Genomic DNA, 115343 nt, shown 5'->3' on the forward strand with positions numbered 1-115343 from the left:
ACGCCAACGTGGTCTGGGGAAGTTGACCCCGGTCGAGTACGAGACGATCATCAACCCACAGGTCGCACTCGCGGCCTAAACGAACGAGTCAACTCAACCTGCAGCAGTCCCTCACGTTGGCCGTGCCGGGTATGGGCTCCAGCACCGACAAGATGTCCGGCTGGGCTGATGCCTCGCAGAACATCTACAACGAGCAGGCAAACGTCCAAGGGGACAAGAACCGGGCGGTGGTCGCTTGGATGGGCCACAAGGCGCCTCCGGTACCGGCTCTCTCCGAGCCGGACCTCGGTGTGCTCCACTCCGACTACGCGAAGGCGGGCGCCGAGCACCTCGCGGATGCTCTCCGCGGGCTGGACGCAGTCCGCGTTGGGGACCGCGTCACCACGAACGTCGTCGCACACTCGTACGGGACGACGACTGCGTCCATCGCCCTGACCGAAGCGGGCGTCCACGTCGACACCTTCACCACGCTCGCATCCGCGGGTATCCCGGACGACATCTCGTCGGCGTCGGCCATCCATGCGGTACATGTGTACTCGGGGCAAGTTCGTGACGTCACGCCCTACGTCGAGCGTGACCAGGGCGACCAATGGGCACACATCGGCCGGGATCACAGCGAGGACCACCACCAGGACCCGACCGATCCGGCGTTCGGTGCGACGACCTTCGGCGCAGACGGCTCAGGTGTGCTGAAAGGAGTCACGGACCACGGCGTCGAGACGAAGACGCGATCGGGCTACCTGGATCGCGGTACTGAGTCGTTGCTCAACGTTGCCTACGCCACCACGGGGCAGGCCGACAGGATGACCGCGGCGCGCCCAGCAGAGCCGACGTGGTTCGATGAGCAGTACGCCCACCGGCAGCCCACTCTGTGACACGCGCAGACGAGGAAACGATGATCCCCAAGACCCTCGCCGTGAGCGCGGTCCTCGCAGCCACGGCGCTCCTTTTGACGAGTTGTGGAGGAACACCGGTGCAACCGAACGAGACGGGCGCGACCTCGGTCACGCCCGATGAGGCGAAGCAGTCCGTCACCACTTTCGTCGACCGCTCGACGACGGCGCTCGGCGGGGACTGGACGCCCCGGGGAGGTCCGGGGCTCAGCCCGTGCACGACGGGCGACGGCGACGGCGGCGTCTCGTGGGTCGTCATCGTCGATCGTCAGGCCGGGGACGACCCGCACGCTGACGTCGACGCTGTCGAACAGCTGTGGACGCAGCGGGGTGTGACCACTGAGCGGTACCAGAGCGGCGGTGCGGATCCGATCGTCGGGATCCGTGGCGCCGGCGGTCCGACGACTTCCGTCGACTTCTACGCCGACCCGCGTGGGTACGCGTTGACGGCGGAGTCCGAGTGCGCCGAGGGTGACTACGCCGACATGGTCCGTCGTCAAGGTGACGCGAACGCGGGGTGACGCAACCGCGGGACGGCGACGTCCGCACGGTTGTCCACCGGGCACTGAGCGGCAACGTCCGTGCTCTCCGTACATGCCTCATTGAACATTGAGCCGGAACTTAAGGTTGAGCCACTCCAGGGCTTCCCGCGAGAGCGCGTCCTCGAATCGCTCGAAGGATACGTGCCTGCGCCGCTGACTGCAGAGCAGGTGGTTCAGGGTGCAGAGCAAGCGTGGGGCCTAGCTGCCACAACTACCGTTGTCGGGATGCGCATTGGCGACTACGACCTTGCTCGGGCGCAGATCAATGCCGCTGCTGATCGTGTACCCGTGCCCGGTCAACTTAGCTGGCCATTTCCGACCGGGACTATACGACAGGCGCTCAGCGGGGAGTCGGGAAGGCTGCACAACTTGCGGCGCTCATCTCCATCGTCGTCACAGTCGGGCTCTTCGGGTACACGCAAGTGACGACAATCCGCGTCGGCCGGTCGCAAGCGCGGGAGGCGGCCGTGCTCGAAGTACTCGACGCACTCGACCGAATCACAAGGCGACGCATTTGGCCGACTGTGGCGAGGCTCTGGCACAAGCCAGAGTTGGACTACGCGCTCCTTGTCCCGCGACTCCTCGTTGGACTGCCCAAACGCGACAGGGCGATCGCGACGTGGCTCGCCACCCAGGTGAACCTGATGAACGCCGCGTCCACACAGACCCAGGTGTTCAAGGTCGCCCTCGAGGCGAGCAGCCGCATAGCGAACTGGCACATCGGCGAAGTGCCAACGTCGTGGTTTGAAAGCGCGGTCCGCGCGCACTCACCGCGCAAGCCACGCGGGAATCTCAGAGTGCTCATGACCAGCATCGCGGCCGCAGCCGGGCTGATAGCGACTGGCCTGACTGCCAGCGCGGTCGCGGGAGTCGGCGCCGGTCTGGCGCAGCTCCGCGTTCGAAAGGCGGCCGACAACGGCTGACGTCGCGGTGCCGTGGAACAGAATCCCAAAACCCGTGGAACGCCCGTCAGCACTGGGATCCGCGATCCGCGCCACCACTGGCATCCGCGAATAAGCCGAACACCTCGCGATCGGTCTTCACCTGATGGCGTTTGCCGAGCGACTCGATCACTCCGCCGAGGAGCGCGGCCGAGCGCTCATCTCATGGGCGTGCGCGTCTGCCTCGGTCTGGTAGATCTCGCCCCATGCGATGCTCGCGGGCATGGCATCGACACGCAGATCCACGTCAGGCAGACAGATCTGCACGAAGTGCGGGAAGGCGGGGAACGTCCAGAGGTCTTCGTCCTCGAACCGGCTCCAGAGCAACAACTCCCCGATGCCGAGCGGGTGGCCGAGTTCCTGTCCGTTCACCGGCGGATCGCAGCTGACCATCAGCGCATGGTGACCGTTCGGGAGCTCGATCGGTCGTTCCACCTCGCACCGGAAGACAGACGAGAACCACTTGCTGTCCATGGACGAGAGAAAGAAGACGTCGTGCATGTCAGGCCTCTCGATCGACGCCGTCGACGTCTCCGCCGGTCCGACACGGGGTCGGTATGTGCGGGCGCTCGATCATGGACTGCACCGTCCCGTCCGCCTCGGTTGCGTAGAGCTCGCCCCACGCAATGCTGGCCGGCATGCTCGTGGGCGGGACGACAACGTCAGGGAGGCAGATCTGCACGAACTGCGGGAAGGTCGGGAAGGTCCACAAGTCGTCGCCCTCGAAACGGCTCCAGAGGAGGAGCCGAGTGATCCCCTGGGGATGGCCGAGGTCCTGTCCGAGCGCTGGCGGGTCACAACCGACGATGAGAGCGTGGTGTCCGTTGGGGAGTTCGACTCTCGACTCCAGCTCGCACCGGAACACGGAACCGAATCGGTCGTCTTCCATCGACGAAAGGTAGTAGGTCGGTTTCACTTCAGAACTCCGGGTTGACTCCACTGACGGCGGCATCGGGGTCGAGCAGAGTGCCCTCGATGAGGAAGCGACCCGAATTCGTGCTGTACCCGGATTCGGCGAGGCCGGATGGGAGGCCGGCGACGTCACGGTGGTCGGACACCGATCCTGGGTGCGTCGGCGACCAGGAAGCACCGATCCACGTTGCGTTCCCACCGTACAGACGGTAGATCTCCTGGCCGCCGAACGGGAAGGGGATCTCGTCACCGAGCTTCGCTGCCGACCGCTCTGAACCCATCGCTGACCGCGACCTGTCCCCAGTCGACCCCACCCGTCGTGGCCTTCTGCGCGTCGACGTGCACCGCAGTGTCGACGCCGTCGCGAGAGATCCGCTCGGTGGTCCTCCCCGGGGCGATGCGGCTTCCCGCAATCCCGTGGTGCGGTTTTCCCCCCTTGTGAGGGATCCGAACCCGCGAGTACGTTCAGCGAAACGATCCGCTCGGAGTCGAGCGGGACTCGTGGATCTTCCCTCTTGCTCCGCCGCGTTGCCTCACCCCGTCTGCCGGTGTGCCCGACGGCTCCGCCATCGCACGCCTTCCGCGCCTCCTGTGCCGCCCTGCACCGGACGCTGCGCCGTGTTGCCCTCCGCGGCCGCCCGTACCCGTACCCGAACCCGCACGAAGGACCCGAACCTCATGCAACCGCTCGTCCTCCTCGCGTCGCAGACATCGACCCAGGTCGTGCTCGACAACGTCGCCGCCTTCGGGCACGAAGCCCTCAAGTACTTCCCGATCGGCATCGCCGGGATCATCGTGTGGGCACTCTGGGTGTACCGCGTGGTCTTGTCCGCCCGCGCGAAGCCGATCGTCAACGGGTTCCGCACGTCGACCTCGGTCGTCGTCCCCTCCTTCCACGAGGACCCTGACATCCTGCTCCGTTGCCTGGAGACCTGGCGCGAGCAGCACCCGGACGAGATCATCATCGTGCTCGACGTCGCGGACACCGACGCGTACCGGCGCATCGTCGCCGTCGGCGACCCGACCGTCAAGCCGGTCCTGTTCCACCACGTCGGCAAGCGCAGCGCTCTCGGTGAGGGGATCCGGCGGGCGAAGTACGACGTGCTCGTGCTCGTGGACTCCGACACCTCGTGGGAGCCGGGGTTGCTCGAGGCCGTGCAGATGCCGTTCGTCGACGAGCGCGTGGGCGGCGTCGGTACGCAGCAGAACGTGTACCAGCGGAACTCGAGCATCTGGCGGATCATCGCGGACTGGCTCGTCAACCTGCGCTACTACAACTACGTCCCGGCCATGGGTGCGGCCGGAGCCGTCCCGATCCTGTCCGGTCGGACCGCCGCGTACCGTCGGTCGGCCGTGATGCCGGTGCTCGACAACCTGGAGAACGAGTTCTTCCTCGGTCGGCGCTGCATCGCCGGTGACGACGGCCGGCTGACGTGGTTGGTGATCGCGTCCGGGTTCCGGACCGTGCACCAGTCGACCGCGAAGGCACTGTCGATGTTCCCGGCCAGCGGCAAGGCGTTCTTCAAGCAGCGCATCCGCTGGAGCCGGAACTCGTACCGGACCTACCTCACCGCCATCGCGAAGGGTTGGGTCTGGCGCGTGCCGTTCGTGACGAAGATCACCGTGCTGCAGATCATCCTGACGCCCGTCACGATGGGCATCACGATGTGGTACCTGCTCTTCAGTCGGCTCGAGTTGAGCACGCTCGGGGTCCTGTTCACGATCGGCTGGTTGCTCTTCGGCCGCGCCGTCCGCGGCGCCTCGAACCTCAAGCGTCACCCGCTCGACTTCCTGGTGCTCCCGATGCTCGCCCTCGTGGTGATCGCTGTCGCCCTCCCGATCAAGGTGTACGCGTTCGTGACGATGAACAAGCAGGGCTGGCTCACCCGGCACGCCGACCAGATCGGCGGCGACGGCCAGCAGGCCCGGACCCTGCAGCCCGAGCCCGTCACCGAGACGCGCCGCTCGGCCCCCGGGGTGGTCGTCCAGCCCGGCGCGGTCGCGGCCTCCGCTTCCGCTGGCGACCAGGTGGTGGCCGCATGAGCGCCGTGCGCACCTCGGTCCTGCGTGGCGCGACGGCACTGGCGATCGGCGCGGGCCTCGTCCTCGCCGGTCTGGCGGCAGCGCCCACCGCTGCTGCCGCTGCGACCCCGACCGGCAGCACGACGGTGTCGGCAGGCCGGCCGTACGCGGGTGACCCGGACAAGGAGGCGCGACTCGTCGCCGCCGAGAACGACCGGATCTACAACGTGCGGGCCCTGGCGTCCGCCGCGCGCTGGAGCGGGCTGGCAGTGTCCCAGCCGTACCGGCTCGCCACCGGGTCGTCGTACACCCTCGTGCTCGTGGCGCGCGGCGCCGCGTACACGATCGACGACCTCACCGAGCTCGCCCCGTCGACGTTCGTGAAGCAGCCGGACGGCTCGTGGCTCCTCAGCGAGAACATCGTCGTCGAGAACGGCGCCACCCTCCGACTGGCGAGTCCGGACGGGCTGCGCGTCCACCTGGAGAGCAACCACGAGGGCTTCGTGTCGATCGTGACGCAGGCCGGCGGACTCCAGGTCATCGGGTCCGCGAAGGCACCGGTCGCGATCGACGCCTGGGACCCGCAGGCCGGCGCCGTCGACGAGCAGACCTCCGACGGACGGGCCTACGTCCGGGTGCAGGGCGGCACCGCGACGCTGCAGCACGCCTCGTTCTCGCACCTCGGCTTCTGGAGCGGCACGACGGGCGGCGTCTCACTCACGGGCACCGACCTGACCACCCTCGACCGGGCCTCCGGCGACCAGGAGGGCAAGACGAAGCGGACCACGAAGGACGTCTTCGGCAACGCCATCCTGCCGACCGGCGCGCTCCCCAGCACCGGGGAGGGGTCGGCGAACGCGGGCGCCTACAGTTACGTCTCGGCCCTCGTGCAGCACGTCACGTTCGACGGCAACGCCTTCGGGCTCTTCCTGACGAGCGCCGACGGCGTGACGATGTCGGACGCCACCGTCAAGCGCTCCCTCATCGACGGGCTGGTGCTGCACCGGTACGTGACGAATTCGACGTTCACGTCCGTCCGGGCGACCGGCAACGCCATGGACGGCGTCAAGATGACGCGGGCGTCCACGGGGATCGTGTTCAGCCAGGTCCGGGCGACGGACAACGGGCGGAACGGGATCACGCTGAACGGCAGCGGCCTGGCGGCCGGTCCGAACGCCGCCGGCATGCCGACCACCACCTACGGCAACAACGCCCTCACCGACAGCACGAGTTCCGACAACGGTCGCTACGGAGTCGAGGTGATCGGGGGGAAGAACGTTCGGGTCAGCGGGTCGACCGCGGCCGGCAACGAGATGGGGATCGTCGTGCGGCACGACGCCGACGACGTGGTCATCCGCAACAACGTCGTGAAGGACTCGGCGCAGAACGGCATCGCCGTGCTGGACGGACCGACCGCGACCGAGGTCTCGGAGAACTCGGTGAACGGTGCTGAGATCGGCGTGTACCTCCGCGAGAGCACCGCGTCGTCGGTGACGGACAACACCATCAGCGCGGCGCGGGTGCACGGCGTCACCACGGTCGGGCCGTCCGCCGGCACCGCGATCGAGGACAACGCGGTGCGTGGATCGGGCCCGAGCGCCATCGACCTGGCCCGATCCGACGGCGCAGCACAGGAGGGCAACACGACCGTGCAGTGGCACTCGACGAAGCCACTGCTCGTGACGCTGCGAGCGGTCTTCCAGCCCCTGACCGTGCTCTGGCTCGTGCTGCTCACGGTGGTGCTGGTCGCTGCGGTCGGTGGTGTCCGTCGCCGCCGCCGCGCCGAGCAGGGCGAGCACCCCTACGCCAAGCTCGCACCGCTCTCGAGCTTCACCCGTGGTGCGATCGACCCGGCGACGCTCGGCCTGCCGCCGGCACCCGCACTGCAGGGCTCCCACGCTGCCGACACCGGCGCGTCCTCGTCACGGACGGTGAGCTGACCGATGGCGACACCTCTGCAAGGACTCCGCTCCCACCTGGTGGTCGGTGCTGCCGGTGTGGTGCTCGGCGCGGTCGTGGTCGGTGGGGTCTGGGTCGCGACGAGCACGCCCGGCGAACCCCGCGCGGCGGCGTCCGCCCCGTCGTCCGACAGCGACCGGACGCCGCCGCCGGACCGGACCGGACCGAGGACTCCGCCCCCGGCGCCGACAGCGGTCCCGACAACGGCACCGACGACGGCACCGACGACGGCCCCGACCTCGGCACCGGACGCACGCCGCGCGGCCGTCTCGTGCACCGCCGACGCGACCACGACGGTCTCGACGGCCGGGGAGCTCACGTCGGCACTCGCGAAGGCGGCGCCGGGGCAGGTCATCGCCATGGCGCCTGGCACCTACACGGGCACCTTCACCGGTTCCACCGCGGGTACGTCCGCGCAGCCGATCACCCTCTGTGGGTCGGCCGACGCCGTGCTGGACGGCGGGACCACCGACAAGGGCTACGTCCTGCACCTCGACGGGGCGTCGCACTGGCGGCTCGCCGGGTTCACCGTCCGCAACGGGCAGAAGGGCGTCATGTTCGACGGCGTCCAGCACTCCAGCGTCGAGGGGATCACCGTCACCGAGATCGGTGACGAGGGCATCCACCTGCGCGCCGGCAGCAGTGACAACACCGTGAGCGGGAACGCCGTCACGAAGACCGGGCTCCGCAAGCCCCAGTTCGGGGAGGGGATCTACGTCGGGTCCTCGAAGAGCAACTGGTGCCGGGTCTCGGACTGCCAGGAGGACCGGAGCGACCGCAACGTCGTGACTGGGAACACGATCTCCGACACGGCGGCCGAGAACGTCGACATCAAGGAGGGGACGACGGGCGGGACACTGTCCGACAACTCCTTCGACGGCACCGGCATGCAGGGCGAGAACCACGCCGACTCGTGGGTCGACGTCAAGGGGAACGGCTGGACCGTCTCGGGCAACCGCGGCGTCGACTCACCGCTCGACGGGTTCCAGACGCATGAGCTGCTCTCGGGCTGGGGGACCGACAACACCTTCATCGACAACACCGTCGACCTCGGCAACCCCGAGGGCGTGGCGTTCGCCTTCCGGCCCGTCGAGGGCAACACGGTGTCCTGCGACAACACCGTCGTCGGGACGAACGAGCTGAGCACCACGAGCTGCACGGGCTGACCGCGCCGCGACCCGCACCCCGCCCTCCGAGCTCCACGACCGCACCGCGCCCGTCGCGCGGCACCACCCGTGCGCTCAGGACGTCCCGTCACCGGGACGTCCGCCCCTCCCCGTCACACCATGTCCCCGCTACCCGAAAGCGAGCGTGCACCATGTCCGCATCCGTCACCCCGATCTCGACCCGGGACCTCCCGCCCGTCGCCGAACAGCCCCGCCTGACCGTGATCGGCACCGGCTACCTCGGCGCCACCCACGCCGTCTCGATGGCCGTCCTCGGCTACGAGGTCCTCGGCGTCGACGTCGACCCGTCGAAGGTCGAGGCCCTCGTCGCCGGCCGTGTCCCGTTCCACGAGCCCGGCCTGCCGGAGAAGCTGGCCGAGGCGCTGGCATCCGGACGGCTCCGGTTCTCGTCGTCGATGCAGGAGGCCGCCGAGTTCGGCGACGTGCACTTCGTCTGCGTCGGCACCCCGCAGCAGCGCGGGTCGAACGCCGCCGACCTCACCTTCGTGGACGGCGCGTTCCGTGAGCTGGCCAGCCACATCACCCGCCGCGCACTCGTCGTCGGGAAGTCGACGGTGCCGGTGGGCACCGCCGCCCGCATCGCCGAGCTCGTCCGTGAGGTCGCCCCGGCCGGTGCCGATGTGGAAGTGGCCTGGAACCCCGAGTTCCTGCGCGAGGGCTACGCCGTCCAGGACACGCTCCACCCCGACCGCCTGGTGTTCGGCGTGGAGTCGGCGTGGGCCGAGGCGCAGCTGCGCGCGGCCTTCCGGCCGGTCCTCGACGAGGGCACACCCCTCGTCGTCGCGGACCTGCCGACCTCGGAGCTCGTCAAGGTCGCCGCCAACTCGTTCCTCGCCACGAAGATCTCCTTCATCAACGCGATGGCGGAGATCTGCGAGGCGACCGGCGCCGACGTCAGCCTGCTCGCGAGCGCCCTGTCGCACGACACGCGCATCGGCGGGCGGTTCCTCAAGCCGGGCCTCGGCTTCGGTGGCGGGTGCCTGCCGAAGGACATCCGGGCCTTCTCGGCTCGCGCCGACGAGCTCGGCGTCGGCCAGGCCGTGCGCTTCCTCGACGAGGTCGACGCGATCAACCTCCGTCGACGGCAGCGCACCGTGGACCTGATCGCCGAGATGGCCGACGGGGAGCTGGCCGGCAAGAAGGTCGCCGCGCTCGGTGCCGCGTTCAAGCCGAACTCCGACGACATCCGCGACGCCCCGGCCCTCGACGTCGCCCGCATGCTCCGCGAGGCCGGCGCCATCGTCACGGTCTACGACCCGGAGGCCATGGCGAACGCCGCGCGCGTCCGTCCCGAACTCCGGTACGCACCGTCCATGACCGCGGCGGTCATCGACGCCGACGTCGTGGTGCTGCTCACGGAGTGGCAGCAGTTCCGGGACGTCGACCCGGAGGACCTCGGCGCCCTCGTGCACACCCGGCGGATCGTCGACGGCCGGCACGCGCTCGACGCGGACCGGTACCGCGCGGCGGGCTGGGAGTACCGGGCCCTGGGCCGGCCGGTCGCGTCGCGCACGGTCGAGATCGCGGTCGACGAGCAGGACCGGCTCCAGCGCTCCGCGTGACCCTCGCGCTCCCCGGTCGCGCCGAGCGGACCGGGGAGCGGGAGGACTCCCGGTCCGCGCACGTCTGAGCACGCAGCGGCACGGGCCGTGTTGCCCTGTGTGACGCCGTGTCGGGAATACCGAACGCCACTCTGCGATTCTCGTCCCCGATGAGCATCACCGACCCCGACACGACGCACGACGCCCCCGCCTCCTGGGACGCCTGGCGCGCAGCCCGCCGCGAGCGGGTCACCGGCGCGCAGGGCGACCTGGCGCTGATCCGCACCGAGTGGCTCCCGATCGGCCAGGAGCCCGACCTCGACGCGGCGCTCGCCGACCAGCCGGAGACGGTCACCGCGACCCGTGTGCGTCGGATCGACCTGGACACCGGTGCGCCGCAGCACGGCCACCGCCTGTGGGACGCGGACTCCCCGGCGATCCGCTCGTACGTCGACACCCCGGTGTTCCCGTACGACCCGTCGTGGCGGATCACCGCGCACTTCACGCCTGCCGAGCCCGGCCGGACGATCCCGTACGAGCACCTCCGCGACGCCGCCGGTGCCACCCGCGACCTCGTCGTCCCCGGGGACATCACGGCGACGATCGGTGACCGCGAGTACACCCTCAGCGCCTTCGACGACGACGGCACCCTGCTGCTGGTGTTCGGCGACCCGACGAACCGCAGCACCGACGAGTCCGAGCGGACCTACGGCACAGGCCGCTTCCTGTTCGTCGAGCGCCCGGACGGGTCGTCGACGGGCGAGGAGTCGGACGTCGTCCTCGACTTCAACCAGGCGTTCGTGCCGCCGTGCGGGTTCAGCGACCAGTACAACTGCCCGCTCCCGCCGTTCCAGAACCGCCTGCACGTGCCCGTCCACGCCGGCGAGCGGTACGTCGCGCACCGCGACTGACGCGCCACGCGACCGCCGGCCGCACGCGCGGACCCGGTGCCACGCGGTCACCCGGCCGCACAGCCAGACCCTGCAAGCCCCCCACCTCCACCCCGAGTACCAGGAGCCCCGTGAAGACCCGTATCGTCGCGCTCGCCGCGTCCGGCATCGCCCTCAGCCTCGCCCTCGCCGGCTGCTCGTCCTCCGGCGGCGGATCGTCGTCCGGGGCGGACGCCACCGTGGCGATCGGTTCGCTGTACGAGCCGACCAACCTGTCGAACGTCGACGGCGGCGGCCAGGGCGTCAACGAGGCGTTCCAGGACAACGTCTACGAGGGGCTGTTCCGCCTCGGTGACGACGGCGAGGTGACGCCGCTGCTGGCGGAGTCGTACGACACGTCGTCCGACGGGCTCACCTACACGTTCACGCTCCGGAAGGGCGTCGAGTTCCACAGCGGGGCGAAGCTCACCAGCGCCGACGTGAAGAGCTCCATCGAGCGCGTCACCGCGGAGGACTCGCAGTCCTCCCGCAAGTCGAGCCTGGCCGTCGTGGAGTCGATCGAGACCCCCGACGACGAGACCGTCGTGGTGCACCTGTCCGAGCGGTCGATCTCGTTCGTCTACAACCTGTCGTACGTCTGGATCGTCCCCGCCGACGAGAAGGACCTCAAGACCGAGGAGGACGGCACCGGCCCGTACACCCTCGGCGCGTTCAAGCGCGGCTCCTCGCTCACCCTCGAGCCCTTCGACGGCTACTGGGGCGAGAAGCCCGCGAACGGCGGGGTCGAGTTCGACTACTTCACCAGCGCCTCGACGCTGTCGAACGCGCTCGCGAGCGGCCAGGTCGACGTCGTCACGAGCATCCAGTCGCCCGACGCCCTGTCCCGGTTCACCGCGGACAAGTCGAAGTACACGGTCAGCGAGGGCGACTCCACGACCAAGGAACTCCTGGCGTTCAATGACGCGGAGGGCCCCTTCACCGACGTGAAGCTCCGCCAGGCGATCTCGGCCGCGATCGACCGGAAGGCCCTACTGAAGGCGATCTGGGGCGACTACGGCACCGTGAACGGCTCGATGGTCCCGCCGACCGACCCCTGGTACGAGGACCTGACGAGCGTCAACGCGTACGACCCGGCGAAGGCGAAGCGACTCCTTGCCGAGTCCGGCCACGCCGACGGGTTCTCCTTCACGCTCGACACCCCGTCGTACGACCCGCACCCGGCTGTCGCGCAGTACCTGCAGAGCGCGCTGAAGAAGGTCGGCGTGACCGTCGACATCAACACGATCAGCGCCGACGAGTGGTACACGAAGGTGTACCAGCAGCACGACTTCGAGGCGACGCTGCAGGAGCACGTCAACGACCGCGACGTCGTCTTCTACGGCAACCCGGACTTCTACTTCGGGTACGACAATGCGCAGGTCCAGAAGGACATCACGGACGCCGAGCAGGCCACGTCCGAGGACCAGCAGACCGACCTGCTGAAGCAGGCGAACGAGCAGATCGTGCAGGACGCTGCGAGTGCATGGTTGTACCTGTACCCGCAGATCGTCGTGTCGGACAAGGACGTCACGGGATACTGGAAGAACGGGCTGAACTCGCAGTTCCCCGTCTCCGACATCACCGTCTCCTAGCACCCGACCGGACAGGATCCGCACTCCCGTATGACCGCGTACGTCCTCCGTCGCCTCGGCATCCTCGTGCTCTCGCTCGCGGCCGCCCTGGTGGTGGTGTTCGCGCTCCTGCGGATCCTGCCCGGCGACCCGGCCAACGCGCTCCTCGCCGCGAACGCGACGCCGGACCAGATCGCGGCCGCCCGGCGGGAGGTCGGCTCCGACCTCCCGCTGGCGCAGCAGTTCGTGCAGTGGATCGGTCAGATGCTGCACTTCGACCTCGGCACGTCCTTCACGAGCGGACTGCCGGTGCTGCCCGACCTCGCGCAGCGTCTGGTCGTCACCGTGCCGCTCACCCTCATCGCGTTCGGCATCGCCGTCGTCGTGGCCTGCGTCGTCGGCTTCGTGGCAGCGGCCCGCGCCGACCGCTGGTACGGCGTGCTGCTGTCCGGCGTCACGCAGCTCGGCATCGCGGTCCCGGTGTTCTGGATCGGCATCCTGCTCGTGCAGGTGGTGTCGCTGCAGTGGGGTCTGCTGCCGTCGAGCGGCTTCCCCCGCGACGACTGGACGTACCCGGGCGACGCGCTCGAGTCGCTCGCCCTGCCGATCATCACCGTGGCGGTCGTGATGACGGCGTCGATCGCACGGTACGTCCGGAGCGCGGTCCTCGACGTCCTCGGCGCCGACCACATCCGCACGGCCAGGGCGCTCGGTGCGTCCACCGCGTCCGCGTTCCTCCGGCACGGCGTCCGGTCGGCCGTCGTCCCGGTGATCGCGGTGCTCGGCATCGAACTCGCGTCGACGTTCCTCGGCGCGGTCGTCGTCGAGAGCGTCTTCGCCCTGCCCGGCCTGGGCAGCATGCTCATCACCGGCATCGAGCAGCACGACTACCCGAGCATCCAGGGCGTCCTGCTCGTCTCCACCGTCGCGGTGCTCGTCATCGGCTTCGTCGCCGACGTCGTGCAGCGCATCGTCGACCCGCGCCTGCGCACGAGCGTCTCGGGGAACCGATGAGCGCCCGCCGGTCGGTGTCCCTGACCACGGGCATCGTGCTCGTCGGTGTGGTCGTCGTCGCCGCGGTCGTCTCGCTCGTCTGGCTGCCGTACTCGCTCTACGACACCTCGGGCGGCCGGCTCACCCCGCCGGGTGCCGCGCACTGGCTCGGCACCGACACGCTCGGCCGCGACCTCGCCACGCAGCTGCTCATCGGCGCCCGCATCGCGCTCGCGACCGGCCTCGGCGCCGTCCTGGTCGGTGGCGTCCTCGGCACGGTGATCGGCTTGGCGGCGGCGTTCGCCCGACCGTGGCTCGACGACACGCTGTCCGCCGTGCTCGACATCGTCATCGCGTTCCCGACGCTGCTCGTCGCGATGCTCCTCGTCGCCGCCCGCGGTGCGTCGCTCGGCACGGCGATCGTCGCGATCGGACTCGTCATGGCCGCGGTCGTCGCCCGGCTCGTCCGGATCCTGGCCCGGCGGGTGCTCCGCCAGGACTACGTCACGGCGGCGCGGACCTCCGGGACGGCCTGGCCGCGGATCATCACCCAGCACGTGCTCCCGAACATCTGGCCGACCCTGGCGGTGAACCTCGCGCTGCAGTTCGGCCTCGCCGTCCTCGCCGAGGCGAGCCTGTCGTACCTGGGGCTCGGTGCTCCGCCGCCGAACGCGTCCTGGGGGCGGATGCTCCAGGACGCCCAGCAGACCGCGTTCGAGGCGCCCGCCGGTGTCCTCGCGCCGGGCCTCGCGCTCGTCGTGCTGGTCATCGGCGCGAACCTGCTGGCGGACGGGCTCCGCGACGTCGCGGACCCGACCCGCCGTGGACGGCGAGCGGCGCGCGGTGCCGCCCCGGGCCTCCCGGCCGGTGCACCGGTCGCCGGTGACGGCGTCGGCACCGCGATCGGCCCGGACGCGTCCGCCACCGACGAGCCGGACGGGAGGCCCGCATGACGTCCGCCATCGAGGTCACCGACCTCCGCATCACCTCCGCCGACGGCACCCCGCTCGTCGACGGTGTCTCGTTCTCCGTCGACGTCGGTGACCGCCTCGGCATCGTCGGCGAGTCCGGCAGTGGCAAGTCGCTCACCGCGCTCGCGGTCATGGGGCTGCTGCCGACGGGGCTGACCGCCAGCGGCTCGGTCCGGGTCGGTGGCGTCGAGGTGCTCGGTGCGCGCGAGCGGAGCCTGCGTGAGGTCCGTGGCGCAGTCGTCGCTCCCGTCTTCCAGGAGCCGATGACCGCGCTCGACCCCCTCATGCGTGCCGGCGACCAGATCGCCGAGCCGCTGCGGCGGCACCGTGGACTCCGTGGGGAGGCCCTTCGTGCCGCGGTGCGCGAGGCGATCGCCGACGGCGCCCTCGCCGACCCGGACCGCGTCGCCGGGTCGTTCCCGTGGGAGCTGTCCGGCGGGCAGCGGCAGCGTGTCGCGATCGCGATGGCGCTCGCGTGCCGGCCACGCGTCCTCATCGCGGACGAGCCGACCACGGCGCTCGACGTCACGGTGCAGGCGCAGGTGCTCGACCTCCTCGACCGGGCCGTGACCGAGCGGGGGATGGGCCTGCTGTTCATCAGCCACGACCTGCCCGTGGTCGCTCGGACGGTGGACCACGTGCTCGTGCTCGAACACGGTCGTGCCGTCGAGCAGGGACCCGTCCGCGACGTCATCGCCGCGCCGACCCACCCGTACACGCAGCGGCTCGTCGGCAGCGCCCGGGCACTGCAGGACGCCCTCGACGCCGGCCGACGCGGAGGTGCGCGATGACCGCCATGCTCGAGCTGTCGGACGTCACGTTCCGGTACCCCGGCCGTGGTGCCCGCCGCACCGGCGGCACCGGCCGTAGCGGCGGCGCGGGGCTGGCGCTCGACGGTGTCTCCTTCGCCGTGCAGCCGGGTCAGCACCTCGGCATCGTGGGGGAGTCCGGCGCGGGCAAGACCACCGTGCTCCGGATGCTCCTCGGGCTCGCGGCGCCGGACAGCGGCACGGTGTCGTTCGACGGAGCGCCCCTCGACCTCGGCGACCGTGCCGCGCTCCGCCGGTTCCGGACCGCCGTGCAGCCCGTGTTCCAGGATCCGTACTCGTCCCTCGACCCCCGACAGCGCGTCGACCGCATCGTGGGGGAGCCGCTGCGCTCCCTCCAGGTGGCGTCGGGGTCGGAGGCGTCCGACCGGGTCGCCGCCGCGTTGCAGGACGTCGGGCTCGGTGCCGATGCCGGTCGGCGGTACCCGCACGAGTTCTCGGGCGGACAGCGGCAGCGCATCGCCATCGCCCGCGCGGTCGTGTCCGGCCCACGGGTGCTGGTGGCCGACGAACCGGTGAGCGCACTCGACCTGACGACCCGGGTCACCGTCCTCGAGTTGTTCGAGCGGCTCGCCGAGGAGCACGGGATGACGATCGTGCTCGTGTCGCACGACCTCGCGGTGGTCGCCCGACTCTGCACGGCGACCGTGGTCCTCCGCGGAGGTCGGGTCGAGGAGCAGGGCGACACCGGTGCGGTCCTGGCGTCGCCGCGGTCGGACTACACCCGGGCGCTGCTCGACGCGGTGCCGCGGCTGCCGCGCTGAGGCGGTGTGCCCGGGCGTCCATGAGCACCGCCGACGTGTAGGGCGGCGATCGAACGACCTCGCTGCTCCACGCTGCTGACGGAGGGCGGGTGCGGCGCGCGGTCTGGGCGACGACCCGATCGGACATCGCGGTGTGCTGCGGCGGTTGCTGTGAGGCTCTCCGCCTAGCCGGTGGTCGGCTTGCTGAACAGGTTGACGACGTTGCCGTCGGGATCACGGACCAGTGCGGAGCGGTTGCCCCAGGGCATCGTGGTCGGTTCGAGGATGACGTCCTCGCTCTCGGGCTTGAGCTTGGCGAAGTCGCCGTCGACGTCAGCGACTTCGAACTCGATGAACACGGATCGGTTCGTGGCAGGGGTGAGAGCGCCGCCGAGCATCGCGACGGTCGCGGTGCTGGCGATCGCGAGGTTCGCGCCGGGGCCGCTGAACTGCGCGAAGACCGGAGCGGGGCGCTCGGCCTGCCGGCCGGTGACCTGCTCGTAGAACGCGATGAGACCTTCGAGGTCGTCGGTGACGATGCGGATGGATGCGAACGACATGGGGCTCCTTCAGTGGCGCTGATGAGGTGGAAGCACCAGCGTCGCTGGTCGTCGCGACACCGTCCTGTCGGTGTTTCGTGGAAGACGTCGGATGGCGATCAGTCGTCGACGACGGACCTGAGTCGTCCGTACTGGATCGCGAGGTCCTCGGCGCGGAGTGTGCGCATCGGAGGCCGTTCATCGGTGACCCTGACCGAGAGCATCCGATCTCCGCGGAACGCCCGCACACCCTGTCGGAGCCGGCACCAGGCGACCAGGTACCACTGCCCTCCCTTCTCGATCGACCCCAACGGCTCGACGTCCCGACAGGACTCCGCACCGCCGGCGTCCTGGTAGCGCAGCTGCACGACACGGTCCGCTCGCAGGGCCTCTGCGAACTCGACCGGCGCGGCCGTGTCCTCTTCACGCTCCAGGAAGTGCACCCGGGATGCGAAGGCCCTGGCACGTGTCGCGTCCCGGTCCGGCATGACCGCGAGCATCTTCCGGGCGGCAGTCCGAGCAGACTGCCGGAAGGGGCTGTGGCGGAGCGAGCCGAGCCCGATCAGCACCGCAAGGGCCTCATCCAGCGTGAACCCCGCCGGGCCGAGCGTCGCTGACGCGTCGATGACGTACCCACCCGTTCGGCCGGGCTCCGCCCAGATCGGCAGACCCGACTGCTGCAACGCGGCGAGATCGCGCTCGATGGTCCGCACCGACACCTCGAAGCGTTCTGCGAGACGACGCGCGCTTCGCGGACGCGGCGACACAGCTCGCAGTTCCTCCACGAGACCGTAGAGACGATCGGTCCGGTTCACCGACCCATCATCCGACACGACGCCTCCCCGGCGCCGGAAGCCACTCCACCTGCTTCCACCGCGTCCGGTCCATGCGTGCTCCGACGCGTGCCCGCGTCGCCGCGCTCAGCGCACCCGCACCGTCACGGTCTCGATGCCCGCGTTGCCGTGCCCGTCCATCGCGTACACCGCGAGCTTCCAGTTGCCGGCCGTCGACGGCGCGGTGATGCGCAGCGTCCCGTCACCCGCCGACGTCACCGGTGTCGGCCGGAGCGCCCCGTCGCCGTTGATCCAGCGGCTCGTCACCGACACCCGGTAGGCCACGGCGTCGCCGTCCGGGTCCACTGCCGGGGCCGTCACGGTCACCGTCGACCCGGGTGCGACACCCGTCGAGGGCGATGCGGCGATCCGCTGGATGACGGGCGGTCGGTTGCCGGTCACGGGTCCGCCGTACGCCTGTTGCACCGCGTAGTACGACAGGCGCTTGAGACCACCGGTGCGGAGGTTCAGCCACACGCCCTGCTCGTCGTCCTCGACGCCGTAGTGGAACATCGTCGCACCGAGGGCCACCCCGGGAGCGGCGGTGACGGCCTTCCACGCGTCGGTGTACGAGCGCGCGGCGGCGGTGTCGCTCGGCTGCTGCGGGACACCGTTCGCGTCTGCGGGGACCTCCCACGACCCGGCCGGTCCGGTCTCGGTGACCAGGTACGGCTTCGTGTAGCCGCCGTCCCGCCACTTCTGCTGTACCCAGCCGATGCCGCCGTAGGTGTTCACCGCGTAGAGGTCGAGGCTCGGCGTGTACTGCCGGTAGTAGTCCCAGGCCTCGGTCGTGGCGTCGGTCGACGTCACCGGGTGCGCGGGGTCCGCGGCGTGGATCGCCTTCGTGACCTGTTCCACGTACTTCGCGTAGGCGACGCGCTGCGCCTCGCCCTGGCCGAGCATGACCTCGTTGCCGACGTCCCACATGAGGAGCCCGCCGTGGTCGCGGTAGCTCGTGACGGTCTTCGTGATGCTCGCGAGCGTGTTCGACTTGTACGCGGAGTCGTTCACGTAGTCGGCGCCCTGGTCCAGCCAGAGTCCGGCGACGACCCGGATGCCGCGGGCCTTCGCGGCGTCGAACAGCTGCCCCGAGGACGCGTCGGTTCCCCACGTCCGGATCGTGTTCACGCCCATGCCGGCGATGTCTGCCATGTACCACGAGGCCTCGGCGTTCGGGGGCCCGTAGGTCACGCCCTTGACGAGCCACGGCTTGCCGTCGACGGTCAGCTGCCACGCACCCTGCGTACCGGTGACCCGGACACCGGTGGCCGGCGGCGGTGTCGGGGCGGCGGGAGCAACGGGGGCACCCGGCGTCCCGGTGACCTGGAACTCCCAGAGCGAGTACCCGTGCTGGGTCCCGCGCTTGATGCCGAGCATGCGCACGTACCGCCCCGTCGCCGACACGTTCGTCCGGACGACGCCGCCCTTGCCGGCCGTCACGTTCGACACCGTCCCCCAGGTCTTGCCGTCCCGCGACACCTGCAGTCGGTAGGCCTTGGCGTACGCGACCTCCCACCGCAGGGTGATGGTCGAGATCTTCGCCGTGCTGCCCAGGTCGACGCGCAACCACTGCGAGTCCGTGCGGGCGCTTGCCCAGCGGGTGGCGGTGTTCCCGTCGACCGCCTTCGCAGGCGTGCGCGCGGTCGAGTCGCTGGACGATGCGGTGGCGGGCCGACCCGACGACAGCACCGTCGGGGCGGCGCTGGCCGACGGGGACCGGAGCGCCACGAGGAGCGCGGCGAGCAGGACGACGGCGACGACCGCCGCAGCAAGCCGGACGGTCGTGGTGGCGGTGCTGATGGCGCGCATCGGGATCCTCCGGTCGTGTGCCGGCAACGCTACGGAGCGACGGCACCGCGGGTCAACGGCGTGGTGCCGCCCCAGTCCGAGGGACCTCGCGCCAGCGGCGCGCGTCGCTCTCGGGACGGACGCGCGCCGCTCCGGGTCGTCAGACCGTGATCGTCTCCCCGTCGGCCAGCGTGACGAGCTCGACCCCGGTGAGCTGCCCGGCGAACTGCGCGAACGACCCCTTGCCGACCTCGCTGAGCATGAGGTCGTGGATCTGCACGGCACGGGAGGGTTGGACCGCACGGACGAAGTCGACGAGTTCGCCGAGTTTCACCCACGGACCCGACGTCGGGACGAGCAGCGTCTCGACGGGGACCCCGGGGGCCGCGTACGAGTCGCCAGGGTGGAAGAGCTGGCCGTCGACCAGGTACCCGAGGTTGTCCGTACGCGGGAGGTCCGCGTGGATGACCGCGTGGGAACCGCCGGACACCGTGACGTCGAAGCCGGCCGGCCGGATGGTGTCACCGGCAGCGACGGCGGTGACGCGTCCGTCGTGCTCGCCGAGCGCGGCGACGACGCTCGCGGGCGCCCAGACCCGGAGCCCCGGCTGCGCGTCGAGGGCCGCGGTGAGCGCGTCCACATCGAGGTGGTCGGGGTGGTCGTGGGTGACGAGCACGGCGTCGGTGCCGGCGACGAGGTCGGCCGAGTTCGGCGTGTAGGCACCCGGGTCGATGACGAGGGTGCGATCACCGTCACGGAGGGCAACGGTGGCGTGGGTGTGCTTGGTGAGTTCCATGACCGGAACTGTACAGGGAACCTGTACACTTTTGTCCATGGCCCTCCGCCCCTTCACCCTCGACGACGCCAACGCGCTGCGGCGCGCGATCTGCGACAGCACCCGCGCGGTCCGCCGGTCGGAGACCGAGCCCGAGGGCCAGGTCGAGGTGCTCGGCTTCCTGGTGCGGGACGGTGCGCAGAGCATCGCCGGCCTCGCACGCCTCCGGCGTGTACGACACCAGACGATGCGTGTGACGGTCGCCGACCTCGAAGCCCAGGGGCTCGTCGAGCGGACCCCGGACCCTGCCGACGCCCGCGGCGTGCTCATCTCGCTGACGGACGCCGGTCGGGTGACCATCGAGGAACTGCGGACGCGCCGATCGGAGCGCGTCCTCGCGGCGGCCGAGCGGGTGCTCACGCCCGAGGAGCGGGCGGTCCTCGCGGACGCGGCCGACGTCATCGTCAAGCTGACCGCAGCGCTCGAGACGGACGGCAGCTGACCGCTCCGGCGGGTCGAGCCCGGACGGGAGGCGCGGAGTCGCCCGCCCCGCGCCTCCCGTCCGGAGGACATCGGGTCGTCCGGCGTCCGCACCGCTCGGACCCCGCGTCCGCGCCGTGCTCGGTGCCGTGTAGCGTTGCGCGTGTACGGACCATCCCGATGCGTGCGTTCCCGACGAGACCGTTGCCCTGCCTCCGGTTGCGGGTGCTCCGCCTCCCGGTGGAGTCCACCCGCCCACACCCCGCCGGCCTCCGCCGAGCGCGCATCGAACTGGTCAGAACCGGTTCCCCATGAAGTACGTCGTCTACGGACTGACCTCCGTCCTCACCAGCACGACAGCGGCGACCGCGGTCATGCACTACGCCGTGGCGCTCGGCCGGACCGGCGGCAGCGACCTGGTCGCCGTCCCCGCGGTCGACATCGCCGGGGTCCCGATCACCGTCGAGATCGTGCTCGGTCCGGGCATCGGCGTGCTGGCCGAGCCCGCAGCCGACGACCTGCTCGAGCCCGAGCACCGCGAGTTCGTGGCCGACCTCACCGAGCGGACGAGGACCGCCCTCGACCGACGGGCCGAGCGCGCCTGACGCACGTCGGCGTTCGACCGACGCGGCGCCCGACCGGCGCTGAGGCGGGTGTGGGGCGCGTCCTCGACTGCGACTGCGACTGCGACTGCGACTGCGCCGGCGGCCGCCGTCACCCGGGCACGACCACCAGGGTCCCGCGTCCGAACGGCAGCAGACCCGCCCGGTACTCGAGCACGGCACCGGCACCGGCACCGGCACCGGCACCGGCACCGGCAGCCGCCGCCTCGACCCGCACCGACGCCGCGCCGAACCGCCAGCCCCGGTTGATGCCGTAGACGCCGAACTCCACGGCGCGCCCGTCCGGCAGGGCCCACGTCCCGGTGCCCCACTGCGCCGGGTTCCCCACGCCATCCACGGTGACCGTCGGCCGCGCACCCCACGCGAACCAGGGCTTCCGGAGCCGCAGCTCGACCCGGCGTCTGGTGGTGCCCGAGGGCAGCGGAGCCGGGTTCACCACCCGAGGGTCCCGGGTTCGCCCTTGAACGGCCCGACGACGTCGGCCGTGATCCAGCCTCCGTAGAAGTCGCCCGCCTGCGCCCGCACGGTCTCGCCGGCGACCTCGCACGAGTCCATCCGTGACGGGTACACCGCCACGTGGTCGTGCAGCTCGCCGTACCCTGCCCACGGCGTCCGGTAGGTCCAAGCACCGCGCGGCACGACCTCGTCCCCGCCGTGCACGTCGAAGTACGAGGCGCTGCCCTTGAACTCGCACATGCTCGACCCCGTTGTCGGGACGAGGGCGTCGGGCGCGAAGTCGGCGATCGGCAGGTAGTAGACGGGCGGGTGGCTGGTCTCGAGGACGCGGACGGCTCCGGTGGTGTCGGCGATGACCCGTCCGCCCAGGCGCACGACGACCCGAGCACCGGTCCGCTCGACCCGCGGTGGTCGTGGGTAGTCCCAGACGGATTCCTGGCCGGGGCCGGGCTGCACGGGGGAGGGGTGGCCGGGGCTGCGTCGCGTCATGATCCTGTTCTACCCGCCGGCCCGCACGGACTGGAGGCTCGTCACCAGCTGGCAGCGAGCCTCCGGTCCGGTCCGCGGTACCGATCGCGACCGGACCCTGGCGACGGGAGCGGGGCGGGGCTACGCTCGCGATCACCACCTCCTCAACGACGAGAGGCTGTCCCGTGCGCCGAACCATCGCGATCACCCTCGCGGCCGTGAGCATCGTCGGGGCGCAGGCCCTGGCCGGGCCCGCGACCGCCGCACCCTCCGCCGCTCCCGCACCACCCGCCGCTGCGGCGGCCGGTGCCGCGCCGACGATCACCGCGCGCGGTCACGCGCCGACGGCGACGCACCGGAACCCGATGGCGCTGCGCCTCCCGGACGGTGAGACGGCCGCGAGCTGCGCCGACCCGACCGCCCTCCACGGCGCCGGACGCGACCGGAACTGGTACCTGTACTGCACGACCGACGCGCTGACGGAGACGGAGCAGAAGCCCGACGGTGCGCTCGTGCAGCACAGCGTCCCGACCTACCGGTCGACCGACCTGACGAACTGGACGTACGTCGGGGACGCCTTCGACACCAAGCCCGCGTGGGTCGGTGCGGCGAACGGCATCTGGGCCCCGGACGTCGTGTACCGCGCCGGAGCGCACGGGAGGCCGGGCACCTGGTTCCTCTACTACACGGCGTCGGACACCCCCTCGGCGACCGGCCCGACCGGCGGCGGATCGGCGATCGGCGTCGCGACGAGCAGCAGCCCGACCGGTCCCTGGACGGACTCCGGCGGCCCGGTCGTGGCACCGCAGACGGCGCCGAACGGCGACGGCTTCCGCTGGTCGTTCGACCCCGAGGTCATCACCGACTCCGGCCGCACCTACCTGTACTTCGGCAGCTACTTCGGCGGGGTGCACGTGCGGCAGCTCACGGCCGACGGCCTGCGCTCACGGCCGGAGACCGAGCGTCAGATCGCGATCGACAACCGCTACGAGGGGTCGTACCTCATGCGGCACGGTGGCTGGTGGTACTACATGGGCTCGGCGACGAACTGCTGCAACGGCTCGCTGACCGGGTACGGCGTCTTCGTCGCCCGCTCGAAGAGCCCGCTCGGACCGTTCCGGGACCGTGACGGGGTGGCGATCACCGACACCCGGGTGGGTGGCTCGCCCCTCCTCGCGCAGAACGGCAACCGCTGGGTGGGCACCGGTCACAACACCGTCGTCACCGACTTCGCCGGCCAGGACTGGATGATCTACCACGCCGTCGACCGGACCGACCCGTACTACGCCGGGCAGACCGGGTACACGAAGCGCCCGGCCCTCATCGACCCGATCGACTGGGTCGGTGGGTGGCCGGTGGTCCGCGGGGGAGCTGGCCCCTCGGACTCGGTCGAGCCGGCTCCGGCGGCACAGCCCGGGCAGCGGTCGGCGTACCGGCCGCGGCTCGCCCCGGTCGACGCCCCGGCGCGGCCGATCCGGTCGCTGTCCACCGAGTTCGACGGCGGGGCCCTCCCGCCGACGCTCACGTGGACCCGGCAGCCCGACCCCGCCACGTACGGGGTCTCCGGCGGCGCGTTCCGGTGGCGGACCCAGGCCGCCGACCTGCACCCGCCGCAGACCCCGCTCGCCTCGGTGCTGACCGAGCCGGCGCCGACGGGGGACTACGTGGTGGAGACCCGGGTGCGGATGGACACTCCGTCGACCGGTGACACCTTCAACTACCGGCAGGGCGGGCTCGTCGTGTACGGCGACGACGGGAACTACGTCCGACTGGTGTCGAACTCGATCTTCAACACCCGGCAGACCGAGTTCGGCAAGCAGGTCAGCGGGCAGCCGGAGGGGGCGCCGAGCTACGGCAACATGGTCGTCGGTCCGGTCGGGGACGCCACCACGCTCCGCATCGTGCACCGGGTCGTCGACGGGGAACACCGCTACACGGCGTACACGAGCGTCGACGGTCGGCGCTTCGTGCGCGGCGGGACGTGGACGGCGGACCTCGGGTCGACCCCGCGGATCGGGCTCATCTCGCTCGGCGGTGCCGGGTCGACGAGCACCTTCGAGCACCTTCGGGTGAGCACGGTGCGATCGGCGCGGTAGTGCGCACGGGGCGGGCCCGGCGCGTGGAGCGCCGGGCCCGCTGCCACGTCAGCTGCGGAGGGTCGCGCGCGGGTACTCGCCGAACTCGTCCCGGTAGGCCGCGGAGAACCGGCCGAGGTGCGCGAATCCCCACCGGCGGGCGACGGCCTGGACCGAGGTCGTCGTGGGGTCCGCCTGCAGCAGGTCACGGCGCACGTGCTCGAGCCGGGTCCGGAGCAGGTACGTCATCGGTGTCTGGTCGAGGTGGCGCTGGAACGCCTCCTGCGTGGCCCGGACGCTGAGGCCCGCGGCTCCGGCGATGTCCGAGACGCTCATCGGTTCGGCGACGTGCTCGTGGACGTACTCGACGGCGGCGCGGAGGCGGGCGCGTCGGGGCAGGAGCACGGCGGGCGGCAGGGCCGTGACGGTCGGCGGGTACATCCGGAGGAACGCTGCGGCGGTGCCGCGGGTCAGGGTGTGCCAGAGGAGGGTGTCGACGCCGCCCGTGCGGAGTTCGCGGGAGAGCAGCGCCAGGCCGTTCCGCCACTGGGTCACGGCGGCCGGGTCGAGTTCCCGGAGGTGGTCGAGGCCGAGGTCCCGGACGTCGCCGGTGTGGAACTGCTCGTCGGCGACCTCATGCACGAGTCGGCGGGACAGGTGCACCAGCCGCTGGTCGTGGTCCTGGTACTCGAACAGGAAGTCGCGGCCGGTCGGGAGGAGCATCGGTACGTCGATCTGCAGCGGGACGCGGTCCTGCACGACGTCCGGGACCCCGTGGCCGCTCGTGATCCACTGCACGATGTAGTCCTCGGAACGGGGGACGACCCCGCGGATGAACCCACCGATCTGCGACCGGCGGAGCGTGACGTCACGGTCGCCGACGGCGCTGTACCGGTACGCGAAGGGGTGGTCGGTGGCTCGCGCCGTCCACTCCCGGCCGTCGTAGAGCCGACCGATGTCCGCCACCGCCGCGTCCGTCGACGTCCCCGAGGCCTCGATGCGGACCGCCCGGACCGATGACCGAGGGCGCGAGCCGGGTGCCCGCCTGGTGTCGACGTCGAGCGTGCTGGTCATGACGGACTCCCTGCTGTCCTGGTAGCGGTGCCCTGACCGGTCTCGCAGACGAGCGGACGACGGGGCGCGTTGCCTGGAACTGTACGCATCTGTCCGGCAGACGATCAGGGGTTGACCGCAGCAGTCTCGGGTGGTATACCTGCCACGCGAGCGCTGGCTCCACGTTGGTGGACGGGAGGCTCCACGCACGTCGCGTCGAGGCCTCCCGTCCGTCCGCAGGCCGGCTCGGCTCAGGCGGCCACGGCCCTTCCGGCGCTGCGGTCGGCAGCCGCGTCTCCGCGCAGCATGCGTTCCGCGGTCCGGAGGGACAGCGCCATGATCGTCAGGGCCGGGTTGGCGATGACCGCACTCGGGAACACCGAGTTGTCCGCGATCCAGAGGTTCGGGACGTCCCACGAGCGACCGGCGGCGTCGACCACCGAGCTGTCGCCGTGCGTGCCCATGCGAGCCGTGCCGATGGTGTGCGCGGTCCGCTCCAGCACCCGGACGTCCTGACCGCCCGCTGCCTCGACGATCGCGGTCATGGAGCGGACCGCATGCCGACGGATGGCCTCCTCGTTGGCGCCGGGCGTGAAGGTGACGGTCGCCTTGCGGACCCCGTGCTCGTCGACCTCGTCCCCGAGCACGAGCCGGTTGTCCTCGTACGGCAGGCACTCGGCGTTGATGCCGACACCGGCCATGTACGGGTAGTCGCGCATCGCCGCGACCAGGGCAGCACCACGGAGCCCGCCGCCCCGCACCAGGGACGTGGCGAAGGTGAGCGGCTGCACGCCGAGGCTCTGGATGAGGTACCCGCCGGCGAAGTCCGCGTCGGTGGGCCGGACGAAGTCCTCGCTGATGATCGAGGACGGGTACCCGCGGTAGGACCGCATCGACTCGTCGAACCGCGCCCAGACCTGGGTCGCACCGTGCGCGGTGAAGTTCCGCCCGACCTGCCCACTGCTGTTCGCGATCCCGGTGTGCAGCAGCAGACGCGGCGTCTCGACCCCGCCGGCGGCGAGGACGAGTGCTCGGGTGCGCTGGCGGTGGTCACGGCCGTCCTGACGGTAGACGACCGCCCCGACCTCGCCGCGGGCGTCGAGCTCGATGCCGTGCACGAAGGACTCCGGGCGGATCTCGGCGCCGAACGCCACGGCGGCGGGCAGGTACGTGGTGTCCATCGACACCTTCGCCCCGTTCCGGCAGCCCTGGTGGCACGAGCCGCACGAGACGCAGGCGTGCCGGAGCCCGTGGTGCTCCTGGTGGCGGTCCTCGGTGGTCAGGGCGACGGGCGCGTCCGTCGCGGTGATCCCGGCCGCCGTTGCACCGCGCACCATCATGTCGGACGAGGCGTTCCGACCGGGCGGACGCATCGAGTACCGCCGGGCGGGGTCCCACGGGTAGTGTTCCGGGCCTGCGACACCCACGTCGTGCTCGACCTGCTCGATGGAGCGGACGAGTTCGGCGTGGTCGACCGGCCAGTCGTAACCGTACCCGGACTCCGTCGCCAGGCGCAGGTCGTCGGCGCTCGGGCGGGGCGTGAAGGCACCCCAGTGCAGTGTGGACCCACCGACTCCGGTACCGCTGTTGTTCGGACCGAACGCGGTCGGAGTGCCGCCGCCGCTGATCCGCTCCTCCATCCAGTTGATGTCGGCCGGAGCCACGACCTCGTCGGGCAGGTGGTCGCCCGGCTCGGTGTTGCGACCGGCTTCGAGCGCGACGACCCGGAGGCCGGCGCGCGCGAGGGTCGCGAGGAGGGGCGCTCCACCCGCTCCGGTCCCGACGACGACCACGTCGACGGTCTCGTCCTCGCCGTACCGACGCTGGTGGTCGAGCCTCATCGTGTCACTCCGTCCGGTTCCCATGCTTCGCGCTGCCCGGCTCCGAGCAGCTGGAAGCCCTGCTTGCGCACCCCGTCCCCGCCGTTGGCGAAGCCGTCGTAGTCGATCCCGGCCATCGTCGCCGGGTGTGCGAGCCACTGTCGGACGAGGTCGACGCCGGCGTCCTCCGACCACGCGCGGAGCTGCCCGACGTCGAGGGTTCCGGCGGCGGGCGTGTACCCACCGGCGTCGATCGCGTCGAGCACGTCGGCGAGGTGCTCGTCGGAGACGGCCGCTTCCGGTGCGAGGGTGTCGAGGGCAGCCCGGTAGGCGTCCTGGTCGGCCGGCAGCCCGTCCCGGCGCCAGCCGTCACCATCTCCCGCGGCGAGCTGCGCGTCGACGCGGAGTGCCAGGTCGATCCCCCGGTCACCGTGCTGCGGCACGACCACACGGGCGACGGCGCGGAGGACGTCGAGCTGCGCCGGGGTGAGGGCACGCGGTGACGCTGCCGGGTCGTCGGGCAGAGCGCGCGCTGCGAGGACCCCGCGGGCCCTCGCGCTCACCCGCGGCGAGGCGATCACCCGGGCGGACGCGGTCGGGACGACGGGCCCGTGGTCGACGCGACGCTCCCAGAACGAACGGATCCGGTCGGCGACGGCGTCGGGCTGTTCCCACGGCAGGAGGTGGGCGGCACCGGGGACGACGTCGAACTCGCCCTGCGGCCAGTGCGGCAGGGTCAGGCGGCGCTGGGCGTCGGGTCCGAGGTCGCCGTCCTCGGCGCCGGCGAGCACGAGTGCGGGCACCGGGTTCGGCTCGGCGGTGTCGGACCAGTCCTCCCGGCTGCCGCGGAGGAGCCATGCAGTCCACGCGGCCGGATCGGCACGCTGCACGTCGTGCACGGCCGTGGCGTACGGCTCGGGCGGCAACTGGTCGGCCGTGTTCGCGTCGACGAACTCGGCGGCCTCGTCGGGCCCGATCTCGTGGTCCGCCGTCCAGGCGAGCATCCGCGCCCGACGGGCCTCCTCCATCGGTTCGGGGGAGAGTGGGGAGGCGGCGAGGAGCACGACCGCCCGCAGGCCGAACAGCCCGTTCGCGCCGCTCATGGTGCGGTCGGCGACCACCGCGGCGACCTTGCCGCCCATCGAGTGGCCGACGAGGGCGCACTCCGTCGCGCCGCTCGTCCCGATCGCCCGCTCGACGAGCTCGGCCATCTCCTCGACGGTCGTGCCGGTCACCGCCGAGCTCGTCCCGAAGCCCGGCAGGTCGATGCCGACCAGGTCGAGGGTGCCGCCGAGGCGCGCGCGCAGTGCCACGAACTCCTCGGAGCTGGACCCGAGGGCGTGGAGGCAGAACGCGGTCGCCGTCATGCGTCGTTCCTACCTCCGGGATCGCCCCGGTCCACAGCACGGTGTACCCCGTCACCGGAGGCACGCGCGCGGCACCCTCGAAGCCGAGGCGGGCGGTCTGAGTCGGGAATCCACGGGCCTCCCGGTCATCGTCACGACGCGATCGCAGCGGCCCGACGTGGCGTCCCGCGGATGGGGGACCCGATTTCATCCGCATAACGCACCATCAGGTGTGTAGTCTGCCTAACTACTGATCCAGGAGCATGCTGGAGCGGTACACGCAGCAACCCGGAAGGAGCCGTCAGATGCACACGAAGCCCGCGACGCAGTCGTTCGTGGACGGGGACACCCCCACCGAAGCGATCGACATGAGCGCACTCTTCGCCGAACAGGCCCGCGAGAGCCTGGTCGACTCCATCTGATCGGACCGTCCGGTCCGGGAGGCCGGTACCGGTCTCCCCGTCGCCTCACGAGGTGACACCCCTGCACCACAACGGCACTCCGTGCCCGTCTCGAAAGGCACTCTCATGAGCTTCCTCGGCTTCATCCTCCTCGGCCTCATCGCCGGCGCCATCGCCAAGCTGATCCTCCCCGGTCGCCAGGGTGGCGGCTGGATCGCCACGCTCGTCCTCGGTGTCATCGGCGCCCTCATCGGCGGTTGGCTCGGCGGGCTGATCTTCAACGTGGGCTACGACGGCTTCTTCAGCATCCAGTCGTGGATCATCGCGATCGTCGGCGCCATCATCGTCCTGCTCATCTGGGGCGCGATCACCGGTCGCCGCGGCGCCCGCGCCTGACCGACCCCGCGGCGCACGCCGCCGAGACGACGAGCCCCGCACCGTCAGGTGCGGGGCTCGTCTGCGTCCGGGGCGGACCCGCTCCGGTGATGCTGCCCGCCCGGCTGCGACTGTCGGTGGTGCGCGTCAGGCTGACGGTGCATGGACTCCGTCGAACAACCCCTCGTGCACGTCGACCACCGCGGCTTCGCCATCGATGAAGCGGTCGCGTTCTACGAAGGCGTCTACTCGAGCCACGACATCCACATCGGCGAGCCCGCGGCCGAGGGGTTCTCCTGGCGCTACCGAGCGGTCGGCGACGACGACGTCACCGTCGGCACGTCGTCGGTGGCAGCGCGCCGCTGGGGCACGATCGAACCCGGCGACGACTACGTGCTCGCCTGGGCGTCGGCACCCGGGATCCGGCTCGACACCGGGTCGGCGGACCCGATCGAGATGCAGCCCGGCGTACCCGTGATGTACCCGGCGGGGCGCGCGTTCGCGTTCGACGCCGCTCCGACCGCCCAGCACGTCATCCGCTTCGACCGGTCCTTCCTCGAGTCCGTCGCCGCCGCGCGGGAGGGCGACCTTCCGGCACCGCTGCGCTTCGCGCGCGACCCGGACCCTGACGCCCTGCACCGTCTGCGCACGGTGATCGCGGGAGCAGCGGCAGCGCTGCTCGACCCGCGCACCGACCGTGACCGCCGGACCACACTGAACACGACCGTCGCCGAGGCCGTCGTCGACACCTTCCGAGCTGCTCCCGTCGCGCCGTCCGGACTCCTGAGCGACGGTCCGGCGACGATGCGGATCGCCCAGGAGTGGATGGTCGCGAACGCTCGGCGACCGATCACGATCACCGACGTCAGCGAGGCCGCCGGGGTCGCCGTGCGGTCCCTGCAGGCGTCGTTCCGTCGGCACACCGGTGCGTCGCCGATGCACTTCCTCCGGCAGGTGCGGTTGCACCGGGTCCGGGCCGAACTCACCGCGGCCGACCCCGACGTCACGACGGTCGCACAGGTCGCCCTCGGGTGGGGCGTCGGGCACCTCGGGCGGTTCTCGGGGACCTACGCGGCGACCTTCGGTGAGCCGCCGTCGGTGACGCTGCGCCGTCGCCGGACCGTCTGACCCGCCCTCCTCACGAGCAGTCAGGGTGCTGCCGATGCGCGCAGCGGACACGGTGTCCCGTCGACGTACTCCCGCGAGTCCACCTACGCCGTCTTCTTCGCGGGCGTCTGACCCGACGTTGCGCACCCGGACCGCGTGCGGCGGCCCCGTTGCCAGGCGCACCGCCGCCGGGCCGCGTGCGTAGGCTGGACGGCATGTCCGACTTCACCGCAGACCAGGCCGCCGTCGTCCGTGTCGAACGCGCAGAGGAGGGCCGCTGGGACCTCACGATCGTGAGTGACAGCGGTGTCGCCATGGGCCACGGGATCCACCTCTTCGACCGTTCCCAGGACGACGGGGTCGACGAACTCGCCGCCGCCGCGGAGTTCGTCCGCGGCTACGGCTTCCGGTTCGAGGGGGACGCCGTGCAGCAGGACGGCCCGGACGCGTTCTGGGCACCGCTCATCCGCAGCTGACCGCTCCCGACCGTCCCTGAGCGGATGACGGTCGGCCGCCGGGTGGACCCCGGATGCGATGATGGCCGGGTGCCACCGATCGACGACGACAACGGGTTCCGCAAACAGCGGTTCACGGACGTCGGCGGATCGGACTACACGGCGATCTTCCGGTCGGAGTACCCCGGACAGGGACTCACGGACGCCACCTCGACGGTCACCGACACCTTCGCGACCGAGGGCACCCGCTTCGAGTACTTCCTCATCGGCGACGCCGACCTGACCCTGCGGACGATGAACGCGCACGGCGGTCGTCGTGGCGGGGTGATCGGGCCGCGGGACGACCACGTGCTGTTCTGGCTCCAGCAAGGCCGCCTCGAGATGCACTTCGCGGACCGGTCCCGGGTGGTCGAGCCGGGGAGCCCCTACATCGCGTCGGCGTCCGAGGCGTACCGCTTCGCGTCCGAGGACACCGTCTACAACGGCGTGCACATCTCCGACGCGTTCCTCCGGAAGACCGCGGCCGAGCTCGGGTACCGGATGCCGGACGGGCCGGTGCTGTTCGACCAGCAGGACGAGCGGGTCGCCCGCCACGGACCGCTGCGTCGCCTGCTGGGCGAGGTCAGCCCGACGCTCATGGACGACCGGGTACGTGGGCCGATGCGGACGGCGCTGAACCGTCGGCTCGCGACCGTCGTCCTCGACACCTTCCCGCTCCGCGACCGGGGCGACGACGTCCCGACCGCGAGTCGTCTCCGTGACGCCATCGCGTTCGTCGAGGAGCACGCGCGTGACCGGCCCTCGGTCCCGGCCATCGCGGCGGCGGCGGGGCTGAGCGAGCGCGGCCTGCAGGAGGTCTTCGCCCGGACGCTCGGGGTCACTCCGAACGGGTTCCTCCGCGACCAGCGGCTCGACGAGGTGCGCCGGGAGCTCCTCCGGGGAGCGTCCCCGAACAGCGTGCTCGAGGTCGCGCGGAAGTGGCGCTTCACGAACCCGAGCCGGTTCGCGGTCGCCTACCGCGCCCGTCACGGCGAGGACCCGTCGGCGACGCTCCGGGCGTCGACGTCGCAACGGTCCGACGGTCGCTCGTCGTGGCGGATCCGGCGCCCGGTGGAGTACATCGAGGCGCACCTGGACGGGCCGTGCTCGGTGGCGGACATCGCCGCGGCGGCCGGCCTCCGGCCGCGCCGCCTGCAGCAGCTCTTCAAGGAGGAGCGGGGCACGACACCGACAGCCTTCCTCCGCGAGCTCCGAGCGCTCCGGCGCGCTGGCGGGGACTGGCCGGACCGGCGGTCCTGAGACCCGTCCCGGTCCCTGGAGCGTCACCGGCGCCGGACGGGAGGCCCGGGTCGGGGCCGTCCCGGGCCTCCCGTCCGGCTACTCGGGCTGCTGCTGCTGCTGCTGCTGCGGCGCGGCCGTGGCGAGCGCGACCATCTCGCCGACGAGGGCGCGGAGGCGGGCGGCGAGGTCGGCCTGGGACTGCACACTGAAACGGTGCGCGGCCTCGGACAGCGCGGACATGACGAGGGCGACGGCGGTGCGGGCGGTGTCCTCGTCGGTCCGGGTGGTGACGACCGCGATGAGGGCCTGACGGGACTCGGCCATCCACCGCATCACCATCGACGTCATCTCGGGGCGCCGGACGAGGAGTTCCTTGGCGCGGGCGCGGTCCGCCGAGAGCGGGACGGTGTCGGCGACCAGCTCGCAGACGTCGTCGATGAGCCGACCGTCAGCCGTCGCGAAGCGCTCACGGACGGCGTCGGGGACCTCGACGGTGTCGAGCCCGATGGCCGCGTGGGCCTTCGACGAGAAGTAGTTGAAGAACGTCCTGGGGGAGACGTCGGCGTCCGCGCAGATCTGCTCGACCGTGACGCCGTCGAGACCCTGCTCGGTGATCCGGGTGAGTGCGGCGTCGTGGATCGCCTGACGGGTCTGCTGCTTCTTGCGTTCCCGGAGCGTGCAGGGTCCGGTGCTGCCGGGGCGGACGCTGCCGGACCGTGTGGTGTCGGACGATCCGCCGGTGTCGGCGTGCTGTGCGGGTGTTGCCGTGGTGGGCACGGTGCGACCTCCGTTGGGGGGAGACGACGGCGGGCCGTCCGCTCGTGGTCGAGCGGACGGCCCGGATGGTCACCGACGCTGGGTCGGCGTGGAACCGGTCATCGGACCGGTGAAGGACCCGGCCTCGGCAGCGGCCAGACCGGCTTCGGACTCGAGCTGCGCCTGCGCGGACAGGTCCGCCTGCTCCTGCAGGGCCGAGCGCTGACGCAGCGGCGGCACCTTGAAGAACCAGGTGAGCACGAACGCGAGCAGGATCACGCCGAGTCCGACCCAGTAGATCGTCACGGACGAGGCGTTGAAGCCGGCCATGAACGGGCGGGTCAGACGGGCGTCGGCACCGGTCAGGAACGAGGTGTCGTTCGTGGCCGAGGCGCTCGAGTCGTCGTTCGCGCCCTCGTCGATCTGCTCGACCAGGTCCGGGACGACCTGGTGGACCCAGTAGGTGCGCTGTCCGGCGTCCGTCCAGTCGACCGCGAGCCGTCCGTCGACGACGCTGGCGTGCGCCTGGTCGGCGGCCGTTGCGAGGGCGGTGGCCTCGGCCTGCGGGGTGGCGTCGGCGACCTGCTGGGCGATCACGGTCTCGGCGGCTGCCGCCGGGATCGTGCCGGCGGCGACCTGCGCTTGGACGGCGGCGGTGACCTGCTGGGTGACGGCCTGGTCGGCGGCCTGCTTCGCGGCGGTGGTGCCGCGGGCGAGCCCGGAGTCGATGCTGTCCTGGATCGGGTCGACGATCGGGTTCCAGATCTGGTCCATGACGCCCTGGTTCGCCTTCGCGCTGGCGACGGTCGGGTTGAGCGCCGCGTCGAGTGCATCGGTCAGGTCGGCCTTGTCCGCGGTGGCGTGCACGATGTTGGCGGGCATCACCGAGAACAGGATCGACAGCAGCACCGCGGTGCCGAGCGTGCCACCGATCTGGCGGAAGAAGGTCGCAGAGCTGGTCGCGACGCCCATGTCCCGGGCCTCGACCGAGCCCTGCGACGCGAGGGTCAGGGACTGCATGACGGAGCCGAGCCCGAGCCCGATGAGGAACATGCCGATCATGAGGAACCAGAGCGGCTTGTCGATCGTCATGAACGTCAGCACGACGTAGCCGGCCGAGACGAGCGCGGTGCCGATGACGGGGAACACCCGGTAGCGACCGACCCGCGCGACGATCTGGCCCGACACGATCGAGGCGATCATGAGGCCACCGACGAGGGGCAACGTGGCGAAGCCGGACTCGGTCGGGCTGAGGCCGACGACGATCTGCAGGTACAGCGGGATGGTCAGCATGGCACCGAACATCGCGAAGCCGACGAGGAACCCGATGACGGTCGCCATCGAGAACGTGCCCGAGCGGAAGAGCTTCAGCGGGATGATCGCCGCATCGCCCATCTTCGACTCGATGAGCAGGAGCGCGACGAGGCCGACGGCGCCGATGACGTAGCACGCGACGGCGGCCGCGGAGCCCCAGCCCCACGTGCGGCCCTGTTCGGCGACGAGGAGCAGCGGGACGAGGGTGACGATGACCGAGGTCGCGCCCCACCAGTCGACGACCGGCTTGTCCTTGGTGTCGTGCACCTTCGGCAGGTGCAGGAAGACGATCACCATGACGAGCGCGGCGACGCCGATCGGCACGTTGATGAGGAGCACCCAGCGCCAGCCGGTGATGAAGAGGATCTCGGACGCGCCGGCGAGCAGCCCGCCGATGAGCGGACCGATGACCGAGGAGATGCCGAAGACGGCGAGGAAGTACCCCTGGTACTTGGCGCGTTCACGCGGGGCGAGGATGTCGCCCATGATCGCCAGCGGCAGGGACATGAGCGCTCCGGCACCGATGCCCTGCACGGCGCGGAAGGCCGCGAGCATGAGCATCGAGGTGGACATCGACGACAGCACGGCACCGACGATGAACACCACGATGCCGAAGATGTAGAGCGGACGGCGCCCGAAGATGTCGGAGAGCTTGCCGTAGATCGGCGTCGCGATCGTCGAGGTGATGAGGTACGCCGTGGTGACCCAGGCCTGCTGGTCGAGCCCGTGCAGGTCGTCACCGATGGTGCGGATCGCCGTGCCGAAGACGGTCTGTCCGAGCGAGGACAGGAACATGCCCGCCATCAGGCCGTAGATGACGAGCAGGATCTGACGGTGGGTCATCAGGGGTTGCTGACCGGGTGCACCGGGCGTGGCGGCGCTCCGGCCCGGCACCGGCGTCGGTGCGGTGACTGTTGACAATGCGGGTCCTTCTGGTTCGACGTGCCGGACGGCGAGTGCGTCGTCGGGCGGAGGCGAGGCGGGTGCGGGGGCCACGGGAAGGGCCGCTGCGCAACCTGAAACCTTGCAGGCTCCGCAACTTTACATCCGTTGCGTTCTGGAAGCAACCATCTCCGCGCACCGTACGATGACGGCGTGTCCCAGGACGATCGCCCCGAGGCCGAACGACTGCTCCGCCGCCAGCTCGACCGGCTGTGGGTGCGGCAGACCCTCCGCACCGTGCTCATCGAGCAGTCCGGCGGGCTCGACCCCACCGCGCGGGTGATCCTGCGCGCCGTCGAGCGGCTCGGTGCGGCGCGGTCGACCGTCGTCGCGGAGCGCACCGGCCTGTCCCGCCCCGTCGTCAGCCGTCGGGTGGCCGGGCTCGTCGAGGCGGGCTACATCCGGACGACGCCGGACCCCGCCGATGGTCGCGCGGCCCTCCTCGCCCTCGCTCCGGCCGGCCGGGCGCTGCTCGACGAGCTCGATGCACAGGGGGACGCGGTGTTCGACGACGTCACGAGCGTGTTCGACGGCGACGAACTGCGCGACCTGGCGCGACTGCTGGCCCGCTTCAACGACCGGGCGGCCGAGGTGCTCGGGGCGGGAGACGAGGCTGCCGGGGCCGCGCAGGGGCAGTGAGCGGTCGGTGGCTCCGGCTGCTCAGCCCAGCTCGGCCAGCACCCCGTCGACGACCTCCTCCGGCCCGCCCTCGCCGTGCCGGGCCCACCACGTGAGCGCCGCGTCGGCCGCCGCCGCGAACACCGCGCACCGCACCTGGACGCCGAGGTCGTCCTCCGGCACGCCGTCACGGGCGGCGACGAAGGCGACGAGGGTGTGCTCGAGTTCGGTGACGAAGAAGGCCCCCTCCTGTCGCAGGCTCGGGTTCGCCCCGATCACCCGGAGCCGCCGTCGCGTCACCTCGAGGGCGTCGGTGGGGAACGTCGCGGCGACCCGGTAGGCCGCGCGGAGTGCCGTGGCAGCGGGCTCGTCGGTGGGGCGGTCGGTCAGGGCGTCCTCGAACCGTTCGCGGAACTCGTCGAGTCCGCCCCACACCAGGGCGCCCTTCGTCGGGAACAGCCGGAAGAGCGACCGTCGGCTGACTCCGGCCTCGGCCGCCACGTCGTCCATGGAAACGCTGTCGTACCCGCGCTCGTCGAACAGCCGGAGGGCCACGAGGGACACCGCGTCGGGGTCGATCGTCCGCGGTCGGCCGGTCGGTCGATCGTTCATGGCACCCTTTCGGCACTCAGTGCTACAACTGTGGTGCGCAGTCAGCGCGACTCAGCGAGGAGAGACCCATGACCGACACCACCGCCGGACGCTTCGCCGGCTCCACCATCATCGTCACCGGAGCGGGCTCTGGCATCGGGCGCGCCACGGCGACCCGGATCGCGCGGGAGGGCGGCCGCGTCATCGCCACGGACGTCGTCGCCGAGCGCCTCGACGACCTGCGAACCGAGCTCGACGGTCTCGACGTCGAGACCGTCGTCGGCTACGTCGCCGCGAGCGAGACCATCGACGCGCTCCTGGCCGCCGCGGGCGACCGCGTCGACGGGATCGCCAACGTCGCCGGGATCATGGACGCGTTCCTGCCGCCGGACGAGGTCGACGACGCCACCTGGGAGCGCGTGTTCAGCGTCAACGTCACCGGCCCGATGCGTCTCACCCGCGCCGTCCTGCCGCTCATGATCGCCGCCGGCAAGGGCTCGGTCGTCAACGTCGCCTCGGAGGCGGCGCTCAAGGCCTCCGCCGCGGGTGCCGCCTACACGTCCTCGAAGCACGCGATCGCCGGCTACACCAAGAGCGTCGCCTTCTTCCACGGTCCGCAGGGCATCCGCGCGAACGCGGTGGCACCCGGCGCCGTCGCCACGAACATCGAGGCCCCGATGCGGAGCGAGTACGCCGCTCGCCGGGTCGGCCCGATCATGCAGACCACGATCCCGCCGGTCGCCCAGCCGGAGCAGCTCGCGGCCGCCATCACCTGGCTGCTCAGCGACGACTCCGCGAACGTCAACGGAGCGGTCCTGCCGAGCGACGGCGGCTGGTCGGTCGTCTGAGTCGGCCCCGGGGCGCACGGGAGGTCCGTCGGCGACCCCGCCACGGGCCTCCCGTCCGTCCGCTGCGCCCCGTGCCGTCTGGGGTGCAGCCGGAAAACGGGATACCGTTCCTCCTATGAGCACCGAGACGAACACCCCCACCGAAGCAGTCGACGAGGAGCCCGTGATCACCTTCGCCGACCTCGGGCTCAGCGACCCCGTCCTCAAGGCCGTCAAGGAGATCGGGTACGAGACCCCCTCCGCGATCCAGGCCGCCACCATCCCCACCCTGCTCGAGGGCCGCGACGTCGTCGGCCTCGCGCAGACCGGTACCGGCAAGACGGCGGCCTTCGCGCTGCCCGTCCTGAGCCGCATGGAGTCCGGCGCGAAGCTGCCGCAGGCGCTCGTGCTGTCCCCGACCCGTGAGCTCGCGCTCCAGGTCTGCGAGGCGTTCGAGCAGTACGCGTCGCACATGAAGAACGTCCACGTCCTGCCCGTCTATGGCGGCCAGGCCTACGGCGTGCAGCTGTCCGCACTGCGCCGCGGCGTCGACGTCGTCGTGGGCACGCCCGGCCGCATCATGGACCACATCGCGAAGGGCACGCTCGACCTGTCCGAGCTGAAGTACCTCGTGCTCGACGAGGCCGACGAGATGCTCAAGATGGGCTTCGCCGAGGACGTCGAGACGATCCTCGCCGAGACCCCGGACATGAAGCAGGTGGCGCTGTTCTCGGCGACGATGCCCGCGCAGATCCGTCGCATCTCGAAGCAGTACCTCAACGACCCGGCCGAGATCACGGTCAAGGCGAAGACGACCACCTCGGCGAACACCACGCAGCGGTACCTGATCGTGTCGTACCCGCAGAAGGTCGACGCGCTCACCCGCATCCTCGAGGTCGAGGACTTCGAGGGCATGATCATCTTCGTCCGCACCAAGAGCGAGACCGAGACCCTGGCCGAGAAGCTCCGTGCCCGCGGGTACGCGGCAGCGGCGATCAGCGGTGACGTGGCGCAGGCCCAGCGTGAGCGCACCGTCAACCAGCTGAAGTCCGGCAAGCTCGACATCCTCGTCGCGACCGACGTCGCCGCCCGTGGGCTCGACGTCGACCGCATCACCCACGTGGTGAACTTCGACATCCCGGTCGACACCGAGTCCTACGTGCACCGCATCGGCCGCACCGGTCGTGCCGGTCGTTCGGGTGCCGCGATCAGCTTCGTCACCCCGCGCGAGCGTCGCCTGCTCACCGCGATCGAGCGGGCCACGCGGCAACCGCTCACGCAGATGCAGCTGCCGAGCGTCGAGGACGTCAACTCGACGCGACTCACCCGCTTCGACGACGCCATCACCGCGGCCCTCGAGCAGCAGTCGCGCATCACGGCGTTCCGCGACATCATCGCCCACTACGTCGAGCACCACGACGTCCCCGAGTCCGACGTGGCCGCCGCCCTCGCCGTGGTCGCACAGGGGGACACCCCGCTCCTCCTCGACCCGTCCGACGACCGCGTCCGCCAGCAGGCCGAGCGCGACGACCGCCGCAGCCGCGACGACCGTCCCGCACGTGACGACGACGGCGACCGTGGGGACCGTCGTCGCCGGTCGGTGCCGATGACGGCCTACCGCATCGAGGTCGGCCGACGTCACCGCGTCGAGCCCCGTCAGATCGTCGGCGCCCTCGCGAACGAGGGCGGCCTGCGTCGCGACGACTTCGGCGCCATCCAGATCCGGCCGGACTTCTCGATCGTGGAGCTGCCGACGGACATGGGCTCCGACGTCCTCGACCGACTGCGGGACACCCGGATCAGCGGCAAGCTCATCGAGATCCAGCCCGACCGCCGCGGACCGATCCGCCGCGACAGCGGGACGCGCCGTGACGGCGGACGCTACGGCGACCGTGACGACCGCGGTGGTCGTGACGACCGCGGTGGTCGTGACGACCGCGGCCACGGTGACGACCGCCCGTTCCGCAAGCCGCGGCAGACGCGCGACTGACGCCGTCGCTCGCAGACGCGAGCACCTGCTGACGGGAGGCCCGGTACCACTGGTACCGGGCCTCCCGTCGTTCCTGGACGCACCCTGGTGTGCGCCGTCACGGATTGGGTATGGTGGGCACCGTCAGAGCCTCCGGGGGATCTTCTGCGCGGGGGTGCAGGTACGTAGAGAAGAGGGGTTCACCATGTCGCGTGTGCTTTCGACCGAACAGGCGAAGACCGCCATCCGTCAGATCCAGTCCATCGTGAACGGTGGGTTCACGGACCAGATCTCGCAGCTCGATGCGCAGGGGCGCATCCTGTCCGACTCGAACGTGTGGGACGGCCCGCTCGCGGCGAACTTCCGCGGGTCGACGTGGCCGGAGACCAAGGCTGCGCTCGACAAGGCGAAGACCGAGCTCGAGCAGCTCCGCACCCAGCTCGACAAGATCTCGCAGGACATCTTCACCGCGGGTGGCGGCGCGTAACACCGCTCGTACAGTGCCCGGGTCGTCGACGAGCTCGACGGCCCGGGCTGCTGTCGTCTCCGATGACCGGTGCCTGACCGCCGGAGAGCCTGACAGCCGGAGAGCACGAGCAGCAGGACCAGCGCGGCCGGCAGGGCAGACGCGGCGGCGAGCACGACCAGAACGACCAGAACGACCAGCACGACGACCGGGGGACAGATCATGGCCGACCTGCACGGAGCGGAACCGCTCGAGTTCGACAACGGCACCGCCGACGCGCTCATCGCCGAGCTGACGTCCTCGGCCGACTCGATCGACGGGCAGGCGGGCAGCCGCTCCTCCTACGTCAGCACCGCCGCGCAGGAGTTCCGCGGGCACTTCGCCGACCTGTTCGGACAGAACGCCTCGACGGCCGCCAGCGACGCCACGCGCCTGACCGGGACGCTCCGCGAGGTCGCCGGATGGGTCCGGACGCTCAAGACCGCCGCGGAGCAGGAGAACGCCCGCCGCAAGCGCGCCCGTGACTGGCAGGCCGAGCACGACTCCCGCAACTGGTTCGAGCAGGGCCACGACTGGCTCTTCGGCGAGGACAAGCCGCCGACGGAGGAAGCGGAACCGGCACCCGTGTTCCACGCGAGCACCCCGCCCACGACCGCTCGACAGACGCCGACGCCCGGTTCCGGTGGTGGTGGCGGCGGCGGGACGTCGTCCGCTCGCCCCGACGACCTGCGCTCCTTCGCCACGGGGTCGTCGTCGTTGAACGGACAGCTCTCCGGTCGTGGTTCCGCGCTGCGCGGCAAGCTCGACGACTTCGCCTCCCGCTGCAAGTGGGGGAGCATCAGCGCCCACGGTGTCGCGACCGCGATCGACAAGTGGCTCGAGGCGAACGAGACCGACGTGTCCTGGGCGAACACGGTCGCCTCGGCCTTCGAGGCGGCGGGGGGCAGCGGCTCGGTGTCGACCGTGTCCGACGTGGCGCTCGCGGCCGCGTTGCAGGGCGCCGGGGTCTCGGCTGAGCGCTCCGGCCTGACCATCGAGCCGCCGCAGGCGTTCGGCGCGGTGCCGACCACCGGCTACTCGATGGACCCCGTCAACACCTCGACCGGCAACTTCCTCGAGTCGGAACTCGACCTCGGGTTCGCCGGAGCGTCCGAGTCGCTCCGGCTCACCCGCATGTACAACTCGCTCGACGACCGTACCGGACTGTTCGGGCCGGGCTGGGCGTCCGTCCTCGAGACGCGGCTCGACGTCGACGACGAGGGCGCCTCCCTGACCCAGGCCGACGGCCGCGTCCTCCGCTTCCCCCGCGACGGGGACGGCTGGGCCACGGCGGTGGAGGAGTACCTGCGACTGACGCGGGAGGACGACCGGCTCGTCGTCCGTGACTCCTCCGGGGCGTGGTGGGCGTTCTCACCGGCCGGCACCTGGCTGGCAGCCGGATCCGGCCCCGGCACGACGGTGACCGTCGAGCGGGACGCCGACGGTGCGCTGACGCGTCTCGCCCACGAGCGCGGGCGCTGGATCGACGTCGAGACGCTCGACGGACGGGTCGTCGTCGCCCGCGCCTCGGACGGGCGCCGGGTCGAGTACGCCTACGACGAGGCCGGGCGGCTCACGCACGTCCACGGCGCGACCGGCACCCGCACGTACGAGTGGGGCGACGCGGGGCTCGTCGTCGCGGTCGTCGACGAGGACGGTGTCGTCGAGGCCCGCAACACCTACGACGAACGGCGCCGCGTCGTCGAGCAGGTGAGCCCGCACGGCCGCACGGTCCGGTTCGCCTACCTGCCAGGTCGGGTGACCGTCGTGTCCGACCCGGACGGCGGACGCTCGAACACCTGGATCTCCGACGCGAAGGGTCGGCTGGTCGGGGTCGTCGACACCGACGACGCCCGCCAGTCGATGCAGTACGACGCCCGCGGCCGCCTGGTCTCCGTCACCGACCGTTCCGGAGCCGTGACGGTCCACGCGGTCGACGCCCGCGGCCGCCGCACCCGGACGGTGACCCCCTCAGGGGCGGACATCACCTACGGGTACGACGAACGCGACCGGGTGACCACCGTCGTCACCGAGACCGGCTCCGTCGTCACCTACGAGTACGTCGGCGACGACCGGGACCCCTCCGTCGTCGTCGACCCCGAGGGCGGGCGGAGCGAACTCACCTGGGAGGGGGGACTCCTGCGGCGCGCGGTGGACCCGACCGGGGTGGTCGTCGAGCTCGAGCACGACGAGCACGGCGAGCTCGTCGCCACCCGGAACGCCCTGGGCGACGTCATGCGGGTCGAGCGCGACCCCGCCGGACGCCCGACCGCCGTGGTGATGCCGTCCGGTGCGCGGACCGAGTACCGCTACGACCAAGCCGGCCGGGTGACCTCCCGCCGGGACGCGGACGGCGCGGTGTGGTCGTTCGAGCACGAGGGGACCCGCCTCGTCGCCACGACCGATCCGACCGGCGCACGGACGACCTACGGGTACGGCACGAACGGCGAGCTCGAGCGCACGACCGACCCGCTCGGACGCACCACGTCCCGGACCTTCGACGACCTCGGCAACCTCGCCGCGCTCGACCTGCCCGACGGCGGCCACTGGACCTTCGTCCACGACCCGCTCTCCCGCCTCCGCGAGACGGTCGACCCCACGGGGCAGGTGTGGCGCCGTGACCACGACCGGAACGGCGACCTCACCGGCGTGACCGACCCCACCGGCCAGCGTGTCGAGGGCACCACGGACGTGGCGACGGGCGTCGCCACCCTCCGTGACGCGTTCGGCACCACGACGGTGCGCTCCGACCAGTACGGCCGACCGGTCGAGGTCGCGAGTGCGGACGGCACCGCCGAGCTCGTCACGTACGACCGCTGCGGCCGACCGGTCGAACTCGTGGACGGCGAGGGCGGACTGACCCGTCTCGAACGCGACCTCGCCGGCCGGGTGACCGCGGTCGTCGAGCCCTCGGGTGCCCGGACCACGTACGAGTACGACGCCTGCGGCCGTCCGGTCGCGAGCATCGACCCGCTCGGCGCGCGGACGGAGCTCGGGTACGACGCCGACGGCCGGGTCGTCACGCGGACCTTGCCCACCGGCGACGTCGAACGCACCGCCTACGACGCGGTGGGCCGACCGGTGTCGCGGACCACCCCGGGCGCCGGCACGTCCCGCTGGCGCTGGGACGCCGCCGGACGACTCCTCGCCACGCAGGACGTCCGGTCCGGGCAGCGACGCTTCCGGTACGACGCCGCCGGACAGCTCGTCGAGGCCGTCGACGGACTCGGCGGGGTGACCCGGTTCGACCACGACCTCCGTGGGCGCGTGACGAGCGTCACCGACCCGCTCGGCGGCGTCACCCGGTACGAGTACGACCAGGCCGACCGGGTGGTGGCCGTGTCGGACCCGCTCGGCCGCAGGTCGACGGCGTCCTACGACGCGGCCGGTCGACAGACCGGGCAGACCGACCCCGACGGGCACACCACCACGTGGACGTTCGAGGACGGCGGTCGGCAGACCACCGTGGCGGTGGACGATCGCACGGTGGCCGAGGTGCGCGTCGACCGGGCGGCTCGGAGCGTCGTGGTCACGGACCACAGCGGTGGTGCCGGTCGCGCGTTCGACCACGAACTCCGGTACGACCGGCGTGGGCTGCTCGTCTCGCGGAGCCGGGGGGACCGCGCCGTCGTCTGGGAGTACGACGCCGACGGCCGCAGGAGGGCCCGGACCGACCCCGACGGCACCCGGACGGTGTACCGCCGCGACGGAGCCGGCCGGGTCGTCGCCGTCCGGCGGGCCGACCTGCCCGACGTCTCGTTCGTCCTCGACCCGGTCGGCCGACCGGTGCAGGCAGCGGTGGGCGACGTCGTGCACGCCTGGAGCTGGGAGCGCGGCCGGCTCGTCACGCACACCACCACGACGACCGACGGCGTCGAGGTCGCTCGCGTCGAACACGACGCCGAGGACCGGATCCGCGCGGTCGTGTACGGGGACGGCACGACCTCGTACACGCACGACGCCGCCGGACAGCTCGTCCGCGCCGAGCGTCCCGACGGCAGCGTCTCCACCTGGGAGTACGACGCCGCCGGACGACTCGTCGCGGAGCGCTCCGGCGACGCCTCCCTGCGCCACGAGCACGACGCCGCCGGGCAGCTCGTCGCGAGCACCGACGTCGTGACCGGCGCACGGGTGGAGTACCTCTCGGACGGGCTCGGGCGACGGGTCCGACGGACGGCGTCGGACGGCTCGACGACCGAGTACGCGTGGGACGACCTCGGGTACCTCGCCGGCGTGGTCGAGCGGGACGCGACGTACGTCGAGACCGGTGGGCACCGTGTCCGGGTGGACGTCCTCGGCGAACCGCTCGAGGTCGACGGTGCCGAGACCTGGTGGGACAGCGCCGCCCCGCTCCCGTCGCTGACGTCGATCGGCGGCACGGCGGTCCTGGGTCTGGCGGGCGGCATCACCGCGGTGGGGGGCACGTGGGCTGCTCCGTCGTGGCGACCGTGTCGGGCGACGGACCTCGCCGACCCGTGGCGTGCGTCCGGAGCGACGGCCGGTCCCGGGGCGACGGGCGCGCCCGACGCGCCCCCGGGCCTCCCTGCCGGTGTCGGCCTGAGCGTCACGGGCGGTCTGGCGATCGCCGGGCTCGAGTGGCTCGGCGCCCGCGTGTACGACCCGGTGGCGCGCGGCTTCCTGTCGGTCGATCCGCTGCCGCCTGTGATCGGGACGGCGTGGGCCGCGAACCCCTACGCGTACGCGGGGAACGATCCGCTGCACGCGGCCGACCCGCTCGGGCTCCGGCCGGCGACGGACGCGGACCTGCAGGCGTACCAGGCGGAGCACGGCAGCCACTGGGAGTACGTGGCCGCCGGGGTCGTCGGCGCGATCGGCGTCGGCATCGGCGTGGCGCTGCTGTTCACCGGGGTGGGGGGACCCGCGGGCATCGCGCTCATGGCGGCGTCGGGCGCGATGGTCAGCGGAGCGATCTCGACGGCGTCGCAGAAGGCCACCAAGGGCACGGTCGACTGGGGGCAGGTCGCGGTGGACACCGCAGTGGGCGGGATCACCGGTGCCGTCGGCGGCGGCGGGATGATGGTCGCGAGCCGGGCGGCGGCAGCAGCGTCGTCGACCAGCCGCTTGGCGGGTGCCGCGGCCGTCAACGCCTCGGTCAACGGTGCTGTCGGAGCCACGAGCAGCGGCGTCTCGTACGCCGTGAACCACGAGGGGGAGTGGAACAACCGTGACTTCCTCGCGCACGTGGCGGGTGGTGGCGCGAGTTCCGCGCTCGGCAGCATGGCGGGGCCGGCCGGGGGGACCTTCGCGCAGCGCTTCGGGCAGACGACCACCTCGGTGACCGCTCGCGTCGCGACGCTCGGGTTCGGCGGCGGGAGCAGCGTCATCGGCGGCGCCGCGGACAACCTCATCGCAGGCAAGCCCACGTCGGTGTCCGACGTCCTGTGGAACACCGGCACGGGCGTCGTCGGAGCGTCCGTACCGGGCGGGCAGTCTCCGAGCGCGTCGCTCAACCAGATGGCGCAGACGAACATCCGGACCTTCGAAGGCGTCTTCAGCGGGTCGACCAACGCAGTTCGGCTGTGGCAGTCCGCGGGTGTCGGCGGCAGCCTCGGGGTCGGGACGGACGCGGCGCAGTCGTGGCTGAAGGACCAGGGGGTCTACCCTCAGTGACCATGACGAAGGAGTGGCGAGGCCAGCGACAGCACCCCGTCACGCTGATCGCCGCCGTGGTCGGAGCGGGCGTCGGACTCCTCGTGCCGCTCATGGTCGTCGGGGACCAGGCCGGACGGGCCGCACCGTACCTGGCGGTCGGCTTCGTCGGGGGGCTGTTGCTCGGGGTCGTGGCGTTCTCCTTGCTCCGGCCGGGGTGGTCGGGACTCGTGCTCGTCGCGGCCATGTTCGCTGCCATGTTCCTGTTCAACCGGGTGCTCGACGGGTGGAGCGTGGCGCTGCCACCGTGGATCCTCGCCAGCTTCGCCGGGTCGGTCTTCGGTGCGCATCTCCGATGGTTGGCTGAGCGCAGGCGCCGGACCTGAGCGCAGGGGCCGGCCCGGGAGCGTGACGCGGAGCAGACCACGGCGGGGTCAGCGTCAGCATGCCGTGAACCTGGTCGCTGCTGCCTGCCTCTCGGTCGTGGGCATCGCCGTCCCCGTGGGCATCGCGGGCGCGCACGCCGGCGTGCTCGTGCCGTCCCTGGCGGTGGGGTTCGTCGCGGGTCTCGTGTGGACCGCGGGCGCCTTCGCAGTGTTCCGCCCGGCGACGGCGTCGCTGCTCCTCGTCGTGGGGATCGTCGGCGCGGTGTTGCTGTTCACCCGCGTCCTCGACGGGTGGGACGCCGCGCTGCTGCCGTGGATCATGTGCAGCTCTGCAGGCTCGGTGTTCGGAGCACACGTGCGCTGGCTCGTCAACGGCCGCGCACCGCGGTGACCGACGCCGCACGATCCTCGCGCGTGCGCGTGCGCGTGCGCGTGGGCGTGGGCGTGGGCGCGGGCATGGTCACGCCGTGGCCCTGGTCGCTGCTGCTTGCCGGTCCGTCGTGGGCATCGCGGTCCCGGTGGGCATCCCCGGGGCCTCGTGGCCGCTGAGCCGCGGTCAGCGAGGGAGCGTGTGGACCCACTCGCGGAACGACGCCAGCGCCTCGCCCTGCAACCGGACGGTCGGCGGCATCTCGAGCGGATCGACGAGCAGCGTGAGGCTCTCGCCAGGAGCGTCCCGGAGCCAGCGCCCGGCAGGGGAGTCGTCCGCGGCGTCGTCCGGCCACATGAGGAAGGCGATCGGCGGCTGGTTGACGTTCTCGGCGGTGTTCAGGTCGTGGTCGACGAGCCGCTGGACCTCACGCACCGCGAACACCGGGGAGACCGATCCGTCGAAGAGCATGACGCCGGGGATGGTCTTGCCCTTGCGGCCGATGGGCAGCGGCACGCACCGGGCGGTGACGGCGTCGGACCGCCAGGGTTCCAGCGACCCGAGATCGACCGGTTCCGCGTTCTGTCGTGCTCGCCCGAACAGCATGCGGCGAGTCTAGGCCTGGGATCCGGGTCGGGACGGGGAGCGGGACGCGCGTCCCCAGATCGGGGCGTGGTGCTGACAGTGGTCGCCTGGCTGCGGTAGACAAGACAGCACGCCGACGTCGCCAGGGAGCGACGTCGTGCGGAGGGGAGCGACCGACGGGACCCGGGACCGCCGCCGACCCCGCTGCCACTCCCGTGCTCGGCAACCGCGCGCACGGGGCTTCGGGATCAGGAGGGGACGCCGTGCACAGCTTCCACGGTTCACCGGGGGCACGCCGATGACGGCGGTCGAGGTCGGGCGCCGGGACCGCCGACGACTCGAGGTCGGCACCCCTCGCCGCCGGCTCGTCGCCGTCCGGACCGTCGCCGTGCTCGCTGCCGTCTCCGGCATCAACTACATCGCGTGGCGGTGGGTGGCCTCGGTGAACTGGCACTCGTGGTGGATCGCCGTGCCGCTGATCCTCGCCGAGACGTACAGCGTCATCGACTCGGTGCTCTTCGCCTTCGGGGCGTGGAAGCTCCGGGAGCGCGGCGAGCCACCGACCCCGCCGAAGGACCCGGTCACCGTCGACGTCTTCATCACGACGTACAACGAGCCGATCGACCTCGTCATGCGCACCGCGCGTGCAGCGAAGGCGATCCGCCACCCGCACGAGACGTGGATCCTCGACGACGGCAACCGTCCGGAGATGCGTGCCGCGGCGGAGGCCGAGGGGCTCGGCGTCATCACGCGCGGCAAGGACTGGGTGGACCGCCCACGTCACGCCAAGGCCGGCAACCTCAACAACGCGCTGCTCGCCACGCAGGGCGAGTTCCTGCTCATCCTCGACGCCGACCAGGTGCCGGACCCTGCCATCCTCGACCGGACGCTCGGGTACTTCAAGGACGAGCGCATGGCGCTCGTGCAGACCCCGCAGTGGTTCGAGAACGTCCCGGAGTCCGACCCGCTCGGCAGCCAGGCACCGCTGTTCTACGGGCCGATCCAGCAGTCGAAGGACGGCTGGAACGCGGCGTTCTTCTGCGGGTCCAACGCGATCCTCCGGCGGGAGGCCCTCATGCAGCTCGGCATCACGCGGTACGTCCGCGAGGTCGAGACGAGCGTGCAGCGCACGGTCAAGACCGCGAAGAAGCTCCTCGCCCGCGCGCGCGAGACCGAGACCGACCCCCGCGTGCTCACCGCTCTGGACGACGCGGAGATCGTCGTCGACCAGGCGCGGGCGGACATCGCGGCGGGCGAGCCGCTCGGCGACGTCACCTACCGGTTCCAGCGAGGCATCGACGCGATCGCGTTCCGGTTCGCCGCGGCGGACCTCGACGCAGTCCGCGCCGAACTGCAGGAACTCGCGGCGATGTCGACCGACGCCAACACCTTCGCGGGTCTCGACGACGCCGCGCTGGACGTGCTCGGGCAGCGCGACGCGTCGCCGGTGGCGGCGATCGAGGCGATCGCCGTGCTGACCCGCGCGCTCGACGTGAACCGTGACGACGAGGCGCAGCCGATCATGCCGCTGGCGACGATCTCGGTGACCGAGGACATGGCGACCGCCATGCGCCTGCACGGTCTCGGCTGGAAGTCGGCGTACCACGACGAGATCCTCGCGAAGGGCCTGGCACCAGAGGACCTCCAGACGATGCTCGTGCAGCGGCTGCGCTGGGCGCAGGGCACCATGCAGGTGTTCTTCCGCGAGAACCCGCTCGTGCAGAAGGGCCTGTCGTTCGGGCAGCGCCTCATGTACTTCTCGACGATGTGGAGCTACCTGTCGGGTTTCGCCGCGGTCGTCTACATCGCCGCACCGGTCCTCTGCCTGTCCTTCGGCGTGGTGCCGGTCCAGGCGTACAGCGTCGACTTCTTCGCCCGACTCATCCCGTTCCTGGTGCTCAACCAGTTGCTGTTCTGGGTGGTGGCCGCGGGCAGGCCGACCTGGCGTGGGCAGCAGTACTCCCTCGCGCTGTTCCCGGTGTGGATCGAATCGGTGACGAGTGCGTTCGAGAACGTCTTCCGCGGCAAGCCCCTCGGCTTCCGTGTGACGCCGAAGGTGCGCGACGAGTCCGAGGCGCGACCGCGGTGGGACCTGGTCAAGCCGCAGCTCATCGCGATGGGGGCGCTGGTCGCGGCACTCGTGATGATCGTGATCCGCTACCTGGCCGGGCAGGCCGAGGGCATCGCGCCGCTCGTCAACACCGCCTGGGTCGTCTTCGACCTGTTCATCTTCAGCATCGTCATCCGTGCGGTGCGCTACCGCGGGCCCGAGGCCGAGATGCCCCTGGCCCACGAATCGACCACGGTCGGAGGACCCCTGTGAACGTGCACGCCAGCATCGACGTCCCCGCGGTCCCGGCGTCCCTCGACACCGTGCAGGACACGTTCGGGTCGTGGTGGGAGGGCCTGGCGATCGACGACGCCTCGCTGCGGTTCCGGTTCGAGACCGCGCTCGTCGAGATCGCGGCCAACGTGATCGAGCACACGCGCCGGTCGGACGTCGGCCAGGGCCGTCGGTTCCTGCTCGACCTCGGCACGGACGGCGACGACCTCGTCGCGGTCCTGTCCGACAACGGCATGCCGGTCGACATCGACCTCAGCGAGGTCACCATGGCGGACCCGGAGGACGAAGGAGGCCGCGGGCTCGCCCTGGCCATCGCCGCCCTCGACCACCTCGAGCACAGTCACCAGGGTGGCCGCAACGTCTGGACGCTGGTGTGCGCTCGCTGAGGCGGCACGCGGCGAAGGCGGTCGCGCTCCTCGTCACGCTCGGCGTGCTCCTGCTCGGGGGAGCACTGCCAGCAGAGGCGGTGACGCCCGGTGTCCGCGAGCCCGCGAGCGGCAAGACCTGGTTCGGTCCGGACCTCGACTGGGGCTCGGACTCCCCGGACGGCTACGAGGGACGACTCGGCGCGACGCCGTCGATGTACGGCGTCGAGGTCGCGTACCCGATCGACCGGTCCGCTGAACGGGAACTCCTGCGTGCGACCCGCGCGGCTGCCGCGCAGGGTGCCGTGCTCGTGGTGAGCCTCGAGCCCGACCGTGCGCTCCGGACCCTCACGAAGGCGGACGCACGCCGGGCGAACACGCTCCTGCAGGAGATCAACCGGCAGTACGGCACGCAGCTGCTGGTCCGCTTCGCCCCGCAGATGAACGGCACGTGGGTGCGCTGGGGGCAACAGCCGACGCAGTTCATCCGGGCCTTCCGGGCGCTCGCGGCCCAGGTGCACGCGGGCGATTCGCACGCCCGCATGGTGTGGCAGCCGTCGTACGGCGCCGGCTACCCCTTCGGCTCCTCCGCCGGGCGACTGGCCGACCTGTCGGCGACCGACACCGACAAGCTCGACACGAGCGGCGACGGGCAACTCACCGAGGCTGACGACCCGTACCTGCCCTACTGGCCGGGCGATGCGTCCGTCGACTGGGTCGGACTGTCGATGTTCTACTTCGGCAAGGGGGCGGCGACGCAGGCCGCCGGACGTGAGGTCCCGCTGACCCGGAACGACGTGCCCGAGTCCGACGAGGTCGCGCAGCGCTTCGCCGAGACGTGGGGCTACCAACGGCCCCAGCCGGAGACGTTCACCGAGCGCTTCGCCGAGGGCCGGGACCTGCCGATGCTCCTCGACACCGGCGCGCTCTACGACCACTCGCTCCGTGGGGATGCAGAACTGCCCGTCAAGCAGGGGTGGTGGCGGCAGGTCATCGACTCCGTCCGGGAGCATCCGGAGATCCGCGGTGTGACGTACGTCGACGCGATCCGCCGCGAGCCCGAAGCGGGCAACCGGCCCGCGGACTGGCGGTTCGCGAAGGCGCCCGGGGTCGCCGGGTCCTTCCGCACCGACATGCAGGAGTCCGACCGCTTCGTCTTCGGCCCCGTCACCGACCGGGTCACCCCGCAGCAGGGCGCCGAGGCCACCAACCAGCAGCTCGACACCGGCGGCGACCAGATGGCGTGGATCGTCTGGCTGGCGGCCGGCCTCGCGGTCGTGTTCGTGCTGAGCGGACTGGTCGGGCGGCTCGTGCCGAGCTGGCGGTACCCGGACGACGGCAAGCCCGGACGCGATCTGCGCCTCGACCTGTTCCGCGGGTTCATCATCCTCGCGGTGGTGATCACGCACATCGAGGTGTCCGGTCCGTACTCGTACCTCACGCTGCACGCGGTGGGCGCGATCACCGGCGCCGAGATGTTCGTGTTCCTGTCCGGCATGGTCCTCGGCATGGTCTACCCGCTCGGCGTCGCGAAGTTCGGCGAGTGGGCCTCCGCGATCGGTGCGTTCAGACGCGCGCGGAAGCAGTACGTCGTGACGCTCGTGGTGATCCTCGTCGTCTTCGCACTGAGCTTCGTCCCGTTCCTCAACACGGACGCGATCACGACGTTCACGGACCGCGGCACCGGGACGGACGGTGTGCAGGCCGAGGGCCGCATCTACGACCTGTACCCGAACGCGATGCAGCTGCTCGCCTACCCGCCGCCCTGGTACGCGATCCGGCAGTTCCTGCTGCTCGAGATGGGCCCGTGGCCGTTCAACATCATGGGCCTGTTCGTGGTGCTGAGCCTGTTCATCCCGGTGTTCATGTGGGTCATCCGCCGCGGGTTCTGGTGGGCGCTGCTCATCGTCAGCTGGGCGCTCTACATGTTCCAGGTGCTGAACCCGGCGTTCAAACCGGTCAACGCCCAGTTCGACGCGGTGTTCCCGCTGTTCATCTGGCAGGTCGTGTTCACGCACGGTCTCGTGCTCGGGTACTACCGACGCCAGATCACGCGGGCACTGACCGGACGGCTCGGCAAGGTCATCGTCGGCGTCCTGGTCTGCGGGTACGCGGCTTTCCTGGTCTACGTCTGGGCGGGGGACCGCTTCGGGTTCACCCCGGTGCCCTTCCCCGACGAGATGTACCGCGAGCTCTACAACACGGCGTACCAGCGCGTGGACCTGCAGTGGGGTCGTCTGGTCGACATCGCGTTCTTCGCGACGGTGTCGTACGCGATCCTCACGGTGTTCTGGAAGCCCGTGAACGCCGTCATCGGGTGGCTGTGGATCCCGCTCGGACAGGCCAGCCTCTACGTGTTCGTGTGGCAGGTGTTCTTCGCGCTCGTGATCGCCTCGATCCCCGTCGACTACGGCAACGTCTGGATCGGCACGATCACCCACACGGTGCTCATCCTGCTCGTCTGGTACATGGTGCGGAAGAAGTTCATGTTCTCGGTCATCCCACGCTGACGCGTGGAGCGCGACGCACGGCTCCCGACACCCGACGGGCGCCAGACGGACGGGAGGCCCGGTACCAGCTGGTACCGGGCCTCCCGTCCGTCAGGTCGTCGGTCCGTCGGTCAGCGCGACGCGATCGGCGTCGGGTCCACCGGGTCCGGCGGCACCGGCAGGGAGCCGCGGACCTGGTTCTGCGCCTGGCAGTCACTCGTGCAGTTCGTCGCACCCGCGCTCAGCTCGACGGCGTCCTCGCCGAGCACCCCGCCCATGCGTCCGCCCGGCTGCACTGTCCAGGTCGTGGTGGTGGCCGTCTGCGAGGTCTTCGTCGCGACCTGCGGGCTGTCCTTGCCGAGGAGCATCTGGTGCGCGCCGCTGCCCGAGGTCACCGCCGCGGTGCCGTCGCCGAAGTTGACCTTGCCCGTGTACGGGTTGACGAAGTAGAACAGGCCGGCGCCGAGGGTGTGCGTGAACGTCACCGGTCCGGCGAACTCGGTCTCCATCTGGAAGATGCCGCCCTGTGCACCGTCCTTGGCCTGGACCTTGAACTTGCCGGCGCCGGTGCTGAAGATCGCGACCAGGGTGTCGTCGCGGACCTCGAGCGAGGAGAGTCGTGTGCCGGCGAGCTGGGCGGCGGTCAGTGCCGGGACCTTCGAGGCGAACACGACGGTCGGCTTCGTCACCATCCGCTGGGTGTCCGGTGCGCCGGTGAGCGTGTAGTCGTACACCCCGAGGTCGGCGAGACGGATGTCGAATCCGTTGTGCTTGCCACGGACGGCGATCGTGCCGGACACCGCGGTGTCGCGGAGCCTGAAGTCCTTGCCGACCGCGGGGTTCGTCGTGGTGCCGTTGACGGTGACGGCGTAGTCCCCGCCGGTCGAGGTCTTGCCGGACGCCTGCGCCGGGGCGACCCCGACGAGGGCGACCGCGGCGACCGCTGCGGTGATGACGGTGGCGGCGATGCCGACCGTGCGGCGACCCGCGGTGCGTGCGCGGTGGGTGGTCGTGGTGTCCATGGTGTGCCTCCTGTGTTCGGGGGCGGTGCGTCCCCTGGGCACGATCGTCGCCGGTCCGGCGGGACGGCACCATCGGACCTTGGTACTAGTACCCGGATCCCGGACGGCGGACGCCCACCATCACCACCCGTGGTCCCGGGCCCAGAGGGCCGCACTCGTCCGGTCGGCGACACCGATCCGCCGGAAGACGCTGCTGACGTGCACCTTCACGGTCCGTTCGGCGATGCCGAGTTCCGAGGCGATCTGCCGGTTCGACAGACCGCGGGCCAGGCGCACCAGCACGTCGCGCTCGCGCGGGGGCAGGTCCGGAGCGTTCCGGTCGGCCTCGGCCCGGACGGGACCACCGGCTCCGGTCCGGGCAGGACCACCGGCACCGTGACCATCACCACCGCGCGGGAGGAGGCCCCGGGCGATCCGCGGGTCGAGGGGCACCTCGTCCCGCGCCGTCGCCCGCACGGCACGACCACGTCGTCGGGGTCGGCGTCCTTGAGCAGGTAGCCGGTCGCCCCGGCGGTCAGCGCCGCGCGCACCCGTGCGTCGTCCGCGAACGTCGTGAGCACGAGCACCCGTGCCGTCGGGACCCGCTCGCCGAGTGCGGCTGTCGCGGCCACCCCGCCCGCGCCCGGCATCGACAGGTCCATCACCACGACGTCGGGCTGCAGGTCCTCAGCGAGTTCGACGGCCGCCTCGCCCGTTCCGGCCTCACCGACCACCGTGCAGTCCGCCGTCGTGTCGAGCACCGCACGCAACCCGTTGCGGACGAGAGCGTGGTCGTCGGCGAGCAACACCCTCACCACCGGTCGCCCCGCACCGGCAGGGCGAGCTCCCACGTGGTCCCGGCTCCCGGCGCGGTCCGGAGGTGCAGGGACCCGCCGGAGTCCTCGGCCACCTGTCGGAGCAGCGTGGTGCCGAGGTGGCCTTCCCGCCGGGTCGCGAGCACCGTCAGCGGGTCGAACCCGACGCCGTCGTCGGCCACCCGCACCGTCAGGTCCGCGTCGCGCCGCCGCACGACCACTTCGACCTGCGAGGCTCCGGCGTGACGCACCGTGTTGGCCACCGCCTCCCGCACGAACCGCACGGCCGCCGTGAGTGCGGCAGGCGGGGCGTCCACCCGGTCCGGTACGTCCAGGACGGTGGCGATGCCGGAGGCGTGGGCGCGCGCGGTGGCGTCGGCGAGCGCGGCACCGAGGCCGTCGCGGTCCGGGGCCGCCGGTTGCACCGCCGACATCACCGAGCGCAGCGCGGAGACCGCCCCGCGGAGGGTCGAGGCGGCGGCGTCGAGCGCTGTGGCGCTCGGTCCCGTCGCACCCCGCGCCACCGCGCCGAGCGAGAACGCGAGCCCGGCGACGTCCTGCACCGGTCCGTCGTGCAGGTCCGCGGCGATCCGGCGGCGCTCGGCGGTCTCGGCGTCCAGCGCACGGACCAGCAGCCGCTCGCGGTCCCGCTGGCCGGAGCGCAGGCGCAGCAGCAGCCAGAGGAGCACCGGCAGGAGCAGACCGATCACGACGGTCACCGTGCCGAAGGCGAGCGCCGCGAACGCGTCCGCAGCGATGCCGAACTCTCCAGCACGGCGTCGTAGGGGTAGTAGACCTCGAGCAGCAGCGGGGCGCCGGAGGGGACGTGGACCGCCTGGTAGGCCTCGAGGAGCGGACCCTGCCCCCGCTCGTAGCGGTTCTCGGGTGCGGTCAGGTCGGACACCTCGGCATCGGACCGGTCCTCGGCGAGTGCTTCGAGGTCCTCGTCGGACAGGGTGAACCGTTCGCCCGTCAGTCTGGGTTCATCGGACCAGAGCACGGTCCCGTCGGGTGCCCAGAGCTTGACGCGGACGGCGGCGCTCGCCGCGGTGGCACGGCGGACGGCGCGGTCGAGGCCGTCCAGCGCCTGGCGACGTTCGGCGGCGTCCGCATCCGGCTCGGCGATCGCGTCGCGGAGCGCGGGTTCGACGACGATCCGGGCGACGGTCGCGGTGTCGCGACTGGCGTCCTCGACGGCGAAGCGTTCGGCGGTCCGCTGCGACACGAGCGTCCCGGCTGCGGCGACCGCGGTCCCGCCGAGCACCGCCGCGAGCACGACCCCCACCAGGACTCGACGCCAGGGGGTCGCGCGGGCGGGACGTCGACGTGGGTCGGGGGACACGACGACCACGGCCCTCGGTGCGCGGTCGGCGGCGTCGTCGGGCGCTGGCTCCGTCGTCCGTCGTCCGCGCACCCGGTCACCGTAACCCGAGCCGGGTCCGGCACGGCTCCGGGGGGTCGATGGGCGCGCCGGGCGGACGGGACGGAAGGGCGTCGACGCAGGTGCGGCATGGTGCTCGGCGGACTCCCAGGCGCGATCGTGTGGGCAGGGGTTGAGTGGGCCCACAGCTTCGCGCGCCCGCTCAGACGGTGGCCGGGGGTGCGGACCGGACGTCAAGGAGGACGGATGGACATCGACCGCAGGCTGTTCCTGCTCGGAGGCACGGGGGTGCTGCTGCTCGCCGGCTGCTCCACGCGGCCCGAGCGCACCGAGGTCGCCGACTGGCCGACCGACCCGCCGGAGGGCCCCGCCACCATCAGCTGGTGGGCCGGCCAGGTGGCGTCGAAGGACGGCGGGGACCTGCGTCGTAGGCTCATCGCGGAGTTCCAGAAGGAGCACCCCGACATCCGCGTCCGCATCGTCAGCGCCCCGAGTGACACCGACACGAACCGGACCTCGCTGACGACGCAGATCGCCGCCGGGTCGCCGACCCCGGACGTGTACCTGGGCGACGTCGCCTGGCCCGGGCAGTTCGCGAAGAACAAGCTCGCGACACCGGTGAACACGCTCGTGGGGGAGGAGTTCTTCGAGCAGTTCCCCGAGGGGCTCCGGCTCGCCGCCAGCGTCGACGGCACGTACTACATGTTCCCGCTGTACATCGACGAGTCGTTCTTCCTGTACCGCAAGGACCTGCTCGACAAGCACGGCTTCCAGGTGCCGGGTTCGTGGGAGGAGGTCCGTGAGACCGCCGCGAAGCTCGTCGACACCGGGGACGTCTCCTACGGGTTCGCGTTCCAGGGCGACGTGTACGAGGGGCTGACCTGCAACGTCACCGAGTTCGTGGCCGACGCGGGCGGATCGCTCCTCGACGACGGCCTCGAGAACGCGACGACGACGAGTTCCGAGACCCGGCGGGCGTTCGAGTTCATGCGTTCGCTCGTCACCTCCGGCGCCAGCCCGCGGGCGACGCTCACGTACCAGGAGCAGGACACGAACGACGCGTTCTCCGGCGGTCGTGCCGCGTTCCTCCGCAACTGGTCCTACGCGTGGGGCATCGCGAACGGCCCGGACAGTGCGGTCCAGGGCAAGGTCGGGCTCGCCGCCCGTCCGACCTTCGACGGGATGGACGACCACCACTCGACGATCGGCGGATGGGGGAACTACATCAACCCGCACACGCAGCAGCCGGCGGCGGCGCTCACCTTCGCCCGCTGGATGTCGAGCGAGACCGCGCAGCAGTTCCTCACGCGCGAGGGCGGGGTCCTGCCGGCCCGCTCCGCGTCGCTCGTCAGCGCCGACGCGAAGCGCCAGCAGCGGCCGACGTACGACACCGCGGCCGGCATCACGCTCGTGCCCCGTCCGACGTCGACGGCCTACTACCCGAAGGTCTCGCAGGGGGTCTACCAGAACGGCAACGGCATCCTCGGCGGGCAGCGCACTGTCGACGGCGGGACGAGCGCGATGGCGGACGCCATCGACCTCGCGCTCCGGGGAGCAGCGCTGTGAGCGCCGCGACCGGCGTCCGGACACCGACCCGTCCGGGAGGCCCGACCCGGCCCGACCCCGTCGCTCGCCAGAGCGGGCGCAACCGTCTCGACCGCCTGCGCGCCCGGAGCGCCTGGGGCTTCGCCGCCCCGGCCCTCCTGGTCGTCGCCGCGGTGACGATCTTCCCCGTGGTGTACTCGATCGTCCTCAGTTTCGCGGACGTCGAGATCGGCTACGACGGCTTCGCGATCCAGGGCTTCGGGTTCGACAACTACGTCGCCCTCGTGCAGAGTGCCGACTGGTACCGGGCGCTGGGCTTCACGTTCCTGTACACGATCGTGACGGTGTTCGTGGAGCTCGTCCTCGGCATGCTCGTCGCCCTCGTGCTCGAGCGGCTCGGCGCCACCCGGGGCTGGATGCTCGCGCTCATGCTCATCCCGTGGTCGCTCGTCACGATCGTCAACGCGCAGCTCTGGAAGTACGTCTACGACTCCACCTACGGCGTCGCCACGTGGTTCTTCGCCCTGTTCGGCGACGCTCCGGTGATCCTCGGCGAGCCCGTCCCGGCGATCACCGGACTCATGGTCGCGGACATCTGGAAGACGACGCCGTTCGTCGCGATCATCCTGCTCGCCGGGCTCGTGCAGATCTCCGAGGACCACTACGAGGCCGCCGAACTCGACGGGGCGAACGGGTGGCAGACGTTCTGGCGCGTGGTGCTGCCGCAGCTCGCGCCGACCCTGACCATCGCCGTGCTGTTCCGCATCCTGCAGGCGTTCGGCGTCTTCGACCTGCCGTTCGTGCTGACGAACGGCGGCCCCGGCACGAGTACCCAGTCGCTTGCGATCATGGGCTACAAGGTGCTCTTCCAGGACATCAACATCGGGCCGGGAGCCGCGATCGCGACGAGCACGGCGCTCATCGTGGCCGCCGGCTGCCTGCTCTTCCTCCGGGCGTTCCGGAACCAGGCGAAGGGAGGCGAGGCCTGATGCCCCGTCAACGGATCCGCAAGGGATGGCGGCGGTGGGTCAACGCCGTCAACGTCAGTGCCGTCGTGATCGCGGTGGTGACCGCGCTGCCGCTGTACTGGCTCGTGACGACGTCGTTCAAGCCGTCGTCCGAGATCGCGCAGTCCCCGCCGACGGCCTTCCCGGTGTCGTTCACGCTCGACAACTTCGTCGTGGCCTTCCGCGACAACGCGCTCGGGCAGTACATGGTGAACAGCGTCATCGTGTCGGTGTCCACGACGGTGATCGTGCTCGCGCTGGCGTTCCTGGCCGGGTACGCGCTCGCCGGACGGTGGATCCGCGGGCGGACGGCGATCATGACCTCGCTGCTCATGCTGTCGGTGTTCCCGGCGATCGCGGTGCTCACCCCGCTGTACCTGCTCGAGCGGAACCTCGGGCTGCTCAACTCGTACCCGGGCCTCATCGTGCCGTACGTGGCGTTCAACCTGCCGTTCGCCATCTGGATCATGCGCAACTACCTGCAGGGCATCCCGTCGACGATCGAGGAGGCCTCCGAGATCGACGGTGCCGGCGCCTGGCGGACCGTGCTCTCGGTGATCCTGCCGATGGCGAAGCCCGGGCTGTTCACCGTCGGGGTCTTCACCTTCACCGCCTCGTGGAGCGAGTTCCTCATGGCGCTCACCTTCAACAGCGAGAACTCGCTCCGGACGATCCCGGTCGGCATCGCCCTCTTCGGCACACAGTTCACGGTGCCGTTCGCGCAGATCTTCGCGGCGAGCGTGGCGGCCACGGTGCCGATCGTCATCCTCGTGCTGGTGTTCCGCCGGTCGATCGTCTCCGGCCTCACCTCGGGCGCGGTCAAGGGCTGAGCCGGCCCCGGACATGACGGGAGGCCCGTGGCGATCTCCGCCACGGGCCTCCCGTCATGGGTTCCAGCGCGACGCGCTGGCGCATCGCCCTCGGTGCGTCAGCGCTGCTTCGTCGTGCCCACGAAGAGGTCGTCGAACAGCCCCTGGTCGTCGGTCGGCTGCTCGCCGTGCTTCCAGCGGCGGCGCAGACGTCGGATGGTGGTGATGCGCACCGGGTCGACGCCCGGCTCGGACTCGTACATGCCCATGGTGTCCCTTCCCGTCGGACATGACCCCCGTGTGAGGGGTCCTGATCGCATCCGACGGTACGACCGCGGACGGGGACGCGTCCGCCGAAGTAGGTCGTGCAGTTACCCATCCGCGTTGCGTGGACAAAGCCCCCGTCCACGATCGGACCGGCCCATAGCCTGCACTACGACGTCGGTGGTACTCCGCCGTCGAGCGCCGTGACGATGCGGTCCACGATGCGGACGAGGCGCCGGCGCTCTCGTTCGGAGAAGGAGGACAGGAGTTCGTGCAACTGCTCGTTGGTGCCGTCCAGCGCCGCCGCGAACACCTCCTCTTGTCCGGGCGTCAGCTCGATGAAGCGGCTGCGGCCGTCCTCCGGGTTCGGCACCCGCTGCAGCACGCCCTGGCGTTCCAGCCGGTCGATGATGCCGGTCACCGCCGGACCCGTCAGACCGAGGTGCACGCTGAGGTCCTTCACCCGGACCGTCCGACGACCGGACTTCGCGCGCCACACGTACTGCAGCACCGACAGGTCCGTGCCGGAGATGCCCGTGCGGTCGCGGAGCCGGTCCCGCAACGAGATCGAGGCGTGCTCGAGCCGGGTCAGGGCGCCCATGACGTCGAGGTCGCTCACCGGCTCACCTCCTCTCCCCGCAGCGGCGCGCAGGTCGGGTCCCCGGCACGCTCGAGGCAAGGGTATCCAGATGGCGCTGGTCCGCGCCCCAGCGGGGTGGCGCGGTGAGCGGGTCGACGGCGACGGGGCCCAGCGAGGGCGTCCCCGACGAGCCCACCGTCGTCCCGGTCCGGTTCGAGGTCGCCGGGACCGAGCCGGACGCCGCCGTCCGCGACCTCGCCGGGATCTACGAGGGCAAGCAGTGGCTGTCCCGCCGGACCGAGGGGGAGTTCTCGTACCGGTACACGGCCGTCGGTGACTCCGAGCTGTCGATGCGGCGCTCCACCATGAGCGGGTTCCTCCGCGGCGCGTCCGCACCCGGTGACGACCTGGTGATGAGCTGGCTCACCGCGGGCTCCGGGATCCCGGACACCCTCCGCGACCGGGTGCCGCTCCGCGTCGGGAACCCGATGCTGTTCCCCGCCCACCGCGACGTGGTGTTCGTCGCCACCGACTACGACCAGCAGCTCGTGCACCTGGACCGTCGGTTCGTCCGCGACGTCGCCGCCGAGCACTTCGACGTCGGGACCCGCGACCTGCGCTTCGACCACCTGCGACCGCCGGACGCCGTGGCGGTGCGGCACTGGCGCGACGCGCTCGGCACACTCGCCCGCGCGCTCCGCGAGGGCGGTACCGACTCGCTCGTGTGGCACGAGGCGAAGCGGCAGACGGTGGACGCCTTCCTCCGGGTCGTCCCGCCACAGCTCGACCGGCTGCCCGCCGAACTGCTGCACCCCCGGCAGGCCAAGCTCCGCGCAGCCGTCGAGCACATCCACGCCCACCCCGAGGACCCGATCACCATCGCGGACCTGGCACGGGTCGCGGGGCTCAGCGTGCGCAGCGTGCAGGAGTCGTTCCGCCGGACGTTCGGCGTCTCACCCCTGACCTACCTGCGGCAGGTGCGCCTCGACCGCGTGCACGAGGAGCTCCTCGCCCGGGACCCCAGGACGGTGTCGGTCGGGCAGGTCGCCACCCGGTGGGGCTTCGCGCACCTCGGACGGTTCTCCGCCGCCTACGCCGAGCGGTTCGGTGAGTACCCGAAGCAGACGCTCCGCCGCTGACCGCGGTCGACGAGCCGAGCCGGAGCGCTGTGCGCGCACCGCACGGTTCCCCGACCGGACACCCGGACGCGCTACGGTTCCGCCATGACCGGTACGCCGACGACCGCCGCGGCCCCGCCGACCCCGACCCGACGCCGGGCACTCGTGTCCTGGGCGCTCTGGGACTGGGGTTCCGCGGCCTTCAACGCCGTCGTCACGACGTTCGTCTTCAGCACCTACCTGGCGAGCCGGGCCTTCGTGGACCCGGCACTCGTCGCGGCCGAGGACTCCTCCACGGCCGCCGCCGCCGCCGTGGAGCGGGAACTCGCCCACAACGCCGCCGTGGTCTCGACGGCACTGACCGTCGCGGGCATCCTGGTGGCACTGGTCGCCCCGGCGGTCGGACGACTGGCGGACACGTCCGGGCACCGGAAGCGTTCGGTGCTCATCGCGACCGTCGGGGTCTTCCTCTCGATCGTCGGCATGGTGTTCGTCGCGCCCGAGCAGCCCGCACTGGTCCTCGGCGCCGCACTCATCGGCATCGGGACGGTCGCCTACGAGATCGCCTGCGTCGGCTACAACGCGATGCTCGGGCAGGTCGCACCCGGACCGAAGACCGGCCGGGTGTCGGCGATCGGCTGGGCTGCCGGCTACTTCGGTGGCATCGTGCTCCTCGTCGTCCTGCTCCTGCTGTGCATCCAGGACTTCGGGGTCGACGGACGGGGCGGACTCCTGCAGCTGCCGGCGACCGTGGCAGGCGGGCAGTGGGACGTCCGCGCAGCGATCGGCATCGCCGCCGTGTGGCTCGCCGTCAGCTCGATCCCGCTCTTCATCGCCGTACCGGAAGCCCCCGCCGACCCGACGCGGCGGGGGTCACTGTGGACGGCGTACGCCGATCTCGGCCGTGACGTCGCACGGCTCTGGCGGACGCGACGCAACGTGCTCGCGTTCCTGCTGGCCAGCGCGGTCTTCCGCGACGGGGTCGGCGCCGTCTTCACCTTCGGCGGCATCATCGCCGCACAGGTGTTCGGCTTCAGCCCGTCCGGGGTGATCCTGTTCGCGATCGTGGCGAACGTCGTCGCGGGCATCTCGACCGTGCTCTCCGGCCGACTCGACGACCGGTTCGGGTCCCGTCCGCTCATCATGGTGTCGCTCGTCGGACTGTCGGTGTTCGGCACCGCGGTGCTGTTCGCCGGCTCGGCCCAGGTCTCGTTCTGGGTGCTCGGCCTCGGGCTGTGCATGTTCGTCGGGCCGGTGCAGTCGTCCTCGCGGGCGTACCTGGCGAAGCTCGCGACCCCCGGCCGCGAGGGCGAGCTGTTCGGCCTCTACGCCACGACCGGCCGCGCGGCGTCGTTCATCGCGCCGGCGTTGTTCGGCGTCGCGGTGACGATCGGCGGGTCGACGCGGTACGGGATCCTCGGGGTCGTCGTGGTCCTCGTCGCCGGACTCGTGCTCATGGCCTTCGTGCGCGACGAACCCCGCCCCGCGGCCTGACCCGCTCCGCTCCGCCCCGGCCACGACACCCCGCTCGGTTCCGCCGGGTCGTCATGCTCCCGGTGTCCGCGGGGCGCGTGACGTCTGCGGGCACGGAGTCGGCCGCGCGTACCGTCCGGCGCGACGGCAACCGAGGAGGAACCCCATGAAGGCAGTGGTCTGGCACGGCATCGGCGACATCCGGCTCGACGAGGTCCCGGAGCCCACCATCCAGGACCCGCACGACGCGATCGTGCACATCACCCGCTCCGCGATCTGCGGCACCGACCTGCACTTCGTGCGCGGGACGATGGCGCCGATGCAGGAGGGAACGATCCTCGGCCACGAAGCCGTCGGCGTCGTCACCCAGGTCGGCGACGCCGTCCGCGGCTTCAGCGCCGGCGACCGCGTCGTGATCAACTCGACGATCTCCTGTGGCGCCTGCCGGTACTGCCGGATGGGACAGACGGCGCAGTGCGACGTGGCGAACCCGAACGGGCCGCAGGCCGGTACGAGCTTCTTCGGCGGGCCCGAGTCCACCGGCCCGGTGAACGGCCTGCAGGCGGAGTACGTCCGGGTGCCGTGGGCGCAGAACACCATGCACCCGCTGCCCGAGAACGTCACCGACGAGCAGGCGATCCTCCTCTCCGACATCTTCCCGACGGGCTGGTTCGGAGCGGAGCTCGCGGGCGTGACCCGCGGGGACGTCGTCGTGGTGTTCGGTGCCGGGATCGTCGGGCAGTTCGCCGCGGCGTCGGCGTTCAAGCAGGGCGCCGGTCGTGTCATCGTCGTCGACGGCGAGGAGACCCGCCTGGCCGCGGCGCTCACGCAGAACTGCGAGATCGTCGACTACAACCGCGAGGACCCGGTGCAGGCGATCCTGGACCTCACCAACGGGATCGGCGCCGACGCCGTCATCGACGCGGTGGGGGTGGACGCCGAGCGCCCGAAGCGGGGCCCGGCCGCAGTCACCGACGAGCAGGCTGCGGCCTTCGACGCCGAGGTGCAGCAGGTCGCCCCGGACGCCTCCCCGGACGGTTTCGGCGAGCAGCAGCAGTGGAAGCCCGGCGACGGCCCGTCGCAGGTCGCGCAGTGGGCGGTCGCCTCGGTCGCGAAGTACGGCCGGATCGGCATCATCGGCGTCTACGGACCGACCGCGCAGTCGTACCCGATCGGCGAGGCGATGAACAAGAACCTCACCATCCGGATGGGCAACTGTGACCACCACTCGGTCACCCCGCCGCTCATCGACATGGTCGCCGCGGGGCAGTTCGACCCGACCGCGCTCATCACGGAGCACGAGGAGATCGGCTCCGCGATCGACGCGTACGAGGCGTTCGACCGCCGCGAGCCCGGGTGGATCAAGGTGGAGCTGACGGACACGTCGGCCTGACGGTCGGCCTGCACGCACGGCTCGGCCTGCACGCAGGCTCGGCCTGGAGGCCCGGCACCGATCCGGCGGACCGGCGCCGGTCCGGCGGACCGGCGCCGGGCCTCCGAGCGTTCGCGACCGGGGCACCGCTCCTCCACAGCGGGGAGCGGCGCGGAGTTCCGCACAGATCGGTGCGACGGTCGGACGCCGGGGGAGCGGTGCGCCAGGATGGGTTGCATGACCGACCAGCGGATCGCCGTCGTCGTCCTCGCCGCCGGGCAGGGCACGCGCATGAAGTCCTCGCTCCCCAAGGTGCTGCACCGGCTCGCCGGGCTGCCCCTCATCGCCCACGTGCTCCGGACCGCCGAGTCCCTGTCGCCCGAGCACGTCGCGGTCGTGGTGCGGCACGAGCGCGAGCGCGTCGCGGCGGAGATCACCGAGCGTGCGCCGGACGCCCTCGTGGTCGACCAGGACGACGTCCCGGGCACCGGCCGCGCCGTCGAGGTCGCGGTGAGCTCCCTCCCGGCCGACTTCGACGGCGTCGTCGTGGTGCTCTCCGGAGACGTCCCGCTGCTCGACGCGCAGAGCCTCCACGGGCTCGTCGACGCGCACACCAGCCAGTCCAACGCCGTCACCTTCGTCAGCGCCATCCAGGACGATCCGACCGGCCTCGGCCGGATCCTGCGTGACGCTTCCGGAGCCTTCACCGGTGTCGTCGAGCACAAGGACGCCACCGACGAGCAGCGCGCCGTCACCGAGACGAACGCCGGCATCTACGCGTTCGACGTGACGCACCTGCGAGCGGTCCTGCCCTCGCTGACCACCGACAACGCCCAGGGCGAGAAGTACATCACCGACGTCCCGGCGCTCATCGCCGCCCGCGGCGGCCGGGTGGACGTCGTCACCCTGACCGACCCGTGGCTGGTCGCCGGCATCAACGACCGCGCCCAGCTGTCCGACGCCGCGAGGGAACTCAACGCGCGGATCGTCCGCCGTCACCAGCTCGCGGGTGTCACGGTGCAGGACCCGACGTCGACGTGGATCGACCTCGACGTCTCGATCGAGCCGGACGCCGAACTGCTGCCCGACACGCAGTTGCTCGGCGCGACGGCGATCGCGTCCGGAGCCGTCGTCGGTCCGGGCTCCACGCTCCGCGACACCGAGGTCGGTGCCGGCGCCACCGTGAACCGGGTCGACGCCACCCTCGCGGTCATCGGGGACGGCGCCTCGGTCGGGCCATTCGCCTACCTCCGCCCGGGCACGGTCCTCGGTGACCGCGGCAAGATCGGCACGTTCGTCGAGACGAAGAACGCCGTGATCGGCCGTGGGAGCAAGGTCCCGCACCTGTCCTACATCGGCGACGCCGAGGTCGGTGAGGACTCCAACATCGGCGCGAACACCATCACGGCGAACTACGACGGCGTGCACAAGCACCGCACCGTCGTGGGCTCGAACGTCCGGACCGGGTCGCACAACGTGTTCGTCGCCCCGGTTAGGATTGGGGACGGGGCGTACACCGGTGCAGGTACGACCGTCCGCAAGGACGTGCCGGCCGGGTCGCTCGCGATCAGCTACGCCCCCCAGCGCAACACCGAGGGATGGGTCGAGGAGAACCGACCCGGCACCCCGGCGGCCGAGGCTGCTCGGCGCGCGCGCGGCGAATGACACCTTCGACGGTCCACGCGGCCGTCAGCGGTGGGCCCCGATCGGAGCCCAGGACATCGGCCCCGGCGGGGTCAGATCGGCCCCCACTCGGGGTCAGGGAGTGAGCACCACACGTGTCCGGAATCAAGACAACCGGCCAGAAGCGACTCGTCCTGGTCGCCGGGCGAGCGCACCCGGAACTGTCAGAGGCGATCGCGGAAGAGCTCGGTGTCGACCTCGTCCCGACCGACGCCCGGACCTTCGCCAACGGCGAGCTCTACGCCCGCTTCGACGAGTCGGTGCGCGGGTGCGACGCCTTCGTCATCCAGTCGCACACCGCCCCGATCAACGAGTGGCTCATGGAGCAGCTCATCATGGTCGACGCGCTGAAGCGTGCCTCGGCCAAGCGCATCACCGTCGTCGCGCCGTTCTACCCGTACGCCCGCCAGGACAAGAAAGGCCGCGGGCGCGAGCCGATCTCGGCCCGCCTCGTCGCCGACCTGTTCAAGGCCGCGGGCGCGCACCGCATCATGAGCGTCGACCTGCACGCGCCGCAGATCCAGGGCTTCTTCGACGGACCGGTCGACCACCTGTTCGCCATGCCCGTCCTGCTCGAGCGCTTCAAGGAGATGCTCGACCCGGAGACCCTGACCGTCGTCTCGCCCGACATGGGGCGTGTCCGTGTCGCCGACATCTGGTCCGAGAAGCTCGGCGCCCCGCTGGCGATCATCCACAAGCGTCGCGACCCGCTCGTGCCGAACCAGGTCTCCGTGCACGAGATCGTCGGTGACGTCTCCGGCCGCTGGTGCCTGCTCGTCGACGACCTGATCGACACCGGACGCACCATCGCCAAGGCGGCCGAAGCCCTCAAGGCCAGCGGCGCCAAGGGCGTCGTCGTCGCCGCCACCCATGCCGTGTTCTCGGACCCGGCGACCGAGCTGCTGCAGAGCGAGTTCATCGACCGCGTCGTCGTCACCGACACGCTGCCGCTGCCGCCCGAGAAGCGCTGGGACAAGCTCGAGGTGCTGCCGATCGCCCCGCTCATCGCCCGCGCCATCCACGAGGTGTTCGACGACGGCTCCGTGACGTCGATGTTCGACGGCGCCGCCTGATCGGTCGGCGCTGACGGTGGCACCGACCGCGCGAGACGCCCTCGCCGCCCGGCTCCGGGCCGGCGGGAGCGTGTTCGCCGAGGACGAGGCGGACCTGCTCCTCGCAGCCGGCGACGGTGACGCCGTCCGGTTGCGCGGCCTGGTGCAGCGGCGGCTCGCGGGTGAGCCGCTCGAGTACGTCCTCGGTTGGGCGGCCTTCGACGGACACCGGGTCCGCGTGACCCCGGGGGTCTTCGTGCCCCGAGCCCGTACACGCGTCGTCGTGACCGAAGCCGCCCGACGTCTCCGGCGGTACGACCGTGTCGTCGACCTGTGCTGCGGAGCGGGGGCCGTCGCGATGGCGCTGCTCGAACGGGTGGGCGCGCTCGACCTCGTCGCGGCCGACATCGACCCCGACGCCACCGAGGTGGCGGCGGAGAACCTGGGCGACCGGGGCATCGTGGTCACCGGCGACCTGTTCGCGCCCCTGCCCACACGCTTCCGCGGTGTCGTGGACGTCCTCGCCGTGAACGCCCCCTACGTGCCCACCGACGCCATCGCGACGATGCCGCCCGAGGCCCGGGAGCACGAGCGCCGGGTCGCGCTCGACGGCGGTGTCGACGGACTCGACCTCCACCGGCGGATCGCTGCCGGCGCTGCCGAGTGGGTGCGGCCCGGCGGGTCGGTGGTCATCGAGGTGTCGGGTGAGCAGGCGCCGGTCTCCGCGGACCTGTTCCGCGCGACCGGGTTCGCCGTGGAGCTCGCACGGGACGACGAGGTCGACGGGACCTGCGTCGTCGCGACCCTGCCCGCCTGAGCGCAGGCCGCCGTGTCGCTCCCACCCCGAGGTCGTGGCCGTCGCGACTGCCACGGCCGTCGTGACGGCGGCGACGAGGTTCGCGTCAGGACGCCGTGACGGTGACGCCGTGCCACCCGGTCGCACCGTTCGGTGCCGGCGGCCGCTGCACGCTCGTCTGCACCTCGCCGTCCGAGCTGACAGCCCGGACCTGCACGTCGTGCCGCCCCTCCGTCGCCGTCCAGCGGTAGACCCACTGCCGCCACGTGTCGGCGGAGACCGAGTCCGCCAGCTCGGCGTCCTGCCAGTCCGCGTCACCCACCTTGACCTGCACGGCCTTCACCCCGGTGTGCGGCTGCCAGGCGACACCCGCGATCGGGACCCGGTCGCCGACGGACACCGACGCGCCGTCGGCCGGGGTGTCGATGCGGGACTCGAGCTTGACCGGACCGCGTTCGGACCAGCCTCGCGGCGTCCAGTACCCCTGCGCTCGGGAGAACCGCGTCACCTCGAGTTCGGTCACCCACTTCGTCGCGGACACGTAGCCGAACAGTCCGGGGACGACCAGCCGTGCGGGGAAGCCGTGCTCGGCGGGCAGCGGGTCGCCGTTCATGCCGACCGCCAGGAGCGCGTCCGTCCCCTCGTCCTGCAGGACGTCGAGCGGGGTGCCGGCCGTGAAGCCGTCGACGCTGCGGGACAGCACCATGTCCGCCCCGGCGCGGGGCCGAGCGCGTGCCAGGAGCGAGCGGATCGGGTAGCCGAGCCACAGCGCGTTGCCGATGAGGTCCCCGCCGACCTCGTTCGACACGCAGCTCAGCGTCGCCATGTGCTCCTCGAGGGGGAGCGCGAGCAGCTCGTCCCAGGTGAGTTCGATGTCCTCCTCGACCTCACCCGTGATCCTGAGCGACCAGTCGGCGGGGTCGACGGCGGGGACGCGGAGCGCGGTGTCGATGCGGTAGAAGTCGGCGTTCGGCGTGACGTACGGGGTGATCCCCTCGACGTCGAGAGCAGCACCGCTCGGGACGGGAGCGGCAGCCGTCGCGGGCTCCGGCAGGCGCACGGCCCGGCGGACCGCGGCTGCTGCCTGCAGGGAGGCCGACCCGATCCGGGAGGCCCCTCCCACCACCGCCGCGACCGCTGCGGTCGTCACCGTCCACGCGATGAAGGACCGCCGTCCGACCGCCCCGGCCCGGTCGGGATCGGCGGTGGGGACGGCACGCGCGTCCTCCCACCGGTGCAGGCGCTGCAGCAGGAGGCGCAGCACCACCACGGCGGCAGCGACACCGGCGACCGTGGGAGCGCCGTCGAGGGTGCCGCTCCCGGCACGGGTCGTGACCGCGAGGAGCGCGAGGACACCGCCGGCGGCGAAGACGAGCGCTCCGTACGGCGGGTGGCGGCGTTCGAGTACGCCCGCGCCGGCCGTGACCGCCACCAGGACGACGGTCATGAGGACGAACAGTGCGACCTTGTCGCCGGTGCCGAACAGCGAAACCATCAGGTCCTTCGCCGCCCGGGGAGCGAGGTCGATGACGGCTGAACCGACCGCGACCAGGGGGCTGCCCGCGCCACCGAGGACCAGTGCGCCGAGCTCGGCCACGGCGAGGAAAGCGAGCATCGCGATGACGCCGACGAGCGCTGCGGCCCACCTGCGGTGCGGGAGGAGGCGCGGGTCTGGCTCGGTCACGTTCGGATCGTAGGTCAGTGGTGCTGGGAACCAGGCGTCGGACGGGGTCCCGCCAGACCGTTCATCCGGGAGCGAGGTGCATCGTGCTGGTGCCGTGACAGGATCGCAGGGTGCCGATGCGACCCGACCGTGTGCCCGGCCCTGGTCGCGCCCGGGGCTGGCACGGCTGGACCTCCGCGGGTCGACTCCTCGCGCTGCGGTGGGCGGTCGTCGCGGTCTGGGCTGCGCTCCTCACCGTCCGCGTCGTCGTCGTCACGGTCGACCCGGACGCGGACCTGCGTGCGTTCGGTGTCGCCGAGGCGATCGCCGTCACCGTCGGCGTGGCGGTCGTCGTCATCGCTGTCGTCCGGGCCCGCAGCGTCGGCCGTCGTCGTGAGGACGACGTCCTCGCCCTCGCGGTACGACGCATCGACCCCACTGTCTGGTCGGTGCCCGCGAGCCCGACCCAGGAACTTCGTGGGACGATCGAGGCCGTCCGGCCCGAGGTGCCCCTGTCCGACCGCGTGACGTGGGCGTTCGGCGCGACGGAGGCCTCGATGTGGGAACTCGACGAGCGCCGGGCGACGCGGTTGCTCGTCATCCGCTGGAGCCGGGTCATGCACGTCGGGGTCGAGGAGGTCCTCGTGCCGGGCGCCGGTCGACGCACTGCTCCTGCCCTTGCGCTCCACTACGTCCGGGCCGACGACACCACCGCCGTCGCGACGTTCTTCGTCCGCGCGGCACCGGGGTCCGACCGGTTGCTCGGTCCGGGCGACCGTCTCGACGGGCTGCTCGCCCGGCTCGCCCGGGAACGCATCGTCGCCTGAGGTCGATGCCCGGGGCAGCGGGCCCCGTCAGCGACGGAGCCCGCTGTTCCGGCGGACCCGAGCAGTCCCGGGCCCAGCGCACCCGTCCGCTCAGTGGGTGGACGGCTCCTGTTCGACCTCACGACGGTCGTCCTCGGACCACAGGGTGTGGAACGTGCCGTCCTTGTCGATGCGCTGGTAGGTGTGCGCCCCGAAGAAGTCACGCTGTCCCTGGATGAGCGCAGCGGGCAGTCGCTCGGACGCGAGCGAGTCGAAGTACGACAGCGCGGACGAGAAACCGGGTGCCGGGATCCCCGACGCGGCCGCGATCCCGACGATGCGACGCCAGGCTGCTTCACCCTCGGCGACGGCGTTCGCGAAGTACGGGTCGACCAGCAGCGACTCGAGCTCGGGGTTCTCGTCGTACGCCTCGACGATGCGGTTGAGGAACTGCGCGCGGATGATGCAGCCGCCGCGCCAGATCTTCGCCATGTCGCCGAGGGCGATGTCCCAGCCGTACTCCTTCGCCCCCGCGATGATGAGGTCGAAGCCCTGCGCGTACGCGACGACCTTCGACGCGTAGAGCGCCGCTCGGACGTCGTCGGCGAAGGTGTCGGGCACTTCGACGATCGACGGACGGTTCTGCACCGACTTCTGGACCGCGGCGCGCTGCGACGACCTCGATGACACCGCGCGGGCGAACACCGCCTCGCCGATGCCGGAGACGGGGATGCCGAGGCCGACCGCGTTCTGCACGGTCCAGACGCCGGTGCCCTTCGAGCCGGCGGCGTCGCGGATGACGTCGACGAGCGGCTTGCCGGTGTCGGCGTCCTGCTGCTTGAGGACCTCACCGGTGATCTCGATCAGGTAGGACTCGAGGTCGCCCTTGTTCCACTCGTCGAACACGTCGACGAGCTGGTCGACGCTGTACCCGCCGACGCGGCGGAGCAGGTCGTAGGACTCCGCGATGAGCTGCATGTCGGCGTACTCGATGCCGTTGTGCACCATCTTCACGAAGTGCCCGGCACCGTCGGTCCCGACGTGCGTCACACAGGGCTCACCCTCGGCGACGGCCGCGATCGACTTCAGGATCGGCCCGAGCGTCTCCCAGGCCTCGTCCGATCCGCCCGGCATGATCGACGGCCCGTGCAGCGCGCCCTCTTCGCCGCCCGAGATGCCGGTGCCGACGAAGTTGAGGCCCTTCTCACGCAGGTCGTGCTCGCGGCGGATGGTGTCGTGGAAGTTCGCGTTGCCGCCGTCGACGATGATGTCGCCCGGCTCGAACCGTTCGGCGAGCTGCGAGACCACCGCGTCGGTGCCCTTGCCGGCCTGGACCATGATGATCGCGGTCCGCGGCTTCGACAGCGAGGCGACGAAACCGTCGATGTCCTCGGACGCGATGAAGCCCATGTCGCCGTGCTCGTTCATGAGCTCTTCGGTGCGGGCGTAGGTGCGGTTGTAGACCGCGACGGTGTTGCCCTCTCGTGACGCGAGGTTCCGCGCCAGGTTCGAGCCCATCACTGCGAGGCCGATGACCCCGATGTTCGCCTGTTCCTTGTTGTCTGCCACGTCGACTCCTTCGTGTCCTGACGGCCACGGCCAATCTATGCAGCCCCCGATGTGCTCATCCAGGTCTTCCGCATCCTGGGTACGGCGGTCCTCCTGGTTCGTACTGTGGGTGCATGGCCGATGCGACCGTCCTCCCGCCCGTGCTCGTGATGGGGGTCTCCGGCTCCGGCAAGTCCACCGTCGGCGAAGCCCTGACGCAGGCGCTCGTCGCCCGCGGGGAAGCCGCGGAGTTCGTCGACGCCGACGCGCTCCACCCGCAGTCCAACGTCGACAAGATGCGCGACGGCGTCCCCCTCACGGACGAGGACCGGCGGCCGTGGCTCGACGCGTGCTCGTCCCGGATCGCCGACGTCCAGGCCTCCGGCTCTCGTTGCGTGATGGCGAACTCGGCCCTCAAGCGCGTCTACCGCGACCGCCTCCGCGAGGACGCGCCGGGTCTCTTCATCGCCTTCCTCGACGGCTCACGTGACCTCATCGCGGAGCGACAGCGCCACCGACACCACGAGTACATGCCGAACTCGCTGCTCGACTCGCAGTTCGCGACGCTCGAGCGCCCGGAGTCGGACGAGGCCTCGGCCGCCGTCCCGATCCGCGGGTCCGTCGACGAGACGGTCGCCGCGATCCTCGCGGTCCTGCCCTGAGCGTCCCGTGCTGGACGGTCTGACCGTCGTGTCTACTTCCGGCTGAGTTCCGATCGGCGGGCGCGGTACTCCTCGGCGTCGATCTCGCCGCGCGCGAACCGGTCGGCGAGCACCGACCGCGCGTCGGCGAGCGCCCGTCCGGCACCACGGCGTAGGACTCCGAAGACGAGCGCTCCGACGACGAGCAGGAGCAGGAGCACGGGGAACACGGGGAAGCCGTGCGACGGTGCTCCGCCGTGCCAGTACGGAGCGGTGGCAGCGAGTGTGGTGAGCATGGGACCCTCCGAGGTCGGTGTTCGTGCCGCGGTCGCGACACGACAAGGCTGCCGCCCGGGAGGCCCGACGCGCGTCCGCCGGGCGAGCCCACTCCCGCCTGCTCCCGCCGGTGTACCCTCGCCCGTCCCTCCACAGGCGACTACTCCCTCGGGCGTAGTCCACAGGCGCTCCCGGTGCGCGATGTCCCGGGGGAGGGCCGACCGTAGGCTCGCTGCATGACCACCGACACCCGCTCCGACGACCGCCCCGTGGGCGGACGCCGGTTCGCCCGCGTGGGGCGGGTGCTGCCGGTCGCGCTCGTGCAGCTCGTCGGGACGGTCGTCGCCACCCGGTTGGCCACCGGGGTCGGACCCGGTGGTGTCGACGGCGGACCACCGTGGACGCAACGCCTGGGGGACGGCGTCGAACCGGTGTTCCTCGGGCCCCTGGCATGGGTGCTGCTCGTGAGCGGGATCGTCGTCCTGCCCTTCCGCTGGCGATGGCCGGTCGTGGTCCTGGCCCTGACCCTCGGTACCACGATCGGCTACGCCCTGGTCGTCAGCCCGCGGGGTCCGTTCGTCGCGGCGCTGACGATGGCGCTCGCCAACGCCTGGTTCCGCGGACACCGCGTCCCGGTCTACGTCGCCGCCGCGGTCGCCCAGGTCGTCCTGCCCTCGGCGGACACCCTGACCGGGCGCGCGCCCTTCCCGACCGTCACCACGACGACGCTCTGCCTGGCGTGGCTGACGGTCACGATCGCCGTCACCGAGCTCGTCCGGGTGCGGCTCGTCCGCGCCGCTGACGCCCGTCGTGCCCGGCTCGCGGCGGAGCAGCAGCGGGCCGGTGCCGAACGGGTCCGCATCGCTCGGGAACTCCACGACTCGGTCGCCCACAGCATGTCGCTCATCAACCTGCAGGCGGGGGTGGCCCTGCACCTCGGCGCGGAACTCCCGGAACAGACGCGGGAGTCGCTGCTGAGCATCCGAGACTCCAGCAAGCAGGCGCTGGTCGAACTCCGGACGATCCTCGGCGTGCTCCGTGCTGTCGACGCGCCGTCGGGCACCTCCGACCGCGCGCCGGTCGCCGGCCTCGACCGTGTCCCCGACCTGGTCGACCGAGCCCGCGCGGCCGGAGTGGACGTGACGCTGCACCTCGACGGCCCGCTGGACGGCGTCGCCGGTGTCGTCTCGCGCAACGCGTTCCGCATCGTGCAGGAGTCGGTCACGAACGTCATGAAGCACGCCGCTGACCACCGCGCCACGGTCGTCGTCGGCGTGGGTGCCGAGATCGTCGACATCACGGTGACCGACGTCCCGAGGGTCTCGACCGTCACCGGTGCTCCCCGAGCAGCGGAGGCGCACCGAGGGCACCGTGCCTCGTCCCGTCCCGCGCGCGTGGTCGGCCCGGACACCGAGGCCGCGCGGTCGACCCGCAGCAGCGGCAGCAGTCGGGGCAACGGCCTCGTCGGGATGCACGAGCGGGCCGCGGCCGCCGGTGGCACCCTCGCGGTCGGACCGACGCCCGACGGCGGGTGGTCGGTCAGGGCTCGCCTGCCGATCGGCGAACCCGCACGCCCCACGATCGGAGAGCAGGAGACGGACGGATGAGCATGCCCGCGACCACCACCACGCCCGACCCGATCCGGGTGGTGTTGGTGGACGACCAGGGACTCATCCGGGCCGGACTCCGCGCGCTCATCTCGGCCGAGCCCGGGATGCAGGTCGTCGGTGAGGCGTCCGACGGTGACGCGGCCGTCGCAGTCGCCGCACGGGAGCTGCCCGACGTCGTGCTCATGGACATCCGCATGCCGGGGACCGACGGCCTCGTCGCGACGAGGCGGATCTCCGAGGACCCCGCGCTCGCCGCGGTGCACGTCGTGGTGCTCACGACCTTCGAGGAGGACGACACCGTCTTCGAGGCGATCCGTGGTGGGGCTGCCGGGTTCCTCGTGAAGGACACCGAGCCCGGCGAACTCCTCCGGGCGATCCGCACCGTGGTCGCGGGGGAGTCGTTGCTGTCGCCCGGACCGACCCGTTCCCTCGTCGAGGCGTACGCCGCGCACGCGAAGCCGGCGGCGCTCGCCCCTGAGCTCGGCGCCCTGACGGACCGCGAACGACAGGTCATGCGCCTGGTGGCGAGCGGGTTGACGAACGCCGAGATCGCCGAGCGCCTGTTCGTCAGCCCGGCCACCACGAAGACCCATGTGTCCCGGGCGATGATCAAGCTCGGCGCTCGCGACCGCGCCCAACTCGTGGTCTTCGCCTACGAGACCGGCCTCGTCACTCCCGGATGGACCGGATGACCGGAGACACCAGTTCGATACCATCATCGTCGCGATCGCAGAGGGACGGCTCGACGACGTCCCGAGCATCGTCGGACACCTGACACCCGCCGTGCGTCGGGGTTGAGCGCGCCTCGAGCCGGCTGCTGACGATGGACACACGGCCGCCGCCGGTGCAGGCTCGACAGGTGGACGTCGGACGCTCCCGCACCGCCGCGGAGGAGCGCCGTGCCCACCTCGAGGAGGAGCAACGCCGTGACCGATCCCGCGAACCCGACCCCCGGTGCGACCGACGCCCGCTCTGCGGGCGGAGGCACAGCCTCCAGGCCGGACACCTGGGCGAGCACGGACCGCGGACAGCTCGTCGACCGTGCCGAGGTCATCGTCACCAGCCCGGACCGGAACTTCGTCACGTTCAAGCTGACGACCGCCGACGGCGTCACGGGCCTCGGCGACGCGACCCTGAACGGTCGCGAACTCGCCGTCGCCGCCTACCTGTCGGAGCACGTCGTGCCGCTGCTCGTCGGCCGCGACGCCAGCCGCATCGAGGACGCCTGGCAGTTCCTCTACCGCTCGTCCTACTGGCGCCGAGGACCGGTCACCATGGCCGCGATCGCCGCCGTCGACATGGCGCTCTGGGACATCAAGGCGAAGGCGGCCGGCATGCCGCTGTACCAGTTGCTCGGTGGTGCCTCGCGGACCGGGCTCATGGCCTACGGCCACGCCTCCGGCAAGGAGCTGCCGGAGTTGTTCGACTCCATCCGCGCCCACCAGGCCGAGGGGTACCGGTCGATCCGCGTCCAGACCGGCGTCCCCGGGCTCGAGAGCATCTACGGGATCGCGTCGAACCGCACCACCGAAGGCAACGCGGGTGTCCGGTACGACTTCGAGCCCGCACAGCGCGGTGCGTTCCCGGCGATGGAGGACTGGGACACCCGCGCCTACCTCCGGCACCTGCCGACGGTGTTCGAAGCCGTCCGGAACGAGTTCGGGCCGGAGCTGCCCCTCCTGCACGACGGACACCACCGGATGACCCCGATCCAGGCCGCCAAGCTCGGCAAGTCCCTCGAGCCGTACGACCTGTTCTGGCTCGAGGACTGCACCCCCGCCGAGAACCAGGAAGCGCTCCGACTCGTCCGGCGGCACACCACGACACCGCTCGCCATCGGTGAGGTCTTCAACACGATCTGGGACTTCAAGGACCTCATCCGCGACCAGCTCATCGACTACGTCCGCGGCGCCGTCACCCACATGGGCGGCGTGACCCCGCTACGGAAGACGATGGACTACGCCGCGATGTACCAGGTGAAGTCCGGGTTCCACGGGCCGACCGACATCTCGCCGGTGGGGATGGCGGCCCAGATGCACCTCGGCCTCGCCATCCACAACTTCGGGATCCAGGAGTACATGCAGCACGGTCCGAGGACGAACCAGGTGTTCCAGCAGACGGCCACGTTCACCGACGGGTACCTGCACCCCGGTGACGAGCCGGGCATCGGGGTCTCGCTCGACGTCGACGAGGCCGGGAAGTACCCGTACGAGCAGGCGTACCTGCCGTTCAACCGCCTGGCGGACGGCACCGTGCACGACTGGTGAGCTGTTCTCGGACGCCGCACCGTGCCCGACGGGCAGAGTGGTGATGTGGACCCCGCAGCGCTCGCCGACGTCGCCCGCAATCTGTTGCGCGCCGCTCCGGGCGACTTCGTGGCCGCGCGGACGGCACGGCAACGAGCGGCCCGGAAGGACGACCGGGAGCTCGCGGCCGCGATCGGGAAACTGAAGAAGCCCGCGCCGGCCGCATGGATCGTCGACCTGCTCGCCTCCGAGGACGCCCTCGACGACGCCGTCGACCTCGGTCCCGCCCTCCGGCAGGCGCAGGCCTCCGCGGACCCGCAGCAGATCGCGACACTCCGGAAGCAGCGGTCACAGGTCGTGGCGGCGCTCGCCGACACCGGCGCCGACCGGGCAGCCGCAGCCGGGCACCCGCCGACACCGGCCGTGCTCGAGCAGGTCCGCGCGACCATCGAGGCCGGCATGGCCGACCCGCACGCCGGCGCCGCGATCCGATCGGGCCTCCTCCTGCGGCCCCTCGAGAGCGTCGGGTTCGAGGACGTCGACCTGACCGACGCGCTCGCCGTCCCGGACGCCGTCCCGGACGCGTGGTCCGGCAGCGACGCGCCTCCCATCCCGATCACGGCCGGGAGGCGCGGTGCACGCCGCCCCGCGGGGCGCGGTCGCGCAGACGACGAGCGGGCAGTGCCTGACGAGCCGGATGCTCCTGACGAGCCGAATGCTCCGGCCGAACCGGACGCTCCTGGTGAACCGGATGGTCCTGCCGAGCCCGACGCGCCGGCCCACGACGACGACCAGCGCGACCCCGTAGCCGAGCGCCGTGCCGCGCGCGAGGCCGAGGCGGCAGCGCGACGTGCCTCCCGGCAGGCCGATGCCGCTCTCGACCAGGCGGAGTCCGCTCTCGAGGACGTCGAGGACCGACGCGCCGACCTCGACCGTCGCCGTCGCGACCTCGAGCGACAGCTCGCCGCCCTCGACCAGGAGCGGGCCGACCTCGACGCGGAGGCCGAACGGCTCGGGCAGGAGCGTGACGACGCCGAGGCCGCGAGCGACCGCGCCCGTGAAGCCCTCGTCGCCGCCCGTCGCCGCCGTCGCGACGGCTCCTGACCCGACCGCTCATCCACTCGGATGAAAGCGGCCACCGTCGCTCGCTCCCGGCGTGACCCCCGCCCTACGCTCGGCGGCATGCTCCTCTTCCTCCGCCGGTGGCTCCGGCACCTCGTGGCCCCGGTGGCCGGCGCGGTGTACCTCGCACTGTGGATCGTCGCCGAGGCCGGTCGCGGCGACCTCACCGGACACGTCCTCGTCGTGTCCGCCTTCGCCGTCGCGATCGGCCTCGCGAACTGGATGCCGTCGACGAGTCTCGGTCTGGTCGTCGTCGTCCCCGTCCTGCAGGCGCTCCGGCTGCTCGACCGTCCCCGCGACACGACCTGGCCGGAGTACCTCGTCATCGCGATCGTGGTCGGCATCATCGGTGCCGGGCGCTCCGGTGTGCTCCGCTGGCTCGCGATCCCGGCCCTGGGTGTCGCCAGCGCCGCTGCTGCCTGGGCGATGGTCGTCCCCAGCGTCGCCGACCAGGACGTCTGGGCCTCGTGGACCGGCTCGATGTCCGGCACCCGGTCCGACCTCGCCTTCCTGGCCCTCGCCATCGCCGGTGCGAGCGGCATCGCCTGGGCCATCGGTGTGGCGATCGGGGCGACCTGGCGGGTCGGGCTCGCGCGGGTCCGCGTCGTCGAGGCGGAGCAGGAGACGGAGGCTGCCAGTGCCGAGCTCCGCGCCGAGCAGGAGCGCGCCCGCATCGCGCGGGACGTGCACGACTCGCTGGCGCACTCCCTCGCCGTGGTCGTCTCGCAGGCGCAGGGCGCCGCGGCGCTCACGGTCCGGGACGGACCAGCCGCCACGGCGCTGCAGGACATCGCCGAGGTGAGCCGGACCGCCCTCGGGGACGTCCGCGCCCTCGTCGAACGGATCCAGGGCACCGGCCAGGAGGCCCGACACGGCCTGGCAGAGGTCCCGCACCTGGTCGAGGACATGCGGGAGCTCGGCATGCAGGCCGTGTTCGAGCAGCACGGCGACCCGCGGCCGATCGGAGCCGAGGCCGGGGGAGCGGTGCACCGGATCGTGCAGGAGAGCCTGACGAACGTGCTGAAACACCAGGGCCGGACGGCGTCCGCGCGTGTGGTGCTCGACTGGCGCGGGCCGGGGCTCGGGGTCGTCGTGACCTCCACCGGCAGCAGTCCGCTCGTCGCGCTCGACGGCCCGGGGTCCGGCGTGGCGGGGATGCGGGAGCGCGCACGGTTGGTCGACGGTTGGCTGCGTGCCGGGGTCGGCGACGAGGAGCACGAGTACGTCGTGACCGCGTGGTTGCCGGCGCTCGGCGGATCGTCGGTACCCGGTGGGGCGGACGGGACCGCGGATCTCCCCGCGGTCGCCGGATCGGCCGATGCGACCGGTGCCGGCGGGACGAGCGTCACCGGAGCCTCCCGATGACGGCGATCCGCGTCGCCGTCGTCGATGACCAGCGACTCTTCGCCTCGGGCATGCGGATGCTCGTCGACGCCCAGGACGACATGACGTGCGTCGGGACGGCCGCCGACGGTGCCGAGGCCCTCGTGCTCTGTGCGACCGAGCAACCGGACGTGCTGCTCCTCGACCTCCGGATGCCGGTCCTGAACGGCATCGAGACGATGGCGCGCCTCGCCCGGCAGGGTGACGACCGGCCGCGGGTCGTCGCCCTCACGACGATCCGCCGCGACGACGCGGTCCTCGCCGCGCTGCGTGCCGGAGCGGCGGCGTTCCTGACGAAGGACGCGCTGCCCGAGGTCGTCACGGCCACGATCCGCGACGTGCACGAGGGACGACCGGCGCCGACGGAGGCCGAGGCGCTCGACCTCCTCCGCGCACAGGGCACCCTCGTCGAGTCCGAGCGGCGGGACGAGATCCTCGACGCCTTCACCGCTCGCGAGCGCGAGGTGTTCCTGCTCGTGGCCAAGGGGCTCAGCAACCAGGAGATCGCCGCGTCCGTGTTCCTCAGTGAGGCCACCGTCAAGACGCACGTCCGGTCGGTGCTCACCAAGCTCGGGCTGCGGAACCGGATCCAGGTCGTCATCACCGCACACGAACGCGGCCTCGTCCGCGCCTAGGGGGAACCATGCGCATCACCACCAGGGCCGCGAAGACCGGCACCCTCGTCCTCGTCGTGGCCGGTCTCGGCGGAGCCGTCCTGCACGGCCTGCCGGAGCCCGTCGACCATGCCGTCCGACCGACGACCACGAAGGACGTCGCCGCGTGGACGATGCCCCTCGACGGGTACGTGCTCTCGTCGGGGCCGGCCTCGTAACCGGCGGGTGGCGGCGGCGATCCGGCAGCTCGCACCGGAGGCGCCGGCAGGCGTCCGCTGACGTCCGCGCACGCCTCGGACGGGCCGTCGGCAGCTGCACCTGGGGGGAGCTGCCGCCGGCCCGCTGAGCGTGGAACGGTGCGACACGCCCGGAGGCCCTGCTAGACTCGGTGACTGACTTCGGCGAGGGCCGCGCAAGCGGCCGTGATCGACGCGGTGGGAGACCCGGCCAGACCTGGGAACGTTCCTCACGCGTGCACGCGTTCGAGTTGCAACACCACAGACCCCCGATGCCGGCACTCCGGCGTCGTCCCCGACACCAGGAGGCATCATGGCTGACTACACCAAGCTCGCGGCGGAAGTCCGCACCAAGTTCGGCAAGGGTGCGGCCCGCAAGCTCCGCGCCGCCGACAAGATCCCCGCCGTCGTCTACGGCCACGGCACCGAGCCGCAGCACATCAGCCTGCCGGGCCACGAGACGATGCTCCTCGTCCGTACCGCCAACGCGGTCGTGGACCTCGACATCGAGGGTGCGGCGCAGCTCGCCCTCGTCAAGGACGTCCAGCGTGACCCGGTGCGTCAGATCATCGAGCACATCGACCTCGTGGTCGTCCGTCGTGGCGAGAAGGTCACGGTCGACGTGCCCGTCGTCGTCGAAGGCGAGTCCTTCGCCGGCACCATCCACGTGCAGGACCTGGCGAGTGTCTCGTTGCTCGTCGAGGCGACCGACATCCCCGAGCACGTCGTGGTGAACGTCGAGGGCCTCGAGGACGGGGCGCAGGTCCACGCGTCCGACCTGCAGCTTCCGGCCGGTGCCGAGCTCGAGACCGACGCCGAGTCCCTCGTCGTCGCGATCGTCACCCCGCGTGGCACCGCTGACGACGACGCCGCCGACGAGGCCTCGGCCGAGGCCGGCGCCGAAGCCGGTGCCGAGGGCGGCTCCGAGCCGGTCGACACCGACGCCGACTCCGAGTAACCACACGAAGACATCTGGCCGACGCTGATGGCAGACCGCACGTTCGTCGTGGTCGGGCTCGGGAACCCCGGGCCCGACTACGCGGGCAACCGCCACAACGTCGGCCAGATGGTCCTCGACGAACTGGCAGCCCGGATGGGCGCCACGTTCAAGAAGCACAAGACCCCGAACCAGGTCGCCGAGGGGCGCCTGATGCCGGGAGCCCCGAAGCTCGTCCTCGCGAAGCCCGGGTCGTTCATGAACACCTCCGGCGGCCCCGTCTCGGCCGTCCTGGGCTTCTACAGCGTGCCCCCGTCGGACCTGATCCTGGTGCACGACGAGCTGGACCTGCCGTTCGACTCCGTGAAGCTCAAGGGCAACGGCGGCCACGGCGGGCACAACGGCATCCGTGACGTCATCAAGGCGACGAACACGAACGAGTTCGCCCGGGTGCGGGTCGGCATCGGCCGTCCCCCCGGTCGCCAGGACCCGGCCGACTACGTGCTGCGTGACTTCTCCGCGGCCGAGAAGAAGACGCTCCCGAACCTCCTCGCCGACGCCGCGGACGCGGTCGAGGCGATCGTGACCGACGGTCTCCTCGCCGCCCAGCAGCGCTTCCACGCGCCGGCATGACGACCGCCGTGGTGCTCGCGACGAACCCGTTCGCCATGGGTGCGCTCGTCGTCGTCTCGGTCATGGGCATCACGCTCGTCTGGACGGCCCGCGTCCTCGGTCACCGTGCGGCCGAGCAGGCGCGCGAGAGCCAGGCGACGCCCCCACCGGACGACCTGGAGCCCGGCAGCTCCTGACGCGGAACCGGCCGGGAGGCCCGTCCCGACTCCGCCGTGCGCCTCCTGTTCGCCCGTCGCGCACGCCGCGACCGGTGTCGGGGGCCGCCGGTACCATGGGGTGAGTGACGATCTCGGGCATCATCCCTGCGCTCTCGCGCGCCTCCTCCTTCGATCGTGCGCTCCGTGCCGCTCCTCGTGACGCCGACTTCTCGGTGGTCGACGGCCTCCGCGTGCCGCTGCTCGCCGCCCTGCTGGCCGAGCGCTCGGGTCCCCAGTGCGCCTTCGTCATCACCGCGACCGGGCGCGAGGCCGAAGCGGTCCGTGACGCCCTCAGCTGCACGGTCCCGGATGCCGACGTGCTCGAGTTCCCCGCCTGGGAGACCCTGCCGCACGAGCGCCTCAGCCCGAGCCCCCAGACCGTCGGCACGCGCATCGCCACGCTCCGGGCCCTCCGGCGGTGGCAGGACGCCCCCGTCGACGAGCGTCGGACGACCGTCGTCGTGGCGAGCGTCCGCGCAGCACTGCAGCCGATCGCCGACAACCTCACCGAACTCGCACCGGTCGTGCTGCGGACCGGCTCGCGGGGCAACGACCTCGGCGCCATCGCCGCCCAACTCGTCGACCTCGCCTACGCCCGTGTCGACCTCGTCACCCGCCGCGGTGAGTTCGCCGTCCGCGGCGGAATCCTCGACGTCTTCCCGCCGACCGCCGACCACCCCGTGCGCGTCGACTTCTTCGGCGACGAGATCGAGGGCATCAAGGCGTTCTCGGTGGCCGACCAGCGGTCCACGGACGACGACCTCGACGCGGTGGAGCTCACCGCCTCGCGCGAGCTGCTCCTCAGCGACGACGTCCGACAGCGGGCGCGCGAGATGCTGCACGAGTTCCCGAACCTGTCGCAGATGCTCGCGAAGGTGGCGGAGGGCATCCCGGTCGAGGGCATGGAGTCCCTCGCGCCGGCGCTCGTCCACAAGCTGGTGCCGGTGACGGAGTACCTGCCGGAGGCCGCCACCGTCGCCGTGTTCTCGCCCGAGCGGGTCAGCGGTCGGGCACACAGCCTGGCCGAGACGAACCAGGAGTTCCTGCAGGCGGCGTGGAGCGCGGCGGTGGCGGGTGCACAGGCGCCGATCGACCTCGACGCCGGCAACTTCCTGACGGTCCAGCAGCTCAAGAACACCCGGGGGCAGCGCACGTGGTGGACGGTGTCGCCGTTCGACTCCGGCGCCGACGAACCCCTGACCGACGCCGATGCCGTCGCCGAGGCGGGTGAGTACGTCCGGGTCCCCGGTGAGGCGATCCCGAGCTTCGCCGGCAGTGCGGACGGGGCGGTCGCCCACGTCAAGGCGCTCACCGACGACCAGTGGGCCGTCGTCGTGACGGCGCAGGGCCAGGGCCTCGTCGAACGTGCGGTGCAGGTGCTGGCGGACGCCGGAGTGGCCGCGCGCGCCGAGACGCTGGACGGGCCTCCCGAGCCGGGTGTCGCCATCGTCACGACGGCCAGCGTCGAGCACGGCTTCGCCGTCGCCGACCCGCGCATCGCGCTCCTCAGCGAGGCCGAGTTCTACGGCCGCAGCGTCCAGCAGGGCGCGCGCACCGTGAAGAAGCTCGCGAGCCGGCGCAAGAACGTCGTCGACCCGCTGCAGCTCAAGCCGGGCGACGTGGTCGTGCACGCCACCCACGGCATCGGCAAGTTCGTCGAGCTCGTCAGTCGCGAGGTCAGTTCCGGCGGCCGGAACGCCGTGAAGCAGCAGCGCGAGTACCTGGTGCTCGAGTACGCGCCGTCGAAGCGGAACTACCCAGGCGACAAGCTGTTCGTGCCGACCGACCAGCTCGACCAGCTCTCCCGGTACGTCGGCGGTGAGAACCCGACGCTGTCCAAGATGGGCGGCTCGGACTGGTCGGCGGCGAAGTCGAAGGCGCGCAAGGCCGTCCGGGACATCGCGGTCGACCTCGTCAAGCTCTACTCGGCGCGCATGGCGTCGAAGGGGCACGCGTTCGGCCCGGACACCCCGTGGCAGCGCGAGCTGGAAGAGGCGTTCCCGTTCGCCGAGACCGCCGACCAGCTGACGACCATCGACGAGATCAAGCGCGACATGGAGAGCCCGATCCCGATGGACCGGCTGCTGTCCGGTGACGTCGGCTACGGCAAGACCGAGGTCGCGATCCGCGCCGCGTTCAAGGCCGTGCAGGACGGCAAGCAGGTCGCCGTGCTCGTGCCGACGACCCTGCTCGTCCGCCAGCACATGGAGACGTTCCAGGAGCGGTTCGCCGGGTTCCCGGTGAACCTGCGCGCCCTGAGCCGGTTCCAGACCGAGAAGGAGACGAAGGAGACGCTCGCGGGCCTCGCGGACGGCACCGTCGACATCGTCATCGGCACGCACCGGATCCTGTCGCAGAGCGTGCAGTTCAAGGACGTCGGGCTGGTGATCATCGACGAGGAGCAGCGCTTCGGTGTCGAGCACAAGGACCAGCTCAAGAAGCTCAAGACGAACGTCGACGTGCTGGCGATGTCCGCGACGCCGATCCCGCGTTCGCTCGAGATGGCGGTGACCGGGATCCGTGAGATGTCGACGCTCGCGACCCCGCCGGAGGACCGCCACCCGATCCTGACGTTCGTCGGGCCGCAGTCGGACCTGCAGGTGGCCGCGGCGATCAAGCGCGAGATGCTCCGTGAGGGGCAGGTGTTCTACGTGCACAACCGCGTCAAGGACATCCAGTCGGTCGCAGCGCACCTGGCCGAGGTCGTCCCCGATGCGCGCATCGCCGTCGCGCACGGGCAGATGGGCGAGCAGGCCCTCGAGCAGGTCATGGTCGACTTCTGGGAGCGCCGGTTCGACGTCCTCGTGTCGACGACGATCATCGAGACCGGCCTGGACATCGCGAACGCCAACACGCTCATCATCGACAAGGCGGACAAGTACGGGCTGTCACAGCTGCACCAGCTCCGTGGTCGCGTCGGTCGTGGACGCGAGCGGGGTTACGCGTACTTCCTCTACGACGCCGACAAGCCGCTGTCCGAGACCGCGCAGGACCGCCTCGAGACCATCGCGGCGAACAACGAGCTCGGTGCGGGCATGCAGGTGGCGATGAAGGACCTCGAGATCCGCGGTGCCGGCAACCTGCTCGGCGGTGAGCAGTCCGGGCACATCGCGGGCGTCGGGTTCGACCTGTACCTGCGGATGATCGGCGAGGCGGTGTCGCAGTTCCGCGGTGACGTCGCTGAGGGGCAGACCGAGCTCCGGCTCGAGATCCCCGTCGACGCGCACATCCCGGACGACTACGTGGAGTCCGAGCGGCTCCGACTCGAGGCCTACCAGAAGCTCTCCGCCGCATCGGCCCCGGCCGCGCAGCCCGAGGCGATCGACATGGTCCTCGACGAGCTGACCGACCGGTACGGCACCCCGCCGCAGGCCGTGCTGACGCTCATCGAGGTCTCGCGCCTCCGTCGCATGGCCCAGCAGGTCGGCCTGTCCGACGTCGTCGTGATGGGCTCGAACCTGCGGGTCGCCGGCAAGGAACTCGCCGACTCCGCGCAGGTCCGGCTCAAGCGGATGTTCGCGGGCGCGCGGTGGTTCCCGCAGCAGGACGCCGCGAGCATCCCGGTGCCGAAGCCGCACGGCGAGACGCTGCCGGACGACGCGCTCATCAGCTGGGTGGAGAGCATCCTCACCGCGGTCTACGGTGCGCCCGCCCGTGCGGAGGCGCCGGCCGCCTGACGGTCGTCGTCCGGTGACCACCGGACGGACGGGAGGCCCGCGGCGGATCCGTCCCGGGCCTCCCGTCCGTCTGGTGGTCGCGCTGGTGCGCGGACCGGCGCTACTCGGTGGCTTCGGCCTCGGACAGCTCGCGGCGCTGGCGGTACCGGCGCGCCCGCACGGACACGACGACGGCGGACGCGACCATCGCGATGCCCGACCCGACGAGGACCGCGAGGACGCCCTCGTCGACGATCTCCTCGTTCGCGGCGAACGCCAGCTCGTTCATGAGCAGCGAGACCGTGAACCCGATGCCACCGAGGACGCCCACGGTCACCACCGACCCGAACGAGAGCGTCGACCGACCGGGACCGCGGAAGAGCCGACCGGCGACGACACCGAACAGCGTGATGCCGATGACCTTGCCGACGGGGAGTGCCAGCACGACCGCCCAGAACGTCGGGGAGAGTTCCCCGAGTCCGACGGCGGGGATGACGACGGCCGCCGAGACGAAGGCGAAGACGGGCAGGACGATCGCGTTCGACCACGGCTCCACGTGCTCGTGCAGGGTGCCGCCCGGTCGACGGGGGAGGACCAGCCCGAGGGCCACGCCGGCGATCGTCGCGTGCACCCCGGAGCGGTACACGAGCCACCAGGTGACCAGGCCGATGAGGACCATCGCGACGATGAGGACCGGCTGCGCGGCGCTGCCCGGCCGCAGCCGACGACCGAGCAGCGCGAACACGACGAGCAGGACCGCGGCGCCGCCGAGGGCCGGGAAGTCGGTGCCGTGGGCGAAGACGACGGCGATGATGACGATGGCGATGAGGTCGTCGAGGACGGCGAGGGCGAGCAGGAACACCCGGATCGTCGAGGGCAGCCCCCGCCCGAACATGGCCAGGACCCCGAGCGCGAACGCGATGTCCGTCGCCGTCGGGATCGGCCAGCCGTGTGTGTACGGCGTGCCGGCGGTGACGAGCAGGTAGACGAGCGCCGGGACGAGCACTCCACCGACGGCGGCGATGGCGGGGACGACGGCGGTCTTCGGGTTGGCGAGCTCACCGGCGACCAGCTCGTGCTTCAGTTCGACGGCGACCAGGAGGAAGAAGACCGCGAGCAGGCCGTCGCTGACCCAGTGGGAGATCGACAGGTCGAGGCCGACCGCGCCCCAGGGGGTGTGCCAGTCGAGACCGCGCTCGAGCCCGGGGCCGAGCGCGGTGTTCGCGACGATCAGTCCGAGGACGGCGGCGGAGAGGAGGGCGATCGCGCTGAAGCGAGGCGAACGGATGAAGGAGGGCATGTGGCTCCGAGGGGGAACGGGCACCCGGTGGTCGGGTACGGGGAACGGACCGTCGACCAGACTTCCCGACACACCGACGCCCATCGTAGTGGGGCGACCCTGGTGTCCGATCCACGCGGAGCTGCGGGTGGCAGCATGGCGGCATGACTGTCGTTGCCGAACTCGTCGCCGTCGTGGACCGCCTGCTCGACCCCGAGCACGGATGCGTCTGGAACCGCGAGCAGACCCACGCCAGCCTCGCCCGGTACGCCGTGGAGGAGGCGTACGAACTCGTCGACGCCATCGACGACGGGGACGACGACGAACTCCGGGAGGAACTCGGCGACGTCCTGTACCAGGTGGTGTTGCACGCGGGGATCGCCGCACGCCAGGGGCGGTTCGACCTCGACGACGTCGCCGCGGCGGTCCGCGAGAAGATGCAGCGCCGCCACCCGCACGTCTTCGGCGACGAGGAGGCGCACACGGTCGAGGACGTCATCCGGGTCTGGCGTGCCGCGAAGGCCGCCGAGAAGTCCTCGCGGACGAGCACCTACACGGGGGTGCCGCGGGCGATGCCGCCGCTCGAACGCGCGGTGAAGCTGTTCGAACGGCTCGAAGAGCGTGGCGACCTGCACGCAGCCGTGGCCTCGGTGACGGACGGGGCCGCGCTCGACGTCGTGGGGGCCTCCGCTGCGGGGGACGAGCCGGTCGCTGCCGATGCCGACGGTGTGGCGGACGGCGCGGCCACTCCGACCGCCGCCGGCGGGACCGGTCCTGCGGGAGACGTGGCTGTCGCGGGCACTGCGGGGGCCGGGGACGTCGCTGCGGCCGTGCTCGGCTCGCAGGCCGGGACCCGGGTCGATGCCGCCTGGGGAGCCGGGATGTTGGCCGAGGTCTCGGTGGCGCACGAGCAGGGGATCGATCCCGTCGCGAGTCTCCGCGCCGCCGTGGCGATGCTCGAGGCTTCGGGTCGGGAGCTCGAGCGTGGCGTCGCCGGGACCACCGAGCCCGGGGGCGGCGACGACGTGGAGCGGGCGTCCTCCTAACCCGAAAAAGGAGGACGCCCGCGAGCGGGAGGAGACGCCACCAGGGAGCAACGTCTCGTCAGGGGATCCCGCCCGAACCGCGGAGGCGTCTGCAGCACATCGCCCCCGCTGACGACCGGCATGTGGATCAGGCACGTTCCGGCCGAGGTTCTGGATGCAGCATATCAGCGGACACCGGCGGCTGCAACCCCGGCTCCTGCTCTGCGAAGATTGACGCCATGGCCACGACCGTGACTGCCCCCCGAGGCATGCGAGACCACCTCCCCGCCGACAAGGCCCGGCGAGAGCACGTGCTCGGCGTCATCCGCGGTGTCTACGCGCGCCACGGGTTCGACGAGATCGAGACGCCGGTCGTCGAGGACGCCGCGCGTCTGCACTCCGGGCTCGGGGGCGACAACGAGAAGCTCGCCTTCGCCGTGATGCGCCGCGGCCTCACCACCGACGACCTGCGCGAGGCCGCTGCACCCCTCGACCTCGCCGACCTCGGGCTCCGGTTCGACCTGACCGTGCCGCTCGCCCGGTTCTACGCATCGCACCGTGCCGAACTGCCGAGCGTGTTCCGTGCCGTGCAGATCGCCCCGGTCTGGCGTGCCGAGCGGCCGCAGAAGGGCCGCTACCGCCAGTTCGTGCAGTGCGACATCGACGTCCTCGGGGAGCCCGGGCAGCTCGCCGAGATCGAGCTCATCCGGGCGACCACCGCGGCACTCGACGCGCTCGGCATCGTCGGCACGTCGATCCGCATCAACGACCGCCGCATCCTGCTCGCCCTCCTCGCATCGTGGGGGGTCACCGAGCAGTCGGCAGCCGACCGAGCCCTCATCACGGTCGACAAGCTCGACAAGATCGGGGCCGTCGGTGTCGCGGAGGAGCTCGGCCAGACGCTCGGCCTCGACCCCGGGGCCACGGCCGACACGATCCGGGCGCTCGAGTCCGCCGACTGGGAGAGTGTCCGTGGTGCCGAGTGGCTCGACGCCGAGGCCTTCGCCGACCTCGAGCGGCTCCGGGCGGCGCTGCCCGGTGTCGACCTCCGCTTCGACCCGACGCTCGTCCGCGGCATGGGCTACTACACCGGCACGATCTTCGAGGTCGCGCACCCCGACTTCGGGTACAGCCTGGGCGGTGGCGGACGCTACGACGGCATGATCGGACGCTTCCTGGGGCAGGACGTCCCGGCGGTCGGGTTCTCGCTCGGGTTCGAGCGGCTCGTGGACCTCGTGTCGCTGCCCGGCTCGGCGGAGTCCGACGCGGTCGTGCTGGTCTACGACAAGGACGTCGATCCGGTCCGGCTCGCGGCGTTGAAGGCCGAGGCGCTCGACGCGCACCACCGCGTCCGGCTCGAGAAGCGTACGAAGAACATGAAGAACCTGCTCGCCGGGCTCGCGGAGCAGGGGTTCGGCGCGTTCGCCTCCGTGGGCGCCGACACCGAGACGCTCGAGGGCGTCGAGTTCCGTCCGCTCGCCTGACGGACGCCCGCCGGTCATCCACAGCCCGCCGTCGAGCCCGACCGGCGTCGCTAGGATCGACCACGCAACCACAACAACCCAACGACAGGGAGTACCCCGTGGCAGTGATCGATGCCGTAGGCGCACGCGAAGTCCTCGATTCCCGAGGCAACCCGACGGTCGAGGTCGAGGTCCTCCTCGACGACGGTGTCGTCTCGCGCGCCCTCGTCCCGTCCGGTGCCTCCACCGGCGCCTTCGAAGCGTACGAGCTGCGCGACGGCGACGACTCCCGCTACGGCGGCAAGGGCGTCCTCAAGGCCGTCGAGGCGGTGCTCGACGAGATCGGCCCGGCGCTCGAGGGCTTCGACGCCACAGACCAGCGCCTCGTCGACGCCGCACTCATCGAGCTCGACGGCACCGAGAACAAGTCCCGCCTCGGCGCGAACGCCATCCTCGGCGCCTCGCTCGCCGTGGCCCGCGCCGCGGCCGACTCGGTCGACCTGCCGCTGTTCCGCTACCTCGGCGGCCCGAACGCGCACACGCTGCCCGTCCCGCTCATGAACGTCGTCAACGGTGGCGCGCACGCCGACACCAACGTCGACATCCAGGAGTTCTTCCTGGTGCCCTACGGCGCGGAGTCCTTCTCGGAGGCCCTGCGCTGGGGTGTCGAGACCTACCACGCCCTCAAGGGCGAGCTGAAGAAGCAGGGCCTGGCGACCGGCCTCGGTGACGAGGGCGGCTTCGCACCGGAGCTCGCCTCCAACCGCGCGGCGCTCGACTTCCTCCTCGCGGCGATCGAGAAGGCCGGCTTCACCCCGGGCAAGGACATCGCGCTGGGCCTCGACGTCGCCAGCACCGAGTTCTTCCACGACGGCAAGTACTCCTTCGAGGGCAAGCAGCTCTCGAGCGCAGAGTTCACGCAGTACTTCGTCGACCTGGCCCGCGACTACCCGCTCGCCACGATCGAGGACCCGCTGGCCGAGGACGACTGGGAGGGCTGGACCCACCTGACCGCCGAGCTCGGCTCGAAGCTGCAGATCGTCGGCGACGACCTGTTCGTGACGAACCCGACGCGTCTGCAGCGTGGCATCGACGAGCAGGCCGGCAACTCGATCCTCGTCAAGGTGAACCAGATCGGCACGCTGACCGAGACCCTCGACGCCGTCTCCCTCGCGCACCGTCACGGCATGACCGCGATCCTGTCGCACCGCTCCGGCGAGACCGAGGACACCACGATCGCGGACATCGCGGTCGCGGTCGACGGTGGTCAGATCAAGACCGGCGCCCCGGCCCGCTCGGACCGCGTGGCGAAGTACAACCAGCTCCTCCGCATCGAGGAAGAGCTCGGCGACGCCGCGGTCTACGCCGGCCGCTCGGCGTTCCCGCGCTCGGCATCGCTGTAACCAGCACCCTCGGAACGCCGTCCTCCCTCCGGGGAGGGCGGCGTTCCGTCGTCCCGGCAGGCTGAGACGGCCCTCGGGGAGGTGAGGCGGGCCTCCCGTGCGAGACGCGTCTGCCGGCGCGAGACGCCCTCTCCCGCGCGAGACGCCGCCGAACTCGGCGGCGTCCGGCCCACTCGGCGGCGTCCGGCCCATTGGGCGGCGCCTGGCCCATCCGGCGGCGTCTGGCCCGCTGAGCGGCGTCCGGTCCACTCGGCGGCGTCTCGTCCGCTCAGAGGCGCCCGTTGGACGCGGCAGCGTGTCGGGGCCGGTTCCCAGGCCGGCCGCGTCGCTGAGAGGCTGCGCAACGCGCGCGCGCCGGGGTGCCGAGCCCCGGCGGCCGCGTTATCGTCGTCCCGTGCCCAGCCAGAAGCCCCGCGTCCGCCGCGTCCCCGTGGTGATGCCCGAGGGCGCGACCTCCGGGCAACCGTGGTACCGGTCGCTGCACTTCTCCGGCTTCAGCCTGCTCATGCTGGCGATCATCGTGCTCTTCGTCGTGGTGCTCGCCCCCTCGCTCCGCACGCTCGTGCAGCAGCAGGAGCAGATCACCGGCATGCAGCGCCAGGTCGCGGCTCAGAAGGCCGACGTGGCGCAGAAGAAGCACGACGTCGCACGCTGGGACGACCCGGCCTACATCGAGGCGCAGGCGCGCGACCGACTGCTCTACGTGTACCCGGGCGAGGAGAGCTACCTCGTGATGGGCGGGGACGGCGGGACCTCGGCGACGCCCGCGCCGACCACCGACTCCGGTACTCCGGTCAGCTCGACCGTGCAGACGCCGAAGGTCGACTGGGTGCAGTCGATGCTGTCCTCCGTGCTCGAGTCCGGCCTGTCGGACGACACGAGCGACGAACTCGAGGGCCGCAGCGGCACCACGGACAGCGGCAGCTCGGACAGCGGCGCCACCGACGGCGGCTCGACCTCGAAGTAGGGCCGACGCGCGGAGTCCGGTAGGCTCACGTCCCCGTGACGACCCCTCCGTTCGACCCGCCGACCGCGCACGACGTGCAGGTGGTGAGCGCCCAGCTCGGCCGCCCCGCCCGCGACGTCATCGGCATCGCCGCTCGCTGCGTCTGCGGCAACCCGACGGTCGTGTCCACGAAGCCCCGCCTCGGCAACGGCACCCCGTTCCCGACGCTGTACTACCTGTGCCACCCGGCCGCCACCGCAGCCGTCAGCACCCTCGAGGCCAACCAGGTCATGCCCGAGCTGGCCGCACTGCTCGAGGACCCCGACACCGCTGAGCAGTACCGCCGCGCGCACCAGGCGTACCTCGACGACCGCGAGTCGATCGAGCACGTCGAGGAGATCGCGGGCATCAGCGCTGGTGGCATGCCCACCCGGGTGAAGTGCCTGCACGCGCTCGTCGGTCACGCCCTCGCCGCCGGACCCGGCGTCAACCCCATCGGCGACCTCGCGCTGCAGCGTGCGGACTGGTCGCCCTCCCGGTGTGAGTGCCGGGCCTATGATGATGGTGCAGACGCCGGAGTCGGGGTGGGTGGCGGCGAGTCCTGACCAGCCTCCCAGCAGCTCAACCACCCCAAGGAGATCACCACCCGTGCCCAAGATCCTCGTCGTCGGCGGCGGTTACGCCGGCTTCTACACCGCATGGAAGCTCGAGAAGCACCTTCGCCAGGGCGAAGCCGAGGTCGTCATGGTGGACCCGCTGCCGTACATGACCTACCAGCCGTTCCTCCCCGAGGTCGCCGCCGGCTCGATCGAACCGCGTCACGCCGTGGTCTCGCACCGCCGTCACCTCAAGACGACGCGCGTCGTCACCGCGAAGGTCACCGGGGTCGACCACGCGAACAAGACCGCGACGATCACCCCCGCCGTCGGTGAGCCGTGGCAGGAGTCCTACGACCAGATCGTCATGACGGCCGGTGCCGTCTCGCGCACCTTCCCGATCCCGGGCGTCGCGGACGAGGCCATCGGCCTCAAGACGATCGAAGAGGCCGCCGCGATCCGCGACAAGATCCTCACCAACTTCGCGAAGGCGGCGAACCTGCCCGCGGGCCCCGAGCGGCAGCGTCTGCTCACGGTCGTCGTCGTCGGTGGCGGTTTCGCCGGCATCGAGGTCTTCGCCGAACTCCGCTCCTTCGTCTCGGACCTGCTCAGTAGCTACCCGCAGATCGCCTTCGAGGACACGCACTTCCACCTGGTCGAGGCCATGGGGCGCATCATGCCCGAGGTCTCGCTCGAGACCTCGCACTGGGTCCTCAAGAACCTGGCCGAGCGGGGTGCCACGGTGCACCTCGAGACGCAGCTCGCCTCGGCCGTGGGTGGCGTCTGCCAGCTCAAGGCCAAGGACGAGTCGATCGAGGTCATCGAGTCCGACCTCATCATCTGGACCGCCGGAGTCATGGCGAACCCGATGGTCAAGGGCACCGACTTCCCGCTCGAGCCCCGCGGTCGCATCACGGTGCAGCCCGACCTCCGCATCGTCGACGAGGGCACGGTCATCGCCGACGCCTGGGCCTGCGGTGACGTCGCGGCCGTCCCGGACCTCACCGGTGGTGGCGTCGGCGGCATGTGCGTCCCGAACGCCCAGCACGCGGTCCGCCAGGCCAAGCAGCTGGCGAAGAACCTCGTCGCGACGATCCGCGGCGAAGCCACCGTCGACTACAAGCACGAGAACCTCGGCGCCGTCGCGGGCCTCGGTCTCGGCATCGGTGTCTTCCAGTCCGGCAAGTTCTCGATGAAGGGCTTCCTCGCCTGGGGCGCCCACCGTGGTTACCACGGCCTGGCCATGCCCTCGTGGGAGCGCAAGATCCGCGTCGTCGGCGACTGGGTCGGGAACTTCTTCCTGGGTCGCGACATCGCCTCCCTCGACGACCGTGAGACCCCGCGCGCAGCGTTCGAGGCCTGGGCGTCACGCCCGAAGCCGGCCGTCGAGGCCGCTCCGGCGGCGGAGTCCCCGGCCGAGGGCCAGCCGGCCGGCGCTGCCGGTCCCGCCTACGCGACGCCCGCCGAGGACGTCTCGAAGGCCGCCGAGCCCGTCGGCGCCGGCGAGTCGGCGAAGACCGAGTAAGCACCGCACACACGCGGTCGAGAGGGCGGTCACCCAGTGGGTGGCCGCCCTCCGTGCGTCGGTAGGCTGATCCGGCCCGACCGTCAGCGGTCGTGCGCCCCCGTGGCCCAATCGGTAGAGGCATGCGACTTAAAATCGCCGAGTTGAGGGTTCGAGTCCCTCCGGGGGTACGAAGACCCGAGGGTTCGAGTCCCTCCGGGCGTACTCGTTACGCTGACCAGGTGGTCGGGATCGGGAGTGCGCTGACGAACCTCCGGGATGCGCTGCGGCGCCCCGAGGCCCACGTCGAGGTCATCGACGGTGAGACCGTCCCCGTCGGCATGCTGCTCGGCACGCTCGGCGCCCTGCTCCTCGACGCCGGCAGCTCCGTCACGGACGTCCGCTCGGCGCTCGAGAAGGCCCGCGACTCGGCCGGGGTCGGCGACGGACTCGCCATCGGGGTGCTGCCCGCGCTCGTCATCGTCAGCGAGACCGCGACCGGTGCCGCCACCATCGTCAACGCCGAGGGCATCGAGCTCTCGTTCCGCCAGTCCGCCCGCGCGAACCGTCTCGTGCTCGGCCTGGAGCGCGGCGCGATCGCCCTCGCCGAGATCCCCGCCCGGGTCCGGAGCATCCGGCAGGGGACCCGGCCGCCAGCCCCGTTGCCGTGGGTGCTCGGCAACGCGCTCACGTCGGCCGGGCTCGCCGTGGTGTTCCGCTGCCCGTGGTGGGCGGTCCTCCTCGCGCTCGTCGTCGGAGCGCTCGTCGGGGTGATCGGTCTGCTGCTGCGGCGCTTCCGCGAGGCCGTCGCCGTCGTCCCGTTCCTCGCGGCCTTCTGCTCGACGGCCGTGGTGGGACTCGTGGCCGCCGGCACCGGGTTCGACCACGTCCCGCTCTACGCGGTGTGCGCCCCGGTCGCGGTGTTCGTGCCGGGAGCCCTCATCACGAACGCCCTGCTCGAGCTCACCGCCGCCGACATCGTGACCGGTTCCGCCCGGCTCATGCAGGGCCTCATCATGCTCGGCTTCATGGCCGCGGGGATCGCTGCGGGGAGCGCGGTGACCGGGCTCCGTGTCGATCCGACCTCCGCGGCGCTCGTCGGTGAGGTCGCCGGGATCGGGACCGACCGTGCCGGCTGGGAGGCCGTCCCGGCGCTCTGGGCGTCCTGGGTCGCCGTCGTGGTCCTCGCGACCGGCATCAGCCTGGTGTTCGGCTCCGGCTGGCGGCTCACGGCGGCGTCGGTGGTCGTCATGGTCACCGCCTACGCGCTGGTGTCGTGGCTCACGCCGTTCAGCGGCAGCGTCGTCGCGACCGGCCTCGCCGCTGCGCTGCTGTTCGTGGCGACCCGCGTCCTCGAGCGGATCGTGCCGGTGGTCCCGGCGACGGTGTCGTTCCGCCCGGCGTTCCTGCTGCTCGTGCCCGGCACGGTCGGGCTGGTCGCGGTCGCGACCTTCGACGCAGCGGCCCTCGCGACGCCGCTGGCGACCTTCGTCAGTCTCTGCGTCGGGACGAAGATCGGCGGCCTGCTGCCCGGTCTGTTCGCCCGGTCCGCCCCGACCTCCTGACGGGCCGGCGGGGCCGGATCAGGGAGTCTGCGCGCGCTCCTGGTGCCGGAGCCAGACCCACGCGGCCGCTCCGAGGACGACGAGGACCGCGATGCCCGAAGCCATCGCGGCGACCGGCACGTGTGTCCCGGTCGGGCCGGAGTAGACCGCGGCGGCGAGCCCGACGGCCACCGCCGCGAGGGCCGCGTACCGCGGACGGGAGACGGACGCGAGCGCGGCTCCCGCCGAGCCGCGCAGGGGGAGGAGCGTCACGACGAGCGAGCCGAGGGCGCCGACGCAGAGGGTGCTCGCGAACTCGGACGCGAGCGAGCCGGCGAAGCCCGCACTCGGGGTCACGCTGTGGAGCACCCAGCCGGCGGCCGCGATCACGAGCAGTGTCACCGAACGCCAGGTCGCGCTCCGGGCACAGGCGGCGACGCCGTTGCCGAGCCGCATCGCTGCGGTGTCGACGTCCGTGCGTCCGACCGGGACGAGGAGGACGCCGACGACGAGGGCGGGGGAGAGGTCCGCGACGCGGGTCAGGCCGCTCGCGACGACCGCCGCGAGCACGAGCCAGGGCGAGACGCGGAACGTGACGGCCCGTCGGTCCTCGCCCGCGGCCCACCGAGTGGCGAGCACGACGCCGGCCGTGAGCACGGCGACCCCGGCGACGACGCCGAGGGCGAGGCGGACGTACCGGGCCTCGAGCGCGATGCCGGTGCTCAGCAGTGCGAGCAGTCCCGCGAGGGCGACCCCGATGCCGACGGAGGCCCAGGCCGGCAGGGCGTCGTCGCCGCGGGTGCGCTCGGACCGGGGCCGGTTCCGGCCGGTGAACCGGGAGGCAGGGCCCGGTGCCCGGACGCGGAGGGCCCCGGCGAGGGCCCGGACCGGACCGGCGACGAGCAGGAGGAACGCCACGGCGGCACCGGCGGCGATCGCGAGCGTGCGCCACGAGAACGAGGACTGGATCGTCGGCACCGCGTGGTCGTAGGTCGTGGCGATCGACCAGTCGCCCGCGGGCCCGGACCAGTCCGGCCGCCCGCCGTGTCCACCGTCGGTCCCGCCACCGGGTAGTCCGCCTGCCGACCCCCGGTCGTCACCGCCGTCGGGACCGCTCCCCGCGCCGCGGCCGGCTGCGCCACCGCGGCCGGTCCCGTCCCCGGCACCGGCTCCCGGCGTGGTGCCGGTCGTCGGACCCCGACCGGACGAGGGTGCTCCGGAGGCGTCGCTCGCGCCGGTCGGTCCGCCGGAGCCCGCAGCGGACGGACCGCCCACCCGGACGGTCACCGCGGACGCCGACCGGGAGGTGTTGCCGGCCACGTCCTGCGCACCCGCGCCGACGCGGTGCGACCCGGGCCGCAACACGTCCGCGACCCGGCACGACCAGGAGCCGGCGGTGGTGACCTCGGAGCGGCACACCGCCACGTCGTCGACGTAGGCGGTCACGATGGTGCCCGCCTCGGCGCTGCCGGCGATGCGCAGCGAGCGTGCATCGACCCGCGAGGCAGCGGCCGGCGTGCTGATGCGCGGCGCCGCCGGCGGGGTCCGGTCGATCGTGACGCTCCTCGGTGCGGAGACCGCGCTGCGGAGGTCGGAGCGGTAGCCGTCCGCCGTGCTGGCGGTCTGGGTGGCCGTGACGGTGAAGGTGCCGTCCGCCGGCGCACCGGGGCCGACACCCCACGAGACGTGCCAGGTGCCGGTGGGGCCGACCGTCGCGGTGCGCACCGCGGGGCTCCCGGCGCGGGTCACCGTCACGGTCGCACCGGCCCGCCCGGTGCCGGCGACGGCACCCGTGGTCGGCTGTCGCGTCGCGACGACCGGCGGCACGATGACGTCCGACGGGGCTGCGTCGACGCTCGGGAGGGAGGACGTCGTCGTGTCGAGGACGGTGAAGACCTGGGCCGGACCGGAGTGCACGGTCCCGACGCACGACCACGTCCCGTCGGGTCTGGTGGTCGTCCGGCAGACCGAGGCCGAGGGGACGGCGGGGTCGGCGACGCGGACACCGTGGCCGGGGGTGGCGCGTCCCGAGAAGCGTGCGAGGTCGGTCGTGATGTCACCAGGGTCGGTGATCGTGGGGGCCGTCGGGGCACCGCTCGACGGAGGGGCGACCGGCGTCCGGGTCGGCGAGGGACTCGGGGCGCCCGGCGCCGGCACCGGGTTCGCGAAGGTGGGCGGCTGGGTCGGTGCCGGGCTCGTGCCGGCGCCGGGGAGGGTCGACGTGGCAGCCACCGCGGGGACGGCGTCGAGCGGCAGGAGGACGAGCGGCCCGAGGACGAGTCCGGCGGTCACGACGAGCAGGCGGGCGACGCTGCCGCTCGTGCTCCGGCCGCGTCTGCCGGCACCGCCCGGGGTCGTCCGCGGTCGACGACGGGAGACGTCACCCCTGCCGTCCCGCTGTCCCACGTCGTCCCCTGCCGTGTCCATCCGGTCCATCCCACGTGATCCGGACGCCGGGGTCAACACCCCGCGCGGTGACCGGTTCGGTTCCGCGCTCGATCGACGTCTCCGCCGGACAGCGCCCGCGAACCCGGTGTGCGGCACTCGGGAATCGCCCGTGAACATCGGTCCCCGGCGAAGGCGTCCGGACCTGCTCGGTAAGATCGATCCGGACCGTCCTGGTCCGACCCGACGGACCCGCAGGGGCCCGGCACGACCGCGACCCGACGCGCAAAGGAGTACGCCCGAATGGACACCGGACTCGTCACGACACTCATCGTGATCGGCGTGGTGGTCGTCGTCCTCGTGGTGATCGGGATCTGGCTCTGGGTCAGTCACAAGTCCCTGGTGGCGTTGCAGGGTCGGGTGGACAGCGCGTGGTCGGAGATCGCGGAGCAGCTGCAGCAGCGTGCCGAGCTCATCCCGACCATCGTCAGCACCGTGCAGGGGTACGCCTCGCACGAGAAGTCCGTGTTCGCTGCGGTGACCGACGCCCGCACCGAGACGCTCGCCGCCGGGGACGCCGTCGCGGCCTCCTCCGCGGAGGGACACATGCAGAAGGCGCTCAAGGGCGTCTTCGCCGTCGCGGAGCACTACCCGCAGCTCCAGTCGAGCCAGGCGTTCCTCGAGCTCCAGTCGCAGCTCGTCTCCACCGAGGACAAGATCCAGTCCGCCCGCCGGCACTACAACGGCGGCGTCCGCGAACTCAACACCAAGGTGAAATCGTTCCCCACGTCGACGTTCGCGAAGAGCCGCGGCGTCGGCCCGGCGCCGTTCTTCGAGACCGCCGAACCGGCCGCGATCGCCGAGCCCCCGCGCGTGCAGTTCTGACGGCGATCCGCGGCCGGCCACCCGGACGGCTCAGCGCGGGCGGACGCCCAGCGCTGCGGCCAGTGCCGGTGCCGCCGTGCCGCGGTCGGTGACCTCGATGTCCCCGAGCCCCTGCCATGCCGCGGTCCGACGCAGCAGCGCCGCCAGCCGGCCGACGTCCACCACCGAGCCGGGCTCGTGCCACGCGGTGCGGACGTGGAGCACGCCGCGCTGCCGGTCGCTCTTGAGGTCGACGCGACCCATGAGTGCGTCGTCCTGCAGTACCGGCAGGACGTAGTAGCCGAACACCCGCTTCGGTGCCGGTGTGTAGATCTCGATCCGGTAGTGGAAGCCGAAGAGTCGCTCGGCGCGCGGGCGGAACCACACGACGGGGTCGAACGGGCTGAGCACCGCATCGGCGTCGATCCGTCGGGGCACCCGGGCGTCGACGTGCATCCACGCCGGGTCCCGCCAGCCCTCGACCGTGACCGGGACGAGTTCCCCGGCGTCCTGGAGCTCGATGATCGCCGCGGCGGTGTCGTCCGCACGCAACCGGTGGTGGTCCGCCAGGTCCGCCCGGGTACCGACGCCGACAGCGCGGGCCGACCGGCGCACGAGTTCCCGAACGGCGTCGGCTCGACCCGGCGCGGTCGCGAAGTACCCGGTCGGCAACACCTGGTCCGGCAACGCGTACACCCGCTCGAAGCCCGCGCGGCCCGCACTGACGACGTCACCCCAGCGGAAGAGCTGCTCCAGACCGTGCTTGACGTCGCTCCACCCCCACCAGGGACCGCGTCGGACGTTCGACTCGTGCTCGACCGCGCTCGCCGGCATCGGGCCCTCGGCCGCGAGCATCGTCAGGAGCTCGTCACGGACCCGCGCGGTGCGCTCGACCCCGGCCACCCGGTTCGGTCGTGTCGCATCGCGCTCCCGGTACGCGTCCATCCGCCACCGGAACAGGCGGAGGTCGTCGCGTGGGACGAACGCGGCCTCGTGCGCCCAGTACTCGAGCCACGGGCTGCGCTGCGTGAGGGTCAACCGGTCCAGGGCCCCCTTGTCGTAGGCGCCGAGCCGGGCGAACAGCGGCAGGTAGTGGCTGCGCTCGAAGACGTTGACGGAGTCGATCTGCAGCAGGCCCAGCCGGGCTGCGCCCGCGGACACCGTCCGTGCCGAGACCGGCTCGGGGCGGGCTCGACCGAACCCCTGGGCAGCCAGGGCGACACGGCGGGCCTCGGCGGCGGAGAGCGTGGTCCTGACCATGGGGGAACGCTACCGAGCGCGGCCGACAGCGTTCCGTCGCCGGACACATGCCGCGTCCGGTACTCGCCCGGCACGCCGTGGATACAGTGTGCGCATGGCTTGGGGAAAGAAGACGCATCCCGACCCCGTGGTCGAGGACTCGGTGCCGATCGGCATGCGCATCGCGGGCGCGTTCTCGTGGCGGGTGCTCGTCGTCGCGGGCGTGATCGCGCTCTTCGTCTGGCTGATGACGGTGTTCAGCGACATCCTCATCCCCTTCCTCATCGGCATCGTGATCTCCGCGCTGCTCGTGCCGGTCTCGAACTGGCTGCAACGCCACCACGTGCCGAAGTGGCTGGCCATCGTCCTCAGCCTGCTCGCGGGACTCGCCGCGGTGACGGGCCTGCTCTGGCTCGTCATCGACCAGATCATCGCGTCCTACCCCTCGCTCCGGGACCGCACCGTGTCCCAGTTCGCCAACGTCCGGGAGTTCGTGCTCACCTCCGGGTTCGGGATCTCACAGGCGGACGTGGACACCTGGATCAACGAGGCGACGAAGTGGGTGCAGGACAACACCGGGACGATCCTGTCCGGGGTCGCGAGCGCCGGGTCGAGCGCGACGCACGTGTTCGAGGCGCTCTTCATCATCCTGTTCACCACGATCTTCCTGCTCGTCGACGGCAAGAACGTCTGGCGCTGGACCGTGCGGCTCTTCCCACGCAAGGCCCGGGCCACCGTGGACGGGGCGGGCGTCGCGGGCTGGATCACCCTGACGAGCTTCATCCGCGTGCAGATCTTCGTGGCGTTCGTCGACGCCGTCGGCATCGGACTCGGCGCGTTCATCGTCGGCCTGTTCTTCGGCGGCATGCCGCTCATCATCCCGATCGCCGCGATCGTGTTCCTCGGTGCGTTCATCCCCGTCGTCGGTGCGATCGTCACCGGCTTCCTGGCGGTCTTCGTCGCGCTGATCTTCAACGGTCCGCTCGCGGCGGTCCTGGTGCTCGCGGTCGTCCTGCTCGTCCAGCAGATCGAGGGGCACATCCTGCAGCCGCTCGTGATGGGCAACGCGGTCAAGGTGCACCCGCTCGCGGTCGTGCTCGGCGTGACCGCGGCCTCCGGGCTGGCCGGCATCGCCGGGGCGTTCTTCGCGGTCCCGCTGATCGCGACGCTCAACGCCATGGTGACGACGATCGCCAGCGGCCGGTGGCGCGGGCTCGACTCCGACCACGTGCTCGAGGCCACCCCGAAGCGTGGCCAGCACGGCCGGATCCAGCTCCTCCGACGGCGCCGTCACCAGGTCGGCGACGACGTGCCGGCACCGGGCAGCGATGCCCAGCCCGCGGCGGAGCCCGGTACCGCCAGCACCAACTGAGCGTCACGTGGCACCCGACCGCGCCGTGACCGAGGATGATGGGACCGTGACCGACACGACTGCGCCCCCGATCCCGACGCTCGCCGACATCGAGGCCGCGCGCGAGACGATCGCCGGAGTCGCACGGGTCACCCCGATGGAGACGTCGAAGTTCCTCGAAGGGCTGCTCGGTTCGCCCGTGCACCTCAAGTGCGAGAACCTGCAGCGCACCGGTGCGTACAAGGTGCGCGGCGCCTACAACCGGCTGTCGACGCTGTCCCCGGAGCAGCGGGAGGCCGGGGTCGTCGCCGCCAGCGCCGGCAACCACGCGCAGGGGGTCGCGTTCGCCGCACGCGAGCTCGGCATCCCCGCCACGATCTTCACCCCCGTCGGCGTCGCCCTGCCGAAGCTGCAGGCCACGCGCCGGTACGGGGCCGACGTCGTGCTCCGCGGGCACTCGGTGGAGGAGGCGCTCTCGGCCGCCAAGGACTTCGCCGCCCGGACCGGAGCGGTCTTCATCCCGCCGTTCGACCACCCCGCGGTCATCGCGGGTCAGGGCACGCTCGGCCTCGAGATGCTCGACCAGGTGCCCGACGTCGACACCGTCGTCGTGCCGATCGGTGGTGGCGGCGTCATCTCCGGCATCGCGATCGCCGTGAAGGGGATGGCCGAGCGCCTCGGTCGTGACATCCGGGTGATCGGCGTGCAGGCCGAGAACGCCGCGGCCTACCCGTCGTCGATCGAGGCGGGGGAGCCGGTGACGATCACGACGACGCCGACCATCGCGGACGGGATCGCCGTGGCCCGTCCGGGCGACATGAACTTCCCGATCATCCGCGACCTCGTCGACGACATCGTCACGGTCTCCGACGACGACGTCGCACGGGCACTGCTCGTGCTCCTCGAGCGCGCGAAGCTCGTGGTGGAGGCTGCCGGGGCCGTCGGGGTCGCCGCCATCATGTCCGGCGCGGTGCACGACACCGGGCGGACCGTGGTGCTGCTGAGCGGTGGCAACATCGACCCGCTCATGATGGAGCGGATCATCACACGCGGCCTGGTCGCCGCGTCCCGGTACATCGGCATCCGCATCATGCTGCCGGACCGTCCCGGGCAGCTCGCCCGCGTCTCGCAGATCATCTCGGACGCCGGCGCGAACGTCGTCGAGGTCCTGCACACCCGTCACGGCCAGGGACTCGTCATCAGCGAGGTCGCACTCGACCTGTCGATCGAGGCGCGCGGCCCCGGCCACGCCGACGAGGTGATGGCCCGACTGCAGGAGGCCGGCTTCCGTCCGGAGCAGCTCACGAACTGACCGGTCGCCGCTCGCCGGAGCGTCAGCGGCGTGCACGGATCGGCCGGCGGGGCGTCAGCGACCCGTGAGGAGCAGCGCCGACGGGCGCCACGGGAGTGAGGCTCGTCGGCATGACCCTCACCGCGATCCTCCCGTCGCTCCGGGCGACGATCCCCGACCCGCTCGACGCGGCGGCCTGGCCCGTACACACCGAGCCGACCTGCGATGACGTCCGGGTCAGCGCCGTGTCGATGTCACGTCTCGCCGACGTGGCGGGGACACCGTGCGTGCACACGGCCGAGGAGTCACCGCCCCGCTACCGTCCCCGTGACTGGACACCGCGGGGGATGAGCGTCGCGGTCGCGGCGGTGACGGGCGTGCGCCGGACACCGACCGGGCTCGTGCTCGAACTCGACGCCGTGCTGCCCGACTGCGCGGTGCTGGACGAGGCACGGCTCATCGGACGCCGCTCGACCGCGCCCCGGACGGCGGCCGTGGTCATGGCCCTCCCGGGTGTCGGAGCCGCGACCGAGGCGTACCCCGCCGCCGGAGACGCCGCCGTGCTCGTGGTGCCGGCCGACGTCGCGGTCGGGGACCTCGTGTGCTTCCCGTGCCGCCGAGCGCTCACGCACCGCGAGGTGGCGGCGGTCGTGCCGGTCACCGGAGCGTCCCGGTGACCGTCGTCGGCGCGGTCCGGACCCGGGTCGTCGACGGACCGCACCGCTGGGGTCGGCTCGACGTCCGCCCGGTCGGCCGGACGATGTGGGCGACCCGCACGCTCGTGGTCTACCCGCCGGGCACCGACCGGCGCGAGCGCGCGCTGCTCCGGGCGGCGCATTCGTGGCCCCTCGCCGGACTGGTCCTCACCGGCGTCGTGGCGGTGACGTGGACCGCTGCACCCGCGCTCGGGGCGGTGGTCGGCCTGGTCGGGTACGCGCTGGGGTTCCTCGTGCTGCGGTGGGCGACGCGTCGGGTGCGGCCACTCGTCCGGGCGCTCACCGTGACGACGTTCCACGGCAACGGCCGACCGGAGGTGCACGGTGACGCCCGACTGATGGCCGTGGCCCTCGGCGCGCTGTCGTCCGGAGAGGACGAGCTCCGTGCGGGCAGGACCGACCCCGTGGGGTTCGAGGCGGTCTGGGCCGAGGTCTGGAACGCCCTGCCCGCACGCTGAGCGAGCGCTACGGCTCGTAGCGCTCGACCTTCGTCACCTCGACGGCGATCTCCTTGCCGTTCGGTGCGGTGTACATCGTCTTCTCACCCGCGCGGAGGCCGACGATCGCGGCACCGACGGGGCTCACCGGGCTGTAGACGGTGAGGTCGGAGCCCTCGGCGACGATCTCGCGGTTGCCGACGAGGAAGGTCGAGGGGTCGCCCGCGATGGTGGCGGTGACGACCGTGCCCGGCTCGACGGTGCCGTCGAACTCGGCCTCGGTGACGGTGGCGTGCTTGAGGAGCTCGGTGAGGGAGCGGATGCGGGCCTCGATCTTGCCCTGCTCGTCCTTGGCGGCGTGGTAGCCACCGTTCTCCTTGAGGTCGCCCTCTTCACGCGCGGCCTCGATGCGGCTCGCGATCTCGATGCGGGCCGGGCCGGTGAGCTGCTCGAGCTCGGCGGTGAGACGGTCGAACGCCTCCTGGGTCAGCCAGGTGCCCTGCGTGTCGTTGCTCATGTCGTTTCCCTTCGGCCGGGACGGTCAGGACCGGTCACGGCGTGTGGCGCAAAAGAATCGAGACCGGCCGGCGGCCGGTCTCGAATCGTGATTCCGAGCAGTCTAGGGAACCCAGCACGAGTGGATCAAGCCGGTGACGGCACGCGTCGTGGTGTTCACCGGCGTCGAGATCGAGCGGCTGCGCTGGTCGTCCGCGGGGACCGTCACGACCCGCCAGCCGACGATCGTGTACGCCTTGTCGAGCGCCTGGACCGCGCACTCGACGCTCGTCCCGGGGTCGACCGCCAGCTGGGTGTGCACGACGACCTCGTGGTCCGACACCACCTCGTACCCGACGTCGTCGGTGTCGAGCCCGTGGTCGGTCTGCCCGGGGCCGGCCCAGATCACCCAGACGGCGAACACCACGGCGATCGCGACCGCGATGACGATCCCGAGCAGCTTCCCGCGACGGCGGGTGTCGGCGTTCCGACCGTAGCGGTCGTCGAGCGCTGCGCGGTCGTCGAGGCCTGCGCTGCCGGCTGCTGCTGGCCCTGCTGCTGGGGCGTGGTGCTGATCGGACAGTTCGGGGCTCCCGGGGTGATTATCCTGATCCCAGGGTAGTTCACGCTCGCCGTGCGCCACCCGCGACCCCAGGTCCGTGAGCAGTGGAGGAACGCTGTGCCCCATCGTCTGCTCGCCGTGCACGCCCACCCCGACGACGAGTCGAGCAAGGGCGCGGCCACGGCGGCGAAGTACGTGGCCGACGGCGCGCAGGTCCTCGTCGTCTCGTGCACCGGGGGCGAGGCCGGCGACATCCTCAACGAGCAGCTCCCCGACGCGGCGAAGGCCCGGGCGCACCGGGACATGGCCGGCTTCCGCCGCACCGAGATGGCCGCCGCGCAGGCAGCTCTCGGTATCGACCACGTCTGGCTCGGCTACCACGACTCCGGTCTGCCCGACGCCGAGAAGGGCGAGACGGTCCGACCCGGCACGTTCGCGACGGTCCCGCTGGAGTACAGCACCGCGGCGCTGGTCCGGGTGATCCGCCGCTTCCGCCCGCACGTCCTGGTCACGTACGACGAGAACGGCGGCTACCCGCACCCCGACCACATCCGGACGCACGAGGTCTCGGTCGCTGCGTGGCGCGACGCCGCCGACCCGGACGCGTACCCGGAGGCCGGTCCGGCGTGGTCCGTCTCGAAGCTGTACTACGAGCGCACGATGAACCCACGGCGCTTCTCCGCGTTCTACGACGCACTCCGCGCCCGTGACCCGGAGAGCCCGCTCATCGAGCAGCTCGGGGAGTGGGTGGCCCGGTTCGCGGACCGGCCGGACCTCGCCACGACCCACGTCGACGTGCACGAGTACTTCGACGCCCGGGACGCCGCGCTCCGCGCCCACGCGAGCCAGGTGCCGCCCGACAGCCCGTTCTTCTACTGGCCGAACGACCTGCTCGCCGAGGTCTGGCCGACCGAGGACTACCAGCTCGTCGAGGCCCGTGTGCCCACCGAGCTCCCCGAGTCCGACCTGTTCGCAGGGATCCCATCCGAAGAGGACGCGCACGCGTGAGCACCATCGCCGCGGTACTGGCCGCCACCCCCAGCCCCAGCCCGAGCGGCGTCCCCGACGTCGACGTCACTCCCGGGGTCGCCGGTTTCGTCGCCATCGCGGTCGTCGCGATCGTGACGATCCTGCTCGTGCTGGACATGACCCGCCGCATCCGCCGCACCCGCTACCGCGCCGAGGTGCGGGAGCGCCTCGAGGCCGAGGTGGCTGACGGCCGCTCCGACGGCGCCGCGACCGACGAGCCGACCCGGCGGGCGGCCGAGGACGGCCGCGCCGACGTCGGCGACGACACCGAGCGCGGCTGACGCGACCCACGACGGACGGGAGGCTCCCCAGCAGCTGGTGGGGAGCCTCCCGTCCGTCGTGTGGTGCGGCGACCCGGGCGGGGCTCAGCGGACGGGGTCGAGCGCGATCACGAGGATGCCGGCCCACTGCGCGGCGAAGGCGACGACCGTGAGGGCGTGGAAGACCTCGTGGAAGCCGAAGAACGTCGGCGAGGGGTCCGGGCGCTTGAAGCCGTAGACGGCCGCGCCGAGGATGTACGCCACCCCGCCGGCGAGCACGAGCACGGTCATCGGCACGCTCGCCGCGAAGAGCTGCGGCAGGATGAGGAACGCCGCGCAGCCGAGCGCCAGGTACAACGGCACGTACAGCCACCGCGGCGCACCGATCCAGAAGACGCGGAAGGCGACACCGAGCAGCGCCCCGCTCCACATCACCCAGAGCACCACGACCATGAGCGCGTGCGGCAGCGCACAGACGGCGACGGGCGTGTACGTGCCGGCGATGAGCAGGAAGATGTTCGTGTGGTCGATGCGCTTCAGCACGCGCTTGACGACGGGTCCCCAGGGGAACCGGTGGTAGGTCGCCGAGACGCCGAACATGACCATCGACGTCGTCATGAACACCGCACTCGCCGCCTTCGCCGCCGGGGTGGCCGCGAGCGAGATGAGCACGATCCCCATCGCGACGGCGAACGGGAACGTGCCGGCGTGGATCCAGCCCCGCCAGGCCGGACGGGGCGCGTCGGAGGTGATCGTGGCCGCGGCGGTGGCCTCCTCCGTGAACGGGACGTGGGGGAGTGCTGGCGCGTCCTGGTCTGACTGCATGCCCTCGACGCTACGACCGGATCACGGAAGAGCGGCTGGGAGTCCTCCCGAGGGGTGCTTGCACTACAGTCGACGCGTGACGGGCAAGCTGGGATGGGCGGGGCGTGGGCTCCTCTACCGTGCGTACCAGAACCGCATCCGTCGCCAGATCGAGGGTGCGCAGAAGCCCAAGCACGTGGCGATGATCGTCGACGGGAACCGTCGGTGGGCCCGGCAGCTCGGGCTCGAGACGGCGGCGCACGGCCACCGGGCCGGCGCCGCGAAGATCCCCGAGTTCCTGTCCTGGTGCGAGGACCTCGACATCCAGGTCGTCACGCTCTACCTGCTGTCCGCCGACAACCTGAAGGGTCGTGGCGGCGAGGAGCTCGACCAGCTCGTCGGGATCATCGCCGACCTGGCCGAGCGGCTCTCGCACCACCGCACGTGGCGTGTCCAGCACGTCGGGTCGAACGACGGTCTGCCGTCGGAACTCGTCGCGGCGCTCGAGCGCGCCGAGGAGCGCACGGCTGACCACACCGGGCTGCACATCAACCTGGCGGTCGGGTACGGCGGTCGGCGTGAGATCGCGGACGCCATGCGGAGCATCGTTCGGTCGCACGGCGAGGGCGGCGGCACGCTCGACACCCTGGCCGAGGTGCTCACCCCCGAGCTCATCGGCGACCACCTGTACACGCAGGGCCAGCCGGACCCGGACCTCATGATCCGCACCTCGGGCGAGCAGCGGCTGTCGGACTTCCTGCTCTGGCAGAGCGCCCACAGCGAGTTCTACTTCGTCGAGGCGTTCTACCCGGACCTGCGCGAGGTCGACTTCCTCCGTGCGGTCCGCGACTTCGGCTTGCGGTCGCGGCGGTTCGGAGGCTGAACGAGCCGCGGTCTGAGTCCCTCCACAGGGAACGATCCCCGCTCGAGCCCGCCGGGCGTCGGCCTCCTGCTCCTGGCGTTCCGCGGACTGCATTCGACCGCATGGACGGGTCCCAGTAGGCTCACAGGGTTCTGCCCACTGGAAGGTGCACCCCGTGACCACGATCGACGAGTACGTCGCCGGCTTCGCCGAGGAGCCCGGCTACCTCGACCACGCCGCGTTCGGCCCCGTGCAGACCGCCGTCCTCGAGGAGCAGCGCGTCCTCGGCCACATCCAGGAGCACATGCGCTTCGGGGCGATGGAGACGCTCGACGAGCAGGACGCCCGGGTGCGCGCCGTGGCCGCCCGGCTCGTCCGTCGCCGCGCGGACCAGGTCGTCTCCCAGCCGGCCACGACGCCCGGCCTGCTGCACACCGCGTTCGGCCTGACGGGCGGGGTCCTCGTCGCCGCGGACGAGTACCCGTCGCTGCCACTCGCGCTCGCGAGCGCCGCCTCGGCGACCGGCGGCCGGGTGCAGCCCGTCGTCATCGAGTCGGGTGCCGGCTGGCTCACCCCCGAGCTGATCCGCGAGCGGCTCTCCGACGACGTCACCGCGGTCGCCCTGTCGCTGGTCGACTGGCGGACCGGGTACCTCGCCGACCTCGCCGCGATCCGGGAGGTCATCGGCGACCGCCTGCTCATCGTCGACGCCATCCAGGGCTTCGGCGTCGTCGACGCCCCGTACGAGGTGGCGGACGTCGTCGCCACCGGCGGCCAGAAGTGGCTGCACGCCGGGTGGGGCACCGGCTTCGCGTCGTTCAGCGACCGGGCCCTCGAACGGATCCGACCGGCCCTCTCCGGCCCGCACGGCACCGCCGGCTGGCCCACCGACGTGCCGAGCGTCCGCCCCGGTGCCGCGGCCTTCACCATGTCGCGGATCGACCCCGTCTCCCAGGCCCGCCTCGCCGTGTCCCTCGAACGGCTCACCGCCGTCGGCGTCGGCACCGTGCAGGAGCGCGTCGCCGACCGGGTCGACCGGGTCATCGAGATCGCGGACGAGTTCGGGCTGCCCGTGGAGTCCAGCCGCGACCCCCGGGAGCGCGCCGGCATCGTCGTGCTCCGACCCACGCAGGGCCGACTCACGGCGCTCAGCGCGGCGCTGCACAACCACGGTGTCACCGCGACCGCCCGCCTCGGCGAGGTGCGGGTGTCCGTGTTCGCGTCCACCACCGACGAGACGCTCGGCATGTTCCGCGACGCCTGCGTCTCGTACGCCACGACGGGCTGACGCCGCCCGCTGGCACCGCCGTCCCGCCGATCGGTCACGTCGCCCCGTCAGCCGAGTGGTGTCGCGGCGCTGACGGGAGGCACGTGCCGGTGCCGCCCCGCGCCTCCCGGACGTTCAGCCGGGCGACACACGACCGTAACCGCCGGATCAGGCGTGTCGCTGGTGCCCTGCGCGCCGTCGTCGTAGCTTGGCGACATCGGGCAACGCGCCCGGTCGGAGCGGCCACGGTCGGTGCTCCGGGACCGCTCCAGTGGCCGCGTCGAAGGACATGACCGGGCCGAGCGCGGCCCGGGGATGGAGTGGTCGTGACCTCTCAGAACGTCTCTCGCGGAACGTCGTCCACCTCGCCGCAGCCCACCGCTGCGCGCAGCCGGGCCGCGGACTCGTCCACGCCGGTCGCCCAGCGCACGTACGTGCTGGACACGTCGGTGCTGCTCAGCGATCCGCGTGCCCTGTTCCGGTTCGACGAGCACGCGGTGGTCCTGCCCGTCGTGGTCGTCAGCGAACTCGAGTCGAAGCGCAACGACCCGGAGATCGGGTACTTCGCCCGGCAGGCGCTGCGGATCCTCGACGAGCTGCGCATCGAACACGAGCGCCTCGACTTCCCGGTCTCGGTCGGTGACGGTGGCTCCCTGCGCGTCGAGCTGAACCACTCCAACCAGTCGGTCCTGCCCTCCGGGCTCCAGCTCGGCGACAACGACTCACGCATCCTCGCGGTCGCCTCCAACCTGGCGAACGACGGCCTCGACGTGGTCGTCGTCTCGAAGGACCTGCCGCTCCGGGTGAAGGCGGCGTCCATCGGCCTCGCCGCCGAGGAGTACCGCGCCGAACTCGCCGTCGACACCGGCTACACGGGCATCACGACCCTGCAGGTGTCCGGTGACCAGGTCGCGGCCCTCTACGAGACCGAGGAGATCCGCACCGCCGAACTCGACGGGGTCCCCGTCAACACCGGCGTCGTCATCCACTCCGAGCGCGGCTCGGCCCTCGGTCGGGTGCACTCGGCGGGCGCCGTGTCGCTCGTCCGTGGCGACCGCGAGGTCTTCGGGCTCCGCGGGCGTTCCGCCGAGCAGCGCCTGGCGATCGACGCGCTGCTCGACCCGGAGATCGGCATCGTCTCGCTCGGCGGCAGCGCCGGCACCGGCAAGTCGGCGCTCGCCCTGTGTGCCGGACTCGAGGCCGTCCTGGAACGTCAGCAGCACAAGAAGATCATGGTGTTCCGGCCGCTCTACGCCGTCGGCGGGCAGGAGCTCGGGTTCCTGCCGGGCGACGCCTCCGAGAAGATGAACCCCTGGGCACAGGCCGTCTTCGACACCCTCGGGGCGCTCGTCTCCGACAACGTGCTCGACGAGGTCGTCGAACGCGGCATGCTCGAGGTCCTGCCGCTCACACACATCCGCGGCCGGTCGCTGCACGACGCGTTCGTCATCGTCGACGAGGCGCAGTCCCTGGAACGCAACGTCCTGCTCACCATGCTGTCCCGGATCGGACAGAACTCGCGCGTGGTGCTCACCCACGACGTCGCGCAGCGGGACAACCTGCGGGTCGGCCGACACGACGGGGTCGCGTCGGTGATCGAGCGCCTCAAGGGGCACCCGCTGTTCGCGCACGTCACACTGACGCGGTCGGAGCGCTCCGCCATCGCGGCGCTCGTGACGGAGATGCTCGACTCGCCGGACCTGGCGTAGCGGCGGCCGACCCGCGGACGGGAGGCGCGGTGCGGACCGGCACCGGGCCTCCCGTCCGACGCCGGGAAGCCGGCGGGTCAGGCGGGACGGGTCATGCTGAGCACGTCGAGGGCGCTGTCGAGCTGCTCCTCGGAGACCTCACCTCGCTCGACGAAGCCGAGGGCGACGACCGCCTCGCGGACCGTGATCCCCTCGGCGACCGCGTGCTTCGCGACCTTCGCCGCCGACTCGTACCCGATGACGCGGTTGAGCGGCGTGACGATCGACGGCGACGACTCGGCGAAGGCCCGCGCACGCTCGAGGTCGGCCTGCAGTCCGTCGATCGTCTTGTCGGCGAGGACGCGCGAGCTGTTCGCGAGCAGGCGGATGGACTCGAGCAGGGCCGTGCCCATCACGGGGATCGCGACGTTGAGCTCGAACGCACCCGAGGCGCCGGCCCACGAGACCGTGGCGTCGTTGCCGATCACCCGGGCGGCGACCATGAGCGTGGCCTCGGGGATGACCGGGTTGACCTTGCCTGGCATGATCGACGACCCGGGCTGCAGGTCGGGGATGTGCAGTTCGCCGAGGCCCGTGTTCGGACCGGAGCCCATCCAGCGCAGGTCGTTGTTGATCTTCGTCAGGCTGACCGCGATGACCTTGAGGGCACCGGACGCCTCGACGAGCGCATCGCGTGCGCCCTGCGCCTCGAAGTGGTCGAGGGCCTCGGTGATCGGCAGACCGGTGTCGTCGGCCAGCTGGGCGATCACCTGCTGCGGGAACCCCTTCGGCGTGTTGATGCCGGTGCCGACCGCGGTGCCGCCGAGCGGGACCTCGGCGACGCGGGGGAGGGTGGCGTTGACGCGCTCGATGCCCAGGCGGACCTGCCGCGCGTACCCGCCGAACTCCTGCCCCAGGGTGACGGGCGTCGCGTCCATGAGGTGGGTGCGCCCGGACTTCACGGCGCCGGCCCACTCGGACGCCTTGCGTTCGAGGGACTCGGCCAGGTGCTCGAGCGACGGCACGAGCGACCGGATGAGGGCGTCCGTGACCGCGACGTGCACCGAGGTCGGGAAGACGTCGTTGGACGACTGCGAGGCGTTGACGTGGTCGTTCGGGTGCACCTCGGTGCCCGCGACCCGGGAGGCCAGGGTCGCCAGGACCTCGTTCATGTTCATGTTCGACGAGGTGCCGCTGCCGGTCTGGTAGACGTCGACGGGGAAGTGGTCGTGGTGCTCGCCGCCGATCACGGTGTCCGCAGCGGTCGCGATCGCCCGGGCCACGGTGTCGTCGAGGATGCCGAGGCGGCCGTTCACGAGCGCCGCGGCGCGCTTGATGCGGGCGAGGGCCACGATCTGCGCCGACTCGAGGCCCGTGCCCGAGATCGGGAAGTTCTCCACGGCCCGCTGCGTCTGCGCACGGTAGAGCGCCGACGCGGGGACCCGCACCTCGCCCATCGTGTCGTGCTCGATGCGGAACTCGCCGTCAGCGGGGGTGGTGGTGTCGGTCACGTCGTCGTGGTCCTTCCTCGTGGTGCTCGCACCGGGTCGCGGTCGCGGCGGTGTCGGTGTCCGTCCGGCGGCTCGTCGCTGCCGGGGCGGTGTCGTCGTCGGAGCGTGGTCCGCTCCCGTGGCGTCCGCCTGCGCTGCTCGGCGCGGGCCGGGGCCGTGCGGGTCAGGCCTGTCCGACGACGGTGTCGATCGTGACCTCGCCCGTGGTGAGGTCGTAGGTCGCGCCGACCACGGCCAACCTACCCTCCGCGATGGCGTCGGACACGGCGCCGGAGCGGTCGAGGATCGCCTTCAGGCTGGACTCCAGGTGCGCCGCCCCGATGGACTCCTGCGGGAGGTCGGGGTCCGTCGCCCGGACGCGCTCGACGCTCGGCGCGATCGCGTCGACGAGGACCTGGAGGTGCGGGGCCGGCACGGGCTCGCCGGACCGGGCCGCGGCGACCGCTCCGCACTTGGTGTGCCGGAGCACGACGACCAGGGGGGTCCCGAGGGCGACGACGGCGAACTCGATCGATCCGAGCACGACCTCGTCCACGATCTGACCGGCGTTCCGGATGGCGAAGACGTCGCCGATGCCGGCGTCGAACACGTGCTCGAACGGCACGCGGGAGTCGGAGCACCCGAGGACGGTGGCGAACGGCGACTGCGAGCCCTGCAGCTCGGAACGGCGTTCGGGGTCGATCCGCCCGGTGCGACGCTTGTCGGCGGCGAAACGTGCGTTGCCGTCGACGAGGAGTCGGAGGGCGTCGGCGGGGGTGGAGGCGGCGCGGTCGGTCATCGTGTGTCGTTCCTCGGGCGTTCGGGTTCTCGGGGTCGGTGTGTCGTCGGTCGTGTCGCTGGCATCGGTCCGGTGCTGCTCGTCGACGAGTGCGGGCCGGTCGGAGGCCTAGTCGCGCAGCTGCTTGCCCACCGCGGTGGCGACGGTGCGGAAGGAGCGGTCGTCGGCGGTCCCGGCGAGGACCACGGTGTCACTGCCCGAGGTCGTCACGAGGGCGTAGGCGTTGTTGCCGGCGTCCCGGCCCTCGTCACGACGGTCGTACACGGTCCACTCCGTACCGTCGATCGTGCGGGAGCCGGTCGCCGGCTGCTGGTCGAGCTGGTCGGCGATCCACGTGTCGTTCGCGTCGATGCCCTGGTGCATCCCGATGTACTGCGAGTCCGGCGTCAGCAGGCCGATCGTCCAGACCGCGACGCCGCGAGCGGAGCCGGACTGGTAGTCGGCGTGGTTCGAGGTGTAGCCGGACGGCAGCGTCGGGACCACGAGCGTCGCACCGGAGACGTCCGCCTGCTCGGCGACCTGGCGGTAGTCCACCGCCCGGTCGATCGACTGGTCGGGGCGGACGACGACCGCGACGAGGAAGAGCACGATGCCGAGCGAGGCGATGAGCGCCAGGACGAGGTTGAACGCCGTCTGGTGCTCCCGTCGGGCACGCCGCGCGGTGTCCTTCCGCGCCCAGGTCTCCTCAGGGGTCTCGGGGCGCCCGAGTTCGGCGACGATCGGACGGCCGGTGTCCGGGTCGGTCATCGGGCACCGCCGAGGGTCGAGTCGTCAGCGGACCCGGTCGCAGCCCGGTCGTCCGTCGCGGCACGTGCTGCGTCGAGGCGGGCACGTGCTCCCATCAGCCACTCCTCGCAGCGCGCCGCCAGCGCCTCACCGCGTTCCCACAACCCGAGGGAGCGCTCGAGGGTCGCCGACCCCTGCTCGAGCTCGGAGACGACACGGACGAGTTCGTCGCGAGCCGCTTCGTAGCTCAGCGAGCGGACGTCGGGTTGCTCGGACTGCTGCTCGGAAGACACGGTCCGATCCTACCGAGCCGCCACCGACGGTTCCGCTGCCGACCATCGGCTGTGGAGGACCGCACAGCCGGGGACGGGACGTGCCTGCAAGGGTCTCGCCGGGCCTCCCGGGTCAGACAGCGTCGTCCCCTGCGCCGTCGGCACCCGAACCGTCGGGACCGGGGCCGTCCGCTTCGAGCGTGCCGACCGCGGTCCCCGCGCCCAGCGTCACGTGCACGGCGGTCGCCCCGTCGAGCTCGTCGGCTCCGCGGACCACCGCGCCGTCGCCCGTCTGGACGATCGCGTACCCGCGGCGGAGTGTGTCACGCGGTGACAGCGCCCGGAGGCGCCCGGTCAGGTGACCGATGTCGGAGTGGGACCGTTCGATCCGACGGTCGAGGAGCTCGCGGGCGCGGGAGAGGTCCCGCGCGACTTCCTCCGCGCGCGTGTCCACCAGCCAGGCCGTCGAGGCGAGCGCCGGACGGGACCGCAGTGCTGCGATCCGGTCCGCCTCGACCGAGAGGGTGTGCGAGAGACGCAGGCCGAGTCGGGCCCTGGCCTGCCGGACGTTCGCGAGTTCCTCGGCCACGTCGGGGACGACCCGCTTCGCCGCGTCGGTCGGGGTGGAGGCGCGCAGGTCGGCTACCTCGTCGAGGATCGGCCGGTCGGCTTCGTGACCGATGGCGGACACCAGCGGGGTCACGGCCGCCGCCGCCGCCCGCACGAGCCCTTCGTCGCTGAAGCCGAGCAGGTTCTGGAAGTCGCCGCCGCCGCGGGCGACGATGATGACGTCGACCTCGGGGTCCGCGTCGAGCTCCTGGATGGCGGCCGTCACCTCGGCCACGGCGCGGTCACCCTGCACCGCCGTGTGCACCGTCCGGAACTCGACCTGCGGCCACCGGAGTTGTGCGTTCCGCTTGACGTCCTTCTCGGCGTCGGAGTCCTTGCCGGTGATGAGCCCGATGCGGTGCGGCAGGAACGGCAGGCGCTTCTTGCGGGACGGGTCGAACAGCCCTTCCTCCGCCAGGGCCCGTCGCAGTCGTTCGAGGCGCTCGAGCAGGTCGCCGAGCCCGACGTGCTTCATCTCGACGACCTGCATGGTGAGTGAGCCGCCCTTGACCCAGTAGTTCGGCTTGACGGCGGCGACCACCCGGTCGCCCTGCTTGAGGTCGGCCGGCACCCGGGAGCGCACACTCGACCAGATGGAGAACGACACGGTCGCGTCGACGTCGACGTCCTTGAGCTTGCCGTAGACGTTGCCACCGGCGACGTTCCACTGCGTGATCTCGCCCTCGACCCAGGCGACGCCGAGCCGGTCGATCCAGTCGCGGAGCTTCGCGCCGAGCAGCGCGACGGGCCACGGGTCCTCCGCCGTGGGCGGCCCCTGTTCGATCGCCATCGTGCCCCTCTCTGTCGTCCGGTCCATGCTGCCGGACACCGGGGACATCCCGGCCGTCCGGGCGCCCTCCACAGGCTCGTCCACGCCCAGCCGGCACGGGTCCCGCTCACCTATCATCGGGGACGTGACGATCACCAACGGCCACTCGGTCCCGCTCGCCCCGCCGCGGGTCCCCGCAGCGCGTGGACGACTGCGTGACCTCCCGGTCGGCGGGACCAAGCGGGTCCTGCTCGCGGCCCCGCGCGGCTACTGCGCCGGCGTCGACCGGGCCGTCGTCGCGGTCGAGAAGGCGCTCGAGCAGTACGGCGAACCCGTGTACGTCCGCAAGCAGATCGTCCACAACGTCCACGTGGTGTCCACCCTCGAGCAGCGCGGCGCCGTGTTCGTCGACGACGTGGCCGAGGTGCCCCGAGGGTCGCACGTCGTCTTCAGCGCGCACGGCGTCTCCCCGGCCGTGGTGGCCGGAGCGGCCGAGCGCGACCTGCACGCCATCGACGCCACCTGCCCCCTCGTGACGAAGGTCCACCGCGAAGCCACGCGCTTCGCGAAGGCCGAGCGCACGATCATCCTCATCGGTCATGCCGGCCACGAAGAGGTCGAGGGCACCATGGGGCACGCTCCGGAGCGCACGATCCTGGTGAACGGACCGGCCGACGTCGCCGCGCTCGACGTCCCGGACCCCGACAACCTGGTCTGGCTGTCGCAGACCACGCTCAGTGTCGACGAGACGATGGAGACGGTGCGGCTGCTGCGCGAGAAGTACCCGTCCATCGAGAACCCGCCGTCGGACGACATCTGTTACGCCACGCAGAACCGGCAGGTCGCGGTGAAGAAGGTCGCACCGGCGGCGGACCTGGTCATCGTGGTCGGCTCCGCCAACTCGTCGAACAGCGTCCGGCTCGTCGACGTCGCACTCGAGTACGGCGCCAAGGACGCGCACCGTGTCGACTACGCCGAGGAGATCCGCCAGGAGTGGCTCGACGGCGTCGAGACCGTGGGGGTGACGAGCGGAGCCTCCGTCCCGGAGCTCCTGGTCACCGAGGTGCTCGAACAGCTCGCCGACGCCGGCTACGGCACGGTCGAGGAAGTCGTCACCGCGCACGAGGACCTCATGTTCTCCCTCCCGCGCGAGCTCCGCACCGACGCCGACGGCAAGCCGACGCGTCCGCTCGGTGGGCGAAGCCGATGAGCGCGACGGACGGACGCCCGACCGGGTGGGACGGCGTCCCGCCGCGCGGCACGACGGCCGTGGACGCTCAGGAGGCCCGGATCACCTCCGACTCCGCGGTCGCCGCCACGCAGACCACGGGAGCCGCCCCGGCTGGGCGACCGGCTCCGCAGTACGGCGAGTACGCACCCGAGGGATGGGTGAACCCGGTCCTCCTTGAACAGGAACGTCAGGAACGCGAGGACCGTGAGCGCGCTGCTGCGTCGGCCGCTCCCGAGACGGCCGGCGGGTCGGGTCGTCCCGCGGTCCGGACGCGTGCTGCCGCGACGGCCGACCGCAAGCCGACCACCGGGGACGACTCGTCGGTCCGACGGCTCGGCGCCTCCCCGGTCGATGTGCTCTTGACCTTCGTGCTCCTCGGGATGGGGCTCGTGAGTG

General features: G+C 71.8%; 106 protein-coding genes, 1 tRNA gene and 2 pseudogenes (1 of these 109 running past the window's edge). 72 read left to right on the plus strand and 37 right to left on the minus strand.

Going from position 1 to position 115343, the window contains the following annotated elements:
* Window positions 1-122 precede the first annotated feature (122 nt).
* From DEI83_RS10740 to DEI83_RS10750, 3 genes are all read left to right on the plus strand, one after another.
* The gene (locus DEI83_RS10740; protein WP_258371170.1) at window positions 123-875 is read left to right on the plus strand and encodes an alpha/beta hydrolase family protein; all 753 of its coding nucleotides are present in this window, start codon (window positions 123-125) and stop codon (window positions 873-875) included.
* Between the two features lie 20 nt (window positions 876-895).
* Window positions 896-1414 carry a hypothetical protein gene (locus DEI83_RS10745; RefSeq protein ID WP_146243309.1) on the plus strand — a complete coding sequence of 173 codons (519 nt, stop codon included), beginning with the start codon at window positions 896-898 and terminating at the stop codon, window positions 1412-1414.
* Window positions 1415-1857: 443 nt separating this feature from the next.
* On the plus strand, window positions 1858-2358 hold the full coding sequence (locus DEI83_RS10750; protein ID WP_146243310.1) for a hypothetical protein: 501 nt from the start codon (window positions 1858-1860) through the stop codon (window positions 2356-2358).
* A 147-nt stretch (window positions 2359-2505) separates the two neighbouring features.
* Here DEI83_RS10750 and DEI83_RS10755 read toward each other — a convergent pair whose 3' ends face one another.
* From DEI83_RS10755 to DEI83_RS10765, 3 genes are read right to left on the minus strand one after another with little or no spacing between them, the layout of a single operon-like run.
* On the minus strand, window positions 2506-2877 hold the full coding sequence (locus tag DEI83_RS10755) for a hypothetical protein (RefSeq protein WP_111081959.1): 372 nt from the start codon (window positions 2875-2877) through the stop codon (window positions 2506-2508).
* A gap of 1 nt (window position 2878) precedes the next feature.
* The gene (locus DEI83_RS10760) at window positions 2879-3292 is read right to left on the minus strand and encodes a hypothetical protein (protein WP_111081960.1); all 414 of its coding nucleotides are present in this window, start codon (window positions 3290-3292) and stop codon (window positions 2879-2881) included.
* A 1-nt stretch (window position 3293) separates the two neighbouring features.
* The gene (locus tag DEI83_RS10765; protein WP_111081961.1) at window positions 3294-3569 is read right to left on the minus strand and encodes a hypothetical protein; all 276 of its coding nucleotides are present in this window, start codon (window positions 3567-3569) and stop codon (window positions 3294-3296) included.
* Between the two features lie 397 nt (window positions 3570-3966).
* On the opposite strand from DEI83_RS10765, the gene DEI83_RS10770 reads away from it, so the two are divergent.
* From DEI83_RS10770 to DEI83_RS10815, 10 genes are all read left to right on the plus strand, one after another.
* Complete coding sequence (locus DEI83_RS10770; protein ID WP_111081962.1) at window positions 3967-5331, plus strand: glycosyltransferase; 1365 nt, start codon at window positions 3967-3969, stop codon at window positions 5329-5331.
* A complete protein-coding gene (locus tag DEI83_RS10775) occupies window positions 5328-7250 on the plus strand; it encodes a right-handed parallel beta-helix repeat-containing protein (RefSeq protein WP_111081963.1) in 1923 nt (640 codons plus the stop codon). The genes DEI83_RS10770 and DEI83_RS10775 overlap by 4 nt, the downstream gene beginning before the upstream one ends.
* A gap of 3 nt (window positions 7251-7253) precedes the next feature.
* Complete coding sequence (locus tag DEI83_RS10780; RefSeq protein WP_111081964.1) at window positions 7254-8435, plus strand: nitrous oxide reductase family maturation protein NosD; 1182 nt, start codon at window positions 7254-7256, stop codon at window positions 8433-8435.
* A gap of 152 nt (window positions 8436-8587) precedes the next feature.
* A complete protein-coding gene (locus DEI83_RS10785; protein ID WP_111081965.1) occupies window positions 8588-10018 on the plus strand; it encodes a UDP-glucose/GDP-mannose dehydrogenase family protein in 1431 nt (476 codons plus the stop codon).
* A gap of 149 nt (window positions 10019-10167) precedes the next feature.
* Window positions 10168-10908 (plus strand): DUF1684 domain-containing protein, encoded by a 741-nt coding sequence (locus tag DEI83_RS10790; RefSeq protein ID WP_111081966.1) that lies wholly within the window; start codon window positions 10168-10170, stop codon window positions 10906-10908.
* 110 nt (window positions 10909-11018) lie between these two features.
* Window positions 11019-12518, plus strand: coding sequence for an ABC transporter substrate-binding protein (locus DEI83_RS10795; protein ID WP_258371171.1), 1500 nt, complete (start codon window positions 11019-11021; stop codon window positions 12516-12518).
* A 30-nt stretch (window positions 12519-12548) separates the two neighbouring features.
* Entirely contained in the window at window positions 12549-13511 is a 963-nt protein-coding gene (locus tag DEI83_RS10800; RefSeq protein WP_111081967.1) for an ABC transporter permease, read from the plus strand.
* On the plus strand, window positions 13508-14443 hold the full coding sequence (locus DEI83_RS10805; protein ID WP_111081968.1) for an ABC transporter permease: 936 nt from the start codon (window positions 13508-13510) through the stop codon (window positions 14441-14443). The genes DEI83_RS10800 and DEI83_RS10805 overlap by 4 nt, the downstream gene beginning before the upstream one ends.
* Entirely contained in the window at window positions 14440-15252 is an 813-nt protein-coding gene (locus tag DEI83_RS10810) for an ABC transporter ATP-binding protein (protein ID WP_111081969.1), read from the plus strand. The genes DEI83_RS10805 and DEI83_RS10810 overlap by 4 nt, the downstream gene beginning before the upstream one ends.
* Window positions 15249-16052, plus strand: coding sequence for an ABC transporter ATP-binding protein (locus DEI83_RS10815; protein ID WP_111081970.1), 804 nt, complete (start codon window positions 15249-15251; stop codon window positions 16050-16052). The genes DEI83_RS10810 and DEI83_RS10815 overlap by 4 nt, the downstream gene beginning before the upstream one ends.
* A 164-nt stretch (window positions 16053-16216) precedes the next feature.
* Here DEI83_RS10815 and DEI83_RS10820 read toward each other — a convergent pair whose 3' ends face one another.
* The 4 genes from DEI83_RS10820 to DEI83_RS10835 form a co-directional block, all read right to left on the minus strand.
* Window positions 16217-16591, minus strand: a complete 375-nt coding sequence (locus tag DEI83_RS10820) for a VOC family protein (protein WP_111081971.1) — start codon at window positions 16589-16591, stop codon at window positions 16217-16219.
* Between the two features lie 98 nt (window positions 16592-16689).
* Complete coding sequence (locus tag DEI83_RS10825; protein ID WP_309146589.1) at window positions 16690-17403, minus strand: YafY family protein; 714 nt, start codon at window positions 17401-17403, stop codon at window positions 16690-16692.
* An 87-nt stretch (window positions 17404-17490) separates the two neighbouring features.
* Entirely contained in the window at window positions 17491-19212 is a 1722-nt protein-coding gene (locus DEI83_RS10830) for a discoidin domain-containing protein (protein ID WP_111081973.1), read from the minus strand.
* A gap of 139 nt (window positions 19213-19351) precedes the next feature.
* Window positions 19352-19987, minus strand: a complete 636-nt coding sequence (locus DEI83_RS10835) for an MBL fold metallo-hydrolase (RefSeq protein ID WP_111081974.1) — start codon at window positions 19985-19987, stop codon at window positions 19352-19354.
* A 37-nt stretch (window positions 19988-20024) separates the two neighbouring features.
* Here DEI83_RS10835 and DEI83_RS10840 point away from each other — a divergent pair, with 37 nt between their 5' ends.
* Entirely contained in the window at window positions 20025-20468 is a 444-nt protein-coding gene (locus DEI83_RS10840; protein WP_181431180.1) for a MarR family winged helix-turn-helix transcriptional regulator, read from the plus strand.
* Between the two features lie 289 nt (window positions 20469-20757).
* The gene (locus DEI83_RS10845; RefSeq protein ID WP_111081975.1) at window positions 20758-21051 is read left to right on the plus strand and encodes a hypothetical protein; all 294 of its coding nucleotides are present in this window, start codon (window positions 20758-20760) and stop codon (window positions 21049-21051) included.
* 109 nt (window positions 21052-21160) lie between these two features.
* On the opposite strand, the gene DEI83_RS10850 is transcribed toward DEI83_RS10845, so the two are convergent.
* Complete coding sequence (locus DEI83_RS10850; protein ID WP_146243312.1) at window positions 21161-21505, minus strand: hypothetical protein; 345 nt, start codon at window positions 21503-21505, stop codon at window positions 21161-21163.
* A complete protein-coding gene (locus DEI83_RS10855; protein WP_111081977.1) occupies window positions 21502-22014 on the minus strand; it encodes a DUF427 domain-containing protein in 513 nt (170 codons plus the stop codon). The genes DEI83_RS10850 and DEI83_RS10855 overlap by 4 nt, the downstream gene beginning before the upstream one ends.
* Before the next feature lie 164 nt (window positions 22015-22178).
* Between DEI83_RS10855 and DEI83_RS10860 the strand changes: the two genes are divergently transcribed.
* Entirely contained in the window at window positions 22179-24089 is a 1911-nt protein-coding gene (locus tag DEI83_RS10860; protein ID WP_111081978.1) for a family 43 glycosylhydrolase, read from the plus strand.
* A gap of 48 nt (window positions 24090-24137) precedes the next feature.
* Here the strand turns inward: DEI83_RS10860 and DEI83_RS10865 are convergent, their stop codons facing one another.
* The 3 genes from DEI83_RS10865 to DEI83_RS10875 form a co-directional block, all read right to left on the minus strand.
* Window positions 24138-25142, minus strand: coding sequence for a helix-turn-helix domain-containing protein (locus tag DEI83_RS10865; RefSeq protein WP_111081979.1), 1005 nt, complete (start codon window positions 25140-25142; stop codon window positions 24138-24140).
* Window positions 25143-25372: 230 nt separating this feature from the next.
* The gene (locus DEI83_RS10870; protein ID WP_111081980.1) at window positions 25373-26962 is read right to left on the minus strand and encodes a GMC family oxidoreductase; all 1590 of its coding nucleotides are present in this window, start codon (window positions 26960-26962) and stop codon (window positions 25373-25375) included.
* Window positions 26959-28308 carry an alpha/beta fold hydrolase gene (locus tag DEI83_RS10875; protein WP_111081981.1) on the minus strand — a complete coding sequence of 450 codons (1350 nt, stop codon included), beginning with the start codon at window positions 28306-28308 and terminating at the stop codon, window positions 26959-26961. The genes DEI83_RS10870 and DEI83_RS10875 overlap by 4 nt, the downstream gene beginning before the upstream one ends.
* A gap of 506 nt (window positions 28309-28814) precedes the next feature.
* Here DEI83_RS10875 and DEI83_RS10880 point away from each other — a divergent pair.
* From DEI83_RS10880 to DEI83_RS10895, 4 genes are all read left to right on the plus strand, one after another.
* Window positions 28815-29084, plus strand: a complete 270-nt coding sequence (locus DEI83_RS10880; protein ID WP_111075805.1) for a GlsB/YeaQ/YmgE family stress response membrane protein — start codon at window positions 28815-28817, stop codon at window positions 29082-29084.
* 141 nt (window positions 29085-29225) lie between these two features.
* A complete protein-coding gene (locus DEI83_RS10885; protein WP_111081982.1) occupies window positions 29226-30191 on the plus strand; it encodes a helix-turn-helix domain-containing protein in 966 nt (321 codons plus the stop codon).
* Between the two features lie 194 nt (window positions 30192-30385).
* Window positions 30386-30646 (plus strand): hypothetical protein, encoded by a 261-nt coding sequence (locus DEI83_RS10890; RefSeq protein ID WP_111081983.1) that lies wholly within the window; start codon window positions 30386-30388, stop codon window positions 30644-30646.
* A gap of 69 nt (window positions 30647-30715) precedes the next feature.
* The gene (locus DEI83_RS10895; RefSeq protein ID WP_111081984.1) at window positions 30716-31924 is read left to right on the plus strand and encodes a helix-turn-helix domain-containing protein; all 1209 of its coding nucleotides are present in this window, start codon (window positions 30716-30718) and stop codon (window positions 31922-31924) included.
* A 78-nt stretch (window positions 31925-32002) separates the two neighbouring features.
* Here the strand turns inward: DEI83_RS10895 and DEI83_RS10900 are convergent, their stop codons facing one another.
* A complete protein-coding gene (locus tag DEI83_RS10900) occupies window positions 32003-32683 on the minus strand; it encodes a TetR/AcrR family transcriptional regulator (protein ID WP_111081985.1) in 681 nt (226 codons plus the stop codon).
* A gap of 69 nt (window positions 32684-32752) precedes the next feature.
* Window positions 32753-34819 carry an MDR family MFS transporter gene (locus tag DEI83_RS10905; RefSeq protein ID WP_111081986.1) on the minus strand — a complete coding sequence of 689 codons (2067 nt, stop codon included), beginning with the start codon at window positions 34817-34819 and terminating at the stop codon, window positions 32753-32755.
* 252 nt (window positions 34820-35071) lie between these two features.
* On the opposite strand from DEI83_RS10905, the gene DEI83_RS10910 reads away from it, so the two are divergent.
* Entirely contained in the window at window positions 35072-35557 is a 486-nt protein-coding gene (locus DEI83_RS10910) for a helix-turn-helix domain-containing protein (RefSeq protein WP_181431181.1), read from the plus strand.
* A gap of 21 nt (window positions 35558-35578) precedes the next feature.
* On the opposite strand, the gene DEI83_RS10915 is transcribed toward DEI83_RS10910, so the two are convergent.
* Window positions 35579-36148: a TetR/AcrR family transcriptional regulator gene (locus DEI83_RS10915; protein WP_111081988.1), complete on the minus strand. Its 570-nt coding sequence runs from the start codon at window positions 36146-36148 to the stop codon at window positions 35579-35581.
* A gap of 68 nt (window positions 36149-36216) precedes the next feature.
* Here DEI83_RS10915 and DEI83_RS10920 point away from each other — a divergent pair, with 68 nt between their 5' ends.
* The 6 genes from DEI83_RS10920 (at window position 36217) to DEI83_RS10945 (ending at window position 45815) form a co-directional block, all read left to right on the plus strand.
* Window positions 36217-36975: an SDR family NAD(P)-dependent oxidoreductase gene (locus tag DEI83_RS10920; protein ID WP_111081989.1), complete on the plus strand. Its 759-nt coding sequence runs from the start codon at window positions 36217-36219 to the stop codon at window positions 36973-36975.
* Between the two features lie 115 nt (window positions 36976-37090).
* Window positions 37091-38944 carry a DEAD/DEAH box helicase gene (locus DEI83_RS10925; RefSeq protein WP_111081990.1) on the plus strand — a complete coding sequence of 618 codons (1854 nt, stop codon included), beginning with the start codon at window positions 37091-37093 and terminating at the stop codon, window positions 38942-38944.
* A gap of 184 nt (window positions 38945-39128) precedes the next feature.
* Window positions 39129-39410 (plus strand): pyrophosphorylase, encoded by a 282-nt coding sequence (locus tag DEI83_RS10930; RefSeq protein ID WP_110823592.1) that lies wholly within the window; start codon window positions 39129-39131, stop codon window positions 39408-39410.
* 201 nt (window positions 39411-39611) lie between these two features.
* On the plus strand, window positions 39612-45059 hold the full coding sequence (locus tag DEI83_RS10935; protein ID WP_111081991.1) for a DUF6531 domain-containing protein: 5448 nt from the start codon (window positions 39612-39614) through the stop codon (window positions 45057-45059).
* Between the two features lie 2 nt (window positions 45060-45061).
* Complete coding sequence (locus tag DEI83_RS10940; RefSeq protein WP_111081992.1) at window positions 45062-45424, plus strand: hypothetical protein; 363 nt, start codon at window positions 45062-45064, stop codon at window positions 45422-45424.
* Window positions 45425-45488: 64 nt separating this feature from the next.
* Window positions 45489-45815, plus strand: coding sequence for a hypothetical protein (locus tag DEI83_RS10945; RefSeq protein ID WP_111081993.1), 327 nt, complete (start codon window positions 45489-45491; stop codon window positions 45813-45815).
* Between the two features lie 165 nt (window positions 45816-45980).
* Here DEI83_RS10945 and DEI83_RS10950 read toward each other — a convergent pair whose 3' ends face one another.
* Window positions 45981-46400 carry a hypothetical protein gene (locus DEI83_RS10950; RefSeq protein ID WP_111081994.1) on the minus strand — a complete coding sequence of 140 codons (420 nt, stop codon included), beginning with the start codon at window positions 46398-46400 and terminating at the stop codon, window positions 45981-45983.
* Window positions 46401-46677: 277 nt separating this feature from the next.
* On the opposite strand from DEI83_RS10950, the gene DEI83_RS10955 reads away from it, so the two are divergent.
* The 3 genes from DEI83_RS10955 to opgC are packed head-to-tail and all read left to right on the plus strand — an operon-like array spanning window position 46678 to window position 51598.
* On the plus strand, window positions 46678-48702 hold the full coding sequence (locus tag DEI83_RS10955) for a glycosyltransferase (RefSeq protein WP_111081995.1): 2025 nt from the start codon (window positions 46678-46680) through the stop codon (window positions 48700-48702).
* A 2-nt stretch (window positions 48703-48704) separates the two neighbouring features.
* Window positions 48705-49109, plus strand: coding sequence for an ATP-binding protein (locus DEI83_RS15970; protein ID WP_181431182.1), 405 nt, complete (start codon window positions 48705-48707; stop codon window positions 49107-49109).
* Window positions 49097-51598 carry an OpgC domain-containing protein gene (gene opgC, locus DEI83_RS10965; RefSeq protein WP_111081997.1) on the plus strand — a complete coding sequence of 834 codons (2502 nt, stop codon included), beginning with the start codon at window positions 49097-49099 and terminating at the stop codon, window positions 51596-51598. Before DEI83_RS15970 ends, opgC begins: the two co-directional genes overlap by 13 nt.
* Window positions 51599-51708: 110 nt before the next feature.
* On the opposite strand, the gene DEI83_RS10970 is transcribed toward opgC, so the two are convergent.
* The 5 genes and pseudogenes from DEI83_RS10970 to DEI83_RS10985 all read right to left on the minus strand — a co-directional run bounded on the left by DEI83_RS10970 (window position 51709) and on the right by DEI83_RS10985 (window position 54807).
* Window positions 51709-52599, minus strand: a complete 891-nt coding sequence (locus DEI83_RS10970) for a hypothetical protein (RefSeq protein WP_111081998.1) — start codon at window positions 52597-52599, stop codon at window positions 51709-51711.
* A gap of 120 nt (window positions 52600-52719) precedes the next feature.
* The gene (locus DEI83_RS16335) at window positions 52720-53055 is read right to left on the minus strand and encodes a response regulator transcription factor (protein WP_309146590.1); all 336 of its coding nucleotides are present in this window, start codon (window positions 53053-53055) and stop codon (window positions 52720-52722) included.
* A gap of 68 nt (window positions 53056-53123) precedes the next feature.
* A pseudogene (locus DEI83_RS16340) lies at window positions 53124-53429 on the minus strand (response regulator transcription factor); the annotation flags it as partial.
* Window positions 53390-54103 carry a sensor histidine kinase gene (locus DEI83_RS10980; protein WP_146243313.1) on the minus strand — a complete coding sequence of 238 codons (714 nt, stop codon included), beginning with the start codon at window positions 54101-54103 and terminating at the stop codon, window positions 53390-53392. The gene DEI83_RS10980 and the pseudogene DEI83_RS16340, both read right to left, overlap by 40 nt.
* A gap of 5 nt (window positions 54104-54108) precedes the next feature.
* Window positions 54109-54807 carry a hypothetical protein gene (locus DEI83_RS10985; RefSeq protein ID WP_111082000.1) on the minus strand — a complete coding sequence of 233 codons (699 nt, stop codon included), beginning with the start codon at window positions 54805-54807 and terminating at the stop codon, window positions 54109-54111.
* A gap of 213 nt (window positions 54808-55020) precedes the next feature.
* Between DEI83_RS10985 and DEI83_RS10990 the strand changes: the two genes are divergently transcribed.
* Genes DEI83_RS10990 through DEI83_RS11000 form a run of 3 tightly spaced genes read left to right on the plus strand, consistent with a single transcriptional unit; the run spans window position 55021 to window position 58156 of the window.
* Window positions 55021-56340, plus strand: coding sequence for an ABC transporter substrate-binding protein (locus DEI83_RS10990; RefSeq protein ID WP_111082001.1), 1320 nt, complete (start codon window positions 55021-55023; stop codon window positions 56338-56340).
* Window positions 56337-57308, plus strand: a complete 972-nt coding sequence (locus DEI83_RS10995) for a carbohydrate ABC transporter permease (RefSeq protein WP_181431183.1) — start codon at window positions 56337-56339, stop codon at window positions 57306-57308. The genes DEI83_RS10990 and DEI83_RS10995 overlap by 4 nt, the downstream gene beginning before the upstream one ends.
* Complete coding sequence (locus DEI83_RS11000; protein WP_111082002.1) at window positions 57308-58156, plus strand: carbohydrate ABC transporter permease; 849 nt, start codon at window positions 57308-57310, stop codon at window positions 58154-58156. Before DEI83_RS10995 ends, DEI83_RS11000 begins: the two co-directional genes overlap by 1 nt.
* 98 nt (window positions 58157-58254) lie before the next feature.
* Here DEI83_RS11000 and DEI83_RS15975 read toward each other — a convergent pair whose 3' ends face one another.
* A complete protein-coding gene (locus DEI83_RS15975; RefSeq protein WP_181419412.1) occupies window positions 58255-58404 on the minus strand; it encodes a hypothetical protein in 150 nt (49 codons plus the stop codon).
* Window positions 58405-58568: 164 nt separating this feature from the next.
* Window positions 58569-59018: a MarR family winged helix-turn-helix transcriptional regulator gene (locus tag DEI83_RS11005; protein WP_111082003.1), complete on the minus strand. Its 450-nt coding sequence runs from the start codon at window positions 59016-59018 to the stop codon at window positions 58569-58571.
* Between the two features lie 104 nt (window positions 59019-59122).
* Between DEI83_RS11005 and DEI83_RS11010 the strand changes: the two genes are divergently transcribed.
* The 6 genes from DEI83_RS11010 to DEI83_RS11035 all read left to right on the plus strand — a co-directional run bounded on the left by DEI83_RS11010 (window position 59123) and on the right by DEI83_RS11035 (window position 66494).
* The gene (locus DEI83_RS11010) at window positions 59123-60118 is read left to right on the plus strand and encodes a helix-turn-helix transcriptional regulator (protein ID WP_220036780.1); all 996 of its coding nucleotides are present in this window, start codon (window positions 59123-59125) and stop codon (window positions 60116-60118) included.
* 84 nt (window positions 60119-60202) lie between these two features.
* Window positions 60203-61591, plus strand: a complete 1389-nt coding sequence (locus DEI83_RS11015) for an MFS transporter (RefSeq protein WP_111082004.1) — start codon at window positions 60203-60205, stop codon at window positions 61589-61591.
* A gap of 145 nt (window positions 61592-61736) precedes the next feature.
* Complete coding sequence (locus DEI83_RS11020) at window positions 61737-62963, plus strand: zinc-dependent alcohol dehydrogenase (protein WP_111082005.1); 1227 nt, start codon at window positions 61737-61739, stop codon at window positions 62961-62963.
* Between the two features lie 216 nt (window positions 62964-63179).
* Window positions 63180-64607 carry a bifunctional UDP-N-acetylglucosamine diphosphorylase/glucosamine-1-phosphate N-acetyltransferase GlmU gene (glmU, locus tag DEI83_RS11025; RefSeq protein WP_111082006.1) on the plus strand — a complete coding sequence of 476 codons (1428 nt, stop codon included), beginning with the start codon at window positions 63180-63182 and terminating at the stop codon, window positions 64605-64607.
* Between the two features lie 113 nt (window positions 64608-64720).
* Window positions 64721-65698: a ribose-phosphate diphosphokinase gene (locus DEI83_RS11030; RefSeq protein ID WP_111082007.1), complete on the plus strand. Its 978-nt coding sequence runs from the start codon at window positions 64721-64723 to the stop codon at window positions 65696-65698.
* A gap of 10 nt (window positions 65699-65708) precedes the next feature.
* Window positions 65709-66494, plus strand: coding sequence for a putative protein N(5)-glutamine methyltransferase (locus tag DEI83_RS11035; protein ID WP_375334664.1), 786 nt, complete (start codon window positions 65709-65711; stop codon window positions 66492-66494).
* 85 nt (window positions 66495-66579) lie between these two features.
* Here DEI83_RS11035 and DEI83_RS11040 read toward each other — a convergent pair whose 3' ends face one another.
* A complete protein-coding gene (locus DEI83_RS11040) occupies window positions 66580-68088 on the minus strand; it encodes a molybdopterin-dependent oxidoreductase (RefSeq protein ID WP_111082062.1) in 1509 nt (502 codons plus the stop codon).
* Between the two features lie 179 nt (window positions 68089-68267).
* On the opposite strand from DEI83_RS11040, the gene DEI83_RS11045 reads away from it, so the two are divergent.
* Window positions 68268-68963, plus strand: a complete 696-nt coding sequence (locus DEI83_RS11045) for a hypothetical protein (protein ID WP_146243314.1) — start codon at window positions 68268-68270, stop codon at window positions 68961-68963.
* Window positions 68964-69053: 90 nt separating this feature from the next.
* Here the strand turns inward: DEI83_RS11045 and gndA are convergent, their stop codons facing one another.
* Complete coding sequence (gene gndA / locus DEI83_RS11050; protein WP_375334665.1) at window positions 69054-70460, minus strand: NADP-dependent phosphogluconate dehydrogenase; 1407 nt, start codon at window positions 70458-70460, stop codon at window positions 69054-69056.
* Window positions 70461-70624: 164 nt separating this feature from the next.
* Here gndA and DEI83_RS11055 point away from each other — a divergent pair, with 164 nt between their 5' ends.
* The gene (locus DEI83_RS11055) at window positions 70625-71152 is read left to right on the plus strand and encodes a gluconokinase (protein ID WP_111082011.1); all 528 of its coding nucleotides are present in this window, start codon (window positions 70625-70627) and stop codon (window positions 71150-71152) included.
* Window positions 71153-71184: 32 nt separating this feature from the next.
* On the opposite strand, the gene DEI83_RS11060 is transcribed toward DEI83_RS11055, so the two are convergent.
* The gene (locus DEI83_RS11060) at window positions 71185-71427 is read right to left on the minus strand and encodes an SHOCT domain-containing protein (protein WP_111082012.1); all 243 of its coding nucleotides are present in this window, start codon (window positions 71425-71427) and stop codon (window positions 71185-71187) included.
* Window positions 71428-71643: 216 nt separating this feature from the next.
* Here DEI83_RS11060 and DEI83_RS11065 point away from each other — a divergent pair, with 216 nt between their 5' ends.
* The 11 genes from DEI83_RS11065 (at window position 71644) to mfd (ending at window position 84062) form a co-directional block, all read left to right on the plus strand.
* Window positions 71644-73014, plus strand: coding sequence for a sensor histidine kinase (locus tag DEI83_RS11065; protein ID WP_111082013.1), 1371 nt, complete (start codon window positions 71644-71646; stop codon window positions 73012-73014).
* Complete coding sequence (locus DEI83_RS11070; RefSeq protein WP_258371172.1) at window positions 73011-73709, plus strand: response regulator transcription factor; 699 nt, start codon at window positions 73011-73013, stop codon at window positions 73707-73709. Before DEI83_RS11065 ends, DEI83_RS11070 begins: the two co-directional genes overlap by 4 nt.
* 234 nt (window positions 73710-73943) lie before the next feature.
* Complete coding sequence (gene manD / locus DEI83_RS11075) at window positions 73944-75284, plus strand: D-mannonate dehydratase ManD (protein ID WP_111082015.1); 1341 nt, start codon at window positions 73944-73946, stop codon at window positions 75282-75284.
* Between the two features lie 45 nt (window positions 75285-75329).
* Entirely contained in the window at window positions 75330-76367 is a 1038-nt protein-coding gene (locus tag DEI83_RS11080) for a hypothetical protein (RefSeq protein ID WP_111082016.1), read from the plus strand.
* A 78-nt stretch (window positions 76368-76445) separates the two neighbouring features.
* A complete protein-coding gene (locus DEI83_RS11085; protein ID WP_181431184.1) occupies window positions 76446-77750 on the plus strand; it encodes a sensor histidine kinase in 1305 nt (434 codons plus the stop codon).
* Window positions 77747-78403, plus strand: a complete 657-nt coding sequence (locus DEI83_RS11090; protein WP_111082018.1) for a response regulator transcription factor — start codon at window positions 77747-77749, stop codon at window positions 78401-78403. Before DEI83_RS11085 ends, DEI83_RS11090 begins: the two co-directional genes overlap by 4 nt.
* An 8-nt stretch (window positions 78404-78411) precedes the next feature.
* On the plus strand, window positions 78412-78600 hold the full coding sequence (locus DEI83_RS15730; RefSeq protein WP_146243315.1) for a hypothetical protein: 189 nt from the start codon (window positions 78412-78414) through the stop codon (window positions 78598-78600).
* 331 nt (window positions 78601-78931) lie between these two features.
* The gene (locus DEI83_RS11100) at window positions 78932-79576 is read left to right on the plus strand and encodes a 50S ribosomal protein L25/general stress protein Ctc (protein ID WP_111082019.1); all 645 of its coding nucleotides are present in this window, start codon (window positions 78932-78934) and stop codon (window positions 79574-79576) included.
* A gap of 27 nt (window positions 79577-79603) precedes the next feature.
* Window positions 79604-80188, plus strand: a complete 585-nt coding sequence (pth, locus tag DEI83_RS11105) for an aminoacyl-tRNA hydrolase (protein WP_111082020.1) — start codon at window positions 79604-79606, stop codon at window positions 80186-80188.
* Entirely contained in the window at window positions 80185-80364 is a 180-nt protein-coding gene (locus DEI83_RS11110; protein WP_111082021.1) for a hypothetical protein, read from the plus strand. Before pth ends, DEI83_RS11110 begins: the two co-directional genes overlap by 4 nt.
* Window positions 80365-80468: 104 nt before the next feature.
* Window positions 80469-84062 carry a transcription-repair coupling factor gene (gene mfd / locus DEI83_RS11115; RefSeq protein WP_111082022.1) on the plus strand — a complete coding sequence of 1198 codons (3594 nt, stop codon included), beginning with the start codon at window positions 80469-80471 and terminating at the stop codon, window positions 84060-84062.
* Between the two features lie 100 nt (window positions 84063-84162).
* On the opposite strand, the gene nhaA is transcribed toward mfd, so the two are convergent.
* Complete coding sequence (nhaA, locus tag DEI83_RS11120) at window positions 84163-85341, minus strand: Na+/H+ antiporter NhaA (protein WP_111082023.1); 1179 nt, start codon at window positions 85339-85341, stop codon at window positions 84163-84165.
* Window positions 85342-85484: 143 nt separating this feature from the next.
* On the opposite strand from nhaA, the gene DEI83_RS11125 reads away from it, so the two are divergent.
* The 8 genes from DEI83_RS11125 to DEI83_RS11160 all read left to right on the plus strand — a co-directional run bounded on the left by DEI83_RS11125 (window position 85485) and on the right by DEI83_RS11160 (window position 93822).
* Window positions 85485-86366: a MazG family protein gene (locus DEI83_RS11125; protein ID WP_111082024.1), complete on the plus strand. Its 882-nt coding sequence runs from the start codon at window positions 85485-85487 to the stop codon at window positions 86364-86366.
* 218 nt (window positions 86367-86584) lie between these two features.
* Window positions 86585-87829: a histidine--tRNA ligase gene (gene hisS / locus DEI83_RS11130; protein WP_111082025.1), complete on the plus strand. Its 1245-nt coding sequence runs from the start codon at window positions 86585-86587 to the stop codon at window positions 87827-87829.
* 98 nt (window positions 87830-87927) lie between these two features.
* Window positions 87928-89211 (plus strand): phosphopyruvate hydratase, encoded by a 1284-nt coding sequence (gene eno, locus DEI83_RS11135; RefSeq protein ID WP_111082026.1) that lies wholly within the window; start codon window positions 87928-87930, stop codon window positions 89209-89211.
* A 394-nt stretch (window positions 89212-89605) separates the two neighbouring features.
* Complete coding sequence (locus tag DEI83_RS11140; RefSeq protein WP_111082027.1) at window positions 89606-90178, plus strand: septum formation initiator family protein; 573 nt, start codon at window positions 89606-89608, stop codon at window positions 90176-90178.
* 35 nt (window positions 90179-90213) lie between these two features.
* Complete coding sequence (locus DEI83_RS11145) at window positions 90214-90762, plus strand: DUF501 domain-containing protein (protein WP_111082028.1); 549 nt, start codon at window positions 90214-90216, stop codon at window positions 90760-90762.
* Between the two features lie 43 nt (window positions 90763-90805).
* On the plus strand, window positions 90806-92278 hold the full coding sequence (locus DEI83_RS11150) for an NAD(P)/FAD-dependent oxidoreductase (protein ID WP_111082029.1): 1473 nt from the start codon (window positions 90806-90808) through the stop codon (window positions 92276-92278).
* 96 nt (window positions 92279-92374) lie between these two features.
* Window positions 92375-92448 (plus strand) — tRNA-Leu (locus DEI83_RS11155).
* Window positions 92449-92499: 51 nt separating this feature from the next.
* Window positions 92500-93822, plus strand: a complete 1323-nt coding sequence (locus DEI83_RS11160; RefSeq protein ID WP_181431185.1) for a threonine/serine exporter family protein — start codon at window positions 92500-92502, stop codon at window positions 93820-93822.
* An 18-nt stretch (window positions 93823-93840) separates the two neighbouring features.
* Here the strand turns inward: DEI83_RS11160 and DEI83_RS11165 are convergent, their stop codons facing one another.
* Window positions 93841-96228: an Ig-like domain-containing protein gene (locus DEI83_RS11165; protein WP_181431186.1), complete on the minus strand. Its 2388-nt coding sequence runs from the start codon at window positions 96226-96228 to the stop codon at window positions 93841-93843.
* A gap of 261 nt (window positions 96229-96489) precedes the next feature.
* On the opposite strand from DEI83_RS11165, the gene DEI83_RS11175 reads away from it, so the two are divergent.
* On the plus strand, window positions 96490-97071 hold the full coding sequence (locus DEI83_RS11175; RefSeq protein ID WP_111082032.1) for a LemA family protein: 582 nt from the start codon (window positions 96490-96492) through the stop codon (window positions 97069-97071).
* A 30-nt stretch (window positions 97072-97101) separates the two neighbouring features.
* Here DEI83_RS11175 and DEI83_RS11180 read toward each other — a convergent pair whose 3' ends face one another.
* Entirely contained in the window at window positions 97102-98310 is a 1209-nt protein-coding gene (locus DEI83_RS11180) for a winged helix-turn-helix domain-containing protein (RefSeq protein WP_111082033.1), read from the minus strand.
* A gap of 94 nt (window positions 98311-98404) precedes the next feature.
* Between DEI83_RS11180 and DEI83_RS11185 the strand changes: the two genes are divergently transcribed.
* The 4 genes from DEI83_RS11185 (at window position 98405) to DEI83_RS11200 (ending at window position 102105) form a co-directional block, all read left to right on the plus strand.
* The gene (locus DEI83_RS11185) at window positions 98405-99661 is read left to right on the plus strand and encodes an AI-2E family transporter (RefSeq protein WP_258371173.1); all 1257 of its coding nucleotides are present in this window, start codon (window positions 98405-98407) and stop codon (window positions 99659-99661) included.
* 46 nt (window positions 99662-99707) lie between these two features.
* Window positions 99708-100952, plus strand: coding sequence for a threonine ammonia-lyase (gene ilvA / locus DEI83_RS11190; RefSeq protein ID WP_111082064.1), 1245 nt, complete (start codon window positions 99708-99710; stop codon window positions 100950-100952).
* A gap of 110 nt (window positions 100953-101062) precedes the next feature.
* On the plus strand, window positions 101063-101608 hold the full coding sequence (locus tag DEI83_RS11195) for a hypothetical protein (protein WP_146243317.1): 546 nt from the start codon (window positions 101063-101065) through the stop codon (window positions 101606-101608).
* Window positions 101605-102105, plus strand: coding sequence for a SoxR reducing system RseC family protein (locus DEI83_RS11200; RefSeq protein WP_111082036.1), 501 nt, complete (start codon window positions 101605-101607; stop codon window positions 102103-102105). Before DEI83_RS11195 ends, DEI83_RS11200 begins: the two co-directional genes overlap by 4 nt.
* Window positions 102106-102112: 7 nt before the next feature.
* On the opposite strand, the gene greA is transcribed toward DEI83_RS11200, so the two are convergent.
* The gene (greA, locus tag DEI83_RS11205; RefSeq protein WP_111082037.1) at window positions 102113-102601 is read right to left on the minus strand and encodes a transcription elongation factor GreA; all 489 of its coding nucleotides are present in this window, start codon (window positions 102599-102601) and stop codon (window positions 102113-102115) included.
* A gap of 102 nt (window positions 102602-102703) precedes the next feature.
* Window positions 102704-103222, minus strand: coding sequence for a DUF4307 domain-containing protein (locus tag DEI83_RS11210; protein WP_181431187.1), 519 nt, complete (start codon window positions 103220-103222; stop codon window positions 102704-102706).
* A gap of 36 nt (window positions 103223-103258) precedes the next feature.
* On the opposite strand from DEI83_RS11210, the gene mca reads away from it, so the two are divergent.
* Window positions 103259-104149 (plus strand): mycothiol conjugate amidase Mca, encoded by an 891-nt coding sequence (gene mca, locus DEI83_RS11215; protein ID WP_111082065.1) that lies wholly within the window; start codon window positions 103259-103261, stop codon window positions 104147-104149.
* A complete protein-coding gene (locus tag DEI83_RS11220; RefSeq protein ID WP_111082039.1) occupies window positions 104146-104451 on the plus strand; it encodes a hypothetical protein in 306 nt (101 codons plus the stop codon). Before mca ends, DEI83_RS11220 begins: the two co-directional genes overlap by 4 nt.
* A gap of 84 nt (window positions 104452-104535) precedes the next feature.
* Here DEI83_RS11220 and DEI83_RS11225 read toward each other — a convergent pair whose 3' ends face one another.
* Window positions 104536-105255, minus strand: a complete 720-nt coding sequence (locus DEI83_RS11225) for a hemolysin III family protein (protein ID WP_111082040.1) — start codon at window positions 105253-105255, stop codon at window positions 104536-104538.
* Window positions 105256-105331: 76 nt separating this feature from the next.
* On the opposite strand from DEI83_RS11225, the gene DEI83_RS11230 reads away from it, so the two are divergent.
* From DEI83_RS11230 to DEI83_RS11240, 3 genes are all read left to right on the plus strand, one after another.
* Window positions 105332-106117, plus strand: coding sequence for an isoprenyl transferase (locus DEI83_RS11230; protein WP_258371174.1), 786 nt, complete (start codon window positions 105332-105334; stop codon window positions 106115-106117).
* Window positions 106118-106271: 154 nt separating this feature from the next.
* Window positions 106272-107384, plus strand: coding sequence for an aminotransferase class V-fold PLP-dependent enzyme (locus DEI83_RS11235; RefSeq protein WP_111082042.1), 1113 nt, complete (start codon window positions 106272-106274; stop codon window positions 107382-107384).
* A gap of 299 nt (window positions 107385-107683) precedes the next feature.
* The gene (locus tag DEI83_RS11240) at window positions 107684-109072 is read left to right on the plus strand and encodes a PhoH family protein (protein WP_375334663.1); all 1389 of its coding nucleotides are present in this window, start codon (window positions 107684-107686) and stop codon (window positions 109070-109072) included.
* 77 nt (window positions 109073-109149) lie between these two features.
* Here DEI83_RS11240 and DEI83_RS11245 read toward each other — a convergent pair whose 3' ends face one another.
* From DEI83_RS11245 to xseA, 5 genes and pseudogenes are all read right to left on the minus strand, one after another.
* The gene (locus DEI83_RS11245; protein WP_111082043.1) at window positions 109150-110562 is read right to left on the minus strand and encodes an aspartate ammonia-lyase; all 1413 of its coding nucleotides are present in this window, start codon (window positions 110560-110562) and stop codon (window positions 109150-109152) included.
* Between the two features lie 163 nt (window positions 110563-110725).
* Window positions 110726-111340: a carbonic anhydrase gene (locus DEI83_RS11250; protein ID WP_111082044.1), complete on the minus strand. Its 615-nt coding sequence runs from the start codon at window positions 111338-111340 to the stop codon at window positions 110726-110728.
* Between the two features lie 108 nt (window positions 111341-111448).
* On the minus strand, window positions 111449-112087 hold the full coding sequence (locus DEI83_RS11255; protein ID WP_111082045.1) for a DUF4245 domain-containing protein: 639 nt from the start codon (window positions 112085-112087) through the stop codon (window positions 111449-111451).
* A complete protein-coding gene (locus tag DEI83_RS11260) occupies window positions 112084-112359 on the minus strand; it encodes an exodeoxyribonuclease VII small subunit (protein ID WP_111082046.1) in 276 nt (91 codons plus the stop codon). Before DEI83_RS11260 ends, DEI83_RS11255 begins: the two co-directional genes overlap by 4 nt.
* A gap of 90 nt (window positions 112360-112449) precedes the next feature.
* A pseudogene (gene xseA, locus DEI83_RS11265) lies at window positions 112450-113737 on the minus strand (exodeoxyribonuclease VII large subunit); the annotation flags it as partial.
* A 124-nt stretch (window positions 113738-113861) separates the two neighbouring features.
* On the opposite strand from xseA, the gene DEI83_RS11270 reads away from it, so the two are divergent.
* Complete coding sequence (locus DEI83_RS11270) at window positions 113862-114926, plus strand: 4-hydroxy-3-methylbut-2-enyl diphosphate reductase (RefSeq protein ID WP_111082067.1); 1065 nt, start codon at window positions 113862-113864, stop codon at window positions 114924-114926.
* Window positions 114923-115343, plus strand: partial view of a DUF6264 family protein gene (locus tag DEI83_RS11275; RefSeq protein WP_111082048.1) — the 5' portion only. Its footprint extends 311 nt past the window's final position; the window shows 421 of its 732 coding nt (coding positions 1-421); it begins with the start codon at window positions 114923-114925; the stop codon falls past the right edge of the window. Before DEI83_RS11270 ends, DEI83_RS11275 begins: the two co-directional genes overlap by 4 nt.

Source organism: Curtobacterium sp. MCBD17_021 (genome assembly GCF_003234525.1).
GTDB lineage: Bacteria > Actinomycetota > Actinomycetes > Actinomycetales > Microbacteriaceae > Curtobacterium.

Excerpts from the sequence above, each read along its gene's own strand:
- DEI83_RS11175 (WP_111082032.1), top strand. The coding sequence starts at position 96,490 with ATGGACACCGGACTCGTCACGACACTCATCGTGATCGGCGTGGTGGTC.
- DEI83_RS10775 (WP_111081963.1), top strand. The coding sequence starts at position 5,328 with ATGAGCGCCGTGCGCACCTCGGTCCTGCGTGGCGCGACGGCACTGGCG.
- DEI83_RS11015 (WP_111082004.1), top strand. The coding sequence starts at position 60,203 with ATGACCGGTACGCCGACGACCGCCGCGGCCCCGCCGACCCCGACCCGA.
- DEI83_RS10835 (WP_111081974.1), bottom strand. The coding sequence starts at position 19,987 with ATGGAACTCACCAAGCACACCCACGCCACCGTTGCCCTCCGTGACGGT.
- DEI83_RS10765 (WP_111081961.1), bottom strand. The coding sequence starts at position 3,569 with ATGGGTTCAGAGCGGTCGGCAGCGAAGCTCGGTGACGAGATCCCCTTC.
- DEI83_RS10920 (WP_111081989.1), top strand. The coding sequence starts at position 36,217 with ATGACCGACACCACCGCCGGACGCTTCGCCGGCTCCACCATCATCGTC.
- DEI83_RS10930 (WP_110823592.1), top strand. The coding sequence starts at position 39,129 with ATGTCGCGTGTGCTTTCGACCGAACAGGCGAAGACCGCCATCCGTCAG.
- DEI83_RS10990 (WP_111082001.1), top strand. The coding sequence starts at position 55,021 with ATGGACATCGACCGCAGGCTGTTCCTGCTCGGAGGCACGGGGGTGCTG.
- DEI83_RS10790 (WP_111081966.1), top strand. The coding sequence starts at position 10,168 with ATGAGCATCACCGACCCCGACACGACGCACGACGCCCCCGCCTCCTGG.
- DEI83_RS10840 (WP_181431180.1), top strand. The coding sequence starts at position 20,025 with ATGGCCCTCCGCCCCTTCACCCTCGACGACGCCAACGCGCTGCGGCGC.
- DEI83_RS11255 (WP_111082045.1), bottom strand. The coding sequence starts at position 112,087 with ATGACCGACCCGGACACCGGCCGTCCGATCGTCGCCGAACTCGGGCGC.
- DEI83_RS10905 (WP_111081986.1), bottom strand. The coding sequence starts at position 34,819 with ATGACCCACCGTCAGATCCTGCTCGTCATCTACGGCCTGATGGCGGGC.
- DEI83_RS10845 (WP_111081975.1), top strand. The coding sequence starts at position 20,758 with ATGAAGTACGTCGTCTACGGACTGACCTCCGTCCTCACCAGCACGACA.
- greA (WP_111082037.1), bottom strand. The coding sequence starts at position 102,601 with ATGAGCAACGACACGCAGGGCACCTGGCTGACCCAGGAGGCGTTCGAC.
- hisS (WP_111082025.1), top strand. The coding sequence starts at position 86,585 with ATGGCCACGACCGTGACTGCCCCCCGAGGCATGCGAGACCACCTCCCC.
- pth (WP_111082020.1), top strand. The coding sequence starts at position 79,604 with ATGGCAGACCGCACGTTCGTCGTGGTCGGGCTCGGGAACCCCGGGCCC.
- DEI83_RS10875 (WP_111081981.1), bottom strand. The coding sequence starts at position 28,308 with ATGACGGCGACCGCGTTCTGCCTCCACGCCCTCGGGTCCAGCTCCGAG.
- DEI83_RS11110 (WP_111082021.1), top strand. The coding sequence starts at position 80,185 with ATGACGACCGCCGTGGTGCTCGCGACGAACCCGTTCGCCATGGGTGCG.
- DEI83_RS10915 (WP_111081988.1), bottom strand. The coding sequence starts at position 36,148 with ATGAACGATCGACCGACCGGCCGACCGCGGACGATCGACCCCGACGCG.
- DEI83_RS10810 (WP_111081969.1), top strand. The coding sequence starts at position 14,440 with ATGACGTCCGCCATCGAGGTCACCGACCTCCGCATCACCTCCGCCGAC.
- DEI83_RS11040 (WP_111082062.1), bottom strand. The coding sequence starts at position 68,088 with ATGCTCGCTTTCCTCGCCGTGGCCGAGCTCGGCGCACTGGTCCTCGGT.
- DEI83_RS10955 (WP_111081995.1), top strand. The coding sequence starts at position 46,678 with ATGACGGCGGTCGAGGTCGGGCGCCGGGACCGCCGACGACTCGAGGTC.
- DEI83_RS10870 (WP_111081980.1), bottom strand. The coding sequence starts at position 26,962 with ATGAGGCTCGACCACCAGCGTCGGTACGGCGAGGACGAGACCGTCGAC.
- DEI83_RS10970 (WP_111081998.1), bottom strand. The coding sequence starts at position 52,599 with ATGGACACCACGACCACCCACCGCGCACGCACCGCGGGTCGCCGCACG.
- DEI83_RS11020 (WP_111082005.1), top strand. The coding sequence starts at position 61,737 with ATGAAGGCAGTGGTCTGGCACGGCATCGGCGACATCCGGCTCGACGAG.
- DEI83_RS11125 (WP_111082024.1), top strand. The coding sequence starts at position 85,485 with ATGACTGTCGTTGCCGAACTCGTCGCCGTCGTGGACCGCCTGCTCGAC.
- DEI83_RS10890 (WP_111081983.1), top strand. The coding sequence starts at position 30,386 with ATGTCCGACTTCACCGCAGACCAGGCCGCCGTCGTCCGTGTCGAACGC.
- DEI83_RS10885 (WP_111081982.1), top strand. The coding sequence starts at position 29,226 with ATGGACTCCGTCGAACAACCCCTCGTGCACGTCGACCACCGCGGCTTC.
- DEI83_RS11195 (WP_146243317.1), top strand. The coding sequence starts at position 101,063 with ATGACCCTCACCGCGATCCTCCCGTCGCTCCGGGCGACGATCCCCGAC.
- DEI83_RS10800 (WP_111081967.1), top strand. The coding sequence starts at position 12,549 with ATGACCGCGTACGTCCTCCGTCGCCTCGGCATCCTCGTGCTCTCGCTC.
- gndA (WP_375334665.1), bottom strand. The coding sequence starts at position 70,460 with ATGGGCTCGAACCTGGCGCGGAACCTCGCGTCACGAGAGGGCAACACC.
- DEI83_RS10815 (WP_111081970.1), top strand. The coding sequence starts at position 15,249 with ATGACCGCCATGCTCGAGCTGTCGGACGTCACGTTCCGGTACCCCGGC.
- DEI83_RS11065 (WP_111082013.1), top strand. The coding sequence starts at position 71,644 with ATGACCACCGACACCCGCTCCGACGACCGCCCCGTGGGCGGACGCCGG.
- DEI83_RS15730 (WP_146243315.1), top strand. The coding sequence starts at position 78,412 with ATGCGCATCACCACCAGGGCCGCGAAGACCGGCACCCTCGTCCTCGTC.
- DEI83_RS11100 (WP_111082019.1), top strand. The coding sequence starts at position 78,932 with ATGGCTGACTACACCAAGCTCGCGGCGGAAGTCCGCACCAAGTTCGGC.
- DEI83_RS11180 (WP_111082033.1), bottom strand. The coding sequence starts at position 98,310 with ATGGTCAGGACCACGCTCTCCGCCGCCGAGGCCCGCCGTGTCGCCCTG.
- DEI83_RS15975 (WP_181419412.1), bottom strand. The coding sequence starts at position 58,404 with ATGGGCATGTACGAGTCCGAGCCGGGCGTCGACCCGGTGCGCATCACC.
- DEI83_RS10745 (WP_146243309.1), top strand. The coding sequence starts at position 896 with ATGATCCCCAAGACCCTCGCCGTGAGCGCGGTCCTCGCAGCCACGGCG.
- DEI83_RS10755 (WP_111081959.1), bottom strand. The coding sequence starts at position 2,877 with ATGCACGACGTCTTCTTTCTCTCGTCCATGGACAGCAAGTGGTTCTCG.
- DEI83_RS10865 (WP_111081979.1), bottom strand. The coding sequence starts at position 25,142 with ATGACCAGCACGCTCGACGTCGACACCAGGCGGGCACCCGGCTCGCGC.
- DEI83_RS10780 (WP_111081964.1), top strand. The coding sequence starts at position 7,254 with ATGGCGACACCTCTGCAAGGACTCCGCTCCCACCTGGTGGTCGGTGCT.
- DEI83_RS11250 (WP_111082044.1), bottom strand. The coding sequence starts at position 111,340 with ATGACCGACCGCGCCGCCTCCACCCCCGCCGACGCCCTCCGACTCCTC.
- DEI83_RS10940 (WP_111081992.1), top strand. The coding sequence starts at position 45,062 with ATGACGAAGGAGTGGCGAGGCCAGCGACAGCACCCCGTCACGCTGATC.
- DEI83_RS10805 (WP_111081968.1), top strand. The coding sequence starts at position 13,508 with ATGAGCGCCCGCCGGTCGGTGTCCCTGACCACGGGCATCGTGCTCGTC.
- DEI83_RS10935 (WP_111081991.1), top strand. The coding sequence starts at position 39,612 with ATGGCCGACCTGCACGGAGCGGAACCGCTCGAGTTCGACAACGGCACC.
- DEI83_RS10855 (WP_111081977.1), bottom strand. The coding sequence starts at position 22,014 with ATGACGCGACGCAGCCCCGGCCACCCCTCCCCCGTGCAGCCCGGCCCC.
- DEI83_RS10880 (WP_111075805.1), top strand. The coding sequence starts at position 28,815 with ATGAGCTTCCTCGGCTTCATCCTCCTCGGCCTCATCGCCGGCGCCATC.
- DEI83_RS10820 (WP_111081971.1), bottom strand. The coding sequence starts at position 16,591 with ATGTCGTTCGCATCCATCCGCATCGTCACCGACGACCTCGAAGGTCTC.
- DEI83_RS11090 (WP_111082018.1), top strand. The coding sequence starts at position 77,747 with ATGACGGCGATCCGCGTCGCCGTCGTCGATGACCAGCGACTCTTCGCC.
- DEI83_RS11185 (WP_258371173.1), top strand. The coding sequence starts at position 98,405 with ATGGCTTGGGGAAAGAAGACGCATCCCGACCCCGTGGTCGAGGACTCG.
- glmU (WP_111082006.1), top strand. The coding sequence starts at position 63,180 with ATGACCGACCAGCGGATCGCCGTCGTCGTCCTCGCCGCCGGGCAGGGC.
- DEI83_RS11055 (WP_111082011.1), top strand. The coding sequence starts at position 70,625 with ATGGCCGATGCGACCGTCCTCCCGCCCGTGCTCGTGATGGGGGTCTCC.
- DEI83_RS11085 (WP_181431184.1), top strand. The coding sequence starts at position 76,446 with ATGCTCCTCTTCCTCCGCCGGTGGCTCCGGCACCTCGTGGCCCCGGTG.
- DEI83_RS10925 (WP_111081990.1), top strand. The coding sequence starts at position 37,091 with ATGAGCACCGAGACGAACACCCCCACCGAAGCAGTCGACGAGGAGCCC.
- DEI83_RS11070 (WP_258371172.1), top strand. The coding sequence starts at position 73,011 with ATGAGCATGCCCGCGACCACCACCACGCCCGACCCGATCCGGGTGGTG.
- DEI83_RS11225 (WP_111082040.1), bottom strand. The coding sequence starts at position 105,255 with ATGCAGTCAGACCAGGACGCGCCAGCACTCCCCCACGTCCCGTTCACG.
- DEI83_RS10770 (WP_111081962.1), top strand. The coding sequence starts at position 3,967 with ATGCAACCGCTCGTCCTCCTCGCGTCGCAGACATCGACCCAGGTCGTG.
- nhaA (WP_111082023.1), bottom strand. The coding sequence starts at position 85,341 with ATGCCCTCCTTCATCCGTTCGCCTCGCTTCAGCGCGATCGCCCTCCTC.
- DEI83_RS11165 (WP_181431186.1), bottom strand. The coding sequence starts at position 96,228 with ATGGACACGGCAGGGGACGACGTGGGACAGCGGGACGGCAGGGGTGAC.
- DEI83_RS11060 (WP_111082012.1), bottom strand. The coding sequence starts at position 71,427 with ATGCTCACCACACTCGCTGCCACCGCTCCGTACTGGCACGGCGGAGCA.
- DEI83_RS10785 (WP_111081965.1), top strand. The coding sequence starts at position 8,588 with ATGTCCGCATCCGTCACCCCGATCTCGACCCGGGACCTCCCGCCCGTC.
- DEI83_RS11000 (WP_111082002.1), top strand. The coding sequence starts at position 57,308 with ATGCCCCGTCAACGGATCCGCAAGGGATGGCGGCGGTGGGTCAACGCC.
- DEI83_RS10830 (WP_111081973.1), bottom strand. The coding sequence starts at position 19,212 with ATGCGCGCCATCAGCACCGCCACCACGACCGTCCGGCTTGCTGCGGCG.
- DEI83_RS10950 (WP_111081994.1), bottom strand. The coding sequence starts at position 46,400 with ATGCTGTTCGGGCGAGCACGACAGAACGCGGAACCGGTCGATCTCGGG.